The organism is Vibrio rhodolitus (genome assembly GCF_003350325.1).
Taxonomy (GTDB): Bacteria; Pseudomonadota; Gammaproteobacteria; order Enterobacterales; family Vibrionaceae; genus Vibrio; species Vibrio rhodolitus.
Genome location: NZ_QLYZ01000005.1, coordinates 1 through 115,343, shown reverse-complemented (window position 1 = coordinate 115,343; position 115,343 = coordinate 1). Strand labels below are relative to the sequence as shown.

Here is a 115,343-nt window from a genome sequence, read left to right as displayed (position 1 = left end):
TACTATGAGAACGGCAATTGTTATTGCTTTGTCCCTGTTATCATTCTCAGCATTTGGCGTACACGCAGCCAATCAACAAGATGACGCAGACAATCATGACAAATCAGCCAAGGCAGAAGTGACAACAGAGCAAACCATCAAAGCGATTGCTACTGGCGCTATTGCCATTGGCATGTCACCAAAGCAAATTGAACATGCAGCAAAAAGCATGAAATGATTTTTGGCTCAAGGAGGAGCGGTTTTTCCCAAACTCCAATTTATAATTAATCTAATAACGCCCTACACCCACTAATCTCTAACCTCTAATCAGTGTCTACCCAACGGGATCATTCCCCTCAACTCTCAACTCTCAACTCTCAACTCTCAACTCTCAACTCTCAACTCTCAACAAATGTTATCACTCACCAATAAACCGCATGGCATACATTACAAAAAAGTTAAACATTCTAGCTATTGATCAGCAAACTGATCGGTTATATCAGCGTATTTTTTTCTAAGACAGCTTGTTGCATTTTATTGCAGATTATTTCACCAAGTAGCAGTTTAGACGTAAATTTTCTTTTTTGGTTTACGCTTTTTATCAATAGTTTATATCGCTTTTGGCGAAACTAAAGACACTAACAGAAGTGATCAGGTTGGATGTTATTAAACCCTTATGGGACAAGGGCTAGCAGCTAAATTGCAATTTTGGAATTTATCTTTGTAAATTTATCAATTAACGATTCGTAACAGAAGTGTTAAGTTAGCGGGGTTGGTCATACTGAACAAATCATTCGTAAGATCGAGAATGTTTTAACAGTTTGAATATGGATGTTTACCAACATCTCCAATTAACAATTTCAAATTGTTGCCCAATTTTTCGCCCATATGTTTGCTTATCATATGGGCGCTTTTTTTTTGCCTGTTTCTTACTAGGCTACTGTTAATTGGGTTGTGGCTGATAACGTCCAGGTTTATGGTTCATCGCTAAAATCAGATTTGTCACCACCGCACCAACGACCGATAACGCAATCAAACTCCAATGCACGATAAACAGCGACATAAAGACTATGCTGCAATCAAGCGCCATCTGCACTTTGCCTGCACGAATGCCAAAGCGGTCTTGTAAAAACAGCGCGAGGATATTAAAACCGCCTAAGCTCATCTTATGACGAAAGATAACCAGCATCCCTGTACCAATCAATCCTCCACCAATTAGCGCTGCGTATACCTCGTGAAGCTGCTTTAGCTCTATAACATAGTGTAAATGGTCTACGGCTAACGACACGATTGCCACTGCTACAAAGGTGTTGATGGTGAAGCGCCACCCCATACGAGTAATTGATAAGTAGTAGAAAGGCAGATTGAGGGCAAAGAAGACTTGTCCGAAACTAAAGTCGGTCACTTTAGTAATAAAAATTGCCAAACCAGCCGTCCCACCAGTAAGCAGCCCGACTTGATTGAAGAAGATGACGCCTAATGAAACCAATGCGCTACCTAAAGTAAGCGCCAATAAGTTTTCATATAGGGAATGGTCCTTATCCATGTATGCTTTCCTTTGCTTTCTCCCTTGTAAACAGCACAAGGGCATATTTTCCGTGCCATAAAATGGCGTCAGCGGTCAAAAATGTCGAATAAATAGCAAAAAAAACGCCACGCGCAAGCGTAGCGTTAAGTTTACATGGGTGTGTGAGCTACTTTTACTCACTCTCGATTAACGTTACTCCACTCCATGTGGTTCAACGATTTCAACTGGCACACCGTTTTGCGCCAAAATCACAGCGCGAGCTTTAGAATCTGACTTATTCATAGCTTGTAACCACCAAGTCAACTCCTCGGGTACACCAAGGATTTTCTTGCTGCCGTCACTGCGAGTTAATGGCTCATGAGCTTCCAAATAAACGCTGCGGTCTGGCTCTAAACTTAGCTTCACAGGCTCGTTGATAACGGTGACTTTCACGCCCAAATTAACTTGCTCAAACAACCACTCAATATCTTTTGGATCCATTCGAATGCAGCCAGCGCTGACACGCATCCCAATGCCAAAGTCTTTATTAGTACCGTGGATCAAATAGTCTCCCTTGCCATGAGCAAGGCGCAGCGCATATTCACCAAGTGGGTTGTCAGGACCGGCGGGAACCACCGCTGGAAGCTCAATACCTTTCGCTGCGTACTCTTTACGAATCGAATTTGGTGGCGTCCAAGTCGGGTTTGGGCGTTTTTGACTGATCTTGGTTACCATCTCTGGCGTGTCACGCCCGATACGACCAATACCCACCGGGAAGATATGTACGATGTCACTTTTCGGCTCAAAGTAATACAGACGCAACTCTGCCAAATTGATCACGATACCTTCACGAGCCACGTTAGGTAAGATCACTTGAGTTGGGATAGTTAACACATAACCTTCAGCAGGCAGAAACGGGTCTACCCCCTGGTTTGCCGCCATCAGCGCAAGAAAACCAATATCATATTGCTTGGCAATATCCGCCATGCTTTCACCTTTTTGGATCTGATGAAACTGGATTTTACCGACGATATTGCTGCCTTCTGGTGGCAATTGATAACTCGTTGCCCATGCAGAAGCACTGAAACAACTAAAGATAAGGAGCAGCTTACGCAGCATTACAAAGAATCCTTGGCATCTTGAAAGAGGCGTAAGGTTAGCTCTCTTTCGCTTTTGTGATCAACTATTGGATGCGGATATGACAAGGTATTTACATTGTTCCATAGCCAAGGCTTATGAACATACTTATCAGGCACAGCTGTAAGCTCTGGTATCCAACGGCGTACGAACTCACCTTTAGGATCAAAACGCTCGCCCTGAGTGACAGGGTTAAAAATGCGGAAATAAGGTTGACCATCACAACCGGTCGACGCACTCCACTGCCAGCCGCCGTTATTGGCGGCATAATCACCATCAATCAGCTTGTACATAAAGTATCTCTCGCCTTCATGCCAATGGATATGAAGATCCTTGGTAAGAAAACTTGCCACAATCATTCTTAAACGATTGTGCATCCACCCCGTGGCGTTTAACTGACGCATTGCCGCATCTACAATAGGGTAACCTGTGTTCCCCAATTGCCACGCTGATAAATAGCTTTCATTGCTAAGCCACGTTACTTTTTCTGTCCAACTGACGAAGTTGCGTCCTTTAGATAATTTTGGCTCAAAATAAATTAAATGCTGATAAAAATCGCGCCAAATAAGTTCACTTAACCAAGTTTGGCGCCCAGTACTCAAGTGCGGAGTTTCACCGAACATCAACCTCGCAGTGCATTGACGTACGGACAACGCACCTATTGCAAGATAAGGCGACAATCGACTCGTCCCCTCGATGGCAGGAAAATCGCGCAGCTCTTGGTAATCATCGATATCTTGTCGGCAAAAATCGCGCAAGATCTGACGAATTCCCTTCGTCTCAACCACATAATGCTGACTCGACTCTCTTGGGTAGTCAAACGGTGAACTTGCCGAGAATATTAGCGACTCAAATTCTGACTGGTCGACATCTGTCTCACACATTACTCGAGGCGCAGTCGTCACCGGGTATTGTTCAAACTTGGCAAGGCAGTGCTTCTTAAATGGCGTAAAGACTTTAAAGTAGTCCCCCTGTTTATTGAAAACAGTGCCGGGAGCAAATAAGCATTTATCATCGAAACTCGCGACTTCACAATCCGCGCTATCAACTAACGCCTGATCTCGCTGGCACTCGTTCCATTCATATTCTTTGTTGAATACGATTCGACTTGCGTCAAGCGTTTTCGAGAGCTCTTTTAGCCATTCAACACTTTGTTCAAAAGTCTCCACTTGCTGATAGAGCAACGGAATATTTAGCTCAGCAAGATCAGCTTGCAATTCAAACAAGCGACGATAAATCAGATCTGCCTGTATGGGAGCAAGATGATGTTCACTCCACGTTTTTGGGGTCGCGGTGAATACCGCAACCACCTGCTTACCGGACGCGATGGCTTGGTGCAACGCGCTATTGTCCTCCACTCGTAAATCACGTCGCAACCACACTATTTGCATCTTATGTCCCTATACTTGAATTAAAGATTCGACCAGTGGGCTAGGTAAAAATGCCTCACCCATTTTCTCAGCCAACTTGCTTATCGATTTTAATTGCACTTGTGCTGGTGCCTGCGCCGCAAAAATCGAGACCGCCTGATGCTTGGCTAATGTTGGATGATCCACCAGAGCACTGACATCTTCTACTGCTTCAATAAAGCTGATGTTGTATCCGTTATCGGCTAATTTCAGTGCCCAAAGCCTAAGCTCAATCGAACCAAGCGAGTCATAGCTAACCAACAAGCACTTTCCGCGCCTTGCTACTTTGTTTTCAGCTTCCAAAATAGAAGAGAGCTTGTCCAAAACTAAAGATTGAAACATGCCATATTGCAGGCTTTGTTGACTGCGTTTTACTTGTTTGAGCGCATCAGTTGCCGGTTGAATAAATCGCGCATTGATAATATCAAGCGGGTATTCCTTACAGACTTGCCCCAACACAGAGTCAGCTTTGCTCTTGTTTAGCATCGCAAGTGCAGCAAGCATTTGTTCAACTTCGTCTAAGTGCTCGCTGCTAACTTCACTCTCAACGCTATCCACTCCGCTTTCGAGCAACGCTTTGACTTTGCCAATTGCGACGCCCTTTTCCAGCCAACCTTGGATCACTTTGATTTGCTCGATATGTTGCTCAGTATAGAGTCGGTGACCTTTTTCAGTACGTTCCGGCTGAATAATATTATAGCGACGCTGCCATGCTCTTAGAGTCACAGGCTTTATGCCCGTGAGCTCTGAAACTTCTCTTATTGCGTATAACTTTTCTTCACAATGCATAGCGTAGACGTAACTCCTCTGGATATGGATTTAAAAAGGCTTGGTTTTGTAGGTATTCGTTTGGCGTGCGCTGCATATGATGCTTCAGTAGCGTCATCGGCGCCAGCAATGGCAGCAACCCTTGACGATAATCATCAATCACTTGGCAAAGCTCTGCTTTCTCGTTGGCGTTCAGATCGCGTTTAAAATAACCTTGAATATGCATCAAGACATTGGTGTTATTTTTTCTACTAGCGCGATTTGCCATCGCTTGCATCAGACCCGTTCGGTAGAGCTGGTAGAACTCTTCCAGATCATAATTGGCAACGTCTGCGACAAGTTTGCCTAGCGATTTATAGGACTGAGGATGATGTGCCATCAAAGTCAGTTTGTAGCGAGAATGGAAGGCAACAATTTTACCCGCTGTTGGTTCACCGCCCATCGAGTCATAAAAGTCTTTCAAGCAATACACTCGAGTGACGAAGTTCTCTTTGAGAACCGGATCATTTAAGCGACCATCTTCTTCTACAGGCAACCAAGGCATACGTTCCATTAACTCTTTGGTGTACAAGCCAATGCCGACTTTATCCGCATTGTTCTTACCGTACACTTTTACGCGCTCCATGCCGCAAGTTGGCGATTTAGCGCAGACGATGTAACCACATAGATCTTGTTTGCTTAACTGATCGACTCGCTTGGCAGAAAAGTCGAGCATAGATTGCGTGTGATCTTTGGTCGCGTCTTTGGTTTCCACCAAAGTAATGCGTTCTTCATTGGTCATAAGACGGATAGTTGGTCTTGGCACTGGCATACCCGATTCCACTTCAGGACACACTGAGACAAACTCAAATACGTTCGCCAATTCTTTGGTGACAAAACGACTTAGTTTGTGTCCTGCGTCGAATCGTACTTTCTCACCTAACACACATGCACTGATACCTACTTTAATGCTCGCTTCCATGATCTTCACTCCGCACTCATTTGATTGGTTGTACAATTTTTATTTATGTACAAGTATAAGCACAAAACAGACTAATTGTACAAAATTATTTTTGGTACAACTTTTAGTATCGCGACAACTAAATCGATCACTACGGAAGAGAAAAAAGATTCAATCGATTGCCTTTAGACTTTCAACAGATTTGGTTATCAATACGCGATATTTTTGTTCCACCCCCGAGTTTTGTGACGAAAATCTCATGGAGACAGGTTTTATCTAGCTAGTATTGCCTCAACAAACATTTCTCAGTTCAACAGAATTAGTTACTATCTGTTGTACTCCTTAGAATATTGGAGCAAAACTATGGCTACCCCACACATCAATGCAAAACCAGGTGATTTCGCTGAAACCGTTCTTATGCCGGGCGATCCACTGCGTGCAAAATACATTGCAGAAACCTTCCTAGAAGACGTTGAGCAAGTTTGCGATGTGCGCAATATGTTCGGCTACACAGGGACTTACAAAGGTAAGCGTGTGTCAGTCATGGGACATGGTATGGGTATCCCATCTTGCTGTATTTACGTTCACGAGTTAATTGCTGAGTACGGCGTGAAAAACGTTATTCGCGTGGGCAGCTGTGGCGCGGTTCGTGATGACGTTAAATTGATGGACGTTGTGATTGGTATGGGCGCGTCAACAGACTCTAAAGTGAACCGCATTCGCTTTAATGACCACGATTTCGCCGCAATTGCAGATTTTGGTCTATTGGAAGAAGCAGTTTCTCAAGCTCGCGCTCAAAACGTGCCAGTTAAAGTTGGTAACGTGTTCTCTGCGGACCTTTTCTACACCCCAGAAGCCGACATCTTTGAAAAAATGGAAAAACTTGGCATTTTAGGTGTTGATATGGAAGCGGCTGGTATTTACGGCGTTGCTGCGGACTTAGGCGCAAAAGCCCTAACAATTCTGACTGTTTCAGACCACATCATTCGTGGTGAAAAGCTGAGCTCAGAAGAGCGTCAAAAATCGTTCAATGACATGATGAAAGTCGCTCTAGAAACAGCGATTAACGTTTAATCAATTTGCCAGTCTCATGGCTGGCAAAACCTAATATCCTGAGGGGGCGATTGTGGCGTCTGGCGATTTGCCTGCGGAAGCGAACGGGTTACAGCTCAACTTTTGTAAAACATTGGCGTGTGACAACTTTGGATTGAGTGATGCTGAACGATATATTGTTCAACATACGAACCCTAAACGACCAGCTATGGTTTGTCGTGAGTGTGGTGCTTTCCCCCCCTTACTTAATAATCAAGAAGTGCTTAATGAGCTTCAACGCCTGAGAAGTTATCACTGCGCGGGTTTGCCTGCGTGTCAAAAACAAGGCTGTGAAAACTTCGGCCTGTCGGTACATACTCACAAACACCTCTATCATGCCTTTGGCTATAGTGGCGATCGTCAACGCTATCGCTGCAAATGCTGCCAACAAACTTTTGTCGATAAATGGTCCGGCAACAATAATAAGCTCGAGTTTCAAGAGAGCTTGCTCGCTTTGCTATTTACTGGCTATTCAGTACGCGAAATCTGCCGTAAGTTGGCGATTAATCCAAAAACCTTCTATGACCACATTGAACATATTGCGAGTCGTTGCCGTCGTAAGTTAGCCATGTTTGATGCTCGCTGGGTTAACCATGCTGAGCAATTTGAGCTTGCCTCTCACTACGTGCCTCTGCAGCCGAAAAGCAACAATGGCGTGTTTTGGCTCGCAACTGGTGACGCCCAATCTGGTTATATCTTGTGTCAAAACGTCAACTACTCTCCCAATGAGGAGCCGTGCGGCGAGATTGATCACAACCCTTTTGCTACACCCGCTCGTTATGTGCCTTACCAATACAGCACCGAAGCCAGTCAAGCGCCGGCGAAACCAGCGCAAGATTTAAGGGAACGTATTGATCAGCAATATCAGATGATATTGGCACGAGGTAATGTGGAAGATCCAATGGGCAATCTCACCAACTTCCACTACCCATCCAAAGGAGCATTGATTCGTCCACCTTATACGTCATACGCTCACTTTATGCATGTGCTGAGTTTGTGCCCAGATGAAAGCAGAGTGACGATCTATTTACCTCAAGATCCACTGCTGCGTTCCGCTGCACTAAGCGTAAGCTTGCCGCGCATTAAAAAAAATAGCATCGACTTGATGTACGTTGATGGTCAATGGGGCAAAGACTTGCCGATTGATAAGGTCGATATCGTCCATATGGGGTGGTGGCGTGATCGCTGGGCCATCTGTCAATCCAAACAAGAGGCAAAAGGGATTTGTTATCTGGCTGGTAATCGCAACACGCCAAAACTTTGGCTACAAAAAGCCAGCATAGAACAAACAGCCTTCTATCAGGCTCGCTTCCAACTGCTGCTTGAAAGCTTTATCAATGAGCCACGCCGCAAACTTAGACCTGCAGGGCTGTTGCCAGTACTCGATATATTTAGAGCATGGCATAATTTGTGCTACCAAAATAGGTCTGGCGTCACGGCGGCGCAAGCGTTGGGGTTAACATCCTCACCGATGGCATTACGCGAATTGCTTTCATAATCGTCATTAATGTGAAGTCCGCCATTAAACCGTCGCTTAGATAGCACTTTTTATGGCACATAAAAGTGTACTTTTTTTATAATGCAAAAGTATGAAATGACCGCCGCTTTGAAAAACCAGCTGTGAAGGACTACATCATTGGACAAAAGCCAGCATCTGCTTACCACAGAACTCGAGAAACTCAGATTACGTATTGAATCTGAGCCACAACAGGTGCTTGAAGCTGCTGAGGTGTGCGCGGCAAAAGCCAATCAGATCCTATTCCCTGAGGGTGTCATTGACAGTCTTATTATTATCTCACGTTGTTACTGGGCGTTAATGGATTACCGCAAAGGTCTTAAACGCATTAAAGAGGCGTACAACAAGATAAACCAAATCGATAATGACGACGCCCTGCCCGAAATACTCCATGTTCATGCGCTGCAATATTGGGGGCAAGCCAAGTTCTACTCGGCGCAGCAATTTTGGATCAAATCACTTGAGCAATCTGCACTGGTCGATCAGGTAGAAATTCAGATTGAATCTTTAATCGGCTTGGGCAATGTATGGCGCGTACTACGCGAATACGAACTGGCGCAAAATACCCACGAACTTGCAGTTAAAGTTGCCAATAATATGCGCATCGATTGGCTTGAGGGCAAAGCAAGAATTCTACTCGCTTGGGACCATTATCTCCTTGGCAACTATATTGAGATGCTGTCGATTCTTGATGGCGCCGAAGAAGCACTGCAACATCATCATGATACTACTTGGCATGCCGAAATCTGGGATTTCCGCGGTCTTGCCCTACTTGGTCTTGAAAGACTAGAGGATGCGGATAAAGCCACGCTCAAAGCACAAAGACTGGTTGAACAAAATAATCTGGTTTGGATGCGCGCTCACTCTTTCGTCAGTCGTGCACGCCTTGAACTTCTGCGCAAACAACCCTCTAAATCCTCTGAGCTATTACAACTTGCCGAACGTGCGGCAAATAGCTTTGATGATGGTGAACTGCTATCGCAAATCTATTTTCAACAATCGCGGGTTGCCGAAGAGGTGGGTGATTACCAAATTGCCTTGGAAGCGTTCAAAAAATACCGTGACCATTCCACCAGCATTCTGCGCGAGCAAACTAGCCGCGAAGGCAATGATAAAGCGCGAGCGTCTAAACGTCTCTTAGAAAAGCGAGCATTAAAGCTCATCAATCGCATTCGTGGTCAGTACGAGTATGATCCCGATAAACACATGCGTCAGGCGGTGTCAGAAAACTACTGGTGGGAGCAACTGGTTCTATTTAAAACCCAGCTCAAACAAGCCAACTATGCGGTTATTGTTTTGCATCACTCTCAAAGCGAATGTCTCGACATTTGTATTGAACTTGCCCATACCCTATGTAATCAAAGCGACATATTGGCACGCTTGAGCCCAGAGCGTGTCGGCATTCTGATTGCTGAAACCGGTGAAAATGCCGAAAGAATCTATGACGTCATGTCCAAGATGGTAGAAATCTATCCTTGGGCACGACGCGGGATCAGCAAAGAATTACCCCATGTCGAGTTGTATGACATTTTAACTTTCCCATTTACGCTGGAACAGCTTGAGCAGCAAGCTCATTTGAGTTTTGGGACTGAGTCAACTTCAATTTCGGAAGAACTATAGATGGAAGCGTTTTTAAATAAAATTTCAGATGCTGGTCTTGATGCCTCTTCCGTTGCAGGTGAAGAAGCGCTGATTTTTTGGCGACATGTGCGTAAACATGTCGCCACAACACCGCAAGAAAAAGCCCAATCTTTGGTGATCAGTGCCGAATTTCGCACCTCGCTCAAACAGTTTCCCGAAAGCATAAATGAGCTAAGAGCCGCGCTTGAGTTATTAACCTTGCCTCAAGATGCTGAGCATATTCTTGAAGTACGCAGCTATCTTGCCGATCGTCTGGTTGATCAGGGTGATTTTGCTGCGGCACTAAACGAATACGTAGCCGCCTCCTCGATTGCTGTCGAAGCCAGCAAAATTGACGCGTATGTTAAGGCAGTAATCGGCATGGGTAACCTGTGCGATGCCTACGGGGACCATGCTCGCGCGCTGCGCTATTACCAAAAAATCGACAGTATTGATCATGCCATTAGCAGCCGTTCACTGCGCCTGCGCTATAAATTGTATAAATTAGCATGTTTGATCGATCTTCGCCGAACCAAGTCGGCGAAAGAACTTATCTCAGAGTGTGAAGAGCTAAGTATCTTAGTCAGTGATAAAGTACTAGCGGGACAAATTCTTCTCTACCAAGCAAAACTATTACGCCAGCAAGGTCTGCTGGAAGAAGCGATGCGCTGCCTTGGTCATGTAAAGTACGCCGCGGGCAACATCAACTCGAACTGGCTTTCCAATATGATTCGTATGGAATTAGGCAGCTGTTTAAATGATGCAGAAAAAATCCATCTTGCCAATTGGGTGTTAGAAAGCGCCCATGCAAGGATTCAAAAAGAAGGCTCGCCAATCCTCAATTTAAGGCTTTGCAACTCACTCGCGGCTGTGTGTGAAAAGCAGCAAGATTTCAAAAAAGCGCTTGAGTATCAACACTGCGCGTTTCGTATTGAAAGTGATTTGATGAAAAAAGTCCCTATCACCGAATTGGGTTCTGGGCAGCTGCGCCGCCTATCACGCTTTGAACTGCAACTTAAACTAATCTTATCGGAAATTGAAAACCGCGAGTTAAAAGAAACCACTGAAAGCCAAAAACACACCGTAGCCAAACTGCAACAAGACGTGTTTACTGATCCATTGACGGGTTTACACAACCGACGCTGGTTGGACGTTAAGCTTAAAGACTTGTTATTGCATGAAGTACCATTTGCGCTGCTCGTGGTTGATATTGACCACTTCAAATCGATCAATGATGAGTTAAGTCACTTAGTTGGCGATAAAGCCATCGTGAGTGTGTCGAGCGAACTAGCGGGTTACTTCCGTTTTAAAGGCGCTTCTTGTGTCCGCTTTGGCGGTGAGGAATTCTTGGTCATTATAGAAAAAGCTAATTTAGCCCAAGCAGAGATGCACGCCGAAAACTATCGCGATCGAATCTTCCAATATAATTGGCAAGAAGTGCTGGGTGAACGCGGACTCACTGTGAGTATTGGCGTGACTCTGCATCGTGAAGGCGAAAATACTCAACGTACTTTCTATCGCGCGGATAAAGCTCTGTATCGTGCTAAAGCAAACGGACGTAACCAAGTTTGTAGTGAGTAGATCGCTCATTTTTCAGAAAAAATCTTAAATTCAGCCTCCTTGTGATGATCTTGTTTCTATACTTCAAGAATAAAGAAAATGACAAGGATGGTGGTTATGTTCCTCGACTATTTTGCGCTGGGTTTACTGATATTTGTAGTACTGGTTCTCTTTTATGGCGTAATTGCCATTCATGATATTCCTTACGAAATTGCCAAAAGCCGCGAGCACCCTCATCAAGATGCCATTCATTATGCTGGTTGGGTCAGCCTATTTACGCTACATGTACTTTGGCCCTTCTTATGGATCTGGGCAACGCTATGGCGTAAAGAGCGAGGTTGGGGCTTCCATCGCTTGGAAGAAGAGCAACATGATTTGCACCACCGACTTGAAACTCTGATTGATCAGGTCGAAGCACTGCAAAAAGATGTTCACGCTTTACAACAACAAGCTAATCTCAACCCGCCGACCCAAGTAAACCAAACGGAGGAGAAGTAATATGGATTTACTACTTATCCTCACCTATGCCGCACTTTGTATTACCGTGTTCAAGGTATTTAATATTCCTTTGAACAAGTGGACGGTACCCACCGCCGTATTAGGCGGTGTGGTGCTTATCGGCACACTTATCTTATTAATGAACTATAACCACCCTTACACTCAGATTGGTAATCAAGTCTTTTCATCAACACCCATTGTGTCCGGTGTCCGCGGGCGCGTTATTGATGTGCCAGTTGAACCTAATCAGCCTTTGAAACAGGGCGATGTGCTATTTCAAATCGATCCTGTGCCTTATCAAGCTGAGGTTGATAAACTCAGAGCAAAAGTAAAGGAAGCTAACCAAGGCGCTCTTGGACTTGAAGCCAAGCTGCAAGAAACAGAAGCGGCTTTAGCCAAAGCTGTTGCCGAGCGCGACAAAGCGCTACGTGAGTTTAATCGTTACCAACGTGGATTCGATAAAGGCGCTTTTACAGAACAACAACTCGATACTCGTAGACAAGCGTTTAAGGCAGCTGAAGCAACGGTCAAGGTCGCCAACACCAATATCGAACAGGCTCAAATCGCCTTGGATTCAGAAATTGGAGGGGAAAACACGGCTGTTGCAGGATTGTTGGCAGATCTGAGAAAAGCGGAATTCAATCTCGAACAAACCACGGTCTATGCGCCAACCGATGGCTTTGCCACGCAATTAGCCCTCCGACCTGGCGTGATGGCGGTACCTTTACCACTAGCTCCAGTCATGACCTTTGTACACACCGAAGAGTTAGTCTATACCGCCGCCTTTAGACAAAATTCTCTGCAGCGACTTCGAAGTGGTTTTGAGGCTGAATTTATCTTTCGCGCATTGCCGGGCAAAGTATTTAAAGGCAAAGTGATTGACGTTCTACCCGCGATTGGTGAAAGCCAATTTCAAGCAAGGGGCGCACTAGTTGGCACTGAGGCATTACGCACCAGCGGACGAGTATTTGTTACCTTAAAAGTGACCGATGATATCGAGCAATATCAACTACCAATGGGCACAGCCGTCGAAGTTGCCGTTTATTCCGACAGCTTCACTCACGTCTCAATCATGCGTAAAGTTCTTATCCGCATGAAGAGTTGGCAAAACTATCTCTATTTAGATCACTAGATTTATCTCGCTACTATTCAAGTAACTGTCAACTAGCCCATACAGTTACTTGAATAGCTATCAAAAGCAACTTTATCTCACGAGAAACAGCGTGCCATAACATAGCAACTTTACACCTAAGACACTGAAAAAATAGAAACTAAAAATAAAAAGCTCTAATCAATCTAAATAGAGCTAAAAAAGTATTTGGACGTCTAGACAGTTAGCTTTCCATCATGCCAATAGTTATGTATAATCCGCGCCCTAAATGTGACAAAAGTCTCATACAACTATTCTAAACTGAGCTTATAAATAGCTTATTAAACTTTCAGGACATTGGTTATCTATGAATCTTTCAGCTAAAACCGTTGTTGTTATCGCGATTGGTGCAGCACTATACGGCATTGGTGGCTTACCTATGTTTGGCATCCCAGTATTTGCCAATACAACCCTAAAACCAGCTATGGCTGTGCTAGCGCTATTCTCTGTTCTTTTTGGTCCTCTTGTTGGCTTTTTGGTTGGCTTTATTGGTCACTGGGTAACAGACTTATTTGCAGGTTGGGGCGTATGGCTAACTTGGGTTTTAGGCTCAGGTATTGTAGGTCTCACCATTGGTTTCTACTCAGCGATGACTAAAGGTAACCTTGAAAAAGGCATCTTTAGCAACAAAGACTTTGTACTGTTTGTTATTCTCGCCTTTGTCGGTAACGTGGTGGGCTACGGCTGCTCAGCCTTCCTCGATACCATCTTGTACGCTGAACCATTTACTAAAGTCTTCACTCAGCTAACCATTATCGCTGCAGGTAATACTGTACTGATTGCTATCGTAGGTTTCTTCATCATGAAAAACGTTGCTAAACGCAATGCGATGGGTCGCAACCTTACCGAGGCTAAATAATTAATGACTATCGAATTTTCTAACTTCTCTTTTAGATATAAGTCGCTGGATAAACCGACACTAAAAAATATCAATCTAAGGATAGAGAAAGGAGAGAAAATCGTCATTATTGGTCCAAGTGGTAGCGGTAAGTCTACCCTTGGACAGTGTCTAAATGGCTTAATCCCGCATTCAATCGAAGGTGAGATCACTGGCTCATTGAGCATCGGTGGCAAACTTTCCTCTGAATTGGACCTGCATGCTTATACCGAACAGGTTGGCACTGTATTGCAAGATACCGATAGCCAATTTGTCGGCCTTAGCATCGGCGAAGACATCGCTTTTGCACTTGAAAACCAACTGGTTTCCAACATCGAAATGTATCCGCTAGTGAAAGCAACAGCCAAGATGGTTGAACTAGAAGATATGCTTGAGCGTTCACCACACGATCTATCTGGTGGTCAAAAACAACGTGTATCTCTAGCGGGCATTCTGGTTGATGATGTTGATATTCTGCTATTTGATGAACCACTAGCAGCACTCGACCCGAAAACGGGCCGCAAAACGATAGAAATCATTGACGAACTACATAATCGTACCAACAAAACCATTGTCATCATCGAGCACCGCTTAGAAGATGTTCTGCACCGCCCTGTCGATCGCATCATTTTGATGGAGCAAGGCGAAGTTGTTGCAGATATGACGCCAGATGAACTGCTAACTTCCCCTTTATTGGCACAGCATGGTATTCGTGAACCACTTTACTTGTCAGCGCTTAAAGCGGCCGACTGCACAGTGACAGTTGCAGATAAACCGTCGTCGCTAGCTAACTTGCCAGTAGCGCAATATCAGCAAGCGTTTAGTGACTGGGCAACAAAAACGCCAGCACAAGATTCAAGTAACGCCATTGACCCTCTGCTAAAGATTCGCGACCTTACCTATTCATACGATGGTGAGCGCAATGCACTGGAAGCGGTTTCTTTTGACGTACAGCCTGGCGAATTTGTGTCAATCTTAGGCAAAAATGGTTCAGGCAAATCGACCATTACTAAACTAATCATGGGTGTTATTGAACCTGATGCAGGCAGCATCCACTTTGACGGTCAAGATATCTCAACACTTAACATTTTTGAGCGTAGCCAAAAAATTGGTGTCGTGATGCAAAACCCGAATCATATGATTTCTCATCATATGATCTTTGATGAAGTAGCATTTGGCTTACGTAACCAAGGGCTTCGCGAAAGCGCAATTAACGATAAAGTTGAGGCAGTTCTGGAGCTTTGTGGTCTGAGTAAATATCGCCACTGGCCAATCGAAGCATTGAGCTACGGTCAGAAAAAGCGTGTCACGATTGCCTCTATTCTAGTGATGGAACCAAAACTGTTGATTCTTGATGAACCAACGGCAGGTCAAGACTATCGTAACTACACCTCGATGTTGGCCTTTGTACAGAAGCTAAATCGTGAACTCGGCATTACAGTGATCATCATTTCGCATGATATGCACCTAGTTCTTGAATACACCACTCGTTCAGTAGTGATTGCGGATAGCAAGCTGATCGCCGATGAGCCAATGACGCAAGTATTCAGCGAACCAGCGCTGTTAGAAAAAGCCAATTTAACCACTACCAGTCTTTACGACTTAGCAGAAAAACTGCATATCGAGGATAAAAACCAGTTTATGCAAGCATTCATCGCCCTAGAGAAGCCAGCCGCATGAATAGTTCAAAAATGAAGTTTGGTATCAGCTATGTTGATACCCATTCACCATTGCATAAACTAAATGGTATTACCAAGTTCGTGCTGTTCATGGCTTGGGTGACAGTGGTACTCACTACCTTCGATTTGCGTATCATCTGTACGCTCATCGTCACAGGTCTACTGTTACTAAAGATGACTAAAGTGCCAGTATCAGTCTACAAACCATTGTTGATTGGTACGGTCAGTGTCTTGATGATGAATGCGCTGTTTATGTTTATGCTCGCGCCGCAGCAAGGTACTGAGTATTTAGGTTCGAGCAACGTACTGGTTGAGCTGCCTGGTCCATACTCAATTACCCAAGAAACGCTATTTTACTTGGTTACCGTGACACTTAAGTACTTTAGCATGTTCCCTATTGCGTTGGTGTTTGTGTTTACCACCCACCCAACTGAGTTTGCGGCAAGCTTGAACCGCATTGGCGTGCCTTACAAAATCGCTTACGCCGTTAGCCTTACTTTGCGCTACTTGCCTGAAGTGAAAAAGGACTTTATCAACATCATGCACGCTCAGCAGGCTCGTGGTTTAGATTTATCAAAGAATGCCCCATTATTCACACGTATTCAGAACGTGGCGAAAATCCTGGGGCCTTTGATTTTCTCTAGCCTAGACCGTGCCGATGAGATTTCAAATGCGATGATTCTACGTGGCTTTGGTCGCAATAAAGGTCGCACTTGGTACAGCATGCGTCCGCTGACATCAACCGATAAGTCGATGCTTGGTTTTATTGCGCTTGTTGTTATCGCCGCGTTAGTCAAACGCTACTTTGATACACAACTGTTCTGGTATCCGTTCTAATACCATTCGCAAGTACCGATACAAAAAAGAGGCTCAATCGAGCCTCTTTTGCTATCTAGCCGTTATTCCATTCTTGCGTGGAAAGCGATTAACTCCACTTCAAAATACGTACTTCGTTGCCTGCTTCCGGCTTAGCGGGAATATTCAAAGAGAGTAGCAATGAGATGGCTGCCATCGCCGCACCAATAAAGAACACTGCCGCTGGTGACACTAGCCAAATAAAGCCAAACGTCACTGGGATGACGACTGCGGCAATATGGTTGATAGTAAAGGAGACCCCTGCCGTTGAAGCCATATCCGCCGGATCAGCAATCTTCTGTAGATAAGTCTTAATCGCCAACGCTAGGGCAAAGAACAGATGATCAACGATATACAGTGCTGCAGCCCACTCTGCAGTTTCAACAAAGGCGTAGCCAACAAACACACCAATCAAGCCAATGTATTCAAACGTCAGTGCTTTGCGCTCCCCCACGCGTCCGATGAAACGACCAATTTTTTTTGCAAATAGGAAATTAAAACCGTAGTTCGCTAAAAAAAGGAGTGTGATATCAGCAGCAGAGTAACCAAAGCGCTCCACCATTAAGAAACCCGCAAACACGGTAAATATTTGGCGGCGCGCACCACTCATAAATGTCAGCGCGTAGTAAAGCCAATAGCGCTTACGCAGCACTAATTTCTTATTCTGGGTCACATTGGCTTGAAACTCAGGGAAGCTAAACGTTATCCATAAGACCAACGCAAAACCTACACCGCCGAATAACAGGTAAATCCACTTAAATTCTAGCTGCAGGATCTCCAAACACACCCATAGTGCGCCGTAGGTAAGTAGCGACGCTAACGCGCCGACCGAGACATATTTACCTAAGGCTTCTGGCGCTTCTTCCTTACTTAACCACTGTAAAGACAAAGACTGCTTCAAGGTCTCAAAATAATGGAAGCCGGTCGACATCAACAGTGTGGTTAGTAGCAACCCCGTCACTGAAGGGAAAAAGCCGGTCAGTGCCGTACCCAAAGTTAACATCGCCAGTGATAACAACATAAAACGTTGCTCACGAATAAACATCAGCACGAAAATCACCGTAAAGGCAAGAAAGCCCGGAATTTCACGTACGCTTTGCAGTAAGCCAATATCAGCACCATCAAAATTCGCTCGTTCGATAACAAAGTTATTCAACAGTGCCATCCAACTTGAAAACGCGATGGGAACGATGATGGAAATTGCCATTAAAAAGTTGTGTGGAGTTTTCCACGTAGAAAGGTGGTTCATCAAAGTTTCCTTATAAAAAGCTTTGATAGGTTACTGAGAGCGTATTGGAAACTCAAACATATTTACTTTCTATACTGAAAACCGCATCTTATAGAAATCAATGACCGTTGGAGATGTATATGGAAATTATCGTGCGACCTACACAAATATCAGATGCCGAAGCACTGGCGGAGGTTTATGCTCAACCTAAAGCACATCGTGAAACGCTCCAACTGCCAAAACCAAGCACTGCTATGTGGCAAAAGCGCTTAGAATGTATGCCTGATAACATCTATAGTTTTGTTGCCGAAGTCGATGGCAAAGTCGTCGGCAACATAGGTTTTGAGCATTTACAGCGACCAAGGCTCAATCACTGCGGCTCTTTTGGTTTAGGCGTGCATGACAGTTTCCATGGCTTAGGTATCGCCAGTAAGCTGATAGAAACCGTGCTCGATCTAGCCGACAATTGGCTACAAATCAAACGCATTCAAATCGAAGTGAATGTCGACAATCACGCTGCAATCGCCTGCTATAAAAAATTTGGTTTTGTAGTCGAAGGTGAAGCGGAGTGTTCAGTATTTCGCGACGGCGAGTATGTAAACACTTACTACATGGCGCGCATCAAACGTTAATACGCTATGTAACAATACTTTGAGGGCATAGCACGGCTAAATGCCACTATGCCCTCTCAGCTCTCAGCTCTCAGCTCTCAGCTCTCAGCTCTCAGCTCTAAATTCTCAAATCTTATTCTTAATTCTCAACTCTAAGATGCTGCCATTGTGGATTGCGCTCTAAGTAACTCACCACAAAACTGCATTTGGGCAACACTTTGACTCCCATACTCTCAATCACCGGCAGAACGCTTTCCATCATCACCTTACCATAACCTTTGCCTTGCAAAGATTCCGGTACTTTAGTTGAGGTAACGATAAACACATCGCCATCACGCTCAAATTTCATCACTGCACTTAACTCACCTTCGAGTAGCACATGAAACTCGTTCGCATCTTGATTAAATGTAACTTCATGCATAATATTTACCTATAATTTATCAATAGACTCATACATATAGAGCAATTGTAGTTTGAACTCTGCGCCAAGCCTCAATAGAATTGTACGCATATTCCCTCAAGTCGTCGGTAGCTCATCGCGAATTGGCACAACTAAAAACATACTAATGGGATAATGGTGGCTAAATGAATACCCCAAACGGGACTTCCACTAACTCAACTATTCAGAAAAACAACTCAGACAACCGCGCCCTTAAGACCATTACCAGCGTCGATGGTCTCGCCATGCTTGATCATGGACGGGAGCTTAATATTGGTATTGTTACTCCAGTTGGTACACAATTTCGTGTCACCAGTCGTCTGATAGGTACTCACTCTAATCATATGATTTTAGTCGAGTTACCAAAGCTAACAGAAGATCGACTACAAGCCTTCTTTCAAGAAGGTTTTTGGGCAACCTTAAATGCAATCTCTCCGCGCGGTGAGGGGGCTGTTCTGACTTTTCGCAGCCAGATACTCCACATCATCCGAGCACCAATCGCCATGATTGCGATGTCCATTCCACAAACGATGCAAAGTTCGCCGCTGCGCAATGAGCCTCGTTATGAAGTGAACTTAGAGGCGAAAGTACATAGCACCAATCACCGCATTGATTGTGAAATTAAAGATTTGTCAAAAAGCGGCTGCTTATATGTCACACCATCCCTCACTCGACCTTTTAATGTGGGCGAAGAAATTTCGTTGCACTTAAAAGTGCCTAACAGTAAAGGTCAGGTATACCAGCCGTTAAGCGGACGGATCTGCAACGTAAAACAAGCCGCGCAAAAACGTCGCTATGGCGTTATCTTTGATGATTTAGGTAAAGAGATCGCCCAATCTCTACTCAGCAATCTCAAATTCGATGGTAGTAAACTCACCTTGCAATGAACACGATATCAACCGTGAGTAAACCTCACTCACGGTCATCTTGGTTTTCATACTTTTTCCACAGAAAATAGGTATACTCGTTTAATCTTACTTCACTGAAAAATAACATGAATTACTTGAGCACATTTTTCAAAGGTATCGCAATGGGTGCAGCGGATGTTGTACCCGGCGTATCAGGCGGCACAATCGCTTTTATTACAGGCATTTATGACACGCTACTGGAAAGCATTCGTCGCATTAACCCAAGCCTACTCGGCATTTGGAAACGAGACGGTTTTAAAGCGGCATTTAACCATATCAATGGTTTCTTTTTACTCTCTCTGTTCGGCGGAGTATTTATCAGCATTGCCACGCTTGCTAAGCTGATATCTTGGCTATTGGTCACCCATCCAATTCCAATTTGGTCATTCTTCTTCGGTCTTATTCTTGTTTCGGTGTTCCATATTCTCAAACAAGTCGAGCAGAAAACCATTAATCGTTGGGTATTTTTGCTACTCGGTGTCGCATTCGCTTACTGCATTACTATTCTCAAACCGCTGCATATGGAGCCAACCAGCATCAACATTTTGATCGCTGGCGCCATTGCGATTTGTGCGATGATTTTACCGGGGATTTCAGGTAGCTTTATTCTGCTATTGATTGGCATGTATACACCGGTACTGGCCGCAGTGAAGTCATTCGATTTTACTATCCTCGCGTTATTCCTAACCGGTTGTGTACTCGGGCTACTGAGTTTTTCTCACGTTTTGTCGTGGCTACTAAAACGCTTTAGAGATACCACGCTAATGTTCTTAACTGGCTTAATGATTGGCACACTACCAAAAATCTGGCCTTGGAAAGAGACAATCACATGGCGAACTAATTCAAAAGGTGAAGAAGTCCCGCTTATTCAGCACAACCTCTCCCCATTTGAGTTTGAACACCTATTTAATCAACCATCTCAACTCGGTATTGCTGTTGTGATGATGCTAGCCGCTATCGCTCTAGTACTTGGCTTAGAAAAGTATGCTGAGCGCACGCGTTAGGCAACAGTCAGCTAAGCGTATTGAATTCGCCTAAATCAATACAGAAAGCCCCGCCAGAGCGGGGCTTTGTTTTATCTCTCGGTCATCATGTGATAGCCACTACTACAAATACTTGCTGCGCGCAGGTAAAAACACCTCACCCAACATGCAACGCACGCTACCCCCACCGACTGTTTCTATGGTGGTCACATCAAGCGGCAGCAGACGACCATGACTCGCCAATTGATTGAGCTGCGCTTGAGTAAAAGCGTTATAGGCAGTTTGCGACATCGCAATCAGTTTCTCGCCATTCACCGATTCTAACTGCAATACGTTGCCACACATCGCATTCATCTGCTCAAGAGAAATAGAAATAATTTGCTTATCTTTCGCCAATGATTTCAACACAAACGTGCGCTCATATTGCGGGATCACTTCATCACAGATCACACAAAAACGCTCACCGATCGCGAGCATCACATTGGTGTGGTAAACAGGTCTGCCGGAAGGAAGCACGGTTTGAAATGACACCACGCGATGATAACCCGCTTGTTCGGCAAACTGCTCCAATACATCTCGATCGCAGCGCTGCGACAAGGCAGCGTAAATCGTGCGATTGATATGGTCGAAAATCATCACACCCGTGCTTTCTAAATAGGCACCGTGTTGGTAGTAGTGCTCAAAAGAGGTATGGCTGTTTACATGTCTGCCTGACATTTCTAATGCTTCACGCAACTCATCAAGACGTACTTCTCTACGTCTATTTTCACAAGCCATTGGAAAAGTAAACAAGTCACCTTCACTGTTGGTACTGAACCAGTTGTTAGGAAAAACAGCATCTGGCGTTGCTTCAGCATCGAGTTGGTAATCCAGAACGATAACTTGAATCCCAGCACTGCGAAGCTGAGTGACCATTGACTCAAATTCTGCCATGACACTACTCTTAAGCTCCTCAGCAGGCAAAGCGATACCTTGCTGAAACTCATTGTCGCGTGCAGTTTCCGAATTAAAGCTAAATTCTTTAGGTGGCACCATCACCACGCAGTTGGCATTTTGTTTTATTGTGTTTGGATTAGTTAAATCTGCTAGGGTTTGCTTTTGTAACATATTTACAAACTCCATTTATATTAATTATTAGATGATTATAATTGCAAAGCTAGCAAAAAAATTACTGAGTTTTAAGTAAATTACGCGCACAAAAAGGGATCTCATCGGCAAATACGAGATAAAACAGTAAATTTTACTGCCATCAATACCTTAAATTGGTTTGGGAGCAATCTCTCAGCCGAAGTGACACATTGGGAGTTACATTCTTGTAGGCAAAACGATAACATATTGATATTCAATATTATGCGCAGCGCATCTTCTCTCCCTTCACTCTGCTGTGCTTTAGGACAATGTATGTTTAAGAAATTTGAAGGTTTTACCAAGCCTTTCCCAGCCCAAGAGCCAGAACAGCCCCCACAAGGCATACTGGCATTTTGTCGCTATTACACCCGTGGTTTTGAAGTCCCCTTAATCATTATGTCGATCATGGCAACCATAGTGGCAATTGTCGAAGTTACGCTGTTTGGCGCGATGGGTAACCTAGTGGATTGGCTTTCAAGCAGCAACCCAGAAACGTTTTGGCAAGACAACCAAGCGGATCTTATCTTTTATGGCGTGTTGCTGCTGGTTGTGATGCCAATCATGGTGGTTGGCTACTCACTGTTGGTGCATCAAACTTTGCTCGGCAACTACCCAATGTCGATTCGTTGGCTTGCGCACCGCTATCTACTGAAGCAAAGTGTCAATTTTTACCAAGATGACTTTGCCGGGCGTGTTGCAACAAAAGTGATGCAGACCTCGCTGGCGGTGCGAGAAACGGTGATGAAGAGCATGGACGTCTTCGTTTATGTCTCGGTTTATTTCACCAGTATGATCGTGTTGCTCGCGCAAGCTGACTGGCGCTTAATGATCCCAATGCTTGTGTGGCTTGGCGCCTATATTGGTATTCAAATTTACTTTGTCCCTAAGCTAAAGCAAGTGGCCACCGAGCAAGCTGACGCCCGCTCTACCATGACAGGGCGCATCGTCGATAGTTACACCAACATCTCAACGGTTAAGCTGTTCTCCCATAGCGAGCGTGAAACTGAGTACGCAGAAGAAGGCATGCAAGGCTTTTTAAAAACCGTGTATCGCCAAATGCGCCTAGTCACCGGCTTTGATGTCGCGGTAGAGATCACCAACTACTTATTGGTATTTTCTATTGGCGCACTATCGATCTACTTGTGGATGGATAACGCCATCAGTGTTGGCGCTATCGCTATTGCCATCAGTTTGGCACTGCGCATCAATGGTATGTCGATGTGGATCATGTGGGAAGTCGGTGCGCTATTTGAGAACATGGGAACCGTAGTTGATGGCATGAAAACGCTTTCAAAACCGATAGATATCAAGGATCACCCCCACGCGAAACCACTGGCGGTAGAACGCGGTGGCATCGAGTTCGACAATGTTAGTTTCCACTATGGGGATAAAGAGAAAGGCGTGATCAGCAACCTTAACCTCAATATCAAACCAGGGGAAAAAGTCGGTCTAGTGGGGCGCTCAGGTGCTGGTAAATCAACCTTGGTTAACCTCCTACTTCGCTTCCATGATGTTGAAGAGGGTCAGATTAAAATTGATGGGCAAGTGATTTCTGAGGTAACGCAAGATTCGCTGCGTGGCAGCATTGGTATGGTGACTCAAGACACCTCACTCCTACACCGCTCAATTCGCGAGAACATCCTTTATGGTAAACCAGATGCCAGCGAAGAGGATCTGCTGCGCGCTACTACACAAGCGCACGCACATGACTTTATCCAAAACCTCAACGACCCGTTTGGCAACGTCGGCTACGACGCTCAAGTAGGTGAGCGTGGCGTGAAGCTATCTGGTGGTCAACGTCAACGTATCGCTATCTCGCGTGTCCTGTTAAAAGATGCACCACTGCTTGTACTGGATGAAGCCACTTCGGCACTAGATTCAGAAGTTGAAGCAGCAATTCAAGAGAGCCTTAATGAGCTAATGGAAGGGAAAACGGTTATCGCTATCGCTCACCGCCTCTCTACCATTGCCGCAATGGATCGCTTGATTGTGCTTGACCAAGGGCAAATTGTTGAACAAGGTACTCACCAAGAACTGCTGAAAAACCAAGGCATCTATGCTCAGCTTTGGGCGCACCAAACCGGTGGTTTCTTAGGTGATGACGAAGAGCAAAGCACCTCGGTCTAATTGCAACTTGATGTATTACTAAGCCCTCTTTAAAAAGAGGGCTTTTTGCTATCGCGACTCTTGGTTATACTTCCCCGCACCAAGAACTACCTGTTGTTATAATGAACAAGAGCTTACTGACTAATATTATTGCGCTTGCCCTCTTGGCAGGCGGTTATCTTTCTCAAAACCAACTGGCGTACTACGCAGGTCTTTTTGCCTTCTCTGGGGCAATTACCAACTGGCTTGCCATTCACATGCTATTTGAAAAAGTCCCGGGGCTATATGGTTCAGGGGTTATTCCTGCTCGCTTTGAAGAATTCAAGCTCGCCATCAAAAACTTAATGATGGAGCAGTTCTTTAACGAGACAAACATCGACAAGTTTCTTAGCAGTGAAATGGCATCAGGCAAAACGCTGAACCTTGAGCCAGTGATTGCCAAGGTTGATCTCAACCCTGCCTTTGATTCGTTGGTCGAAGTGATTGAGCAATCTTCATTTGGTGGCATGCTAGCAATGCTGGGCGGTGCGGAAGCGCTGCAGCCAATGAAGCAGCCTTTTGTGGAAAAAATGCAGCAATCAATCATTGAAATTAGCCAAAGTGATAGCGTCAAGGAAGCTTTAAAAGAGCAACTCGAAGCGCCTGCAATGATGGATGAAATCAAAACCAACATTGAGAACATCATTGACCAACGTCTGAGTGAGCTCACGCCAAAACTGGTTAAAGAGATGGTGCAAAAGATGATCAAAGAACATCTTGGCTGGCTCGTAGTTTGGGGTGGTGTTTTCGGTGGCGTAATCGGTATTATTTCTTCATTTATTGCTTAATGCTTCAATTAAAAACACTAAGGGCGAATCATGGATTCGCCCTTTTTTATACACAAAATTCTCGCACGTAAATTATTGCAAACTTAAATTAGCGCAGCACTAACGCCATTGCTGCCCTTATGCTCTTCAATCACCACTTCGCTGCGTGATTGGATGACGCCAGGCAAACCACCAAGCTTTTGCGACATGAAGTGTTGGTACTCTTTCATGTTCTTCACTCGCACTTTGATCATGGTGTCAAAGTCACCGGAAAGAGAGTAGCACTCTTCGACTTCCGGTAAATCATCTACAGCTTTAGCAAATTTTTCAAACACTGAGAAACTGCTTTGATCCAAGCGAATATGAATAAACACTTGCACATCAAGCCCAAGCTTCTCTGAATTTAACTCAGCATGATAGCCGGTAATAAAGCGCTCTTTTTCAAGTCGCTTTACTCGGTCAGAACAAGGGGAAGTTGTGAGGTTGACTCGCTTAGCAAGTTCAACAATAGGTAGCCGTCCATGCGCATGAAGTATGCGTAGTATCTCGCGATCAATTCGATCCAATTCCATAATACACCGCTCAAATATAAACACTTACAGTGAAACATTATGGAAACAATTTAATCACACTTTAGTCACCTAGAAAAACAATGTTCGGTAAGAATTTGTTAAGCAGCTTTGATATTCGTGATCGACGCGGCAAGTGGCACATTTTGATGATTACAACGACGGCAAAAGTACTGCTTTTCCATTTTGACATAATGGTCGCCCTGCAGAACAGTAGAGAAAAAACACACCAATGAGCGCAGCATTGACGCATTTTCACTCTCACATCGCTTCAATACTACCTTGTGTGCAGTCTGTTTGTGGCAGCAATCGCAGTACATCTGTGGCATTTCCCATTCTCCCTGTTCATCAGTCGTCTTGGAATTGACCCTGTTATAAACCTAGAGTTCCGCAAAATTAAATTTTTTGTCTATAAATTGCGACAAAGACTAAAACGAGTGTGGTAAATACAACAAAGCCCTGCAAAGCAGGGCTGAGTCACTTCACAAACAGGTTGTGAGGTTATGGCAGTTCAACTAGTTGTTTTTCAAACTTATCGTGCTGCGCTTTTACTGTCTCATCCGGCTCAGCCGTTGCTAGGCTCACGCCAACAATTGCCAACGTAGAGAAGATGATTCCCGGTACGATTTCATACATATCAAACAGACCGCCTGATAGTTGTTTCCAAACAACGATAGTGACACCACCAACAATAATACCCGCCAGTGCACCGTTACGGTTCATACGCGACCAGTACAAACTTAGAATCATCGCAGGACCAAATGCAGCGCCGAAGCCTGCCCATGCGTAAGACACTAGACCAAGAACCGTGCTATCTGGCGTCATGGCAAGGATAAGTGCCACAACTGAAATTGCCACCACTGCGATACGACCAACCATAACAATCTCTTCTGAGGTCGCGTCTTTTTTGATCACTTGCTTGTAGAAGTCTTCCGCTAGCGCCGATGACGATACCAATAGCTGAGAGTCTGCAGTGCTCATGATTGCCGCCAGAATTGCCGCCAGTAAGATACCTGCGATCACTGGGTGGAACATAGAGTTCACCAGCAGCATAAAGATCTTCTCACCATCATCCAGTGATAGGCTGCCGGTGCTTTGAACATGGATTAGACCCACAATGCCCACCATCATCGCGCCAGCCATTGACAACGCCGTCCACACCACAGCAATACGACGTGCCGTTGTGAGGTCTTTGTTGCTACGTGTTGCTTTAAAACGCGCCAGGATATGCGGCTGACCAAAGTAACCTAAGCCCCAAGCTGCCAAAGAGATAATTGCGATGGCTGAAAGCGGTTCACCTTTTGAATCGTTCCACAACGTCAACAGTTCTGGGTTGATTGCTTCAAGCTGATTTGCAACGTCACCAAAACCACCTTGCATCGTTGCGATAGGCACGATAAGTAGCGCAGCTGACATTAATAAACCTTGCACTAAGTCAGTCCAAGAAACGGCTAAGAAACCGCCAAATAACGTGTATGACACTACGCAAACCGTACCAATAATTACTGCGGTTGAGTAATCAAGACCAAATACTGTCTCAAATAATTTACCACCCGCAACCAAACCCGAACTGGTATAGAAAAGGAAGAAGAGCAAAATGAAGAACGCAGAAATGGTTTGGATCATTTTCGAATTGTCGTTAAAACGACGCGCAAAGAACTCCGGAATCGTCAGTGAATCCGTCGTAATACTGTAAGTACGTAGACGTTTAGCACTGATCAGCCAGTTCGACCAAGTACCCAGTAACAGACCGCCGGCAAGCCAAAACGCCTCGATACCTGCCGCGTAGGCATAGCCTGGTAGACCTAATAGTAACCAACCACTCATATCCGAAGCACCCGCAGACAGCGCGGCTGGCCAAGGACCTAATGAACGACCACCAAGAAAGTAGTCTGTCGAGTTTTTGGTTCGTTGATAAGCAATCACACCAATCGCTAACATTAAGATTAAGTAAGCGACAAATGTGGTCGTAATAGCAAAGCTATTTTCCATTCGATTTTCCTCTTTTATCCGAATATCCAATAACAAACATGTCCTCCATGGCATGTCTGTTATTGGAGTTGCCAGCACAGCACATCGACCCTAGACAGGGTCCGAAGCACCTAATAGGGTTGCGTTACCACCCACTGCTGTTATATTTATTGTTCTGGTTCGCTCGGTTATAAACCGCAGCGAGAGTTGGGGATCATGTGCTACTTCTAGTGCAGCTAAATCAGTTTCAGCAACGAAGCTGACGATTGCGCCTTCGCGCGCTGCTAACTGTCGGTTAAGCGCTTTTTCACCGCTTGATGAACCGATAAAGCCCACTCCACGCACATCAGATTCAAGCACCTGATTGAGCGCGTCATAAGACGCAAAGTGGAGTAGATTTACTGGTAGAGATGACTTCTCATAAGCCGCCTCAAGATCTTGTGTAAACTGAGTATCATCGCTACACAAAATAATACTGTTGCCCGCTGCCAGTGCCGCTGTGCACTGCGCAAGTGCTGCCAATCGTGCGTTTTCATTGACGCTTTCAATAGCAATCACACACACTCCGCGCCCTGCGGTATAAAGCTCATTGCTCTCCCCCGTTGGACCAACCAACTGATGGGTTACTGAGACAATCTTGCTCGCTTGCTCAAGATGAAAACTCACCACTGCCGCATACTCTGGCTTAACCAACGAGTCTCTTAGTGATAGTAGGCATTCACTTTTTGCCGCAAAATCGGTTAAGTTCCAGTTCTCCCACGCAGAGAAAGCATTGGTAAAACTTACTACTTGATGAACCATATCTCTCTCCTTGGTTTAGTGGTTAAACACAGTTTGTGTAAAGCGGAACAGGTAGTGTGGACCACCTGCTTTTGGTCCGGTACCCGATAAGCCTTGACCACCAAATGGCTGAACACCCACCACGGCGCCTACTTGATCGCGGTTGATGTAGCTGTTCCCTACTCGGACATGCTTTTCAATCCAGCGATAAGTCGTCTCATTGCGGCTATGTACGCCCAGCGTTAAGCCATAACCCGTTTGATTGATGTGAGTAACCACTTGCGCTAACTCACTGGCTTTAAAACGCACAATATGCAAGATAGGTCCAAACTGCTCTTCAGCGAGAGAACGGATATCATCAATTTCAAATGCCATAGGCGCAATAAAGTCACCATGCTCACACGCTTCACCTAGTGAAACTTGTGCCACGGTCTTAAACTGACTCGACATCAATTCAATGTGCTTGAGTAGCTTTTGTTTTGCTTGCGCATCAATCACTGGACCGACATCAGTCGAATGCAGCGATGGTAAACCCACCGACAACTCATTCATTGCGCCGTGAATCAACGCGATAATGCGGTCAGCAATATCTGCTTGCACATAGAGTACACGCAAGGCACTACAGCGCTGACCCGCAGAAGCAAACGCAGAGCGAACAACGTCACGCACGACTTGCTCTGGCAACGCCGTACTGTCAACAATCATGGCATTTAAGCCACCGGTTTCCGCGATCAAAGGCACGGGTTCTGCGTCACGAGCCGCCAATGATTGGTTAATGCGTTGTGCCGTTAGTGTTGAGCCAGTAAACGCCACACCTGCAATTGCCGGATGGGAAGTTAGGGCTGCGCCAATCTCTGCACCTTTGCCGGTCAAAAGTTGGATCACGCCGCTTGGAAAGCCAGCTTGCAACATTAACTGTACGGCGCGTACCGCGATTAGGCTGGTTTGCTCAGCAGGTTTTGCCACTACGGTATTCCCTGCAACCAATGCCGCGGTAACTTGACCAAGGAAGATGGCTAATGGGAAGTTCCAAGGACTAACGCAGACAAACACCCCGCGACCTTGACGACTAATAATACGTTCAACGCCATCAAAACCTTGCGTGGTTGCTGGAGCAAAGACCTGATGTTGCTTGGCATAGAAGCGACAAAAATCGACCGCCTCACGCACTTCATCAATTGCATCGTGAATGGTTTTGCCCGCTTCTTTGTGACACAGCGCCACCAGCTCCGCTAAATTATCTTCAAGCAGATCGGCAAGTTTCTCTACTGGCTTAGCACGCTGCTCAAAAGGCAGGCTTGACCATGGAGCATACGCTTGCTGGGCAGAGTCAATTGCCACGGAAACATGATCAAGGTTGGCAAAAGCAAGCGTACCCACCTCCACTCGGCGATCATAAGGTGCGGTGACACGCTGCAATTCATTCTCACCCTTGATCATGCTTTCACGAATGAGTTCGCCATTAATCACTGAACCAAGATGCCACTGTTGCTCCATCCACTTGGCAACTTGCGCTTCAAACGGCGTATTTTCGCTTTCGATATCAATATTGATCCCAAGCGAATTGCGTCGATTAGGGAAAATATCACCCGGTAATGGAATCGCGCGATTGCTCAAGCTAGCAAAACCAGACAGAGCTTCAACCGGATGAACCGTTAAGCTCTCGACCGGGCAGCGCGCGTCAACCAAGCGGTGTACAAACGAGCTGTTGGCGCCATTTTCTAATAAACGACGCACTAAATAAGGCAGCAAATCTTTGTGACTACCCACTGGAGCATAGATGCGTACAGGCTGACGATAGGTTGCCATCACATGGTTATACAGCGACTCACCCATACCGTGTAAACGCTGGAACTCATAATCGGTATGCGTCGCCATTTGCGCAATTGACGTCACCGTTTGGGCGTTATGACTGGCAAATTGTGGGTAGATATTGCCGCGCACGCCATCACTTAAAAGGAAGCGCGCACAAGCCAAGTAAGCCACATCGGTCGATTCTTTACGCGTGTACACCGGATAATTGCTGTAGCCCGCTTGCTGCGACCACTTAATCTCACTGTCCCAATAAGCGCCTTTAACCAGACGCAAAGGAATTATATCCCCTTGCTGCTTGGCTACACCATTAAGCCAAACGAGCACAGGCAAGGCGCGTTTTGAATACGCTTGGATCACTAAGCCAAACTTGCCCCACCCTTGCACAGAAGGATGCTGATACAGCTTAACAAACAGTTTCAACGACAGCTCTAAACGGTCCGCTTCTTCGGCATCAATCGTGATGGCAACATCAAGCTCTTTCGCGCGCACTAACAATAGCAATAAGGTATCGTGTAACTCGCTCATCACGCGAGACTCATTAGCCACTTCATAGCGAGGATGCAACGCAGATAGCTTGATAGACACAGAAGGTGCAGGGCTGTTGTCAGACACTACATCACGTCCCACCGCTTCGATGGCCATCAAGTAGTCTTTGAAATATTTGTTGGCATCCGCTTCTGTTAGCGCCGCTTCACCCAACATATCGTAGGAATAGGTGAAGCCTTTATCACGCATTGCGCGACCGTTTTTCTGCGCTTCTTGGATCGTGCGCCCGAGAACAAACTGGTGACCCATGATCTTCATCGCTTGGTTCATCGCCCTGCGGATCACAGGCTCTGAAAGCTTGTTCACCAAACGGTTAACCGCTTGGCTTGGGCTTGGCTGCTGAGATTCAGAAAGCCCAACCACCTTGCCTGTCAGCATCAAGCCCCAAGTCGAGGCATTAACAAAAACAGAATCGGAGTTTTTCAGGTGAGATTTCCAATCCGCAACGCTCAGTTTGTCACGAATTAGTGCGTCAGCGGTTTCGGCATCGGGAATACGCATCAAGGCTTCTGCTAAACACATCAGCAGAATACCCTCTTGAGTATCTAAACTGTATTCAAGCAGTAAGGCATCAATCATCTGAATTGATTTCTTGTCAGCTCGAATAGCCTCAATTAGTTGAGTTGTTTTGAGTGCGGTTTGCGCCTTTTCTTGTTCCGTTGGCGTCGCCAGCGGCAAAAGCTGCTCTAACCATTGTGATTCGTCCACCATATAGAGTGGCGAGATCAACGCCCACAACTTATCAAGCGGCTGCTCAATAAATTCAGCGTTCAACACATCTGTTGCTGTAAACATACGTATTCCTCAATCTCACACCTGCTTAATCATTAAGCGGGTTTACTGCAATGGCGAGCAGTGTATTGTGAGGCTGAACGGAATACTTGTCAAAAACTCCGGGATATTTGTTTAATTCTTCGATATTTAACAAAACTAAAACATGATCACATCACAAATATCAATAGAATTAATTACATTACGTTTCCATTTTAACCGATTGTTTTCTTATATTGTGACGGTGAGACGCCTTGTAAGCGTGAGAAAGCGTGAGCAAAAGTGCTTTGCCCCGAAAACCCGGTGAGCTCAGCAATTTGCCCGAGAGAAAGGTTGCGCTGCTCGATAAGCTGTTTTGCCATATCAATGCGCTTTGACAAGACATATTGATGTGGCGTGATACCAAGCTGCTCTTTAAACAAGGTATGGAACTGGCTTTCGCCAAGGAAGATACTACCAGCAAGTTGAGCAACAGAGATTTTCTGCGTGAGGTGTTGCTCGATGTAACGATCAATCGCTTCTAAATCAAACCGCGACTCTTTACGACTGACTTGTAATGAAGAGGTATGGCGCTGAAGTAGCGCGATCACCGTATCATTACACGCGCGGCTTAGTAGTAAATCATCCGGGCTGGCATGCATTTCTGCTACTAGCATTTGAATCAAGCGCTGGATCTGTACATCAAGCTGAAAATAGACCTCACGCTGGTTGAGTTCGTTGAGCTTTTGTAGCATCAGCGGATCGCTATGGCTGGCAAGAGGCATATTCAATACCAAAATGTCCGACTGACCAACCACACCACCAAAAGCATGATCAGAGCCAGAGGTCACCACACAGCCTTGCCCCGGACCAACCAAATTGCCTACTCCATTAACTTCAAACTCAGCCTGTCCTTTTAGACCAATCACAATTTGCGTGTACTGATGATCATGGCAATCCATATAGGAAGGCAAAGTCACCAATTCAGCGGGTTTGGGTAGAACAAAATTGATAGGAGGTTGAGGTCGGTTTGGCTTACTCATTGGTAACGACTTTGACAGCGATTGATACTTCAAATGGTATACCAAATTCATACTATTCTCGATAGATTCTGCATAGCGACACTATCAGTGCCAGTTGATAGCTGCTTTCAGTATACTTTTCATTCACTTGTGCAAATAATCAGCTCGGAACAATGATCAAGTGCACATAAATTACGGTCAATGTCACTTCTAACCCAACCTTCTCGGTTGTAAATGCAATCTTTTCTTGCTTATTTCCGTGAAGTGCACAAAATAACGTGTAGCACTTTAGGTTTATTTTTAAAAACCTATGTTAATCTAAGGGTTCTATATACCCATAGGATATGCAAGACAAGCATGTGCGACAGTGTTAGTACAAAGGACTGTCAATCCCATGTCTTAAATATTTATAATACTTAGTGAATTAAAACGTAACTGTTGTAGAGACTTATGATCACACGTCGCATCCCAGCGCTATTGCTCGCGCTAAGCCCATTTTGGCTATCAACATCGATAGCTGCAGAAGAAGCTTCCGCTGATCCTGTTGCTGTCATCGATGAAAAACTAAGCAACAAAGAGGCGGAACTAAGCACTACCGCATCAGAATACGATTCAGAAGCACAGCGTTTTCAGCAGCTGCAAAATGAACATGCGAAACTTAAGCGTGACGAGCAGGAGCTAAATGCGAAGCGTAACCGTGCTAAGTCTGCACTAGACAAGCAGTACAGCCGTTTGCTTGATGACCCAGATATTGATTTGATGAGCTTCCAAAAAGAGTATCAAGACTCTTGGGCAGCGGTTAAGCAGAATCAAAGTGAGCTGCTTGAGAACCAACAACTTTCTACTGAAAGTGAAGTTCGCCTGTCGCAAATCAAACAGAAACAAGCTCGACTCAACTCTGAATTCTCTTATCTTGAAGAGCAAAAAGTAGAAGCACGCGTTAAACGTCTTGCCGCTGAACTGAGCGAAAGTGACGTGATGCAAACTAGCTTTAAAACGACGTGTTCTGCGACAATGACGCTAGGCGAATGTACCAGCCAAGGTCACCAGTTGACCAAGCAAAAAGCAGTCAAAGCATTCAAATCTCAGTTAATGGAGCGTTTAACTGAGTCTACGCTAGCCAAACAAAATGCTGCGGGTGTGCAGTTGAACGTTCACGTTCAAGAAAGCCAAATCATCCGTGCAGGTTTTGAAGGCAACAACAGCTACTTCACTGAGTTACAAGCACAGCTGCAAGCGAAACCTGAAGCAACTGCTGCATGTAAAATGCTTAATGTCTCTTCTCGCTACTGTTTGAAAGACGACTCTTTTGCGCAGAAGAAGCAACAAGATAAAAACTGGGTTAGCGTGACCGTGCGCTCTGATCAATACAACGACAATGTGGTGATCAACGGCGTGAAATACGGTAGTACACCGGTTGAAATCATGCTGCCAAAAGGCATGCATAAAGTGACAGTATCAAAAGACGGTTACCAAACTTACAACCGTGAAGTGAAAATCAGCCAAAACGACACGGTATGGGTAAAACTTCGTACCAGTGAAGAAGGCTAAGACTCGGTTTTCTTTATAATTAAACGAGCTAATTCACAAAGATGAACGAAAGCGCCATTTTGCTTCTAAGTTACCTAACGATAACTTAAGACAAAGTGGCGTTTTCGTTTAAAATACCGTAAATAGAATTAATTTAAGATAGTAATACGACGATGCGAACACGTTTATCGACTCTTGTTTTGGCGCTAACGCCTTGCTTTGTCAGCACTTCTGTATTGGCAGAAAGCCCTGCTAATACGGTTATGGTTATTGACGATCAGTTATTTTCGAAACATACCGAGTTAAAAAATGCTCTGCAGACTCGTAATCAACAGCAAGAGATTGTCTCTCAGCGCAAGAAAAACCTCGATCAAGTAAAGCAGCAGACTAACGAACTTAATGACAAGTTTACTGCAGCTAAAACACAATTAGAGAACGATTATCAGCGCATGATTGATGACCCAAGCGTCGATCTTGCCGCCACACAAGCGAACTACCAAGCCGTTTGGAAACAGCTCAAGCAAAACCAAGCCGATCAACTCGACGCTGAGCAGCAGTTAGAAGAAGCGCAACAGTTACTTGCCACCAATAATGCCCAAGTCCGTGCAATTGAAGACGACATCAGTAAGTTCGATGACGCTAAATTGCGCGCTCGCGCTGAGCGCCTAAAAACCGAATTGGCGAATGAGCAGCAAGTTAACGTCAGCTTTACCAACCGCTGTCAGTCTGACATGACATTGGCGCAATGTGACGCACAAACGCGTGAATTAGCGCTGCAAAAAGCAGTCAATATGTTCCAAAAATTGCTGATTGAGCAAACGACTGAATCTCAGTTGGTTGAAGCAAACATGCACAAAACATCGCTCAACGTGCACGTCCTGCGTCATAAAGTGAATCAGTCTGAATTTTACGATGGCGAGCGCTACCGAGCATTAATAGATGTGTCACTTGAAGCCCGTCCAAGCGATACCGCAGCGTGTAGCTTGTTGGCGATAGACAAAAAATACTGTTTTGAACCAGGCTTTTTATCGGATCAACAATTTGCTGAGCAAAAAGAAGTCGCATGGGTCACCTTTAGCGTCCGCTCAAACCAATACGATGACAAAGTGTTCGTTGATGGCGTCTCATACGGCAGCACACCTGTTGAAATCATGCTGCCAGTTGGTGAGCACCATGTAGTGATCAAAAAAGAAGGCTATAAAACCTTTGATCAGACCATCACAATCAATGCCGACCGCAGCTTTAGAGCCCATCTCAAACAGAAATCGAATGAACTAAAAGCAGGCGATCAGTTTGCCGACCTTATCAGCGCAGGGGTAAAAGCGCCGCAGCTAGTGGCAATTGTACCTGGTCAGTACCTAATTGGTGAAAATGCATCGAATCAATACTTCCTTGATCATGCTTTCGGTATTGGCGCGACGCCAGTGACAGTTGGGCAATTTGATAACTTTGTCCGTCAAACTGATTACCAAACAGATGCTGAACTGAAAAACACCTGTACTGCGATAGAAAACGGCGAAGTGACAGCGATTGCCAAAAGCTATTGGCGCAACCCGGGCTTTAAGCAATCGGCAAATTCCCCAGTGGTGTGTATTAGCCGAAATGATGCCAATGCCTACGCAAAATGGCTAAGTAACCAAACTGGTTACCAATACCGCCTACCAAGTGAAGATGAGTGGGAAATTGCTGCTCGAGCAGGCAGCCAAGCCAATTACTGGTGGGGCAATCATTTCGTTGCTGGCGATGCCAATACCGGTTGGAGTAGCTCGCCATGGGCAAACATCAGTACTTCTCCTGTTGATGCCTTTAAGCCGAACTCGTTAGGTATTTACGATGCGGTTGGTAACGTTTGGCAATGGACCAAAGATAGCCAAGGCATTGCTAAAGGTGGTGCTTGGAACTTCTCGCCAGCGAAAGCCGTCGCCCATGAGCGCCTCTATTTATCACCAGCAAGCGCCGCTAACTACGTTGGTTTCCGTGTTGTACGTGTGATTAACTAGCGCAAGATCACATTTATAAATCGAAGGGGGGATTTCCCCCCTTTCTCGATCTTAGAGCTCAGGATAAATTAGCCTCCGTGGTCAGGCGCTATAGCGCATGGTCTCAGTATCAGTAATCGTATTGTTGATACATCTATTGCTCGGCTGACCCTCGCTGAGTCGTAGAACCTCTTCTACACGTCGACAAGAGTTATTCTTGTATTTGCCAGATATTGTGAGATGTCTGGCTTTTTTTATTTCATCATCAATTAGAATGACGTACCATTTTGTTATTCTAACCATAAAAATAATTACAGGTGAAATCAGTGGATATGGGTTTTGATTCGCTGGTCAACCAGCTTCCAGGCTATTGGGGATGCAAAGATCTTAATTCGGTCTTTGTCTACGCTAATACCGCCTATGCACAACTCGTTGGCTTCCAAACTGCAGAACAAGTTATTGGTCTCTCAGACCATGATATGCCATGTAAAACGGCAAATTGCGCCACAGACTTTCGTCAGCAAGATAAACTTGTTATCGATAGCCAATGTGCCATCAAAGTGCTCGATGTTCACCCATACCCCGATGGCAGTTGGCGCGCACATATTTTCAGTAAAAAACCTTGGTATAACGCGGAAGGTAAAGTGCAAGGCACCATCTTTTTTGGTCAAGATCTCACCGACACTGCAATTTTAGAGGTTGGGCATTGGATTTGCCGCGCAACGGGTATTTTGTCCGATCTCAAAGTGACCAAATGGGAAGTGTCGGCACCGGGTAGTGAGAAACTCACTTCACGTGAGCAAGAAGTGCTGTTTTTAATGCTCTACGGCAAAAAGCCTACCTTTATTGCCGATGCGATGGGAATATCTATCAAAACGTTTGAAGGCTATGTGGCGCGTTTGCGCGCAAAATTCAATGCCCATAGCAAAGCGCATCTTGTGGATTTGGCATTGGAGCGAGGTTATGGCTCATACATACCGCAAACCATGTTAAAGACCCAGCTTTCGGTCGTGATTCATAATGACTTTCCACAAGACAAATAATAAAAACGCCGCTTAAAGCGGCGTTTTTATTACGGTGCAAGACGGTCAATATCCCACTGATTTGACTCATTGGAATAGAGGAATCGGTCATGTAGACGATTCTCACCACCTTGCCAAAATTCAATGCTGGTTGGCTTGATTCGATATCCACCCCAAAATGAAGGAACTGGAATCTCACCCTTAGCAAATTTTTGTTTTAGTTCAAGAAACTTACCTTCCAACACACCTCGCGCTGAAATTCGGCTGCTTTGTTTACTCGCCAATGCGGCAATTTGGCTATCTTTTGGTCGTGAAGTGAAGTATTTCATGTTCTCAACCGCAGACATTTTCTCTGCTACGCCGATTACGTTCACTTGACGTTCTAAGTTATGCCATGGAAAGTGCAAGCTAACTTTGGCGTTGTGCTCAATATGCTGCGCTTTGCGGCTACCTAGGTTGGTATAAAAGACAAAACCATCTTGATCACAATGTTTAAGTAGCACGATACGTTGGTATGGCTGTCCGGTCTCATCAACGGTTGCCACGGTCATTGCTGTAGGGTCGATTAACTTGGCATCAATTGCTTGTTGTAGCCACAAGTTAAACTGATCGATAGGGTCACTCAGTAAGTCCTTACGACGCAAACCACCTTTAGTGTATTCACGTCGAATATCTTCTAGTTCCATATTCACTCCTGAACATTTTTGCGTGATTGTGCGCTCATATTATTGATAACTCAAGTGCTGTAGCCCAATTGCCACTAGACTTAAGTGTGTAAATAAACACTGGATCACCCTTTAGTTTACGTACAACCACTTAAATTGAGAGCAGTATAATTTCAACTTATTAACAAATGTCTGTTAAGCTAATAAAATCAAACAAATGCTTGAAGTCAACGCTAGGGAAATTTCATGAGCAAAAGTAGTTATAATCGTCTCAATTCTGATGAGTTGGATTATGTAGATGACAAAACCGCTGCATTGCTTCTAAACACACCGAGCAGTGCTCGCATCATGCTTTGGTTGATGCTGTTGTTTTTTGTCATCGCGATTGCATGGGCATCTTGGGCACAGATTGATAAAGTCACCGTAGGTCAAGGCAAGGTCGTTCCCTCTTCCCAAGTACAGGTCATCCAAAACCTAGAAGGTGGTCTGGTCAAAGAAATCTTGGTCCATGAAGGTGAGTTGGTCCAAAAAGGGCAACAACTGTTACTTATCGATGATACCCGCTTCCGCTCCGATTTCCGTGAACGTGAGCAGCAAGTCGCCAACTTGACGGCTAACGTCATCCAACTTTCGGCCTCACTGGCAAGTATTCAAATCGACGAAGATTTCGACAACAGTAACTGGCAGAAAAATGTCCAGCTCGACTACGACAAACTGTTTTATCCAGAAGATTTTGAGCAAAAGCGTCCGCGTCTCGTTGCAAGACAGAAAGCGGAATACCGCCAAGATCTAAATGAATTACGTAACCAAATCTCGTTGATTGACCAACAGGTTAAACAGAAACAACAAGACCTTATCGAAATTCAAGCACGTGTACGTAACCTGCGAGAAAGCTACAACTTTGCTCGCAAAGAGCTTGATATTACTAAGCCACTGGCTGACGAGGGCGTGGTACCACGTATTGAATTACTTAAGCTACAACGCCAAGTAAACGATACTCGCCGCGAAATGACCTCAAGTGAGCTCAAAGTACCCGTGCTGCGTTCTGCCATCAAAGAAGCCATGTTAAGCCGTATTGATGCGGCGCAAAAGTTTCGCTCAGCTCAGCAAGAAAAGCTTAATGATGCCCAAGACCGTCTCTCAGCCATGTCTGAGTCAACCGTGGGTCTGCAAGACCGTGTTAATCGTACCATCGTAGTGTCGCCGGTAACGGGCACAGTCAAAACTCTTAATATCAATACCGTGGGCGGCGTTATCCAGCCGGGTATGGACATTGTCGAAATTGTCCCTAGTGAAGACACATTGCTGGTTGAGGCTAAGATCGCACCGCAAGATATAGCATTTTTACGCCCTGAATTGCCTGCAATTGTTAAATTCAGTGCCTATGACTTCACCAAATATGGCGGCTTAGAAGGAACGCTAGAGCACATTAGTGCTGACACCACCACGGATGAAGAAGGAAATAGCTTCTACTTAGTGAGAGTACGAACCAATGAGACCTCACTCAATAAAGATGCCTCCTTGCCAATCATTCCGGGGATGACGGCTTCGGTCGATATCATCACCGGTAAACGCACCGTGATGGACTACTTACTCAAGCCAATCCTAAGCGCCAAAACCAACGCTTTAAAAGAGTAGAGGTCATAGGATTTGCCACGCTTCATCACCACTCAAAGCGCAAAAGCGATCAGGACCATAGGTCTTGCCGCCACATTGTTGTTTAGTGCCACAGCATCTCAAGCGCTCAACAGCAGCGAACAGCGTTTGGTCGATGCGGTCACGCGAGTATACGGTGAACGAGCGGGGCTTAGAGTCACAACTTGGCGCACTCAGATGAGCGCCTACCGAGGATTATCTGAGCGCGACCAATTAACGCGCGTCAATCAGTTTTTCAATCAGCTTAACTTCGTCAATGACGATAAGTTGTGGGGCAAAAATGATTACTGGGCGACACCACTAGAGTTCTTAGGCAGTAATGCTGGTGACTGTGAAGATTTCACCATCGCCAAATACTTCTCACTCCGTGAGTTAGGTGTCTCAGATAAAAAAATGCGCTTAGTGTATGTTAAAGCCCTAAGTTTAAATCAGTTTCATATGGTTCTTGCTTACTACTCACACCCCAGCGCAGAGCCACTGATTCTTGATAACATCAACCCAGAAATTACCACTGCAACCAAGCGGCGCGATCTACTGCCGATATACAGTTTCAACGGTAGTAATTTGTGGTTAATGAAATCAAAAAATGGACAGCTAGCCGGGAAATCTTCTCGACTTAGTTTATGGAATGATCTTCGCGCTCGCGAGCGATCGCTCCAATTACGGAAACCAATAATAAATTACGATGAGTAGCTACTATGACATTACATAAACAACTTGTCGCAGGGATGATTGCAGTAATAATGTTGCTGCTAATTTCGGTATCGGTTATCGAGTTCAACACCACTCGAAATTTCCTTGAGCAGCAACAACGCTCAGAGGTCAATAACACCATCAATACCGTTGGTCTCGCCCTCGCCCCATACTTACAAGATAAGGACACCGTTGCGGTTGAATCTGTCATCAATGCCCTTTTCGATGGCAGTAGCTACTCTGTCGTTCGTCTGGTCTTTCTCGATAGCAACGAAGAAATCGTGCGCACCTATCCTGTCAAACCTAGCGACGTCCCGCAGTGGTTTGTTGGATTAAACTTATTTGAACCGATTCACGATAGCCGCGTAGTGACCAGTGGTTGGATGCAACTGGCTGAAGTAGAAATCGTCAGCCACCCTGGCGGAGCCTACCAGCAGCTTTGGAAAGCGTTTGAAGATCTGGTCATCGCCTTTTGTATGGTGTTATTGATTGGTCTGTTCGCGATATCTTTCTTGCTCAAGCGTGCGTTAAATCCACTCGAGATGATCGTCAACAAGATGACCTTGGTTGCGCAAAACAAGTTTGGTGAGCCGTTACCACTACCAAAAACCACCGACCTTATCAGCGTGGTTGAAGGCATCAACAGCATGTCAGCGCAGCTTGAAGAAACCTTTAAAGCACAGGTTAAAGAAGCGCAGCAACTGCGTGAGCGAGCCTACATAGATCCGGTCTCATCATTGGGTAACCGCGCATATTATATGAGTCAGCTTAACGCATGGTTAAGCGAAGGCGCCTATGGTGGTGTAGCCCTACTTGAAGCGCGCTTTATCAAAGATCTCTACGACGAAAAAGGCTATGAAGCGGGCGACAAAATGGTACGTGAACTTGCCGACCATTTGAAAGTCGCACTCAATACCAGCGAAGTTGCACTGGCACGTATTTCATCTGATGAGTTTGGTTTTATCATGCCAAATGTCGACGAAGGTGAGCTCAAGCTGATTGCTGAAAGCATTGTTACCTATGTACAAGACCTTGATGCAGATCCAACGGGCATGGCAAAAGCCAATGCCTCACTTGGGGTGGTGCATAACTCAAGTAATAGCTCGGCTTCCGATATTCTGACTTTGCTAGATAACGCTCTCGCCGAAGCCACCACTAACCCTGATCTGGCTTATGGCTATATTACTAGCGATGACTCTCGTACCTTGATGGGTAAACAGCAATGGAAACTGTTGGTCGAAGAAGCAATCAGCAACGATTGGTTTGCCTTCCGTATGCAACCTGCCAATGCAAGCTCGGGTAAAACCTATCACTATGAGATGTTTAGTGCGATCGAAACTGGAGATAAACGCTATAGCGCTAACCAATACCTGTTTGCACTAGAGCAACTCAATGCCAGCCATATCTTTGATGAATACGTTATTTCATCAGTATTGGCGAAGATTAAACAAGATGGCTCATCATTTGATGCGCCGGTGGCAATCAACATTGCGCAAAATAGTATTTCACAACCAAGCTTTATCCGTTGGGTCTCACAGCAATTGAATCGCGAAAAAGATCTCGCCAAGCTTATCCATTTCGAAATTCCAGAAAGCTGTTTTGTTAACTCACCACACCACACTGCTCTATTCTGTAATGCCATTCGCGCAGCAGGGGCTGAATTTGGTGTCGACAACTATGGACGCAATTTCCAATCGCTTGATTATATCAATGAGTTCCGTCCTGCTTACGTCAAACTCGACTACCTATACACACACCACTTGGAAGATGAGAAACAGCAATTTACGTTGACCTCGATTTCAAGAACAGCACACAATTTAGGTATTAAGACGATTGCATCACGAGTGGAAACGCAAGCTCAGCTCGACTTCTTATCTGAGCACTTTATCGACATTTTCCAAGGTTTTATCGTCGACAAATAAAATAATAAAAGGCAGCGACTATGCAAGATCCACTTTTAAATTCGCTTATTTATGTCAGCCGTTACTACGGGCTAGCGAATTCCCCAGAAGCGCTGATAAATGGCTTACCTCTTTCAGAAGGTAAGCTAACCCCGTTTTTGTTTCCGCGCTCGGCAGAAAGAGCCGGGCTGGTAGCTAAAGAGAATCGCGCGGAACTTAGCTCAATATCGCAGCTCGTGCTTCCGGTGGTATTGCTGCTTAAGGGCGGCGATGCGTGTGTGCTGAACAGTATTAACCCTGAGAGTAACGAAGCTGAGATTGTGACTGGTGAGTCCGGCTTAGTGCCGATCTCCATCCCCGTAGAAGAGTTGAAACAACTCTATTCAGGTCGTTACTTCCTAGTCAAAAAACAGTTTCGCTACGACGAGCGATCACCAGAGGTATTGAAAACCAAAGAGGGGCATTGGTTTTGGAGCACGATATGGCAGTCACGTAGCATCTATCGTGATGTTCTAATCGCCTCCATTCTGATCAACTTATTTGCAATCGCCGCGCCGATGTTCACTCGCTTGGTGTACGATAAAGTGGTACCTAACCTCGCGTTCGAAACTCTGTGGGTACTCGCCAGTGGTATTTTCGTCATTTTCTTATTTGACTTAGTGCTCAAATTGATGCGCAGCTACTTTATTGATGTCGCGGGTAAAAAGTCCGATATTCTGATCTCATCAAAACTGTTCAGTAAAGTACTCGGCATCAGAATGGAGTCTCGTCCGCCTTCGGTGGGTGCCTTTGCTCGTCACTTACAAGAATTTGAGTCGATTCGTGAATTCTTTACCTCTGCCACCATCGGCTCACTGATTGATTTGCCGTTTGCGATTCTATTCCTTGTGCTGATTTGGCTAATGGCAGGGCATCTGGTGTTCGTACCAATTGCTGGGGTGGTGATCCTGATTGTTTACTCACTGCTGATCCAAGGACCATTGCGCCGCGCAATCGAAGAAGGTTCGCGCTTAGCTTCGCAGAAATACGCTAACCTAATCGAAAGTCTTGCTGGTCTTGAAACAGTGAAACTGTTTGGCGCGCAAAGTCAGTTCCAATTCCGCTGGGAAGAAGCAGTTGCTCACATGGCCAATTGGAATATCAAAAGTCGCCGCATTACCGACAGTATTCAAAATACCGCTGGTTTTGTTCAGCAAGCTTCCAATGTCGGTATGATCATCTTTGGTGTCTATCTTATCGCCGATGGCAACTTAACCATGGGTGGATTGATTGCGGCAACCATGCTAAGCGGGCGAGCCATTGGCCCTATGGTGCAACTTTCGGTTCTGTCAGCTCGTTATAATCAAGCGAAGTCATCAATGACCATCATTGAACAAGTGATGGCGATGCCTGATGAGCAAGAAGAAGGTAAGCGCTATATTCACCGACCTATCGTGCATGGCAAGATTGAATTAGATAACGTCACTTTCCACTACCCTGACTCACCGATCGCCTCAATTCGTAATCTCAGCTTAACCATTAATCCCGGTGAAAAGGTGGCGATTATTGGTCGGATTGGTTCAGGAAAAACCACACTAGAACGCCTTGTGCTGGGGTTATATAAGCCAACTGAAGGTCACGTGCGAATTGACGACACTGATATCGATCAGCTTCACCACATCGACATTCGCCGCAATATCGGTTGTGTACCACAAGATTACCATCTGTTTTATGGCTCAATTCGTGACAACATTACGCTGGGCAGACCGCTTGCCGACGATCGCGACGTCATGGACGCAGCGAACCGAGCCGGGGTAACCGTATTCACTCAGCAAGATCCAGCCGGTTTGGAGCGTCAAGTGGGTGAAGGTGGGCAACTGCTGTCTGGCGGTCAGCGACAAGCCGTATCCATAGCTCGTGCAATCTTGGGTCGCCCACCAGTTTTGCTAATGGATGAGCCGACCAGTGCGATGGATAACCGCTCCGAAATGCACATTAAGCAGCAATTATCTCAATTGAAGAAAAACGAAACACTGATCCTCATTACCCACAAAACTTCGATGCTCGATGTAGTCGATCGCATCGTGGTGATGGAAAAAGGTGCGATCATCGCCGATGGTCCAAAAGCGGAAGTACTGAGTAACCTGATGCAAGGTAAGGTTCGCGCCACCAGCACAGCAAGCTAAATAGATAAGCTAGCTCAAGACCACGCAATCCTTAAGCAAAAACGACCCTCTCGGGTCGTTTTTTAATATCGACAATCTCAGGTTTATCGTTCTATTCATTTTGACCTAGCCCTTACTCTTGTATTCAAAAGTGAATTAGAAGAATCTTTGATAAAGCGAGCATTTCTCCAACACTTCGCGACCCGCTAATGACCAATAAATAGCTAAAATTAATCAAACAAAAAACAACGGTTATTTATATCTATTAATCCTATTGATGATGCTCAATAAATTAGTCAAATCTATTATTAAATCTGAAAACTATTTTTAGTTAAGATTTCTATTATTTTAAATCGCCATTGTCGTGATACTCGCCAGCAATTTCGTTATTATTTGAAACGTTAGCTCGTTTACGAACTAGACTTTGAATTTACTAAAATATATCGAAACCACTTAGATGTCGTTTCGATGAAATTTTTGCGACTTGGCTGCTGGTAGGTTGAATTCTGAATTGAGACTCGGCAGTCTAGTTTTAACGCTTGCTTCACCGAGAGGCGAACGAAGATGTTTGCTGCATAAAGGAATAATAATGAAAACCGTCGTAACCCTAATCTCAAGCCTTTTACTTACTGCAACCGCTAGCGCACAAGTGACTATCGAGATCCCTGATAACGTGCAAGTACTGGCAGTAAACGCCAAACGCGCACATATTGAAGGCGGACTGTTTAGTTCAACTAAAACACTCACTTTAGAAGATGGTGAAAACCAACTCGTATTGCGCTATTCACCATATTTCTCACAAGGTAACGACCGCATTATTGTCGAGAGTGATGCAGTGATCACTAAGTTCTCAGCAGAAAACCAAACCTTACATTTTGACTTACCTGAATACCGCAACGAACGTGAAGCAGAAAAACAGATCAGTCAATGGAAGGTCGCTCTGATTGACCAAAACAATCAAGCGGTTGAGATTGTGCAAGATGTACTGGAAAAAGATGGTCTACAAATTGGTCGTGACTTCATCTTAGAATCAGAAGTGTATAACCGTACTAATGGTATTGCAGCCCTTTCAACTGCAGCCGGCGCTGCGCCAGCGATGCCTGCGATCAGTGCAAAAGTTGACGCCTCAACAGCGGAAGAGATGCTGCATTTCTGGTATCAAAAAGCCGACGCAAAAACCCGTGAAAAATTCAAACAGTTTGTGAACCAGCAGTAAATAATCGAAGGTCATATGACGCTAAACAATCTCTTCGCTTTCGAAGTCGATGCTGATATACAGATAGCATTGGTTGAAGAGAGCTTTGCACCGATTTACGCAGCCCTTGTCAACGAACAAGTTGACTATCTGGGGCAATGGCTCGCTTGGCCACCATATTGCCAGTCAGAACAAGATTTCCGCCTGTTTATTCAACGTTCACTGGTTGACTACGCCGAAGGAAAATCGCTCACTTGCGCGATTATCTATCATGGCCAAATTGTTGGTAACTGCAGCTTCAATAATATTGATCATGATTTGCGCCGGGTGCAGGTGGGCTACTGGTTAAGTCAGAAACACCTGGGTAAAGGTATTATGACGCGAGTGGTCAAAAAGCTAATTGAACTGGCGTTTAGCAAGTATGGCATGGAGAAAGTGGAACTGCGTGCTGCGGTTGATAACTGGTCTAGTCGTGCCGTTGCGGAAAGATGCGGCATGGCGCTAGAAGGCGTCATCTCAAACAGTGAGAAGGTCGGAGAACGTATTCTCGATCACGCCATCTATGGTATCCACCAGCAACAATCTCGCTAACTTCCTACCACCAGAGCAATTGAGGGCTGCATAACTCAATTGCTCTGCTTTGCTCTGCTCACCGATTTAAAACCTCCCCATTGTTTTAAAACCAGCATGATATTCCACACAAATTTGTTAGCTCAAACGAGTCAAATGTTACCAGTGTGATAAGATGCTGTTTCGGTATCTCGCTTTATTCCATCTATGACAACACCTATAAAAATGGCGCTGCTCGCCATCGCCTTACTTGCAGGCTTTTTTACCCAAGATATTATGGCGTGGTTTACCTCTTCCACTCCAATAACGCTTGAAGAGCACTGTCAGCTCTCCACCACAGCGTGTGAGCAAAATAACGCTGTCATTACCATTAGCCAAGATACGGCACAGCCTCTTCTGCCCTTTTCTCTTCAAGCAAATTGGCCTCAATCTGATGCCTCCCAGCTAAACTTAACCTTACAAGGGCATGAGATGGAAATGGGCACCGCGCGTTTTGCCATCGCTAAACTGGCTGATGGTCAATACCAAGGAGAAGTGTTGCTGCCCGCATGCACCATGGAAAATATGACATGGGTCGGCACTCTCAGTGATGGCAAGCAATCAATCAACGTAGCAATAAGGATGGCGCGATGAGCAGAAATTGGTCATTGATTTTAGTAGTCGCATTTTCACTTGGATACGGGCTAAAACTTTACTTAGACTCATCATCCGAGCAAACGATGACAACCAGCAGCGCAGTCTTCCAAGGCGAACAAAAAACGGTAGATCTATTTGATGAACAAGATCCGCGTACTCGTATTGTCTACTTTGGCTTTACTCACTGCCCAGACGTCTGCCCAACCTCTCTGGCAATGCTCTCTGGCGCACTAAAGCAATTAAACGCGGAGCAACTAGCACAACTCAGACCTATCTTTATCACACTAGATCCTGAGCGCGATATCGCCAGTAAAGCACACCAATACGCCCAGTACTTCCACCCGAAAATAGAAGGCTTGTCAGCACCAATTGAGATAACCAAGCCAATTGCTGAGAAGTACGGCGTGGTATTTAGAAAAACTGAGCTACCCGATTCTCAACTGCAATACACCATCGATCACAACTCCTACTTTTACTTATTACAACCTAACGGGGAGTTGATTGCTAAAGTCCCTCACACGCTTAACCCAGCACCGATCGTTGCTGCGATAGAACAACTTAAAACACAATAACAAAGGAATGATAATGAAATTGAAGCCTTTACTTTTAGCCAGCCTTCTTCTTAGTCCATTAGCAAACGCTGAACACTTAATGCTGCACAATCCGTACGCACGTGCAACGCCGCCAAATGTGGCAACCAGTGCGGTGTTTGTTGAGATTATGAATCATGGCGAAAAGGATCGTGCCATCGTATCTGCGTCGACACCCGCAGCTGGTAAAGTTGAACTGCATGACGTAGTTCATGAAGGTGAGGTGATGAAAATGCGCCAAATTGATCAAATCAAAATCCCTGCACAAAGCCACACATCTCTTAAGCCAGGTAGCTTGCATATAATGTTGTTCGATTTGACTAAACCTCTGGTTGAAGGGGAAAGTATTGAAGTGAATATCACGTTCGCCAATGGAGAGTCACAGCAATTTGAAGCTCCGATTAAAAAGGTGATGAGCGGAATGAAACACCACCATTAATTATTATCCGATGAGAAAGCGAAGAGCTAGCGCTTTTCGCTTTTGCTATTCTTACAGGGCAACATCATTCAGGAAGAAGCTTGGTTGCTGTGAGGGATTCACCTAACTGTGAATGTCTGTTTTGTCTGCGCTTTCATTGAGCAGCAACACTCTCCAATTAAGCACCGTTCACCATTAGTACGCCCTTGGGATTGAAAATGAACTCAAATGCCACATCCGCCATTACCCTGAGTCAACTTGGCTGGAACAACCTTTTCCATCAACAACTTACCCTTGACGATCTCGAACATCATCAAATTGCACGTCTCTCCGAACACCATCGCAGTGGTTACACTTTGCTGACTGAGCAAGGTCAACACTCATTAACGATTACCAAAAGTTTGCCTGACATGACGGTTGGAGACTGGGTGGTACTGGATACGGATGGTCAATTTTTACGACTTTTAGATAGGCAGTCGCTGTTTAGTCGTAAAGCTGCTGGCAGTAAAGTGTCACAACAGCTTATTGCTTCCAACGTTACCACGCTTTTTATTGTTTGCTCTCTAAACGATGATTTTAATCTCAGCCGTATTGAGCGCTACCTATCTATCGCTCACGATGCTGACGTGGAGCCGGTGATCATTCTTACCAAAGCCGATCTCTGCTCAGATAGCGATGATAAGCGTGCCCAAGTGCAGGCGCTTGATCCTATGTTGTTTGTTGAAGTGGTTAACGCGCTTGATAGTCAGCAGTGTCAACAACTCAATGGTTGGTGTAAACAAGGCAAAACGGTGGCGTTTATGGGCTCTTCTGGTGTGGGCAAATCAACGCTAATCAACAGCTTGCTCGGAGAAGCGACGCAAGCAACCGGCGGTATTCGCGAAAGTGACAGTAAAGGTCGCCACACGACCACCAGTCGCTCACTGCATCTACTGCCTTCTGGTGGTGTCTTAATCGATACTCCAGGAATGCGAGAGCTGCAAATCCATGACTGTGCCGATGGCGTTGAGCAAACTTTTAGCGATGTCCAAGCCTTGGTTGAGCAGTGTCGCTTTAGTGATTGCCAACACAACAATGAACCAGGCTGTGCGGTAACCAAAGCCCTTGAGGCTGGTGATATCGACCAAAGGCGCGTTACTAACTATTTCAAGCTAATGCGCGAGCAAGAGTGGAATGGAGCAAGCCTTGCAGAGCAACGCTCTAAGAGTAAGCAATTCACAAAGTATTGCCGTTCTGTGCAAAGTGAAAACCGTTCAAAGAAACTGGGCTACTAACGCATACAATATCGAGACAAGGGGCAAACGCCCCTTTTTTATGCACCTTCATGCTGCTTATTGCAATATTAGGTTCCATTTTTGTCAATAATGTTAATATTAACGCCTAGATATTGAATTATTCCTAGACACAATATCTCAGAAGGATAGTATAAGTTCCTTCACTTCCGTTCGATGAAGAAACACTATAACAAAGAAACAGCGTTTGTTGACGTGACGCGCAGCTTAGTTGCACTGGTTAATCGCTCTCAAAAACTTGGATGGCTTAGCTATCCTTGTCTTATCTGAAGCGGTAAACACAATCTCTAATTCCGCTGTCGCACTCCAACTAACCAAAGCAAAATGCAGGATTTATTATGCTTTATGATTCATTTTTAGGTCGGCTTGCCCGAGGCAACTTAGTGTTGCAGATTTTAGCCGGTATTATCTTAGGTGTCGCTCTATCACTGATTGCTCCTGAACACGCGACCAGTGTTGGCATGCTCGGTGAGCTCTTCGTTGGTGCTCTGAAAGCCGTTGCACCTATCTTGGTTTTCATTCTTGTAGCAGCCTCAATTGCCAATCAAAAGAAAAACCAACATACCTATATGCGCCCAATCGTGGTTCTGTACCTATTTGGTACCTTCACCGCCGCGCTGACTGCTGTCACCATGAGTTTTCTTTTCCCAACCACTTTAACTCTGGTCTCAGGTGCTGAAGGGGCTACCCCACCACAAGGCATCGCAGAAGTACTGCACACCTTGTTGTTCCAATTGGTTGATAACCCAATCAATGCACTGAAAAATGCTAACTACATCGGTATCTTAGCGTGGGCTATCGCACTCGGCTTAGCGCTGCATCATGCATCAGCGTCAACCAAGGCACTGTTTGAAGATTTAAGCCACGGCGTATCTCAGATCGTGCGTTTTATTATCCGCCTAGCACCGTTTGGTATTTTCGGTCTTGTTGCGTCAACTCTCGCAACAACGGGTTTCTCTGCTCTGGCTGGCTACGCGCACTTACTTGCCGTATTACTTGGCGCGATGGCGATTATTGCGCTAGTGGTTAACCCAATCATTGTGTTTATTAAAACCGGTGAAAACCCATACCCATTGGTTTTCCAATGCTTACGTGAAAGTGGTGTAACCGCTTTCTTCACACGTTCAAGTGCCGCTAACATTCCTGTTAACATGGCGCTGTGTGAAAAGCTAAAACTTGATGAAGACACATACTCAGTCTCTATCCCGCTTGGTGCAACCATCAACATGGCAGGTGCAGCTATCACCATCACGGTATTAACCTTAGCGGCTGTACACACCATGGGTATTGAAATCGATCTGATGACAGCGCTGCTACTGAGTATCGTTGCTGCCGTATCGGCATGTGGTGCATCGGGCGTTGCGGGCGGTTCTCTACTTCTGATCCCACTAGCGTGTGGACTGTTTGGTATTCCAAACGAAATCGCAATGCAGGTAGTCGCGGTTGGTTTTATCATTGGTGTGGTCCAAGATTCAGCGGAAACGGCACTAAATAGCTCAACTGACGTTATCTTTACTGCCGCAGTATGTAAGCAGAAGCAAAAACAAAACCGCCCACAATAATCTTTGCTTTTACTCTTATTAAAAAGGCTGCCGATTGGCAGCCTTTTGTGTTTCTACAGTTAATACTACTATCGCTTCGACTGATCCATCGGCGACTGAGTAAAATCAAGCGGTGGTGCATAGTTTGCCTGCGCGCTTTGCGCTTGATTCGGTTTTTGCTCAACCTCAAGCTCGCTCTCATGACCATCAGCAAGGTCCAATATAGCTTCTGCATCGACCGCTTCCGGAATTACAATGTCATAAGCCTGATAATCCAACTCTCGTTTATACAAACGATTGAGCGCTTTAATCAAAGCGTGCTTACCGACTTTGTTTTCACGAATGCGTTTTAGCATTGGCTTAGCTAACGATTGCAAGCCCACCACGGTATCAACACTGATGGTTAGAGAAACTTGATCACGCAGCAAGCGAGCATCTTCATTGCCTAATTGCCCCGCTAAGAAAAGCCAAATATATGCGATAAACTTACCTTGCCCACCTTGCTCGAGCCAATGTTCACCTGCCTGTAGCATCGCCGGCGTGTAGCCTTTCTCACCCGCTCTCTCAAGCCAATAACAGCCTTGATAAAAGTCAGCCTCAACGCCAACGCCGTGAATGTAGCTCAAGCCTAACTTCATACGACCTTCATTACTCTTAAGCTTGGTCGCTTGTAAATACCAACCAAACGCAGCGCTCGCAGAAGGTGTCGGGTTGTTCGGTGCGGTAAACCAATCACCCAAAAACAGCATTGCAGGGATGTATTGCATCTTCGCCGCTTCTTCCATCAAGCGGTATGCTTTGTCAACATGTTGATCGACCCCTCGACCAAAAAACAGCGCTTCAGCCGCATCAAATTTCGCTTGCAGATCACCCTCAATTGCCGCGATGGCAGTACGCCAAAACTTAGCTTGTTGGCGCAACACAATGTCTTCTTTCATACGATCACTGATACGTATTACCCCATACATACCCGTGACATTATCCAATTGCGCGGCTTTCAAATACCAATACAACGCTTTGCGTAAGTTGGTGCGTTCTTCTTCTTTGGCAAGATAAAGGATCATATTAATGTCGCCAGCTTCGGCTTTACGTCGGCGATCTTCTCTTTCTTGCTTTCTGTCTCGCTCTAGCGCCTTTCTATAAGCGACCTCACGCTGTCGGCGTTCAGTTTCGATTCTTTTCTGACGCACAGAAATAGCTAGCATCCAGGCAAAAAGTAGCAATAGAAGCAGCCCGGTCGCCCCTATGGCGATTCCCATCATATTCATCAATAAACTTCACACATCGTGTTTAACACTAATCTGCCTACCTTGTTTCGACCCACTACTATAAGATATGCAACTCGCTTCGCCTTGTTATATCTCGTTTCTATAGGATATGTGAATTGCTCAAATATAGCGATAATGTTCGGTTTTTTATGCTGATTTCTTGCACGATATCATGTCACTACACCCGGTTACTGATGCCGCTTTATTGATAGTTCGACCAATTAAAAATCACACATTTAACCGCCAATTAAGTTACATAAAAACAACAAGCAAACGTATGCGTTATGACCAACAACCATATTTCACAAAAGAAACCGCAAAAATTGACCAAAAACAATAGCAGAACAAAATCACTTATTTTATAATGCGAAATAATGTTACGACATACCGCATTCTAATTATCAGGGGCAGAAAATGAGACTTATCCCGCTTCAACAAGCAGCACAAGTAGGTAAATGGGCAGCAGCACACATCGTTAAACGCATTAATGATTTCCAACCAACTGCAGAGCGTCCATTTGTTCTTGGTCTACCAACTGGTGGTACACCGCTAGCAACATACAACGCACTTATCGAACTGTACAAAGCAGGCGAAGTTAGCTTTAAACACGTTGTAACGTTCAACATGGACGAATACATTGGTATTCCTGCGGATCACCCAGAATCATACCGTTCATTCATGTACAACAACTTCTTTAATCACATCGATATTCAAGAAGAAAACATCAACCTGCTAGACGGTAATGCACCAGAACACGAAGCGGAATGTAAGCGTTACGAAGACAAAATTAAGTCTTACGGCAAAATCAACCTATTCATGGGTGGCGTAGGTAACGACGGTCACATTGCATTCAACGAGCCTGCATCTTCTTTGTCTTCTCGCACTCGCATCAAGACACTAACTGAAGATACTCGTATTGCGAACTCTCGCTTCTTCGACGGCGATATCAACCAAGTACCAAAATACGCATTAACCATCGGTGTGGGTACTCTGCTAGATTCTGAAGAGATCATGATCCTAGTGACAGGTCACAACAAAGCACTAGCACTAGAAGCAGCAGTTGAAGGCAGCGTAAACCACCTATGGACGGTATCTGCTCTACAACTACACCCTAAATCAGTAATCGTATGTGACGAACCATCGACACAAGAGCTGAAAGTAAAAACAGTGAAATACTTCACTGAGCTAGAAGCAGAAAACATCAAAGGTTTCTAATTCAAACCTTGCGTGTCACTTTTGCACTATAACTAAGGAGGCTTGATGCCTCCTTTTTGTTTTGCTCGTTTAACGCAACTTAGGCGAGGTTAAAAAACAGCTCATCATCTGTCATGTATTTATGCTTGTTACCTAAATTGCGGATGTGCATAAACATAAAGTCAGGAAAACCTGGTGCTAGTAGTGAATTTGGCTCCCAGCAAACACCACCGACAAACATGTAGCGCCCTTGCTTATCATCATTGTGCAGTGGATTGTTTAGCGGCGTAGACAATTCAGCCCTGACTCCTTCCACCACACATACCACTTGCCCTTTTGCTACACCAATCACGCGATTGACTAAATTCGCCTTCATACCGCACTTCCACGCTTGGCGCGTTGCCATCTCAAAGCCTGCTTTGCGAACGCCTTTATGTACATTGACGATCAGATTCATAGCCACTTCACTCCATTGCTTTACTTTCCACAGAGTAACGCGGAACCCTTCTTTGTCTCGAACAATACTAACCTTGCTTTTCTCATCAGATGAAAATTAAATCCGTGCGTTATCAACAAACATACTTTATTAAGCCAAATTAGTTTGCACTTCGTATCAGTTGCAGACCTATACTTATTTCAAGCACGATGCTGATACAGGGGCTGATAATGACTAATCTAATTTTTTCAGTACTACTTTTGACCACTTCACCATCTTCCACAGGGCCAGATACCTTGCCACTGAAGTGTGTCCTACTTGAAACACAAGACAATTTTCTTTATTACCGTCCGCAGCGCATTTATCAAAGCGAGCAGTTTGTGCTTTTCCAAAATTTTAAGGGGCGAGTGGTTTCTCAAGTCGACTTAAAAACTGGAGAGATGATTCGAACGACTTACTTGGGGGATAAATTTGATCCGAATTATCAGATTTTGAAAGGCGTCTGTCAGGAAGTGAATCACACGCTTGATTTTTGGGCGCTCGACCAAGTCCCTTACGACAGATAAAAGCAATAACTCAAAGCAACATTACCAATAACGTTCAAAGACAATATTACCCGGCTCTGCTTTACGATGTTTGGTCAGCCCCATGTTCAATAGCTGCGTTGTGGTGTCTTTTATCATCGCTGGATTACCGCACAGCATGACAAAACTGTTGTGCGCAGAAAACTCGCAGTCGCAAGCCTCACTGAGCACACCTTGTTCTATCAAATCATTAATTCGCCCATGAAGTGCACCGCTGACTTCTTCTCTTGAGACTATCGGCTGATACACCAAACGACCTTGATATTGCTGCTGCAATTGCTCAATTAAGTAACGATAAACCAGAGCGCGTTCATGACGTACGCCATGCACTAGCACGATTTTATCGCTGGTCGGGCGCAAGCTAATATCGTCCAATAAAGACAAAAATGGACCAATCCCCGTGCCCGTTGAAAGAAGCCAAAGGTTTTTAGTCTGTTTTGGGATGGTCTCAAAAATGAGGTCGCCATGAGCCGACTGAGCAACATAGATTACCTCGCCCTCTTTTAGCTGTTGAAGGCGAGGACTTAGCTGACCATTGGGATCGGCAACGATAAGAAATTCCAGAGTGTCACTGCTTGTCAGTGGCGCGTTGACTAAAGAATAAGCTCGCGCAATCACGTTACCCTCTGCATCCGGCAACGCCAATTTAGTGAATTGACCCGCTTTAAATTGCAAAGGCGCGCCTATCACACGCAAGCTAAACAGTTGCTCTGTCCAATCGGTTCTTTTTTGAATCGTCGCTCGATGAAACCCTGCAATATCCGCCATAGTCTTTCTCCTAGTCGATTGCCACATAAAGCCTGCGCGCAAAAACAACATTTACGTAACAAGTTTGAATATAGACTAATTTGCTAACGGATATTAGACAGGTTTTTGATTCGTTAACTATTTCTACAAACACTAGTGATAGAAGGCTTACTTACTACAAGCGTGCCAAGCGCGGTCAAAAGCAACACATTACCCAAGTGGTTTATCTCGCCAGCAAGCATCATCCCGATACCAATTAAAAGATAATAGCCCAAGCCAAACAGCGCTCCAGCAGAACCTACTTGCTGTTTATACGCGACTAAAGCGCCCGCCAAAATATTGGGTATTGCAACACTAAACCCAATCACCACCAGCATCATAGGAACTAAAAACCACACTGAATGGAGGTTCACGTAAACACCAGCAGCACCGAGTAACGCAGTTACCGCTGCGAGCTGAACTCGAACAGTAACATCAATTTGACGACGTATAAGGTGCTTATTTAACTTACTACCCACAAGAGTCGCCACAGCAAGTAATAGCCCACTAAAACCAAATTGCATCGAACTAAACCCAAGCTGAGCAAACAAGAAAGGACCATGTAGGTAGTAACTAAACAGCATCACATTAAAACCGCAAATTAGCAGCGCACTTCGCCAAAGCTGACCATCTAACAGCATACGTTGCGCCAAGTTCAGCAAGGCTGGTTTAATTTCCGGCTTAGACAAGGAATCTATCACCACCTCCTTGCGGTCTTGAACTCGACTTTCACGCAGGTGGCTATATGAAAGCAGCAGCAATAACATCGCCAGTACCGCGAGTAAACTAAACACCCCTTGATAGCCGTAACGACTAGTGAATAAACTGCCGAGCAACAGCCCTAACGCAGGGCTAACCGCAATCCCGACGCCCATCAAAGAGAACACCCTGCTCAACTCCTCTTGATTATAAGTGTCTCGCAGCATGGTCTGCGTCACCACTGACCCGACTGCGGCTCCAAATGCGCTGAGTGCACGCATTGCCAATAGCCAGTAAAAGCTTTGTGCGTAAACGGCACCAAAAGCCGCCAGCCCATAGACTAATAAACCAGCTAACATCGCTGCTCGACGGCCGATTATGTCTGCTGCTATTCCCCAACTCACTACGCCAAATGCAAAGGCAGTAAAGTAGATTGATAGCGTCATGCCAGCCTGTGGCATCGAAACATCAAAGCCACTCGCAATCATCGGTAGAGCTGGGCTATAGATGGTTTCGACAATCTGAGGAAACATCATTAACAGCACCATCAAGCCTATTGAGGATTTCGTTTTCATCACTTCTCTCCATTATTTAACGCCGAGAAGTCTAACGAACTGTGCTAGAGTCCTATTAATAGGATTAAGACTAAATACATCAAGATTAAGACAAGTGGCACTGATCGACGAAAGCACACAATTCAACGCGGACAATCTCGATAGTCCAGTTATTGGCATTGCCGCTCGCGTCGGTCGCCATGATTCTGGACTACATCAGCATCACAAAGGGCAACTGCTCTACGCGCCGCAAGGGTGTATGACGATTACCCTCGCCGGTGTTCAATGTGTCCTACCCCCAACCAAAGCAGCGTGGATTCCAGCCCAAACCATACACTGCGCAAAAATGAGTAATGTGGTTGAGTACCGCTCGCTCTATCTCAGTGGAGAGTACACCAATATTGGCGGAAGCGATGTCAGTATCTTAGAAGTGACCCCGCTACTGCGTGAGTTGATCGAGCGAATGTCATTTTGGGTTTGGGATAAGCCTGCTGATGAAATGAAACACACGTTAAATTTATTTGTTGAAGAACTGCAACAAGCAAAGCCGCACACACTCTTTTTACCGCTGCCTCAAGATACGCGGCTGCAAGCTTGGCTCGATTCATTGCAAACAAACAATGCCCCATCACTAAACCACCTAAGCCAACAAATCGCCGCCAGCAGCAAAACCATTAGTCGGATTTTTGTTCGCGAGACAGGTATGCCCTATCAAGCTTGGCGTCAGCAATGGCGACTGCTTAAGGCCATCGAACATTTATCGCTTGGGCTAAGTGTGGCTGATGTCGCCCATCAACTTGAGTTTTCTAGTGATAGTGCGTTTATTGCCTTTTTTAAACAGCAAACCGGGCAAACCCCATATCAATATATCAATCAATAACCTAAGATTAGTGAGTTATGTTATTTGATACGCTGCAGACTTAAAGCAGCCGGCGTTAACTAGGAAAACAGCATGCAATACGCACACGCATTTATTGATAATGGATTACACTATCTACCCCATTATTTCTCCGTTCCTTTAGATTACGCTCAGCCAGATAAAGGCGAGCTTACTCTCTTTGCCCGTGAAGTTCGTCTCGTTGGTGATGAGCAAAGCCAAAAACCTTGGCTGGTATTTTTTCAAGGCGGTCCTGGCTTCCCAGCACTGCGCCCGATAGGCAATAGCGGATGGGTAAAGCGTGCCCTAGAGGAATACCGCGTGTTGCTGCTTGACCAACGTGGCACCGGCAATAGCTCTGTTGTCAGCCACCAAACTTTGGCAGGTAAAACACCAGAACAGCAAGCGGAGTATTTGAGCCATTTTAGAGCCGATAACATCGTGCGCGATGCTGAGTTTATTCGTGCGCAGTTTGGCGTGAAGCAGTGGGCCATCTTAGGTCAGAGCTTTGGTGGTTTTTGTTCATTGACTTATCTTTCATTGTTCCCACAAAGCATCCTACGTAGCTACATCACCGGCGGTGTGCCTTCGATATCTCACCATGCTGATGACGTTTACCACGCCACCTTTAAACGTACGTTAGACAAAAACCAAGCATTCTTTGCTCAGTTTCCTCGTGCCCAAGAACTTTGCCAAGCCATTGCCGACCACCTCATCGACAACGAAGAGTTCTTACCAAACGGGCAGCGCTTTACTGTTGAGCAATTCCAACAAATTGGTATCAACTTCGGTATGAGCGACAGCTTTATTAGCACCTACTATGGGCTAGAAAATGCCTTTGTCGACATTGAAGGGCAAAAACAGCTGCGTTATGAATTCCTTAATGCGATGTTGGCAGAACAAGGTTTCCAAACCAACCCAATTTACGCCATCTTGCACGAATCTATATACTGCCAAGGTTTTGCTTCAAACTGGAGTGCTCATCGCGTGCGCGATCAATACGCCCAGTTTAACTACCAAAAAGGGCAACCGTTCCTCTTTACCGGTGAAATGGTGTTCCCTTGGATGTTTGAGCAATACAAAAATCTAAAGCCACTGCAGCAAGCAGCAGAGATTTTAGCCAACAAAACGGACTGGGGGCCGCTCTATGACCCAGTTCAACTGGCAGGCAATAAAGTACCCGTCAGTTGCGCCGTTTATGCCGATGACATGTTTGTCGAGATGGATTACAGCCGAGAAACCTTAGCAATGATGCCAAACGCCAAAGCGTGGATCACCAACGAATATGAGCACAATGGCTTGCGCGCCGATGGCGAGCGCATCTTAGATACGCTTATCGCGATGGGGAACCAAACTGCGGCAACCTTAGTATAAGCGCGAGTTCATCCCCTCAACTCGCTTGAGGGTGCGGTCAGCAACGCTGGATATTCAAGTCACACCAATATAGTGTACACTCAGCCACAGCCACGCTGTGGCTGAGTTTTTATGGGAAAAAGCATGCTTAAAATATCAAACAGTGTCTCTCTCAATGATTGGGAAATTCAAATGACGGCAATCCGTGCTCAAGGTTCGGGAGGACAAAACGTCAATAAAGTTTCCAGTGCCATCCATCTGCAGTTTGATATCAAGCACTCAACTCTCCCCGCTATCTACAAAGAGCGGCTATTAGCGCTGAATGATTCCCGCATCTCGAAAGAAGGTGTTATTACGATCAAAGCGCAGCAATACCGTACTCAAGAGCAAAATAAAGAAGATGCATTAAACCGTTTGGCTGAGGTGATCCGCGCAGCGATGGTGGTGCAAAAGGCGCGCAAAGCGACCCGACCAACACGCGGTTCGAAAGAAAGACGGTTGAAAGCCAAGGGAATTAAAAGCCAAACTAAATCACTACGCGGTCGTATACGTGACTAATCGCTGACAAAGTGAGCCGTTCGCCAAGATAGCCGTTTGGCTAGATTAATCAAAATCAGGCAAAAGATGCCCTGTTTTCACTAATATCAATGCCCCTTGCTCTTGAGTAAACGGCTTATGCTGACTTAAATGAGGGCTACGAATCCAAGTGCCCGCGGGGTACTCACCAAGTTCATCACAGAAAACACCTTCTAACACAAAGATCTCCTCACCTCCCCAATGTTGGTGAGCGTTAAACTGAGTATTCGGCGCCCATTTGACCAAAGCCACCTGCTCTGACTCAAACTCGTGTAACGGCATCACCTCTAAACCGTCTACTAACCCTTGTCGCCAAGGCTGTTGGTTAGTATTCACAATGACGGATTGATCATCTTGCTGACTAAATTGCTGCAGTTTAACAAAGATGGTCGCACCATCAGCACCAATGCGCGGCGTGTGCGCAGTTCCGATGGGATTACGCACATAACTGCCCGCTGGATAATCACCATGCTCATCAGAAAAAGTGCCCTCGAGGACATAAAATTCTTCACCGCCACCATGAGTATGAGCGGAAAACCGACTGTTTGGCGCATAACGAACAAGTGACGTAGCGCGCGCGACCTCATCACCCACTCTGTCGAGCATCATTCGTTCAACGCCAGCCATTGGCGAGTCAACCCACTGATAATCACTGGGGCGAATAACCACTCGCTGTTCAAAATCGGCGTTAATCAAAGTCGTCATTTTTTGCCCTTCACCTGCATCGCTTTCCGTAAGTGTAGCTACTTGTTAATTTGTAAATCGCGATTTGTACGTCAATTACCAATCAAAGTATCAATACTCTTAATAACTTAACTTTTACCAGCAAACGAAGCAAACCCTCTGTAAACAGCTGAAAAATCGACTTTAATCCTGCAACCTTGCCGCTGATTAAATGTTAACCTGTTATTCACAATTCTAAACATATAGGCGGGGATAACATGGAAGTGATCAATCAGCTACACCCAACAGAACTTCAAATGGACAGACTACAGACAGAGCCAGAAAGTGGACCTATCCACCTGCTTAACCTGTTCAAGTTCCGCGAAAAATCCGAGTATGCGGATGGTCGAAAAACCAATCTCACTGGCAGAGAAGCGTATGACTTATATGGGCGCCCCATGCTCAAAGTACTGGAAAAGTATGGCGCAGAAGTGGTGTTCTATTCTGAAGTTAGCGGATTAATTATTGGTCAGATTGATGAGCTTTGGGATTCGTTTGTAATTGTAAGATACCCCTCTCGCCAAGCGCTGCTCGATATGACTTCATCCGAGGAGTTTAATCAGCTCAAGGTGCACCGTGAAGCCGGTCTTGCTGGACAATTAAATATCGAAACCAAAGTGCCTTGAGAAACCAGTGTTCCTTGAGAAACCAGAGTACCTTGAGAAACCAAACACCTTGAGAACCAAGGCGCCTTAATCTTAGATCTCTTGCGACCCAGCTAGAGTCTTTCTCTATCAAAGCGCAGCAAATTTTTCTTCTAGGAAGCGAAGTAACAACTGGGTTTTACGCGGCAAGAACTGCTTGGATGGATATACGGCATAAACCGGTCCGGGTGGTTCGACTTTATATTCAGGTAACAGTTTTATCAGCTTTGCTTGTCTCACAAACTCATCGCCATACACCGTTGGCAACACACCAATCACTGCATTATGGATCATCGCTTGAGCTAATGGTCCATAATCGTTGGCGTAAGCTTGGTAATCTGTCGTCAGCTGATATGTTTTGCTGCCTTTGTGCAAATTCCAAGTCTTTGCAAAGTACGGCACCGTAAAAGACCTCACACCCGTCAATTGATGTGGATGAGCAGGTAACACATGATTTTTTAACCAAGGCAACCCAGCATAGAGCCTCATTTCAGGTTGATAGAGAAATTTCGCCACCAAAGAGGAATCTTTCAGCGGTCCGGGGCGAATTGCCAAATCAACTTGCTCAGTGTGAATATCTTCAATGCTATTGCTGATCCGGTATTGGATCTCCAAGTTAGGATAGCGCGCTTGAAACTCACCAAGCCACTCTGACAAGCGGAAGTAAGCGAGAAATATGGGCGACACTACCACCAATTTACCACTAACATGCTCTTGCTGGTCTTGCAAAAAGGTCACACTGTCAATTAACCCCTCTAGGTGTGGCGCAGTTTGCTGATGGAGCAATTCTCCTAACTCACTCAATTGAACGGTACGAGAAGTACGTTGCAATAACTTCACACCTAACTGTTTTTCTAATTCAGCAATTCGACGACTGACAGTACTCGTCGGCAGATCGAGATGCTCCGCCGCAGAAACGAAACTGCCTCTTTCGGCGATGGTTTTGAGGATCAGAAGATCGTTAAAGTTCACGCTATCGTCCCATTTTTGAAAAGCTCCATGCAAATTATGCCGTTTTTGCTGCATTTAAAACTACTTAAGCTGAGACAAATTACATGTCACTTCAAGTAAATAGAGGAAAACTTGATGAAGAACTCAATGCTTTTGATGAGCCTTATGCTACCCGTTGTAGCCTTTGCTGATGGATTTGAACGCTTTAGTAGTGATGGCAAAGTCGATGTTTCCATCAGCGTACTTGATTGCGGAAGAATTGAAGCAAGAAAGCCAAGTATGTTTAACCCTAATGTCTCGGACGAGCAACCAATGCAATCCGCCAATAGCTGTTATCTGATCCAGCATCCTAAAGGGACGTTGCTGTGGGATACGGGTCTGAACGACGGGCTCAATGCCATGCCCGAAGGTATCGAGGTGATGGGTGGGGCTTTTCATTTTAGTTTGCCAACCACTCTCAATCAGCAGCTACAAGCGATGAAGCTAACGCCAAGTGATATAGACTACCTCGTGCTGTCACATTTACACGCAGACCACACAGGCAATGCCAATCAATTTAGCTCTGCAAAATGGTTAATTCAAAAGAATGAACATCATGTGGCTTTTGACCCTGAGATTTCGGCAAAGCTTGGGTTTGATCTGACACAATATCAAAACCTCAAAGATTCCGTACATGTGATTGAAGGCGATCACCAAGTTTTTGGTGATGGCTCAGTCGTAATCATCTCCGCACCAGGTCATACTCCGGGACATCAAGCGCTCTATGTTGACTTACCTCATTACGGACCTATCGTCCTAAGTGGAGATCTCTACCACTCACATCTAAACCGCGAGCAAAAAGCGATTCCAGTATTTAATCAGCCAGAGCAGACCAAAGCCTCCTTTGCACGAGTTGAAAAACTGCTCACAGAAAAAGGCGCTGAAATTTGGATTGGGCATGATATCGATGAGTTTAAGCAAAGAAAACTGGCACCTTATCGCTATCAATAACTTCACTCGCTCCCAAAAAGATAACGTAAGTCTATTGACCTAAAGTCTAAATGCGGAGCGCTCTCAGTAATGAGAAAATAAGGGCTGATTGGGTGCAGAAAGGAGAGTAACACCGCATCTGGTTACTATATTCGCCATCATCTTTGAAAGGAATCAAGGTGCACAGCCCTAACCTCACCCAACCTCGCATTACGCTATTCAACTCATATTCTCTGGCTGGCTTTGGCGCCACCTTGGTAGGCAATGGGATTGGTCGTTTTGCCTACATTGCCATGATGCCTGCACTGATACATGCCGGATGGTTTAACCAAGCACAGGCATCTTATCTTGGTGCTGCCACCTTGGTCGGTTACATCCTCGGTGCGCCACTTTGCCACTATTTAAGCCGCTTCTTTTCTGTCGTCAGCTTGATTCGCGCGGCTATGTTACTCAGCAGCTTGAGCTTTCTTGGCTGTGCTTTGCAAGATATCACGTTTAGCTATTATTTCTTTCTGCGAGCACTCGCTGGGTTAACTGGCGCAATGCTGATGATCCTCGCACCACCTCTTATCGTGCGTCTCCATCCTCCCGAAGTCAAAGCAAGGATAAGCGGCATTATTTTCTCCGGTATAGGTTTGGGCGTAATGCTGGCAGGCTGCCTATTACCCATCATTTTGCAGCAGAGTATTTCCGCCGCTTGGCTCTTACTTGCTGCGATAACCTTTCTCACCACCTTTATCACTTGGTCGACTTGGAAAGCAACCGATACAAATACAAGTTTTGGGCTCTCTTCTGCCAAGCTCAACACTTTATCTAAAGCGCAGCAACGCACACTAACGTTGCTGGTTTTGGCTTATGGGCTCGATGCGATTGGTTACTTACCGCATACTCTGTTTTGGGTCGATTTTATCGTGCGAGATCTCGATAGAAGCCTCACCTTTGGCGGCGCCATGTGGGCAATTTTTGGAGTGGGAGCCGCGCTTGGTCCCATTCTAGTCGGTGCAATTGGTGACAAACTTAACCTTAAGTTCGCCCTATGTGGCGTGCTGCTGTGCAAAGCTTTCGGGGTGTTCTTACCTACAATAACCACTAGCCTAGTTGGTTTAATCATGTCATCGCTGTTGGTTGGCTTATTTACCACAGGTGTTGTAGCGCTAATTTCAGCTTATACGCTTGAGTGCGTGGGATACGAACTCAACACCAAAGCTTGGGGTTTACTCACTATGGCATTTGCGGTTTCTCAAGGGTTATTCGGTTATCTGTATGCTCATCTTGCGCCAAGCATTGCTGACTACCAGCCGCTATTTATTGCCAGTACGCTGGCATTAGTTTGCGCCTCAATGCTAGTCGCATTAAGTCGTTCCAGACCTTCTCATTCTCAATTTACTCACCTCAAGGATGCCCGATGAAACTCTACTTAAATGACACTTCGCCTTTTTCACGTGTGGCGCTCGCAACCGCTCTGCTGACAAATGATCAGGAGTTCGAGTTGGTGTGGGTCGATCCATGGTCATCACCAACTGAGCTTTTGCAGGTAAACCCATTTAGTATGATCCCTGCACTCGAACTGCGCAGCGGTCATAGCCTCATCGAGAGCCTAACCATCTGCCAGTACTTAATAGCTCGATTCCAACCAAATGCGATTCAAGAATTCAACTTGGCAGATGAAGACGAAAGTAAACGAACCGGCATAGCAAAAACGCTAATGGAAATTAGCTTTAAATCCGTTGCGTTAGGGCGCTTTATCGACCTACCAAATAAGCTGCATCAACGGACAATAGAAGCCGTTCAGCGTGCCATGATTGAGCTAAACCAATATTTATCCGAGTATCAGCATCCACAAAGCACACCGACAATTGCACCTAGCCTTGCCAACCTCTACTTACATTGCGCACTAGACTACGTTGCGTTTCGTCAGCCTGAGTTATTTAAGCTGTATGCACAACACTCCATTGAAGAGTTTATGTCTCACTCACCGTTTAACGAGGTGCTAAATCACATCAGCGTAGCGAAACTGGCAAGCAAGCCAAGTTTCGCTGATTTGGCATAGAAACAGATCGGGTGCTGTTGCGATTAAATCGCCGCGACCATTTTTTGCAGTAGGGTAATCATCTGCTGCTGCTCCTCTTGATCAAGGCTACTTAGCATTTGCTGATTGATCTCGACAGGAATTGGGATCAGCGCCTTTTCAAGCTCACGTCCTTGCGCTGTCAAATAAATACGATGTGTGCGGCGGCTATTTGGATCAGCACGTCTCTCAACCAAACCAAGCTTTTCTAACTTATCGAGCGTGCGGGTGGTGGTTGAATTCTCCACTTTCGACTTGGCTGCAATATCGCGCTGCGTCACCCCCTCTTCTTCCCATAAGCACATCATGGTTGGCCAGAGCGCCACACTTAGACCATGTTTTTTGAGCTCAGCATCAAACATCTTCTCCGCTCGACCAGCTACAACATTTATCATCCAACCAAAGCTGGTTTGTCGATCAAATTGTTCACTCATTTCTCTACCACATAGGACTAAACTGAAAATGCAATTATTGCCATAGTAACTAATGCTGCCGCAACAAGCATTAAAAATGCGAACGCTTGCGAAGCAAACTGTGGTTGTGCTGCCTTTGGCAAAGCGTTGTCAGGTACAGAAAAATCCAACTGATTAATTGATTGGTTCGTTGTGCTAAAACCCGTCACCATGGCTTTGACCAACGGCTTGCCACGCAGTTTATAGACAAGTATTGCGACAAGGTGCAACGCTACCAGCATAGGAAGTATATTGACCAATACTAAGTGCATCGACTCAACCACAACAAAAACATCATCATTTAGCCAAACTTGAGACATTGGCAATCCATCAAGTAGCCCTGCTAATGCTAAACCAGAGAGGCATTGCAAAAGCAAACTCGCAACTAATGCTATCACCATCCACGCCCCTAGAGGGTTGTGACCAAGCTTTGCTTTCATTTTACCTGTCACATAGTGCCAAGTCTTTGTTGGAGAATAGACAAAGGTAACAAAACGACTGGTTTCACTGCCGACAAATCCCCAAATAACACGCCAAAATACCAATACTAGTAAGGCAATGCCCAGCTCAATATGCGGACCATTACCCGACTTACCACTGGCCATTAAAGCGACAAATAGACCCGCTTGCGTCCAATGATAGAGGCGTGTTGCGCCGTCCCATACTTTAATTTTCATTTTATACCTATCCGCTTTTCATAATTGAATTAGTTACTTAAGGCACAATCCTTGGTTACCTTCTCTCGAACGCCATTTAATTTACACAACAACAGTTGCTTAGGCAACTGTTGTTGTGTAAATTAAACTCACTTCCTAACATGAGAAACTAAAAATGAAAAAATCAATCTTGCTACTTACATTGCTGCTATCAACTTTTACTTGGGCTAATAACAGTGCTGATGTCATTGAAGCTCGTCAAAAGGCATTTAGCCTTATCGAAGATCAGCTCGATAAAGCGAGTGATCTAGTCGATGGCAATGACACTAATTGGCAACAACTCGAACTCGTTGCCAAACAGCTCACCCATGCAAGCCACACAATAAGCTTCCCAGAGGGAAGCCGCGAAGGCAGCAAAGCAAGTGACAAAATATGGCAAGACACGACCAAATTTGAACAGCTAATGGCACAAATGGATCAAGGTATTAGTGAGTTGTATCAAGCTAGCCAGCAACACAATGCTTCGATGGCAGAAGATGGCATTGATAAAGCAGAGAAAACCTGTCGCAGTTGCCACCGCGCTTATCGTTCTCGTTAACAATGAGGAAAGATCAGTATGAATAGCAAAATCAAAACCATGCACCGCACTTGTGCCATTCTGGCATTTTTGACGATTGCCTGTTTTTTTAGCGCTTCAGTGCTAAGTGAAGTATTAGCTTCCACTCAAACCATCGCAGCGGTAAAACAAGTCATTGCGTATGCAGTTTGGGGACTCATTCCTCTAATGGCAATTACTGGAGCCACAGGCGCTAAGTTAGCACCTAAGATCAAAATGGGCGTTGGACCAATTGGACGTAAAAAGAAACGCATGCCAATTATCGCGATTAACGGCTTGGTTATTCTCTTGCCAGCAGCACTGTACCTAAACTCGCTCGCTAGCCAAGGTGATTTTGGCACTAACTTTTACGCAGTGCAGTTGATTGAGCTACTCGCAGGCGCAACCAATCTGACATTGATGGGGTTAAGTTTAAGGGGTGTACTTAGAATGAAAAAGCGCCCACGTTGAGGGCGCTTTAACCTAAACAACTTAGTTGTAGATCATTTCAGAACGATATGCACCAGCCGCTTCATCAAAACTAAGACGCATATAACCAGAGTTACCGGTTCTTCGGCTACCTGCAACATAACCACTCTGGCAACCGAATCCTTCATGTTGATAGCCTAAATATTCAGCGACAAGAGAAGACAATTGAACTTGAAAGCTACGCTCACAAGAATCTAGCCGCTCTCTTGCTAGCTTTATTACATCCGGATTATTTGAATCTATGTAAACTGGAACAAGGTAGTTGTTTTCATACAAAAAACTGCCTTTTCCTGCAGTATTATCTGTAACATTCTGCCCATGATCAGAGGTGACAATAAACGTCCATCCGCCTTCTGACTCGTGAATGATATTACTCATTTTCTCCAGCAGGAAATCCGTGTAATAAACACTATTCAAATATTCATTTTGAAGAGTTTCCTGTCCAAAAATCTTCATGTCACTAGGTGAACGCTCGATATAAGGTTCATGTGAACCACTCGGATTTAAAACAATAAAGTTTTTCCCATTTGGATCAATTTCACTTAACCATTTTACAAGCTGTACATCATCAACAGATTTATCTTTGTCACCTGTAATATCTTCTGCATCTGCATATTCATCAATCCACGCAGTTCCTAAGGACGATACCAACGCCAACCCAGAACTCATTTGACTTGAATAAAAATACGTTTTGTAGCCCTGCTCTTTCGCCAAACGAAATAAATTTGTATCCCCCGCAGCGATCTGCTTTAGCGCATTCGGTTTTTCAATCATGTTGAAAAAGAAAGGCATACTTACATCCGTAAACAGTCCCCCAGAGAACCCTTGACCAAAGTAAGAGTTACCCGCTAGCTTTTGCATATCAAGCCATGGGGTAGTTTGCGCAGAATAGCCAAAAGAGCTCATATACGATGAAGATAAGCTTTCACCCATATAAATCACAATATTGTTTAAGTTCGGCGAATCAAGCTTCTCCGGTGCACTGCGTGTAACAGATTTAACACCCGAAATCCCCAGGACTTCTTCGGGGAACGTGTGGCTAGCAAAATAACCCAACGTGTATATGGACGTCTTAATAACTGTGTGTGATATTTTTGGAAGACGACCAAGAGATATGTCTTTATCCAAAGTCATTTTTATCGGGTAAAAAATCAAAACACCAGCACCAATAAAGCTCAAGATATGAGATTTAAATGTGTTTTTCCGTCTACTTAGCAACATTGCGACAATAAGCAATGAAACTAAGATTACAGCTACAATTGTTGAGTATTGGTAATGTATAACGCTAACACTGGCTTGATAAACCTCAGTAAACTTCTCGAATAGTAGCCATAAATCCATTGGAGAAATCCAATAGCCAAAATAGCTCAAATTTGAATATTGAATAGAGTAAGCCGCAATAACAAATACTGAGTATACAAGCGCAATCAAAGTCGATTTAGCATGGCATACAATAACGCCAACAAGTAAACCATAGCCTACAGAACTCCAAATAGAAGCAAGCGGTGCTAGATCTAACTGCTGCCTGATGACGACTTCAGAACAAGTAACAACAATGGAAAATAGAATTGGTAATAAAAAGAAAAACCTATCGTATTTGATAGGTTTTAGATACTTACTAAACATAGACAAAAAAACTACGAAAGAACAACTGCTTCAACCACCGCTTAACAAACTTATAAACGGCAGTCTTTAAAAAAGGGAAGCGATTCTCTTACAATTGCCTATGCATTACAAATAATTAATTCTGCGCGCGTTGCCACTGCACTAACCACTTATCAAGTTGATTGGCAAACTGCTGACGGTCAGCTTGATTAAGCGGTGCAGGACCGCCGGTTTGGATTCCGCTGCTGCGCATGGTTTCCATAAAATCGCGGATATTGAGACGCGACTTAATGTTCTCTTTGGTGAACAGCTCGCCGCGCGAGCTAAGTGTATGCCCACCTTTGGTAATCACTTCATCCGCCAATGGAATATCACTGGTGATCACTAGATCGCCTGCCTGTGAACGTTTAACGATTTCATTGTCGGCAACATCAAAGCCCGCCTCTACTTGCAGCATGGTAATATTGGTCGTTGCTGGCGTGCGAATAAACTGGTTGGCAACCAAAGTGACTTCTACGCCGGTGCGCTGCGCAGCTCTGTACAGAATATCGCGAATCACAACTGGACAGGCATCCGCATCAACCCAAATCTTCATTAATTAGTATTCTCATTTATTTGAACTGTTCACATTGTAACGGCTTAACCCTGCGATACCTATGACTAATCTTACCGGAGCCAACAGCAACTTTCTCAGAGTTAAGTGCCAGTACCTCTATGCGGCGTATTTCTATTATAAATCATGCACTATCACCGAAGTTAAGCTAAGTTCGTTAATCTTTAGCCGATGTTCTTTTCTTTCCAACTCCATATAGCGTGCGCAAAATCACCATAATCTGATAATTTTGCTCAAAACATACACATTAAATATGAAATAAATCACATTTATTTAGTGATTGTGATCACATCTATAACCACAAAGAAACCTTTTTCCTTCTTATTTTACTCTTTCCACTGCTAACCTCCTGCACCTCCCCATTGGAGGGGTAAAACTATAAGGAGTGTTCAAAATGAATACCAAGAAACCGATGTCGCTAACCGGTCGCGTAATTTTAGGCATGGTAGCGGGTATCTTGACGGGCTTTGCCATTCGAGCCCTGTTTGCTGACAGCGGATTTGTCGACGAGTATGTAGTAAATGGACTGTTTGAAGTTGGTGGACAAATCTTTGTCGCTAGCTTGAAGATGTTAGTTGTACCGTTAGTCTTTGTCTCTTTGGTGTGTGGCACCAGCTCTCTTAAAGACCTTTCAACCCTTGGTCGCATGGGTGGTAAAACCCTCGCTTTCTATATCGCCACCACCGCCATCGCGATTACCTTAGCTCTGACGATGGGAACCCTATTCCAGCCAGGTGCTGGTGCCGATCTGACCGCAGCAAGCACTTTCCAATCAGCGCAAGCGCCATCGCTTGGTCAAGTGATCATCGATATGTTCCCAACCAACCCTATCAGCGCAATGGCTGAAGGTAAGACCCTGCAAGTAATTGTATTTGCGGTACTGTTTGGTATTGCCATCAGTGCAGCAGGTAAACCGGGTGAACGCATCGCTGATTTCTTCTCAGATCTGAATGAAGTGATCATGAAGCTTGTTGCTATCTTGATGAACTTGGCACCTTTTGGTGTGTTCTTCCTGATGGCAAAACTGTTCACCGATATTGGTCTTGGTGCCATCATCAACCTAGCGGAATACTTCTTAGTACTTGCAGGCACCCTGCTGCTACACGGTCTTGTGACTTACAGCGTAATGCTAAAAGGCTTTACTGGTCTTAGCCCAATCACCTTCCTGCGTAAGATGGAAGACGCGATCATGTTTGCCTTTTCAACGGCTTCATCAAACGCAACCATTCCAGTCACAATGGAAACCGCGAAGCACCGTATGGGCGTTGAGAACCGAGTTTCTTCATTCACCATTCCATTGGGCGCAACGGTCAACATGGACGGCACTGCGATCATGCAAGGTGTGGCGACAGCCTTCATCGCTCAAGCATTCAATATTGATCTGACTATGATGGATTACCTAATGGTTATCATGACAGCTACTCTTGCATCCATCGGTACTGCAGGTGTCCCTGGCGTCGGTTTGGTAATGCTGGCAATGGTATTAAACCAAGTTGGTCTGCCATTAGAAGGTATTGCCCTGATTATGGGTGTTGACCGTCTGCTGGATATGATCCGCACTGCGGTAAATATCACCGGTGATAGCGCGGTCACTATTATCGTGGCGAAATCGGAAGGCGCACTGGATGAGGCTCGTTTTAATGATCCTCAAGCCGGTGTTGCAGAAGAAGAAGTTCATCTCAAACGAAGCCAAGCGTAACGTAACTTTACAGTGTAAAAAACCACCGCGTGCGGTGGTTTTTTTATGAAATTTGAAAGCGTTAGGCGATAGACTAACGATAAAGCAGTTACTCTGTCATTGAGCTCCACTTATCACGCGCTTGCGCTTCATGTTCATCGGTAATCGCGCTACCTACTGAATTTGCAGCCAAGGTTAGTGCTGCCATGTCATCGGTAAAACCCACACCTGCCATCACGTCTGGCACCATATCCGTTGGCAAAACAAAGTAAGCTAACGCACCACCTAGCACCGCTTTATGGCGCACCGAAGTGTTGGAGTCAGCAAGAGCTAGCCAAGATTTAATTCCCATCACAGCAAGTTCTTCACCAGCTCGCTTGGCGGATTTCTTCATTTTATGCCAAAACGTTTTTTCATCTGGCGTTGCTGTTTGCTCTAGTTGCAAAGCGACATCTTGATCAAGCTGTGGATTTACTAAATTTACATTGTTGTTTGTTAATGAGGTCATCAGTTCCTCCTCACTTATTCTGTCTAAATTTATCTTTATGTCACTCAGCATAGATGAGTCAAGATGAACACAAGATTAATATTGCGGTTATTGTTCGTTTTATATATCAATTTTAGTGACAACGTCACTACGATTACCAAAGACAAAAAAATCCCCAAACCGAAGCTTGGGGATGGATATTAGGGGAACTTTGACTAAATTTTTGCGCTTATTAAGCGGCGATTTTCTCAAGCACACGCATCAGCATACGGATACGTGGCTCAATCGAATCTAACTGTAGGTATTCAAGGTCGCTGTGGAAACCAGCGCCAATCGGACCAAAACCATCTAGGGTTGGAACACCAAGAATTGCGGTGTTGTTCGCATCTGAACCACCACCCACTTCTTGCCAGCCGATAGTGATATCCAGCTCTTGCGCAGACTCTTCCACCAACGCCATTAGCGCGTGGGTTTTGTCAGTTGCAACCATTGATGGCTTGTAGGTTTCACGTTCTAGCGTAATCGTCACACCATCAACAAACGGCGTTTCAAGCATCGCTTTTAGCTTAGCATCCACATCCGCATACTCGTCATTGCTCCAGAAGCGCACATCCACTAATGCTGTCGCGTGGTCAGGAACGATATTCACCCCTGTACCGCCGTTCACAACGCCAACGTTAAGTGTCGTGCCTGACTCGAAGTTAGTCATCGCATTAATAGCTAAGATCCAGTTTGCCATCTCAGTGATTGCACTGCGACCTGCTTGCGGATCGTTACCGGCGTGTGCCGCTTTGCCACTAAAGGTTAGCTTGTAACCTGCTAGACCTTTGCGTGCTTTTACAAGACTACCGTCAGCGCGAGCCGCTTCAGCAACCAATACATTGCGCGCATTTTTCGCCACAGATTGCAGCCACTCAACTGAATCTGTAGAACCGGTCTCTTCATCAGGGTTCATGCAAATGCAGATAGATAGCTTGTCCAGTACTGCTTGGTCTAGGTTACGCATCGCGTAAACCACGTTTAGCAGACCCGATTTCATATCTGATACGCCAGGACCGTATGCTTTATCAGCACCCGTGGTCATTGGACGTGCAGCCGCGGTACCTACTGGGAAAACAGTATCCATGTGACCAATTAGCATCACATCAATCATCTCTGCTTCTGGTTGGTTGCGGATCTCTAGACCGACACCCGCTTTACCACAATCGATGCGTTTCACGCTCCAACCAGACATCTCAGCAAATTTCGCTTCAAATTGGCTAGCAATAAACTCAATGCCTTCTAGCGTGTAAGTGCCGCAATCCACATCAATCAGTGGACGTAGCTCTGCTAAATATTGTTCAAGTGAAAAATTCATCATCACTCCTTACACAAATAGGTTCATCACTAACATTGCACCAAACGCATTTAGCACAGAAATAGCGATCATAATTGGAATGTAACGACCTTCAGTGCCGATAGGACCCATGATACGACCCATGTACTGCACTTGTGAGCCCATTAGGTAGATAGCTGGAGCAAGAATCGCAATGTGTGCGCCGTTTAGAATGCCTTGGTCAAATAGCGTGATAACCACACCAACCGCGCCGCCCATTGACATCCACGCACCAATTAGCACTGCTGCTGCTTCGCCAGGAAGACCAAAGACTGCCATGATAGGTGCAAAGATTGAGCCCATCAGGTCCAGCGCGCCAGTAATTTGCAGCGCTTTGATGATCACAAACGCCATCAATACGTTAGGTACTGTAGAGGTAGTCGCAATTACCCAACCCTTTTTCGCACCTTCAACGAAGATGTCCGTTACCATAGGTTTTTTCGCTTTTACTTCGCTCATTTTGCTGCTTCCTCTTGTAGCTCAGCTGATTGGTTTTTGTCTTCTTTGCCTTCTGTGATGTTTAGGTAAATGCGGAACAAGTTCGCGCCGATAAACTTAAACAGGAACATCACACCTACAGCCAAACCAATTGACGATGACACAGCTAGAGAGCCGTCAGCCAGAGTTAGCGTAAATAGCACTGCACCAGATGAGAAGAAGTTAACAATCGCCGCACCTGCGGTGAATTGGAACATAGTGAATACGTCAGTTTCACGTTTAGTCAGACGACCTTCATCTTTAAGCTGACGAGTCATTGCTGCGCCTGCATCAGTACTTTGTAGCGATGCGATTAGCGCTAGACCTGAGCTACCTGGGATACCCATCAGAGGACGTAGTAGTGGAGAAAGCAGTTTACGTGCCGCATCTAGTGCGCCGTAGTGCTCAAGAACATTAATCACGCCAAGAGCGAACATCACTGTTGGGATCAGCGTCAATGCGAAGATAAAGCCATCGCGCGCACCGCTACCACCTTTACCACGGAATGACGTGGTTGCCGCTTCAACACCTTCAGCGGTTTCTTGTACGCCGTATGCGACTTTACCAAACGAACCATTTAGCGTGGTAAAGTCGAATACACCGTACCATTCGTTAGATTGCATTAAGCCTGAGAAAAACACGACAGCGAATGCGAGTGCGACATAGCATCCCCATGTCACCTTGCGCTCGATTGGGTTAGGAGTGGACATATTTACACCTTATTAATTAGACAGAACAACAGAGCTACACGCCCGTCGCTGGAAAATTCGTTCTATAAAAAGCGTTTTATGTCAGCGTCAGGTTAGTAACCCTGACGGATTTTGTGGGAATTATTGTGCTAGAAATCTGATCCGTATCAATGCGAGATTAAATCTGTTCACACTCTTCAATTTGGTGTCATATTTTGTGATATAAAGCAAAAATAGCATTTAATACCACTCATTATTAATAACATTGCAGCTCATAAAGATTCATAAAATTCTTATAATTTATTAAATTATAAGAGATTCAAACGAATACCACTTACCTCACAAACATTCTGTAAAAAGGGCTTTAGAATGTGCCCAGTTTCTTAAACCGCGCCGAGTCAATTCATGCCTGAATAATAAATCAAACAGTCACACCACCCTCAACATTGCAGTCGCCAACTCTGCAACAGGATCGGTAAGACTTATAACAAGATATATGCAGCAAGCTGTGAGACTGCATCAATAATCTTTGGTTCGAGCGTTGAAACAACACTGTAAAGTCGAATTTTCAAGGAGTTGAAGTAATGAAAAGCTTGTGGCCATTAATGATTGGCCTAATATTTTTGCCCTATCCCGCATTTGCAGCAAGTAGCGAACTATCCCCTCTTGATCTCACCCAATCTACTATTGGCTACGCTGCACTAATTATCTTTGGTATTGCCTACACCATTGTCATGCTCGAAGAGTATCTGCAACTGCGCAAATCTAAACCCGTGTTACTGGCTGCCGGCATCATTTGGGCGATGCTTGGCTATGTCTATTCACAACAGGGGCAGATGGAGGTAGCGCATGCCGCACTCGAGCACAACTTGCTCGAATATGCCGAACTACTTTTGTTCTTATTGGTCGCCATGACCTATATCAGCGCGATGGAAGAGCGCAGACTATTTGATGCGCTACAAGCTTGGATGGTAGGTAAAGGCTTTAACTTCAAAGCACTGTTTTGGCTGACCGGTATCCTGGCGTTCTTTATTTCCCCTATAGCCGATAACCTCACCACAGCTCTGCTTATGTGTGCCGTGGTAATGAAAGTCGGTGGTGATAACACCCGTTTTATCAACCTTGCCTGCATCAATATCGTCGTCGCAGCCAACGCAGGGGGCGCGTTTAGCCCATTTGGTGATATCACCACACTGATGGTTTGGCAGGCTGGGCATGTTTCTTTCTCAGAATTTATGCCACTGTTTACCCCATCAGTCATCAGCTATGTGATACCTGCGGTGATCATGTCTTGGTTTATTCCCAATGCCAAACCAAACGTCGCCCACGTGCATGTCGAGCTTAAGCGTGGTGCACGCCGTATCGTAGCACTGTTTATTCTTACCATTGCCACTGCAGTGGCTTTCCATGCGGTACTGCACTTCCCGCCAGTGATCGGTATGATGATGGGTCTCGCCTATCTGCAATTCTTCGGCTTTTTCTTGCGTCGCACACTTAAACGCTCGTTAGCCCGTAAAGCACAAGTCGCCATTGCTAACCGCGACGACCTAGCGCTCAAACGTTTAGGCTCAGTGGTACCGTTTGATGTCTTTCGCCGAGTCTCCCATGCCGAGTGGGATACGCTACTGTTCTTCTACGGCGTGGTAATGTGTGTTGGTGGTTTGAGCCTGATTGGTTATCTCAACATGGTCTCTGAAATTATGTATTACCAATGGGATCCAATCTGGGCCAACGTCATGGTCGGTATTCTCTCAGCGATTGTCGATAACATTCCGGTGATGTTTGCCGTGCTCACTATGGAGCCAGAGATGTCGATGGGTAACTGGCTATTGGTCACCTTAACTGCCGGTGTCGGCGGCAGTTTGCTCTCTATCGGCTCTGCAGCTGGCGTAGCATTAATGGGCGCTGCGCATGGTAAGTACACCTTCTTTGGTCACCTAAAATGGGCGCCGGTTATCGCACTGGGCTACATTGCCAGTATCGCCGCCCACCTATGGATGAATAGCGCACTGTTCTAAGCGTTTTTTTCGCCATTTTGGCTGGTTGGCTCTGTCCAATCAGCCATTTTCTAATTCATAACGATTTTCACAACAGGAAAATGCTGACTATTTAGTCAATACTCAATAGGACTTTTATCAATGGAGAGGTCTTATTATGTATCGAATCCCTTTTTTAGCCGCAATGCTTAGCTCCCTACTGTTTGCTCCGATAACGCTTGCCGATCATCACGGTAACTCCGAAATGATGGATGACTCGAAACAAAAAATGATGGAAAAACGTGATAAGGCAATGGGCAAAGCCGATGCTGAAATGAAAAAAGAGAAAGGAAAGCACAGTAAGGATATGCCTTGCTCTGAACAAGGTAAATGTGATGAGGCGAAACTCAAGTCTGAAATGAAACGTGAGGAAGGCAAGCTCAAATCAGACATGAAACATGAAGAAGAGAAAGTCGATAAGATGCTTGATAAAGGTGAGGGTAAAAGAGAAGAGATAGAAGACAAAATGGCGGACAAAATAGAGAAAGAAATTTAGCCTGTTCATGCTAAACTCAACGCAAATAAGGGGCACTAGCCCCTTTGGTCATTTATACAGAGTGAAAGCATGCCATTTTCAAAACTCGGCTTAAGCCAACCTATCACAGACGCTATCCAACAATTGGGTTACAGCAAGCCTACCAATATCCAAACCAAAGCGATTCCTGTGATTCTGCAAGGACAAGATCTTATTGCAGCCGCGCAAACAGGCACGGGTAAAACGGCAAGCTTTGTATTACCCATTCTAGAAAAGTTAAGCCAAGGTGAAACGCAACGTAAAAAACGTATTCGCGCGCTTATCTTAACTCCGACCCGTGAACTGGCCATTCAGGTGGAAGAAAAAGTTCGCCAATATGGTCAACATCTAAAACTGACTTCATTGGCTATGTACGGCGGTGTTGACGAGAAAGCACAAAAACAGGCGTTGATCGAAGGTGTCGATGTTTTGGTGGCAACCCCTGGTCGTCTACTTGATATGTACGCCAGACGCGCGGTTTACTTTGAAGAAGTCGAAGTATTAGTACTTGATGAAGCGGACCGCATGCTAGACATGGGCTTTATCGATGACATCAACAAGATCCTCGATCGTCTGCCAACCGATATTCAGAACTTGCTGTTCTCAGCAACACTGTCAAACAAAGTACGCGATCTTGCCAAAACAGCGGTACACAACCCATACGAGATCTCGATTGCAGCGAATCAAGCATCTAAAAAGAACATCGAACAGTGGCTTATCACCGTTGATAAAGACATGAAATCATCACTGCTGGCACACCTAATCAAAGAGAACAATTGGGACCAAGCGTTGATCTTTATCGAGACCAAACATGGCGCTGCAAAACTTGCTCAACAATTAGAGAAGCGTGGCATCGCTGCCGAAGCATTCCACAGTGGACGCAGCCAAGCCATTCGTAGTCAACTGCTAGAAGATTTCAAAGCTGGCAAGATTCAATACATGATCGCAACTGGTGTAGGCGCGCGTGGTATCGATATTCATGGCTTAACTCGCGTAATTAACTACGATTTACCGTTCCCAGCTGACGAATATGTTCACCGTATTGGTCGTACTGGTCGCGCGGATGCGCAAGGCGAAGCGATCTCGTTCGTATCTAAAGATAACTTCAAGAATCTATGCATGATTGAAAGCCGTCTTGGTCACCTGATTGAACGCCGCGAAGTTGAAGGCTTTGCACCACGCAAACCTGTGCCAATTTCAATTCTCAACTACGTACCAAAAAGCAAACGAGTACAGAAAGACGCAGAATGAGCCAAGAACACTTCAAAGGGAAATATGAAGTCGAGTTGAAGTTTCGAGTCAAAGATAAGGACGCGTTTTATCGCGTCCTTAACTCTCTAGAGCATCAAGTTATGGTGCATGAAAATCAAGAAACCGACTGGTACTTTGACACTCCAGAGCATACCCTCAAGCAGCAAGCTAAAACCGTCTCAATCCGTGAGATGGAGCCGTCTGGGATCAAATTATGGATCGTAAAAGGGCCCGAAGCAGACCGCTGTGAAGCGACCAATATTACCAATTCAGCGAATGCGCGTAGCATGCTGGAAAATATGGGGTATCAAGTCAGATTAATCACGCAGAAAACACGCAGCATCTACTTTATTGGACCATTCCATATCACCTTTGATCAATTAGCCAACATAGGTCACTTCGCCGAATTCGCCATTATGACGGACGACGAGAGTGCGTTGGCGCGCTACCGAAGTGAGTTGGAACAGCTAGCGCAGCAATTTGGTTTACTGTCTCAAGATCTTGAGCATCGCTCTTATTTGACCTTATTTGAAAGTGCGATTTGAAAGTACGTTTTAAAGTCGTAGTTAAAAACCAATTCAGGCGATAGATCAATTTTTCCCTTGGTAAATCGCCATACACTCTAAACATCAAAATTGAAGGGACTCAATGATGTTTAAATGTGGACAGTGTCGGCAATTTACTCGCTCGCGCGATAACGAAAAAGATCTCTGTGCGGCTTGGCAACAACCTACCCTCGCCACTCGTGAAGCGTGCGGCTATTTTATGCCAAGCAAACCGCTCTTTAATCCCGATCGCTACCGCGAGCCAGAGCAACGCTAAACATCAAATTCAATATTTTCCAGTTTAAGTAACGCCGCTTTGCGCTCAACACCACCCGCATAGCCAGTCAATTTACCACTTTTACCGATTACGCGATGGCACGGTACAATAATCGAGATCGGATTTTTACCATTCGCCAGTCCCACTGCGCGTACCGCTTTCGGATTATCAATGGCGTCCGCCAATTGTTGATAGCTCCAAGTTTCACCAAAGGGAATGGTGGTTAAAGCCTGCCAAACCTGGGTTTGAAACGCGGTCCCTTGAGCGGCGAGCGGCAGATCAAATTGATTGCGAATACCGGCAAAATACTCATCAAGCTGAGTTTTGGTTTCATGTAGCAAGGCAAACTCATCATCACGTACCCCCAATTCATTCGGCTGTGTGGTTTGAGTTTCAAACCAAGCGCCGAGTAACCCATGCTGGTTGGCTTGAAGGGTCATCTTACCCAATGGGGTATCTATCACTGTAAAGCGGTTCATCCTGCGTGACTCCATAAATGAAAGGTCGCGTAACTGCCAAATGGCGAAACATTGTCTTTGTTAAGTTGAGTGAATTGTTTAAGCGCTTTTTTCACCACCAAGTCACCTTCTAAGAATCGATCGGGTTCAGATAAACCGCGCAGCGCGGCATAGTTTACCGTCCAAGGACCAATCCCTTTAAGCGCCAGCCATTTTTCAAACTCCGCTTCGGGTTCTGCTGCGATTAACTCGGCAAATCTTTTGAGTGTATCACGGCGACTTTGCGGCATGCGTAAGAAACCCAAATCAGCACAGCTCACCTCTTGGGGAGTTGGAAAATGCTTGGCACCGTGCGGCTGCAAAGTCGACACCAACAAGTTCAACTGACCAATCGCCGCTTTGATTGAAACTTGCTGACCGAGAATCGCCCTAACACCCGCTTCCCAAGTGCTCCAAACCCCGGGCATACGAATACCATGACGAATCACTAACCCCGGCTCAAGTTGCTCAAGATGCTGCTCTATGACATTAACATCAACATCGAGGTCAAACATGCGTCTGACATTGGTGACAAGATGCTTTAACTGGCTGATTTCCGCCAATTCAAACTGCAACACCACCTTATTGGTTTTCGCTGCAAAATCGATGTGGAACCAAGCCGGTTTATCATTGATTTGCACATGACGTTGGTAACTGCTCCCACCGACCTCTTCGAGCCCTTGAACAGCTCGTAGACGATAAAAATCAAGGGTATAGTGCCAATCATAAGCACCGCGATAACTCAGTTCTAAAGTATTACGTGCGCTACCATTCGCCACTTCACGTTTTAAATCACTCGGCGAAAGCCGTAGTGCTTTTTTGAATGCATCATTAAAGCGACGTGTACTATTAAAACCACTCGCAAAGCCAATCTCGGTGATGCTCATACTACTTGAATGCAATAGCTGTTTCGCGAATAGCAGCTGATGATAGAGAGCATATTGCTTAGGGGACATTCCTAAGTTCTGTTCAAACAGTTGGCGCAGATAACGATCGGATATGCCTAACCGTTCCGCTAATGTTTGTAACGAGCCTTGCTGCAATTCCCCTTGTTCAATCAAACCGAGTGCTCGCTGGTAGGTGGTTTTGCTCCCCTGCCAAGCCCATGAGTTAGGCGCACTATCCGGTCGACAGCGCAAGCATGGTCGGTAACCTGCCTGTAGCGCGAGGGCGGCATTAGTGTAGTACTCAACGTTCTCTTCTTTGGGTAAATTCGCAGGACAAATCGGACGACAGAAGATTTTCGTCGTTTTTACTGCAACAAAGAAACGCCCATCAAAGCGAGCATCACGGGTTTGCCGTGCTAACTGAAACTGCTCAAAATTGTCTGCCATCATCCCTCTCAACTCTCAACTCTCAACTCTCAACTCTCAACTCTTTTAGAGTGTACCGCGTTTCTCGAGCAACACTCGCCATTTTCGGAACTGATACCTATTGGTCAATCTTGTGGTGAGCGAAGCCAAGTCCGCCATACTTTTTAATTATCTGGGTAATACTAAAGCGTTAATTTAGCAAAATTCCATACATCAAATTGCTTATTGATAAAACCTTAACTAACTTTATTGGGTAGGGAAGGATTCCCTTGGCGAACCCAAATCTAAGTGCACTAACAGGGAGTTGGCTATGAACTTACAATCTTGCACGATCAGGCTTAACGATAACTCAACATTAATCTGCAAAACAGTGGAGCAGTCACTCGGGGTGATTGAATACCACGGGCAGTCAAAGATTACTGATATCTATATTGACGCGACCGATGGCTATGGAATTAATTCCTATAACCTTCCTTTTGAAGAGTCAATTGAGAGTCTTATGAACCTATAGCTGTTCGCAGCGGTTCACCTGAACTCAGTTTAAACCTAAATATCAGACCTATCCGTTTCTGGTCACATCCAGAATATTGTTGAGTTAGTTTGAGGGGCAACCTTCAAACCAACTCTTTTTTCATTTTTCCACTCACTTTTTCTTCGTCCTCTTCATCCAACTCAACCTGGCAAAGACAGAAAAGGTTACTAGCAAAACCAATACACAAGCATTTAAAAATAAAACATTACACAGAAGTGAACACTCACACTCTAACGTAATCTCATTCTTACCCGACCATAAAATGCGTTTTGTACATTTAAAAAATGAAATACATTCATTTTACTCATACACCCTACAGGCATAGTATCAAGTCATCGAGTTGAGGGGGCAAACCCAAACCTAATTGCGCCCAAATGAAATCAACCCAACTAATTTTTATTCAAAGCTAAGTAATTAATTTATTTGAGTAAGGCGAACATTCTTCACCTAAAAAATGAACTCATGACGCCTCTCTGCATTCACAACAGAGCTTTGGATTGTATACAGCATCATAAATCAATAGGTATTACTCATGACTATTCCGACTACTGAAATGCTACAAGCATGGGAAGGCTTTACTTCTGGTCAATGGCAAACCGAAGTAAACACTCGTGATTTTATCCAAACCAACTACACCCCATATGAAGGCGATGAGTCATTCTTAGCTGAGGCAACTCCAGCGACAACTACCCTTTGGAACAGTGTGCTGGAAGGCATTAAAGAAGAGAGCCGTACTCACGCTCCATTAGATTTCGATACTGATCTACCTTCTACCATTATCTCTCACGACGCTGGTTACATTAACCAAGAGTTAGAAACCATCGTTGGCTTACAAACAGACAAGCCACTAAAACGCTCAATTATCGCTAATGGCGGTATTCGCATGGTAAAAACCTCTTGCGAGGTTTACGGTCGTGAATTAGATCCAAGCGTAGAAAAAATCTTTACTGAGTACCGTAAAACACACAACAAAGTCTGTTTTGATCTTTATACCAAAGACATCCTCGCGTGTCGTAAATCCGGTATCATCACGGGTCTACCGGATGCTTATGGTCGTGGTCGTATCATTGGTGACTACCGCCGTTTGGCTCTATACGGTATTAACTTCTTGATTGCAGACAAACAAGAGCAAGTAAAATCGACGCAAAGCTTCCTCGAACAAGGACAAGATCTCGAAAAAACGCTCCGTCTGCGTGAAGAACTCGCCGATCAAATTCAAGCGCTAAAAGATATTCGTACCATGGGTCTTAAATACGGTATCGATATGTCAGCACCAGCGCGCACTGCGCAAGAAGCGATTCAGTTCACCTACTTTGGCTACCTAGCTGCGGTAAAATCACAAAACGGCGCAGCGATGTCTCTAGGACGCACTTCGACGTTCCTCGACGTGTACATTGAGCGTGATATTGCCAATGGCATCCTTAACGAGTCACAAGCTCAAGAGCTGATCGATCACTTTATTATGAAATTGCGTATGGTGCGCTTCTTACGTACACCTGACTACGACTCACTCTTCTCTGGCGACCCAATTTGGGCAACTGAAGCCATGGCGGGTATGGGTGTGGACGGTCGTACTCTCGTTACCAAAACCACCTTCCGTTACCTTCATACCTTATACAACATGGGACCGGCTCCTGAGCCTAATATGACGGTACTTTGGTCGGAACAGCTACCTGACGGCTTCAAAAAATACGCGGCAAAAGTGTCCATCGATACCTCATCACTTCAGTATGAAAACGATGATCTGATGCGTCCGGACTTCAACAATGATGATTACGCAATCGCCTGTTGTGTTAGCCCACAAATTGTCGGTAAAGACATGCAATTCTTTGGGGCTCGTGCAAACTTGGCTAAAGCGCTGCTGTATACCATCAATGGCGGTATCGACGAAAAATCTAAAGCTCAAGTAGGACCAAAACAGGCGCCTATCTCAGATGCTGTCCTCGATTTTGACGCGCTAATGCCACGTTTCGATGCGATGTTGGATTGGTTGGCAACCCAGTATGTGACTGCACTTAACATCATTCACTACTCACACGACCGTTATAGCTACGAAGCTTCACTAATGGCGCTGATGGATCGCGATGTACGTCGCACCATGGCATGTGGTATTGCTGGGTTGTCCGTTGTCGCTGACTCTCTTGCTGCGATCAAATTTGCCAAAGTCACACCAGTTCGTGATGAAGAGGGTATCGCTGTCGATTTTGAGATTGAAGGTGACTATCCAAAATTCGGTAACAATGATGCTCGCGTCGATGATATCGCTTGCGATTTGGTTGAGCGCTTCATGAAAAAGATTCAAAAGATGTCTATGTACCGCGAAGCGATTCCGACCCAGTCTATTCTGACCATCACCTCAAATGTGGTTTATGGTAAGAAAACCGGTAACACTCCAGATGGTCGCCGTGCAGGCATGCCATTTGGTCCTGGTGCTAACCCTATGCACGGTCGCGATCAAAACGGTGCGGTTGCATCACTGACATCTGTATCAAAACTGCCATTCGCATTTGCTAAAGATGGGATTTCTTACACCTTCTCTATCGTGCCAAATGCACTGGGTAAAGATGCTGAGATGCAAAAACAAAATCTGGCAGCATTAATGGATGGTTATTTCCACCACGAAGCAGGCGACAACGGTCACCTAATCGAAGGAGGTCAACACCTTAACGTTAATGTACTGAACCGTGAGATGTTACTTGATGCTGTTGAGCATCCAGAGAAATACCCTCAACTGACTATTCGTGTTTCAGGTTATGCGGTGCGTTTTAACTCATTGACCAAAGAGCAACAACAAGACGTTATTACACGCACATTCACTGAGAAAATGTAGCGTTAATCAGTAACGGAAAATAACAAGCTTTATCAATAAAGCACTACCTGTTTGGCCTGCCGTGGTACGCGGGCCTTTTTTCTTTCAGCTTTATCCCCTGCCTCAAATCAGCAATATTTGCTTATCTTGCCCCTATTCTGCAACTCGTTCGAATTTTTTGAACAGCTTCATCTAACTGCATAGATTTTTAACTGACCTCTGCTCACATAAACTTGCTTCCATAAGTTAACGACACGTTCAAAAATTTGGAGCCCAACCATGACCACTCTCGTTTTAAAATCCAGCATTCTTGGTGAATATTCACAATCTAACCAGCTTATTGATGCGGCGCTAGAAGGTAAAACCAACCTTATTGAACGTGATTTAGCAGCTAACCCATTGCCTATGCTTGATGCGAGCGTTGCAACTGCACTGCGTGGAAATGGCGATGATCTTGCCCCAGAGCTTAAAGCGATTCTTGACCTGTCTAACCAGCTAGTTGATGAACTCAAAGCCGCCGATCAAATTGTTATCGCAGCGCCAATGTACAACTTTATGGTTCCAACACAGCTAAAGAATTGGTTTGACCTAATCGCTCGAGCAGGTGTGACATTCAGTTACACCGAGCAAGGTCCGGTTGGTCTTATCGAGAATAAAAAAGTGGTCGTTGTTACGACGCGCGGTGGTCTGCATAAAGACAGCCCACGTAACTCTATCGAGAGCTATGTCAGCACTATGCTTGGTTTTATCGGTATTACTGATGTGCAGTTTGTTTATGCCGAAGCACTGAACATGGGTGAGGAGTCAGCGCAAGCGAGCCGCGAGAGCGCACTAGAACAGCTTTCTGCTTTAATCTAATTTCGACTAACGACCGCTTTCAATTTCAAATCCTAAGTCCTTAGTCTTTGCGGGAACAGTTTGCCACTGTTCCCGTTTTTTTATTCAGATTTTGATTTACTTAGTTTGTTGCCCTTATGCATACACAAAAAGGCACAAACAAAAAACCACCTCGAAGTGAGATGGTTTCTATCGGTCTTAGCAATCTGCCGCTTGTTTAATACTGTAAGCGGTAACAGGGTCGATTCCCTTAACAAGCTCTTCAACCTGTTTAATCGCCTCAACAGCACTGCTCGCTTTGCGGTAGCTGAGGTAGATTGGGCGACACCAATCTTCAACGCCTTCAACTTTATTCAACTGACCGGAGGCTAAAAATGGTTCAACCAGAGAAGCTGGTAAATAGGCGCTGCCACCTTTTTCAAGAATAAAATCAAGTGCGATACGCGCAGTTGAGGTACGTAGGTAAGGCGCAGGAATTTTGGCATGACGATCCGCATGCTCAGAAACAAACTTCGTACCCCAATCTACGTAGACATATTTATCGGCAAATACATCTTCAACGGTGCGTTGCTCAGTCGATACCAACATCAATACAACGTCAGCGACTTTCTTACAGTGCAGCTCATCGGCTTTGATTTGGTCAAATGCAAATGCCATGTCTAGCGTGCGTTCTTGTAGACTGCGGATCAGCGCTTCGCGTCCCATTACTTCAGCGATAAATCCATAGCCGTCAAAAGCTTCTGTCGTTGTACTTAAACAGTTTTGCAGATAGGCATCCCATACATTAGGCGTACCGCCCATCGTCAGTTGCAACTTCTTGCCACTCTCTAGTGACAATTCCAGTTTTGCCTGCTGTAACGTCGTTACCATTACTTCAGCATAGCTAACAAGGCGCTCACCGGCCGACGTAAGCTTGATATTGTTACGATCGCGAATAAATAACTGCGTATCAAAATGACTTTCTAGTTGTTTGATGCGTGCACTGACCGCAGCTTGGGTTATATATAAATTTTCAGCAGCACGACCAAAGTGGCGCACTTTTGCCAACTCTAAAAACGTTCTAAAGACTTTTACGTCCATTGTTATACCTCAGAAAAAAGCGCTGCAAGATTAACAGGGAAATCATCAATAAATAAAGCGTGAATGCGCAAAGTGTTACATGGATTTAACAATATAATTTACTGACCACGATAAAAATTATTTGTTTTTCTTTTTGCAACTTTACGCCTAATTTTCGCCATATACCAATGCTGATTCGGGCGAAGTGACATTTAGCAGCTCAAAAGCAGCGGTCTTTCGTCCAAAACATACCATTTGAGGTCAATCGAAATGTCTGACACTGAATTTCGTCATGGCAAAAAGCGTTTTTACGACAACACCAAATTTCCACGTGGTTTTGCCAAGTCTGGTGACTTTACTTTAGCTGAAGAAGAAATCCTAACTATCTACGGCGATACAATGCTTGGTTTAGAAACTGGCGAACTGTCTCCTCAAAATGCTGAAGAGAAACACTTCGTTAAAGTTATCGAAAACCCTGGTAAAGCAAAATCAAAACTTGAGCGCGTATGGCTTAAGTACATCCAACTCGCTCGTGGTCGTAAGCGTTTCCATACTCTAAATGGTCGCAACAAGCCTGAAGCAAGTGATGATTACGCTGAAGATAGCAGCCTAGTCGAAGAAGATTAATCCCCAAAAACGCCCCTAACCATTAGGGGCGTTTTTTTGTTCTTTCCACTCTTAAACGCAAACATCAATTAGTGCAAGAAAAACGCACGCCACTTTCTTACCCGGTAGTAAAACTTGCCACCAAGTATTGAAATTACTGATTTAATTGCACATCTTTTCAGCTATTTCTCCCGCCAACAATAATTGAAATAATTAATCGTCACGATAGATCTTATTTGTTTTACTCTGGTTGCTTTTTGTCCGTTAATGCGCGCGGACACGATAAATCTGCATTACCGTGTCAGGTGTGATATCAGCCAAAACTGATTCATTTTCTTCTCTCTATTTTCGTGAGAATAGATGTGGAAAAAACATCCAAATTAGACCGCGTGCGCGCGGATTACAACGTGCATTACTGGAGCCAAGGTTTCTACGGTATCGACAACCAAGGCGAAGTGTACGTATCTCCTACTCAAGATAAAGCGCACCAAATCCCATTAAGTAATATTGTTACTCAGCTTGAACAACATCAGCTGAACCTACCTGTACTTGTTCGCTTCCCGCAGATTTTGCATCAACGCGTACACGGTATTTGTCAGGCGTTTAACCAAGCAATTGAAGAGTATCAATACCCGAATAACTATCTATTGGTTTACCCAATTAAAGTAAACCAGCAGAAAGAAGTGGTAGACGAGATCCTTGCTAGCCAAGCCAGCCTAGAAACAAAACAACTAGGTTTGGAAGCAGGCAGTAAACCTGAACTACTTGCTGTGTTAGGTCTAGCGCAGAAAGCAAGTTCAGTGATTGTATGTAACGGTTACAAAGACCGTGAGTACATTCGTCTGGCTCTGATCGGTGAAAAACTGGGTCATAAAGTTTTCATCGTACTCGAGAAGCTTTCTGAGCTTGATCTAGTACTGAAAGAAGCGAAGAGCTTAGGCGTTAAACCACGTTTAGGTATTCGTATTCGCCTCGCCTCTCAAGGCGCGGGTAAATGGCAAGCAAGTGGCGGTGAGAAATCGAAATTTGGTTTGTCGGCATCGCAAGTTCTAACGGTGATTGATCGTCTGAAAAAAGAAGATCAGCTTGATGCGATGCAGCTTGTGCATTTCCACCTTGGTTCACAGATGGCAAACATCCGTGATATCCGTAACGGTGTCAATGAATCAGCACGTTTCTACTGCGAACTGCGTGAAATGGGTGCGAAGATCGATTTCTTCGACATCGGTGGTGGCCTGGCAGTTGATTACGATGGTACTCGTAGCCAATCATCAAACTCAATGAACTACGGTTTGATTGAGTACGCGCGTAACATCGTCAGCACAGTAGGTGATGTTTGTCAGGCTTACGGTCAACCAATGCCAGTGATCATCTCTGAATCTGGTCGCTCATTGACAGCGCACCACGCCGTACTGATCACCAACGTAATTGGTACCGAAGCGTACCAACCAGAGCAAGTTGAAGCGCTGGAAGAAGATGCACCAACGCTACTACAAAACATGTGGCGTAACTGGCACAACCTGCAAGATGGCAGCGATGCTCGCGCGCTGATTGAGATCTATAACGATACTCAAGCAGACTTGGCAGAAGTGCACTCTCAGTTTGCAACCGGTGTATTGAACCTGCATCAGCGAGCTTGGGCAGAGCAGATGTCACTGCGCATCTACTTTGAGCTAAGTCGTGCCATGAGCACCAAGAACCGTTTCCACCGTCCAATTTTGGACGAACTAAACGAACGTTTAGCGGACAAGTTCTTTGTTAACTTCTCGCTGTTCCAATCACTGCCAGATGCGTGGGGTATCGACCAAGTATTCCCTGTACTACCGCTGTCAGGATTGGATGAACTTGAAGACCGTCGTGCAGTCATGCTGGACATCACTTGTGACTCAGATGGCGCAGTTGAGCAATACGTTGAAGGTCAAGGTATTGAAACAACACTACCAGTACCAGCTTGGAATCCAGATAAACCATACCTAATGGGTTTCTTCCTTGTTGGCGCTTACCAAGAGATCCTTGGTGACATGCACAACCTATTTGGTGATACACACAGTGCAGTTGTGACAGTCAGCGATGAAGGCGAAGCGATCATCGAACGAATCGATGTCGGCGACTCGGTAGAAGACATGTTGCGTTACGTACACATTGACGTAGACAACATTCGAGAGCATTATCGCGAGCTCGTCAACCAGCGTGTTGACCAACAAGAACAACAACAGGTACTGCAAGAACTGGAACAAGGTCTCTGTGGTTACACCTACTTAGAGGATTTCTAAATGAATGATTTGTTTAGTAAAACTGATTATTCACTTTACTCAAACTCAATGAGTTTTATGCGCCGACCATACCTACGTAACCCTATCGGCAGCGATGCTGACGTAGTGGTACTGGGTGTGCCTTTGGACATGGCGACTTCTGGTCGCCCAGGTGCTCGTATGGGGCCTGACGCTATCCGTCGCGCTTCAGTGAACTTAGCTTGGGAAGGCAAAAAATTCCCTTGGGATTTCAACGTATTTGATCGCGCGAAAGTGATTGATGCGGGCGATCTTGTATTCGATTGTGGTGATGCAGAAGACTTCACTTACCGCCTAGAGAAAGCGGCATGTGAGATCCTTAAAAATGGTAAAACACTGATGGCGCTAGGTGGTGATCACTTTATCACGCTACCTATCCTACGTGCTTACGCGAAACACCACGGTGAAATGGCATTGATTCACTTCGATGCGCACACAGACACTTACGCAAATGGCAGTGCATACGACCACGGTACTATGTTCTACCATGCGCCAAACGAAGGTCTGATTTCACCGAAGCACTCAGTGCAGATCGGTATTCGTACTGAGTACGAGAAGCAAGATCACGGCTTCAACGTTATCAACGCGATGCAAGCAAACGATATGTCAGCAGACGAAATCGTTGAGCAAGTGCGTGGCATCGTTGGTGACAAGCCAGTTTATGTGACTTTCGATATCGACTGTCTTGACCCTGCATTCGCACCGGGTACAGGTACTCCGGTATGTGGTGGCTTAAACTCAGATAAAGTGCTTAAGATCCTACGCGGTTTCGCAGGCATGAATGTGGTGGGTATGGACGTGGTGGAAGTCTCTCCAGCATACGATCACGCAGACATGACAGCACTAGCTGGTGCAACTATCGCGCTTGAGTTGCTTTACGTTTGGGCTTCACGCAAGTCAGCTGAGTAATCCTTCAGCCTAACAGTCGAGTGAAACACTCGAAACTGCTTCTAGCCTGTCATTGGTTGCTATCAATGGCAGGCTTTTTTATTTGCGCTGCTTTAGTAGCCACTTTGCTCTCTTCGTGTCAATCCACTGCGCCAATAGAATTTCAATATCCATGATGAGATCACCTCTTCAAACTACTGGACTCGAATAAGCGACTTAATTTCATTACTCTAGCGCGTAAACATTACCGTTAAGAAGTAGAGTAATCATGATAGAACGCCAAGAAACAAACCAAAGAATGAGCCGCATTGTTAAACACAACGGAACCATCTACTTGTGTGGTCAAGTCTGTGCTGACGCAACTAAAGGCATTACTGAGCAAACGCAAACCATGCTAGACAAAGTCGATGCACTACTTGAGCAAGCGGGTAGCTCTCGTGAGCATATGCTGTCGGCAACCATCTACATCAAAGATATGCAGCACTTCGCCGAAATGAATGCAGTGTGGGATGCTTGGGTACCTGAAGGTCATGCTCCAGCTCGCGCTTGTGTGCAAGCAAGCATGGCGCGTGAAGAGCTACTGGTCGAAATTTCTGTGGTTGCAGCAGAGAAATAATTCCGCTCGCTGGTAGTCTGCTAGGTGGCAACGGTCGAACTAAAGGCAGTTGCCGCTATTAATGAAACTCTCTTCTCTCTTTTGCGCTTTATTTTAAATATTCGTACACTACCTTCTTTGGCAAGTGGTACAGCCTCGACACGCCTGACGGGTATGCTTATCCAATTTTGAGCGTTGAACCTTACAGTAGGCATTTTTCAACGCGCGACGCGCAGCGAACCAATCTTGCGGTTTGGCTAATATCAAATAGCCGTTAAAACGCTTTACCAATTCGATACGATTCTCATTGATAAACTTACTCGCGTAACCAATTTCAAAGTAATCCAACGCTTCTTCTATCGAGGTAAAGCTGGCGATTTTGGCTTGAATATCGTTACTCATGGCGACTTAGGTAATAAATGCAAAGATGAACAGGACGCTAAATTAACACACCGAAACCCACGCTGCTTTGATTTCGCTATCGCTAACAAAACAGAACAAAACAAAACGCCTCACTATCAAAGTAAGGCGTTAGATTCGTGTTGAGCTAAATTTTTATTATTGTTGTGTTTATGCCCAGAACACCATCGCGATAAGCGTGAGAGCCACAATACAAGCGACGTTTAGAATCAAACCGACTCGCATCATCTCACTTTGCTTCACGTGTCCAGAGCCAAATACGATCGCATTTGGCGGGGTCGCGACTGGCAACATAAACGCACACGAAGCAGACACCGCAATCAACACCGATAGGATCACCGGTGACATCCCAAAGGCTTCGGCTACCGTGGCAAAAACAGGAATCAATAACGCAGCACTTGCGGTATTACTCGCAAACTCAGTTAAAAAGACCACAAACACAGCAATCACGGCAATGATAAAGAAGATGCCAAGGTGGGCAATTGAATCACTCAGTGCATTGGCTAAAAATACGCTGGTGCCTGTTGCTTTCAAGACGTTACTTAGACAGATACCGCCACCAAATAGCAGCAATACGCCCCAGTCAGCCGTCTTTTCAATATCTTTCCAATGCACCACGCGGGCAAAGTTGACTGCCACAATCGCGCCAAGCGCAACGATAGTATCGAACTTGGCATAACCACCTAACATTGCATTGATTGGCTTACTGAAAATCCAGAAAAATACTGTGGTAGCAAAAATCGCGAGTGTCACGACCTTGCCTTTATCCCACTGCACCGGCTCATGATTTAGTTCAAAATCACCTCGTAGATCCGGCTTTAGAACTGAGTAAAGAATCACAATTGCAAGTGGTAGCAAAATTGCCGCAGTCGGTAAACCAAATGCCATCCACTCAGTAAAGGTCAAGCCAACTTCAGCCGCCGCAATCGCGTTTGGCGGGCTACCCACGATAGTGGCAATACCACCTAAACTGGCACTGTAAGCGATACCAAGCAATACAAAGACATAGGTCTTATGACCACTCTCTTCATTCACTTTGCTAAGAACGCCAAGTACAAGTGGCAGCATCATCGCGGTTGTTGCGGTATTACTGATCCACATTGAAAGCAGCGCTGTCACACCAAACAGCATAAACACAGCCACACTCATCTTTCCCTTAGCAACGATCAGCACTTTATCGGCAATGACTTTATCTAAGCCTTGTCTGTGCATCGCAGCGGCCAAAGCAAAGCCACCTAAGAAGAGGAAGATAATTGAGTTGGCAAAGTTATTCAGGGCAGTTTGAGTATTGAAGACACCAAATAGCACCGCCATTATTGGCACTAAAATAGCGGTGACCGTGACATGCAGCGCTTCTGTTAACCATAGAATCGCGACAAAAATAAGCATACTCAGACCTAACACAACCTCAGGTTCAAACGGCAGTGTGAAGTAGAGAGTACAAAATAACGCGATATCCGCGAGGATTATTAAACTATTGCGGTTGATCAACCACTCCCGGGTATTGTTGGGCAAAGGGACACTATCATTTCTATTCATTGTTATTTTCCTTATGAGGGCCAATTGGCATTGCAAATGATCCCACATAACCCTCTAAGGAAATATTTTGTTTTGCGAATTTGTTAACCACATCAACATTATGGTTATAAATGTTAAGGTTATGATTTGGCTACTAACTTATCAAAGCTATCTAAAACCTGTTGGCACTTCATCACGCGACCATGTCCCTGACCTTGGGTTGCTACCAAAGCGACACTATCTATCTCATTCGCTGCTCTTTGCGATACGGAAAACTTGGTGAATTTATCCGCTTCATCGTGAACAATAATGGTTGGCGATTGGCGAAGTTTCAACTTGCCATATGGGTCGATCGATTGGATTGGATAGCGATAAGCTTCCTGAACCTCTTCTACAACAGCATTAAACAAACGCATTGAATAGCCAGAGCGCGCAACGCTACCAAACAGATTATCTAGGTAATCAAGTACAGGGGCGATCAGCAGCAGCGGTTTATCCACCAGCTTAATATGGTGACATTCAATTGCAGAAGCCGTCCCCATGCTATGACCCACTAGCCCAGCAACCTCATCAACACTGTCGAGTATCGCTTCTAGCCCACCAACAAACGCTGGAATATGCCCATAAACGCCCTCACTTTCACCATGTGCTGGGTGATCATAAGCCAACGCGGTAAAGCCTCGACTCGCAATATGTTCCATCAAAGGAAAGTACTGGCTTGCCGTGCCCGACCAGCCGTGAGTGAGCACCCAAACCGGTCCAGAACCAAGCGAATAAGTGGTTAATACCCCTTCTTTAGACTCAACCTTTCCTTTGATCATACCTTGTGGCAGCGCGTTTTTTGGCTTGGTACGCACAGGCGTCAGTAAGAGCTTGCGCGCGGTATTCTCTGCATGCCTCGGAGCTAAACGGTGGTGTAGTCTCGTCGAAAGATTGACCAAGCTACGTTTGAAACTGAACTTGTTCGAGGTGTTAAAATAAATCTTCTCACTCATGTTACCTATCCTTGAGGTATGGATACCAATCGAAACAAGCCCTTGCTTGTTGTTGCAGACTACTTACTTAACCCGATTGGTATGGGTTTAATGGCAGCGGCGTTGCGAATACCAAAAAAACGAACGACCGTGCTTTTTATCTTGCTAAAATAAGGTGGACAGAACATTTAACCATCCACCTCGTTGTTCTTTCGTCAATCCATTAGGCTGGTTTTGACCACTCAGCAATCAGGCGATCAATGCCTTGCCAAAAGTGCGCTTGGCTCGCCTCTTCACCACGCAGTGAGTAAAACAAATGCGCACTCAGGTAAAGCCCATAAAGCTCAAACGTCGCCTGCTGACAATCAAGGTCAGCTCTAAATTGACCATTGTCGCGCCCTTTACGCAATTGAATGGTCAAGTAATCAATCCATTTTAAAATGGTTACTTTAAGCTGCTGCTGGATAGGCGTCTCTTTACTGCCGGTCTCTTTCCATGCGTCAAGAAACATACAGCTGCCTTGGAAAGAATGATTCCAACCAAGCCAAAGATCCAATAACGCTTTCAGCTTATGGATGATATCTTCATCACCCAAACTACGCGCTGGCACAATCACTCGCTCAGCAAACACCAGATTGGCATACTCCAACACTGATAACTGCATGTTCTCTTTAGAGTTAAAGTGAGCAAACAGACCACTTTTAGACATGCCGCACTGCTTGGCTAGCTCACCAATGGTTAAACTCTCTAAACCATTCTTACTCGCCAACTCAAAAGCGGTGGCTAAAATCGCTTCGCGCGTTAATCGCCCTTTACTCATAGCACTACCATTTCACTGCAATAGGTTATTTTTAGCACGAACGTTCTATTTTTCAAGTGTCTGATTGAAGATCAGACCAGTCGCTAAACTTGATTTGTATCTCGAATTATATAAATTCAGCGCTGAAATCGAGTAGGAATTGACGAAAATCCATTGAATACACGTGGTTTCCTGCTAGCTTGTGCGCAATTTAATAACTTAAGTTGACGTAATGGAAACCAAAAAAATCACCAGTATTGAGCTAGGACGCCTCGTGGCAATTTTCGTCATTGTGGCGATGCACTGCCAAATGTTCCTCAGTTATTTTCTCTACCAAGAAACGCCTTGGTTTGGCTTTATTTTTAACCAGTCGACGCGCTTTGCCGTGCCGCTGTTTTTCTTGATCTCAGGCTACCTAATTCAACCAAAACTCACTGCAACGCCAATGGCAACGCTCAAGAGTTACTGTGCTCCACTTTTGCGTGTGTTTGTCATTTGGAGTGTTATCTGTTTGTTGATGCCATTTAACTTACACAAGGTAATGACCGAGGGTTATTTGGCTGAGCGCAGCGGCTACTGGGGCTACCTAATGCAAGCTCCTGTGAATACTTTGCTGGAGGGCGGCCTAGTTCACTTGTGGTTTATTCCAGCTTTGATGATCGCGGCATTGATCACCGCCTTACTGCTACAAGCGGGTAAAGGTCGCTTGCTACTGCCAGTTGCATTGGTGCTATACATTTACGGCGTGCTGGCGGGCAGTTACGTCAACATCACTGAACTGTGGTCACCGTTTTTCACTCGTAATGGACCATTTTTCAGTACCTTAATGTTTGCGATTGGTTTTGTTATTCGCGAGCGAAACATCCAAGCCTCCCCAGCGCAAGGAATCGTTTTAGCGCTGCTCGGTATGACTCTGCACTTTGGCGAGGCGTATTTCCTAACAGGTTATGAGCAAGCATTTAATGCCAATGACTATTTATTTGGCACTATGCTGTGGGGAACCGGTATTTTCTTGTTCTTACTGGCAAAACCAAACTTAGGTAACACGGCTTGGGTAATGAACCTGTCTAAATCGGTACTTGCCATTTACGTGGCGCACCTACCGATTATCATCGTTATGATGAATGTCACTGGTGCGATGCAGTTAACCGGCCCAGCTAAAGATGCGGTGGTGTTCTCAGGCACTGTGATCCTGACGCTCTTACTGGTAAAAGGCATCGAGAAAACGCCACTCAATAAGTGGCTATTTAGATAAATTGGTTCATTTGGTCAAAGGGCGTAACTTCGGTTGCGCCCTTTTTAGTTTTAACGCGCTAAATCTCTTGCCAAAATTAACGCTAAACCAAAGACCTGCAAGAATAAACTGATGTTACGATACCAAGCGATCTGCTCATCTAGCGCCAACAGCTGCTCGTTAAAACCCAAATTCTGTAAATAATAACTGTCTATCTGCTCACGCTGTTTTTTCTGTGCTTGCCCTATCATCGCAGTGATCTGGCTGATATTCTCCAACTGCAAAGGCGGTATCTTTTCACCGATCCAATCATTGAGCTGCATAGTTAATTCACTGGCTATAAGCGATGTATCATCATGGTTGCTCACCAAAGCTGATTGACTGAGGTAAAGCAGTGACAGCTCTTTTTTACGCTCTAGCGTTTCTACCCGATTCCACGTCAATTGAATCGAATACAGGTTGTCTTGTTTGCGTTCATTGAGTGCCGACATATCGCGATTAAGATCTTCTAACACCACGCTCGACATCAGGATGGCAAGAATATTGAGCACCAAACCAATTAAGACCAGCAACCACGCTGGGGGCCAGCGAAGCATCATGGCTACCACAACTTATCAAACGGCAGATAAACAAGATTCAGTAACACCAAGGTAAACATCACGGCAAAAGTCAGCTTCATGCCTGTTACTCGCCCTTTGAGATCTTTGGCTAAAATCGCGCGCGCATGAATGATGCGCCCAACAACAAATAGCACGCCCAAGCCATGAATGATCAAAGTGTTGGCACCGTTATACTCAAGCATAGCCAGCAAGATAATCGTAATAGGAATGTAATCAACGGCATTGCTTTGCGCACTACGAGCGATTTGCAATCCTTCAATCCCACCATCAGCATGAGCAATACGATTAGTGCGGCGCTGCTTAATCACTTGAACTGATAGCCACATCATCAGTAGCGCCAACAAGGAAGCATAAAGAGCTGTAATCATTTTGTTTTTTCTCCTTTTTCATCAGTGTAGGAGAAAATCGCGCGCATGATAAAAAAATGCCCCACTTGGTTAAGTGGGGCATTAATCTCTCAAGGGATTCGCTACGCGATCAGCTTATAGAACAAAGTTGAGAGTGGCGGCACGCTGATTTGCAGCGATTGCGCTAAGCCTTGGCTCTCTTTGTTTGCGGTATCAATTTGTTCAAGCACACTGTAGTCACTACCGTGATATTTCGCACTGTCGGTATTGAGCAACAACTGATAATGCCCAGCGACAGGAACACCCAATTGGAAATGGCTGTGTGGCACTGGAGTAAAGTTAGAAATCACTAAGATACGCTCACCGGATTCACTAATACGCTCGTGGGCTAAAATGCTGGCATCGGCTTCATCTTGCAAACGCCACTCAAAACCACTGGGTTCACAATCTAACTCGTGCAGAGCCGGCTCTTGGCGATAGAGTGCATTAAGATCTCGAGTTAAATCTTGCACCCCTTGGTGACGTCCAAATTGCAATAAGAACCATTGCAACTGATCATCATGGTTCCACTCTGCCGTTTGCCCTAACTCTGCGCCCATAAAGTTAAGCTTTTTACCCGGCTGTCCATACATGTAGCCATAGTAAGCACGCAAGTTCGCCGTTTGCTGCCATTCATCACCCGGCATCTTGTTATGGATTGAGCCTTTACCGTAAACCACTTCATCATGAGAAAGCGACAGCACATAGTTTTCGCTATGAGCATAAATCAGCGGGAAGGTGATGGTGTTGTGGTGATACTTACGATGAACAGGATCTTCTTTGATATACGCCAAGCTGTCGTGCATCCAACCCATATTCCACTTAAAGCCAAAACCTAAACCGCCAAGATAGGTTGGCGCTGACACGCCCGGGAACGCCGTCGATTCTTCCGCGATGGTCATCGCATTGGGGAAGTGTTTGTAGACTTCTTCGTTCATCCACTTGAGTGTCGCGATGGCATCATAGTTCTCATTACCACCGTCTATATTGGGGATCCACTGATCATGACTGCGGGAATAGTCGAGGTAGAGCATCGATGCCACCGCGTCAACACGAATGCCATCAATATGGAACTGATCAAACCAATACAGCGCATTAGAAACCAAAAAGCGTCTAACATGCTCGCGGCTCATGTCGTAGATATACGAATTCCAATCTTGGTGCCAACCACGACGTGGGTCAGGATCGTGAAACAGCGGCGTACCATCAAAATTAGCTAAACCATGATCATCTGATGGGAAGTGCGCAGGCACCCAATCTAACACCACACCAATACCCGCTTGGTGGCAGGTATCGACAAAGTACTTAAAGTCATCTGGCGTGCCAAAGCGGCTGGTTGGCGCAAACAAACCTACGGGCTGATAGCCCCAAGAGCCATAGAATGGATGTTCAGAAACCGGCATTAATTCAACATGGGTATAACCCAAATCAACTAAGTAAGGCACCAGTTGATCAGCAAGATCGCGATAATTCAAAAACTGCCCATCTTGGTCACGGCGCCAAGACCCTGCATGCAGTTCATAGAAAGCAAGTGCTTGCTTACGTTTATCCGTAACCGGGCGTTGCTGCCAATCAGCATCTTGCCATTGATAGCGTTCATGGTCGTAAGTAACAGATGAAAAAGAAGGATATTGCTCAGCAAAACTGCCCCATGGGTCTGCCTTGTGGGCGACACGCTCACCGTTAGGTCCCTTGATCTCAAACTTGTAGCGAACACCTTCATCCAAGTCAGGAATAAAAATACCCCAAATGCCATAATCAAGGCGCTGCATCGGTGTACGACGACCATCCCAATGGTTAAAGTCAGCAATCAGGCTACAAGCACTGGCATGCGGTGCATAAACTAAAAAACGTACCCCAGAGATTTGTTTACCTTCACGCTCTAGCGTGACGAACTGCGCACCCATATGACGATACATATTTTTCGGTGTATGCAAATCATCGTACTCAGCGTAAATCGCATGGTACTGGTAAGGGTCATCAATCATTTGTTCGACACCAGACCAGTCAACAGCTAAGCGGTAGTGGCTAAAACGAAGATCGCGCTTTTGCGAAAGAACAAAGCCACCATCACACTCTTGTGTCAGCGGAATTCGTGTTTGATCGTCCAGTACCAGCGCGACTTTATCTGCGCCCGGCATCCACACTCGCAAAGAGCCTTGCTGTGGAGTCAAATAAGGACCTAGAAATGAAAATGAATCTGCAAAAGATGCGTCTGAAAGTTGGTTATACGCCTGTACCTTTTTATCAACCGTGGTGTTCAAGTTATTCTCTCCCTAACCTAACTTTCGTTTTCTAAGCCCACTAAATCGTATTCCTTGGTGGGCAAAAAATTTCTTATATTCATAAACATGAATATCTACATACTATCGAATTTACGCGCCAACGCGCACGTTATGATCAAAGTTTATTATCTTTGTCACTAAACCCATCTTAACAGGACGAGGCTTTACTTCTTACCTGCGTCAGCTTCTCCGCAATCTGATTCACGCCATCCAGACCAAATAGATGCTCTAAATCCATCGACAGCTTGCGTCGCCAGTTAGGGTACTCATTCACTGTGCCAGGAATGTTGACCGGTTTATCCATCTCCAACCAATCTTCGAGCTGGACACTCAGCAAGGTTGAGGAGCCCGCCGCAACGTGAAGTTGCAGTGCCTGAGCAAGGTAGCGGTCCATTGGTACCAGCGAGGCATCACGCCCCACCCCTTCCGGCAAAAATCCATGCCAAGCTACTGAGTCTAAAATGCCTTGCTTACTCTTTAAGCGCGCATCAAACAGCCCTTGTAACTGCTCCTCATCTGGGTATAAACCAAGCTCTTTACCCATTTTAAGATCATCACAGTGCCAGAAACCACGTAGCGTCGGCATGTCGTGCGTACAGAGCGCAGCCATCGACTGATCAGCATAATGCTGAGGCGAGAGATAACCGCCATCTTGCTTGGAGGTCTCAAAGAAGAATACCTTGTAAGAATGCACACCCGCTTCACGCAGTTTATCGACAATTTCATCTGGTACGGTGCCAAGATCTTCACCAATCACGCTGCATTGATGACGATGAGATTCGAGCGCCAAGATCGCCAACATCTCTTCCACCGGATAGTAGATATACGCACCTTTTGTTGCATTTTCACCTTTAGGAATCCACCACAGACGCAGCAAACCTAATACATGGTCAATTCGCAGCGAGCCACAATGCTTCATGTTAGCGCGCAGTAGGTCGATGTAGGCTTGAAAGCCTGTCGCTTGTAGAACCTCTGGATTTAGTGGTGGTAGACCCCAGTTTTGTCCGAGCGGTCCTAGTACATCTGGCGGCGCACCAATACTGACATCTTGTACTAAGTTGCCATTATCAGCCCATGTTTCCGCACCGGAATCTGCCACGCCCACCGCTAAGTCACGGTAAAGCCCAACCGACATTCCTTTGCTCTCTGCCAGTTGCTGCGCTTCATTAACTTGGCAATCAGCAATCCATTGAAGATACATATAGAGATGAACTTGGTCGCGGTTTTCCTCAATGTAATCCTGTACCGCTTTGCTACTAAAGCTCTGGAACTGCTTGGGAAAAACAGGCCATCCCCAAATACCGGCGTCTTGCTGATGTAACTCGGCATGTAAAGCATCAAATGCCGCTTGATGCAGCAAACTCTCACCGCCTAACTCAACAAACTGTAAAAACTGCGCAGCTCGCTCACTATTGGTATCAATATGACGCGCCTTAAACTCAGCAAACAGCAGCGGCAAAATACTCATTTTCAATGCCGCCACTTCACTGTAATTGACCCAATGAGAATCACGCACACTCTGCAAACGTTGCTGGAATTCCGCACTACCAACCACTTGCTGTGCTTGGCTGCTCAAAGCAAATTCGGCAACAGAACTCACATCAATATAGAGGATATTGAGCCAACGACGCGATGAAGGACTATACGGACTGGCTGCCTCTGGATTAGCAGGAAACAGGGAGTGAATTGGGTTTAAGCCAACAAAATCTCCGCCACGCGAAGCAATCTCAGCCAACAAATGTTTAAGGTCACCAAAATCACCGATGCCCCAGTTATGGCTGCTTTTCAGGGTATAGAGCTGAATGCTCGGTCCCCACATTTTTTTACCCTGAAGCATCGACGCTTGCTTATAACAAGCTTTAGGCGTAACGATTAAACGTGCTTGATAAGGCGTTTTACGTCTTTTACGCTCAACGGTTAATTGGTGATAACCCCAAGGTAACTGGCTCGGAAGAGCCACCACTAGCGGTCCCCCGGTCGCACGCTCATCGCGTACTATGTGTTGATTCACTTCACCAGTGAATAGCTCTCCCAGCTCAGTATTAATCGACCACTTAAACTCGCTTTCACGAACGCTTTGATCAATGTTTAGCGTAAACTCAAACGCCTGCCCTTCTTTTAACACCAAAACCGGCGCGAGAGTCTCTTGCTGAGACTTTTTGCTACAGCTTGCGAGCAGCGCTTCATCACTGCTGGTGTCATAACCCAGTGATGACAACAAATGTAAGATACTCTGCTGTTCGACATCGGCAGGGCTTCCCCAAGCACTGATGTAAGAGTCAGCGATATTGGCAACATTGGCAGCCTGTTTGAGTACGGTATTACTGATCATAAACTTCTCCAAAGCGACTAAGTTAATCGAGCAAAGGTCACACTAGGTGACCTTTTTATGGTTAGCGCTTAACGCTTTTTAGTTGCCAAATGTTATTAACATAGTCCCTAATGCTGCGATCTGAGCTAAACTTGCCAACCAACGCAGTATTAAGAATGGCTTTTTTCGCCCACCCTGCTTGATCGCGGTACTGCGCATCAATCGCTTCATGTGCTTCAACATAAGAAGCAAAATCCGCCAAGACTAAGTACGGGTCGCCACCATCTAACACGCTGTCATAAGTTGCCCCCAGCTTACCCGGTTCACCCGGTGTGAACTCATCGCCAATTAGCAAATCCAATGAGGCTTTTAGCAACGGGTCGGCATTGTAGTAAGCGTATGGGTTATAGCCTGAAGCGTGCAGACGCTCGACTTCATCCACCTCAAGACCAAAGATATAGATGTTGTCATCGCCCACTTCTTCACGAATTTCAACGTTGGCACCATCCATCGTACCTATGGTTAAGGCACCATTTAGAGCCATTTTCATATTACCGGTACCAGAGGCTTCTTTACCCGCCGTCGAGATCTGTTCAGACACATCGGCAGCAGGAATGATGATTTCAGCCATGCTAACGCGGTAATCCGGCAAGAAGACTACTTTAAGCTTGTTGTTGATGCGCGGATCGCTGTTCACCTTCTCTGCTATCTTATTGATGGCATAGATAATTTGCTTAGCAAGGTGATAGCCCGGAGCCGCTTTTGCTGCGAAGATAAATACACGTGGCACCATATCGAAGTCTGCATCGTTAAGCAGGCGATGATAAAGCGATAGGATGTGCAGCATATTTAGATGCTGGCGCTTGTATTCATGTAATCGCTTGATCTGCACATCAAAGATCGCATTGGTATCAAGCTCAATATCCATATTCGCTTTCACCCAGTCAGCCAAGCGCTGCTTATTGGCCTTCTTCACTGCCATAAATTGCTGCTGGAATTCACCGTCATCGGCGTATTGAGAAATGGCTTCCAGTTGATCAAGATCCGCAGCCCACTCATCACCTATTTTTTCGCTGATCAACTGGCTTAGACCTGGGTTACAAAACCTCAGCCAGCGACGTGGCGTGATGCCGTTGGTCACATTTTGCAGGCGATTTGGATACAGCTCGTTAAATTCAGGGAATAAGTCTCGCTTGACCAATTCTGAGTGCAGCGCTGCAACCCCATTAACCGCGTATGAGCCAACCACACATAGGTTTGCCATACGCACCATGCGATGGAAGCCCTCTTGGATGATCGATAGCTTGCGCTGCTTTGACACATCACCCGGCCACTTTTCACGCACTTGCTTTAAGAACAGATGGTTAATGTAGTAGATGATTTCCATATGACGCGGCAATAAACGTTGGATCAGAGATTCACTCCACGTCTCTAGCGCTTCTGGCAATAAGGTGTGGTTGGTATAAGCAAAGGTCTTAGAGCTAATCGCCCACGCCTCTTCCCACTCCATGCCTTTTTCATCAATTAAGATCCGCATCAATTCAGGAATCGCAATGGTTGGGTGGGTATCGTTAAGCTGAATGGTTTCGTATTTTGGCAATGAGGCTAAGGTATGACCCGCTTCTTCATGACGACGCAAAATGTCACGTACCGACGCCGCACTATGGAAGTATTGCTGCATCAAACGCAGTGTTTTGCCTTTTTCATGGTTGTCATTTGGGTAAAGCACTTTGGTAATGTTACCCGCATCAATCAGCGCGTGTTGCGCCTCAAAGTAGTTACCGTTGTTAAAACTCTCTAGTGAGAAAGGCGCAATCGCTCGGCACTCCCACAAACGCAGCGGATAAACGGTATCACTTTGGTAACCGACAATCGGAATATCCCATGGCATCGCTTTTACTGTCATACCCGGAACCCAGCGACGCTGCTCACGCCCATTGACTTCGGTTACCTCAACATGACCATAAAAGCCGATCTCTTGTGCCAACTCAGGGCGGGCAATTTCCCATGGATAGCCTTCAACACCGCACCATGCATCCGGCGCTTCTTTTTGATGACCTTGTTCAAAGGACTGCTTAAACAGACCATATTCATAGTGCAAGCCGTAACCCACCGTTGGGTATTCTTGCGCTGCCAATGAGTCCATGAAACAAGCAGCTAGACGACCTAAACCACCATTACCTAAAGATGGATCGCGCTCTTCTTCAAGCAAGTCACTGAGGTTTTGCCCCAACTCTTCAATCGCCTGCGATACTTGCTCGTACACACCCATGCTAATAAGGTTATTACCGGTTAAGCGTCCGATTAAGAACTCCAACGAAAGGTAGTTAACGCTTTTGGCATTGCGAATTTTATCGTCTTGCTCTGTCTGTAACAGATCAAAGGTGGTCAGTTCAGCCAATGCTCGACCTGTCGCTAGATACCATGCGCGACTGGAGGCTTTTTCTATCGTCGTCGCATACGTTGAGCTCAAGTGTTTTTTTACACTGTTTTGGAATAAAGCTTTGTCAAAGTGAATCTGTTGTGTCGGTTTCATCAATGAAGTCTCTTTTAGTTTCCCTAAGCGCTATCGTGCAAATCCGCCCACCACAATACATCCTCCTTTAACGACACCTAGGGGGAGGAGTAGAAGCGGCGTAGAGCACTCAGCGGCAGCGATTTTGAGTCAACACTCACATTTACGGGCAAATTGAGCACCTTGAGGCATGACTAACATCACACTTAGTTATCAATTCGCCCAAGCAGAGCCGCTAGAGATTTCGCCCACATATCACTAAAAGAAGTAAACAAACCAATATAGATCACATTTTTTCATCAGTAACGCGCTAGGAATGGCGCTATTTGTTGCCAATTGATTCTGATTTCGCCGCTAAATTGCACCCAACTTGAAATAGATCACATAATCAGGGCGTAGATAGCGACAAAACGTGAGTTACGCGTTGTTCTCAATCATCTTCATACTAATCGACTACATTCGACGTTAGTTGATCCCGTAACATGGAACAAACGGTCAAAGAACTGCTGCAAAATAGGAAAACAAACAGGATGTGGATTCCTTCTAAACTCAGTTGTCCAAGCTATGCCATCACACTGCTTGAGCGAACGCGACTTGAATCAATGCTCGAGGCACTCCCGGCGCAAAAACTGATCTTTATTCGCGCGCCTGCTGGCTATGGTAAAACGTGTTTAGCGAGCCAATGGCTCGCCACTAAACGCCATCTTGGTTGGTACAGCATTGACAGCAACGATAACGATCCACATCGCTTTGCCTGCTATTTTATTGCAGCGCTTAACAATGCATGTCATCAAGCCTGCTCAAGTGCGTTAAAGCTAGCCGAACAAAGCGGTCAAACCGATATACTGGTTTTAATTACCGAGGCGCTCAAACAAATTGCGAAACATAAACAAGCTTGTTACCTCGTGCTTGATGATTATCACCACATTGACCATCAGGCGATCCATCAAGCGCTGAGCTATTTTATTCAACGCAAACCCGATAATTTGAGTTTAGTTATCACCAGCCGCTCAACCCCTCGGCTGGGTATTGCCCGTTTAAGAGTGCAAGGCTTAGTCTGCGAGTTGGATCAGCAATCGCTGGCGTTTAGTCACGAAGAAACCCAGGCATTTTTGACTATGCGCCTTGAGCACGAGATCGATGCCAGTTCTGCTCGCAAGCTTTACCAAGAGGTTGAAGGCTGGCCTTCTGCCTTGGAATTGATTGCTTGGCAAGCAATCCAACCAAGTCAAGAGTTCACACCCAACCGCAGCTTAGATTTAACTCTCAATCAAAGCCATCTTTGCGACTACTTACTCGATGAAGTCTTCACCCATTTAGAGCCAGAAATGCAGAACTTTTTACTCAAGTGCTCAATTCTTGACAAGTTTAACCACACCCTTGCTTCGGTTGTCACCGGGCGCAGTGATGCGCAAAACATGATTGAAAACTTGCAGCGATTGGGGCTATTTATCCAACCGGTTGAAAACCAGCACAACTGGTACCGCTTTCATCGCTTGTTTAATCAGTTTTTAGCCCACGAGCGTCATCATTACCTTGCCGATCAAGAAACGCAATTACACTGCGCAGCGGTACAAGCTTGGTTAGGTCAAGGCAGTGCCGAACAGGCGCTACGCCATGCTGAGCTTGCCGAACGACCATCTCTGAGCGTCGACATTCTTAAACAACATGGCTGGGAGCTGTTCAACTCTGGTAAGCTCGCCCTATTGCAGCATGTACTGAGTCAGCTCGATAGCCACACTGTTTACCAACACGCCACACTTTGTCTATTGCACGCTTGGATCGCTCACAATCAACAGCGCAATGAAGACGTTGACTTGATCTTGCTACAAGCTGACGCCTCAAACATGACGCTTAATCACAGTGAGCAAGGTGAGTTCAACGCATTAAAAGCGCAAATCACCATCCAAAAAAATCAGCCTGAGAGGGCTTTAGAACTGGCTGAACTGGCGCTTAGCCAAATGGATGGGCGGGCATTTCACAGCCGCATTGTGGCGACTTCGGTCATTGGAGAAGTCAATCATGTGTTAGGTTTCTTGGACCGTGCGCTGCCTTTAATGCAGCAAACCGAAAAGTTAGCCCGCCAATATCAAGTGCCTCACCAAGCGTTGTGGGCAATGGTGCAACAAAGCGAGATCTTATTAGCAAAAGGCTACTTACAGGCGGCATTTGATGTACAAGAAAGTGGCTTTAAACTGATTGATGATCAGCTAATGCAGCACGACCCATTGCAAGAATGCTTACTGCGGGTACGCGCCCAAGTTTTGTTTAGTTGGAACCGCTTGGAAGAAGCACAAACTTGCGCGCAAAATGCAATTAAATTGCTCAGCGATATGCCTGAAAAGCTTCATATTCATAGCTATGCCATGTTGTGCCGGATAGCGCTTTGCCGCGGTGAAGAGCAAAAAGCGGGCAAATATGCCGCGCAAATAGAGCTGCTACTTGCCAGCGGTTTTCACCACATGGATGCCACTAGTAATGCCGAGATGGCATTGCTGATCTACTGGCAAACCAAGCAAGAGACCAGCGCTATCAAGCTATGGCTGGAAAACGCTGCCCCGCTGACTAACGCACGCAACCACTTCTCGCAACTACACGGGCGCAATATAGTTCGAGCTCAATTGGTATTAGGCAAATTTGCTGATGCGGTAAGCACAATCAACAAACTTGGTATTGATGCGCAACACTATCACTTACTCGCAGATCAGTGCCGCAACGCTATTCTCGCAACGCAATTGTGCCTACATCAGCAAAACAGCAGTCAGCAAATTCACCAACAACTGCAATACGCGCTGCAACTGGCGAATCAAACCTCTATGATGGGTGATTTTCTGTTTGGCATCAACAGCCTCACACCAATCCTACTGCACGCAGATTTTCAATCTTCACTTGATGATCTGACCCGCTACCGGGTCAATCAATTGATTAAGTCTGTCAATGTAAGCCAACGCAGCCAAGCAAAACACTTTGATCAGGGTTTTATCGACCAATTGATCCACCACCCTCAAGTGCCAGAGTTGGTACGCAATAGTCCACTCACACAGCGAGAATGGCAGGTGTTAGGACTCATTTATGCTGGGCTAACCAATGAGCAGATTGCCCATGAGTTAGACGTTGCGGCTACCACCATCAAAACCCATATTCGTAATCTCTATCAAAAACTCAATATTGCTAATCGCAAGCAGGCAGTTGCCACGGCAGAGAGTCTCATCAAAATTGTGGCGGGTTAACGCGGCTATTGGGCAAATTGGTATAGAGCATCACCATCGAGTCGGTAGGTGCGCCACTCGCTTTGCTCTTTCGCGCCAATGCTGGTGTAGAAATCGATTGCCGGTTGATTCCAATCGAGCACCGCCCATTCAAAACGCGCGCAATTGTTCTCGACCGCGATCTTAGCCAAGGTTTGCATTATAAATTTGCCCGCCCCTGAACCTCGGTAGTTAGGAGAGACATAGAGATCCTCAAGATAGAGACCATAGCGCCCCATCCATGTCGAATAGTTAAAGAAATAGACCGCAAACCCGACCGCTTCGCCATCTTGTTCGCAAATCATGGCATTAGCAGAAGCATTGGCGGCAAACAAACTGCGCTGGATATCTTGTTCGCTGGCTTTAACGTGGTGGGAAGCGCGCTCGTAATCCGCGAGCTCATGAATGAAACGATAGATGGTCGCGACATCAGCTTCCGTGGCAGATCGCATTTTGAACATAGTGACTCCTTTTCTGTTCAAGCTTATGGTGACAGAGTAACTGGATTATCAATATGATGTAACTGCATTCTCTTCATCTAATAACTGCATGTCGTTCATATGGATATCGCTAATCTCGACCTTAACCTACTTAAGATTTTCCACGCAATCTATCAGACTCAATCGGTCAATGATGCCGCCGAGCAACTGCACATCAGTCAATCAGCTTGTAGCCATGGCTTAGCAAGACTGAGAGATAGATTGAATGATGAACTCTTCGTGCGAACCAACCAAAAGATGCTGCCAACAGAAAAAGCAATGCGTCTGGCGCAATCGGTGCTGCCTGCGATGCAAATGCTAAGCGAAGGGCTGTCATCCTCTGTGCCATTTGATCCGCGTAACGGCGAACACAAGATAGTATTAAGCGGCACTGACTTTACGACTTGGACTCTGCTCCCTTGGCTGACCCAATATTTGGCAAAGCACTACCCCAACGTTCAGTTACGCATCCTCAATACCGAACAGAAAGATCCCGCGCAGCTTTTAGAACAAGGTGAAATAGATTTCGCGTTAGGATTTGAGCACAAAAGTGAAAGAGAGAATCACATTGCTCATCAAATCTGGTTAGATGACGGCTATTGCACCGTGGCTTGTAAGAACAATGCTCGACTAGATGACAAGTGTTTAACACTGGATGACTTTGTTGCACTCTCGCATATTGTTGTGACGCCTTGGAATGAGCGTACTGCGGTCGTAGACGAGCAACTCGCGAAACTCAACCGCAAAAGACGCGTGGCCCTGCACTTACCTAGTGTGTTGTGCGCTCCCTACTTGGTCGCTAACACACCTTATCTACTCACCATTCCTCAAATTTACGTCCAACATATCAAGCAGGAGCTTGGCTTAACTATCTACCAGCCGCCGCTACCGATACCCAACTATCAAATCAAAATCTATTGGCACAAAACGCGTGAAACCAACCCAAAGCTGATCTGGTTTCGCCAACTATTAAAAGAGCTCCAACCTAAGGCTCAATCTCTCCTATCGAGTAGAGAACCAGCTCCGGTGGATTAGTGCCTTCGCCTAAAGAGTGGATATCTTCTCCTTCTGCTTTAAGTTGCTCGATAATGTGCAAACTCAATTGCTGATCAAGATTAATAATCATCGGCATTTCTGCCGCTGACACACCAAAGCGAGTCGCGATCAGTAATTGTCTCACTTTGTCTTTATCCGAGTCTGCCATCTTAGTTCTCCTTATTTGCACGGTATTCACCAATCAATTTTAGCTGCTATAACTAACGTCGCTGACTTTCGATTATCAATTTTTTTTTGATAATGTTTCAATTCCAAGCTAGTTTTTCTTCTTTCGCCATCCCCCTAGAATGCACCTCGTAGACACGGCAAACGCCACATCAGAATTCAAAAGGGTACGACCATGACACATCCAATCATTGCTGACTTACAATCACGTTACACTGCAAAACGCTACGATGCTGAAAAGCGTATTCCACAGGCAGATTTAGATGTGATTTACCAAGCAATTCGTCTATCAGCGTCTTCTATCAACTCACAGCCTTGGAAATTTATCGTGATTGAAAGTGAAGCCGCGAAACAACGTTTTCATGATACCTTCGCTAACAAGCACCAATTTAACCAACCACATGCTAAAGAAGCATCACACGTTATTTTGTTTGCTTACAACCCAAACTACACTAAAGACAACTACAAAAAAGTAGTCGACGCTGAGGTAACCTCTGGTCACCTACCAGCTGATATGTACAACAACATGCTAGATGGTGCTTACACGTTTGCTGAAGCAAATACGGACGCTGATGGCTTCAACGGTAACTGGACTCGTGCACAAACTTACCTTGCGCTTGGTAACACACTGCATGTTCTTGCTCGCCTAGGTATCGATTCCACTACAATGGAAGGGGTTGATCCTGAGCTTATTGGTGAACTGTTCAAAGACGAACTAGATGGCTATGTATGTGAAGTTGCCCTAGCAATGGGTTACCACAAAGATGGCGAAGACTATAACCATGGCAAACCAAAAGCTCGTCTGCCAATGGAAGATATTCTTCAAGTGCTATAACTCAAATTTCACTGTCTTGAGACCTCGCTGATGCGGGGTCTTTTTGTTTTGTTCTCTTACCTAACCAGCCAAATGATTCGACGGCTATCAAAGCAATTAGTTGGAAAAAGAAAGGCTTGCGCTTTGCGTTACCATATGCCGATCTGCTACTGTGAAAAAGAACGATAAATTTCTACAACATTTTTACAGTAAGGAAGCCAAATGCGCTCTATCTTTTCACTTTTGTTGATTCTCCTTACCACCACTAGCTTTTCTAGTGTCGCCGAAGAACAAAAATACTCACAAACAGACTTACTCGATCGCCCATTAATGGAGCGATACATCTTAGATGAGCTCAAATCATTACGTGAATCCCAACAAGATCTCGAACGTCGTTTAGTGATTGATATTACCAACCGAGAGCTCGCAGTGGCCGACAAGTCACTTAACTACGCGAATGTTACCGTCACCTACTTCTTTTACATCATTGCTGGGGTTGCTTCGCTGATCGCCTTTGTCGGATGGCAATCGATTCGCGAGCTTAAGGTCAACACCAAAGAAATGGCTGATAAACGCCTTGAAGCAATTGCTCAAGAATATGAAAAGAAATTCATCGCCTTAGAGCGCGATTTAAAGCGCAAAACACGCATCATTAGTGAAAACAACAAAGAGATTGAGATCATTAACGAAGTGCACAACCTTTGGTTACGTGCGCAAAGCATGCAAACACCAGAGCAGAAGATCGCGGTTTACGATGAAATCTTACATATCCGTCCGGGTGACTTAGAAGCGTTAACGTACAAAGCCGATGCAGCAATGGAAGCGAACGAATACAACTGGGCATTAAGTATTTGTAATCGCGTACTGGATTTAGATGAAAGCAACGGTCCGGCGCTGTATCAACGCGCTTGTGCCTTTGCAAGGCTCGGGGTAGAAGAACAAGCGATTGATGATTTAGAACGTGCGATTGAAAACAGCCCGTCCATTCGTGATTTGATTGCGCATGAAAAAGACTTTGAATCACTGCATGGCAACAAACGCTTTGAAGCACTGTTAGAACAGTATACTGAAGAGTAACCGCTGCTTGGATGGAACAAAAAAGCACCACATTTGTGGTGCTTTTTCATTAGCTTATCGATGGTTTATCTTACAATTTATCCCAAGCATCTTGCCAGTAAAGGCTATCTGCTGGAGCGTAAGAGGCACTTGAACACCAACCTGTGTATGGCCAAGGTTTACATTGGTATAAGCCATTGTCGGCACCGACAACAATATCACCAGCTTGGTAATTTGTGCCTGCTTGGAACGGTGGGTAATCACCAGGAGGCGGCGTGACCGTACCTTGCTCTTTAACCATAAATGGCGCGGTAAACACCACCATTTCACCATCTTCTGCACTACCTACAACATCCAATGTGTAGCGACCTTCTTTGGCTTCAAAAATATCAATCGTGATCGCTTTTGAATCGACTAAGTTCACTTTCGCTTGGTTAACCACAGTACCAGTGCTGTCAGCAACCATAACGGTCACATCCAGCGCTTTATTGGCACTGAGTTCAAGCGCTAGGCGCACTTCACCATTGTCTGCAACATACTCACTCGCAAGACCTGATACTTTTAGCTCAGCGCCAAGCTCAGGATCTGGAGTTTCACCGCCACACGAACTGTCAGAAACCTTTTTCCACACACCCCATTCACCTGTGGTTCCTGGCTCTTCACCACGCGTCCACCAGCCAGCTTCCCAAGTTGCACCATTGTGTGACACTTGAGCACCTTGCAGGTAAGTCTCTTTTGCATCCCATGCATTCGCGCAGCTGCTGCCATCGCTGACCGTTACATTGCGCTCAACACGCACGGTTTGATTCGCGCTATCTGTCACTGAGTATTGCAGTGTGTATTGACCGATCGCCGCTGTATCGACTTCGCCCGTAACGCGAATATCGCCAGTCAAATCGCCATCTTCTGCATCCGTTGCTTTCACGCCCGCTAAACGGTCAAATTCAGCGCCAAGCACCACGGTCGTATCAGCCACTCCGGCGAATACTGGTTTTTGACTATAAACCTCAACGCTGCGCGCTTTTACAGTTTCGTTGCCGTCGGTGTCTTGGACACGATACGTTAGGATGTAGGTGCCGATACGATGAGTATCAACGATGCCTTCAACCATAATCGACCCAGTTAGATCGCCATCTTCCTTATCTGAAGCAGAAACACCCGCTAGTTCATTGAAGCTTGTAGCATGTAATACGCGCGTATCGCTCAAGCCTTTAAATACTGGCTCACCTTCTGATGGTGGCGGTGGTGTTTGCCCATGAATAAACGGACCGTAATCTTTAATAAACTGCTCATTGTAAGCTTGACCAGCAGCATTGGTACCCATGTCCCAGTTAACTGACCAAGTCATCACGCCACGCAGTGGCTGACCTTGAGCATTTAGTCGTTCAAAGGCGCTGTATAGGTGTTGTGGGTTCTTAACAAACCCTGTCGCGGCTGCATCAATGTTGGTTGGAATACCGAATACCAATTTATCATGTGGGATTTGGTGGAAGCCACGCGTACCGTTCGCCAATGAGTCAGAGATGTAGTATATAAACTTCTCTTTCATCGCATCACTGTTTTGAGTGATCCACGCATTTTCTTCATCAACCCAAAGACCGTCACCACCTTGGTTGTAGAACTGTGGGTTAATCCAGTCATAGTAACCCGCTAAGTTCTCAATGTAAGGAACGTACTTGTCGCCTTTTTTAAGGTAAGGGAACTCAGGCGCCATAGTGATAAGGAAGTTTTTGCCTTGCTGACGATAATAGTCTTTAACGATACGCAAAGCCGCAGGAATAACTGTTTGGTTATCTGCTGCCGTTACAGCCGCTTGCTCTAGGTCGATATCCAAACCATCAAAGCCGTAACGTTCAGTCACACGGATGATTTCGTCGGCAAACGCCTGCTCATCACCGGTTTTTAATTCGATATGCGCATCTGCGCCGCCCAGCGCAATCAGGACGGAACGACCTTGCTTGTTCAGCTCACCAATTTGATTGACGAACTCTTGTTCTGACAACCCAACAGCCGGGTCTAGACGGAACGTTGGAATACGCCCTTCCGCCACATCAAACACTTTCATAAATGAAACGTTGACGATGTTATACATCGGGTTAACTTCTTCCAAAGTCACGCAAGGTGCATTACCGCGCTGATAACCAGCACCATCACACCAGTTGTGCCAATAACCCACCACGACGCCCCCATCCGGGTTAACCATGTTTGAGCTATCCGCATACGCTGCGCCAGATGCTGCTGCGATACCCATCGATATTGCTAATTGAAGTGCATTACGTTTTAACATTTTCTACTTCCACAAAAATCGCTGTGGTCATCACAGCTTTGAGACTTATTGTAGAGAGCAAATTTGCTGGATTAGTATTGGAAAATTCACAAAAACAAGGCTTTTTATTTAGAATGTGATTCTCTGTCACGATATTAATCGTGATTTAATTTTTTCATTGACAGAGATTTTTACCATTCATTTTAAATGTTTGATTTTAATGCAATAAAAACGAAATTCGCTGCAAATTTCAGTCAGAGAATTCCGACAAAACTCAATCAATCTGATGACAAATCGCCCTTTACTATACAGAATATCATTCTATAAATGATTTAAATTGAGCACTCACTTCATTAATTCGACGAATTTCCAGTGAATTTTCTTAAAAGAGAGACAATCATAACAGTTTAAAAACATCTGGTTACCTTTCGATTTAATCAATGATTTACATCAAACTTACATCAGGAGTTTTTTTAATCTCTCATTTATATTAGAGAAAGATAATTAATAAATGAGGTGAACATGAATAACGACAATCCACCCGCACAACAAAAATCTGGCTTGCTCTCTAAACTGGAAAGCGTAAGCATTCGCTTAAAAATATGTGTGCTCTTAATGGCGATAGGTTTCGCGGTACTCGGTTACAAAGGGATATCCGGCATGCAAACCAGCTCTGCCTATATCGAAGATCTCTATACCCAAGGGATGCAACATACTGAACGTACGGGACGCATACTTGATGAACTGGGAAGTGCTCGCAGCGCTTTACTGCTTGCTTTTCAGCATGACCCAAGCTCCAAATTTGCCAAAATGCATGACCACCCAACGCAATTCCATATTGAACAGATTCAAACATCACTCAATACACTACACCGTATTGTTGATGATGAATTGCTCACTTCACCATTAACGCAACAAGAGCAAAATGTGGTTCAGCAACTGGCAAAAACACTCGATGCCATAACCGATCAAGGCTTTACTCCGGCGATTGCAGAACTAGAGAAGCAAAATTTCGATCGCGCCAATTTGATCTTACTGACCAAGATTAACCCTCTCTTTAGCAAAACCTACCAGTTCACTGAAGAGTTCCTTGAGCTACAACGTCAAGAAGGCAAAACCAACTTTGCCCTGGCAGAAAAAGCGACCCAAGACTTTATTGTGGTATTCAGTGGTATTGCCGCGTTTGCTTTGCTGGTGATCACTAGCGTTGCTGTGATTATTGTTCGCCGTGTTAATCATGCTGTAGAGCTGCTGGAAGGTACCTCACATCAAATCGCCCAAGGCGATTTAACCCAACGCATCAATCTAACCGGTAATGATGAATTTGCTCACATTGCCGAGTCGGTGAACCAGATCGTAGCTGACTTCCAACACGTGGTAAAAACCAACCGCGATTCCATTAGCCAACTTGCCCGCGCTTCAGAAGAAAACTCAGTGGTAGCAAGCCAAGCGAAACAGAACATCCTTAGCCAGCAAGAACAAACCACTCAAGTGGCCGCTGCGATCAACCAGTTTACAGCGACCGTACATGAGGTCGCGCACAGCGCAACTTCGGCGGCTGAAGCGTCAGAACAAGCCGACCAAGCCGCTGCAAGTGGCAAAGTAGTGGTGGAGGAGAGCATCCAAATGATTGAGAGCCTCTCAACTGATCTGCAAGAATCGGTTGATGCGATGCATTCTCTTGCCAAACACTCAGAAGACATTGGGACCGTTGTCGATGTTATCCAAGATATCTCCGAGCAAACCAATTTGCTGGCGTTAAATGCCGCTATCGAAGCTGCTCGTGCGGGTGAACAAGGTCGAGGCTTTGCGGTAGTTGCCGATGAAGTGCGCACCTTGGCAAGCCGCACCCAAGAGTCCACCAAAGAAATCATGGGCACGATTCAGCGCTTACAACAAGGTAGCCGAGATTCAACTCAAAGATTGGAAAAAGGTGCAGTCAACGCCAGCACTACAGTCGAAAAAGCACTAGAAGCGGGTATTGCGTTAGAGCAAATCAAAACCAGTGTCGACCAAATCACTGCAATGAATACGCAAATCGCCACAGCAGCGGAAGAGCAAAGCTTAGTCACTGAAGATATTAACTCAAATATCTCATCAATCAGTGAGCTCGCCAATCAAACCGCTGACGGTGCCGAGCAAAGCACCGAAGCCACTTTAGAATTGGCAAAACTCGCTGAAACGCTTAGAGAAGAAATTGACCGCTATCGAGTCTAAATCACTGTCTAATTCTTAAAGCATAAAACGACAAAACCTCGCCTTGGCGAGGTTTTTCTCTCTATACCACCTATTGATTATGTCGACTCGTTAGTGGTTGATCTGTAAAAAGCGTCTTAGCACTTCACCGACAATTTCCGGATACTCTTTGTGCGCTTCATGTTCAGTAAATGGCACATTAAAGAACTCCGACTCTTCCACTCTTTCGCATAGCTCTTGTGCTTCTGCCAGTGAAAATAGGAAGTCTTTGTCACCACGCATGATCAACGTCGAGCAAGCAATATTATCAACCGTCTCGTCTGGGTAACCGCTATCAAAGGTATCTAACCAGAGTTTCTTTACCTGACACACTAAACGCTTAAAATCCGCTTGCGGATTGAGCTCTTCATAGCGCGCCACTTCCTGCTCAAACTCTTGCTGCCAAAACCCAGCAGTGATGGACTGATAGAGTTCAATTGATGGGTCGTCAGGCTCTAAACGCCATTGTGAACCGAGCGTAGCTAGGCTAAGCACGCGGCGTTGGTTGCAAGCCGCCAATCGATAACCCACTGTGCCACCATCACTAAAACCAAACAGATGATATTTGTCGACTTGTAGCGTATCTAACACCGCTTCAATGTCTTGTTGGTAACGGGTATAAGTCAACGGCAGTTCACCTAATGTTGAACGTCCATGACCACGTAAATCAATCCGAATCACTTTAAACAGATCCGGTATATATTTCATTAGCCCATCAAGATCTTCACTACTGCCTAAACCGCCATGTAACATCACCAGCGGTTGGCCATCAGGATTGCCTGAAACCTGGTAGTAGATCTCAGCGCCATCAACGTCTAAATGCTGACCAAAACCAGACATAATCCTTTCCCTTGTTCGTGTAAATCAAGGGCATTCTAACCAGCGCAAATTTTTAACAACGTCCACACCTTCACAAAAAAGCGCCACAATCAGTACCGAGATCGCACTATTTGGTTAAAGTCACTTGGTGAGGTTTAACATCTAACGAGTCCATTCCACTTGTAATAGTCGACTCATTCTTATCCCTGAATAGAAATCACCGCAGTAAAATCTTGTTCATTTTCAGGAAAAGGCAAGACCTGACCCTGCTGCTCTATCCTGTTGATCTATCCAGAACAAGAACACCCCAGATTGCAGCCCTAATACCGCAGCGTTTAACAATATATTCCCGAGGCTGATTCCGTTGGAATTTTCTGTTACTGGTAGTGAGAGGGAGTTCTGTGGGTGGATTAGGTGCTTGTGGGAAGAGAGACGCCACTTGAATGAGTAGCGTATATAAATGTTCCGTTTCAGTATGTAATTTCCATTTTCTGCAACCTTTTATAACTATTTACGAGCTTTATCGATAAATATGAACCAATTAGCAAGTTAGCCACAATTGACAGTAATATATGCACAAATGTTAATAAAACTAAAACTATCGTTGCAATGCAGTACTCTTTAAGCAACTCTTTGTCGTTTCTGAAAATATATTTCACATACTCATCTTTAATAAAGATGACAATCATAAACAATGAAAACAAAGATAAAAACCACAGTTTTTCACTAATGCCTAGCATGAGAAAGATTATACTAAACGTATATACAGAACCTAATTTATACATACCAAACGTACTTCTATTTTTTCTCATCTTCTACACTTCCCTTTTGAGTATCAGCTAACTTATCTAAAACAAAGCCATTAGCATAGTTACCTACACTCAGTATCCATTCTGCTTTTTTAGGTAGAGGTAAGGCAGATATACTGTTAGAAGTAGACTCGCCTACAACCCCCATTATAGGCTTAATGAATAGCCACCAAATTAGTAGACACTCTTTAATTCGATTTCATATTGCTTTTCATACTCTACTGGCGACAACTGATTATTGGAACCATGTCGGCGTTTAATGTTGTAGAACATCTCAATATATTCGAAGATGTCCATACGAGCTTCCTCTCTCGTGGTGTAGATCTTCCGCTTAATTCTTTCTCTTTTGAGTAACTGGAAAAAACTCTCGGCAACCGCATTGTCGTGACAGTTACCACGGCGACT

The 115,343-nt window shown here is 45.3% G+C and carries 105 protein-coding genes; 59 read left to right on the top strand and 46 right to left on the bottom strand.

What is annotated here, in order from left to right; genetic code table 11:
- The first annotated feature begins 4 nt into the window (after positions 1-4).
- The gene (locus tag DPF93_RS07145) at positions 5-217 is read left to right on the top strand and encodes a hypothetical protein (protein WP_075647854.1); all 213 of its coding nucleotides are present in this window, start codon (positions 5-7) and stop codon (positions 215-217) included.
- 705 nt (positions 218-922) lie between these two features.
- On the opposite strand, the gene DPF93_RS07140 is transcribed toward DPF93_RS07145, so the two are convergent.
- From DPF93_RS07140 to DPF93_RS07120, 5 genes are all read right to left on the bottom strand, one after another.
- Positions 923-1,525 carry a DUF6198 family protein gene (locus DPF93_RS07140; RefSeq protein WP_114765522.1) on the bottom strand — a complete coding sequence of 201 codons (603 nt, stop codon included), beginning with the start codon at positions 1,523-1,525 and terminating at the stop codon, positions 923-925.
- A gap of 174 nt (positions 1,526-1,699) precedes the next feature.
- Entirely contained in the window at positions 1,700-2,605 is a 906-nt protein-coding gene (locus DPF93_RS07135) for a L,D-transpeptidase family protein (protein ID WP_114765521.1), read from the bottom strand.
- On the bottom strand, positions 2,605-4,014 hold the full coding sequence (phrB, locus tag DPF93_RS07130; protein ID WP_114765520.1) for a deoxyribodipyrimidine photo-lyase: 1,410 nt from the start codon (positions 4,012-4,014) through the stop codon (positions 2,605-2,607). The genes DPF93_RS07135 and phrB overlap by 1 nt, the downstream gene beginning before the upstream one ends.
- Positions 4,015-4,023: 9 nt before the next feature.
- On the bottom strand, positions 4,024-4,821 hold the full coding sequence (locus DPF93_RS07125; protein ID WP_114765519.1) for a MerR family transcriptional regulator: 798 nt from the start codon (positions 4,819-4,821) through the stop codon (positions 4,024-4,026).
- A complete protein-coding gene (locus DPF93_RS07120) occupies positions 4,811-5,761 on the bottom strand; it encodes a YbgA family protein (RefSeq protein ID WP_114765666.1) in 951 nt (316 codons plus the stop codon). The genes DPF93_RS07125 and DPF93_RS07120 overlap by 11 nt, the downstream gene beginning before the upstream one ends.
- A 342-nt stretch (positions 5,762-6,103) precedes the next feature.
- On the opposite strand from DPF93_RS07120, the gene deoD reads away from it, so the two are divergent.
- The 9 genes from deoD (at position 6,104) to DPF93_RS07075 (ending at position 16,569) form a co-directional block, all read left to right on the top strand.
- Positions 6,104-6,814, top strand: coding sequence for a purine-nucleoside phosphorylase (deoD, locus tag DPF93_RS07115; RefSeq protein ID WP_114765518.1), 711 nt, complete (start codon positions 6,104-6,106; stop codon positions 6,812-6,814).
- 52 nt (positions 6,815-6,866) lie between these two features.
- On the top strand, positions 6,867-8,330 hold the full coding sequence (locus DPF93_RS07110) for an IS1 family transposase (RefSeq protein ID WP_114765517.1): 1,464 nt from the start codon (positions 6,867-6,869) through the stop codon (positions 8,328-8,330).
- Positions 8,331-8,468: 138 nt separating this feature from the next.
- Positions 8,469-9,968 carry a tetratricopeptide repeat protein gene (locus DPF93_RS07105; RefSeq protein ID WP_114765516.1) on the top strand — a complete coding sequence of 500 codons (1,500 nt, stop codon included), beginning with the start codon at positions 8,469-8,471 and terminating at the stop codon, positions 9,966-9,968.
- A complete protein-coding gene (locus tag DPF93_RS07100; protein WP_114765515.1) occupies positions 9,969-11,549 on the top strand; it encodes a GGDEF domain-containing protein in 1,581 nt (526 codons plus the stop codon).
- Between the two features lie 96 nt (positions 11,550-11,645).
- On the top strand, positions 11,646-12,026 hold the full coding sequence (locus tag DPF93_RS07095; protein WP_114765514.1) for a DUF3302 domain-containing protein: 381 nt from the start codon (positions 11,646-11,648) through the stop codon (positions 12,024-12,026).
- A 1-nt stretch (position 12,027) separates the two neighbouring features.
- On the top strand, positions 12,028-13,158 hold the full coding sequence (locus tag DPF93_RS07090; RefSeq protein WP_114765513.1) for an HlyD family secretion protein: 1,131 nt from the start codon (positions 12,028-12,030) through the stop codon (positions 13,156-13,158).
- A 325-nt stretch (positions 13,159-13,483) separates the two neighbouring features.
- A complete protein-coding gene (locus DPF93_RS07085) occupies positions 13,484-14,035 on the top strand; it encodes an ECF-type riboflavin transporter substrate-binding protein (RefSeq protein WP_114765512.1) in 552 nt (183 codons plus the stop codon).
- 3 nt (positions 14,036-14,038) lie between these two features.
- Positions 14,039-15,733, top strand: a complete 1,695-nt coding sequence (locus DPF93_RS07080; RefSeq protein WP_114765511.1) for an ABC transporter ATP-binding protein — start codon at positions 14,039-14,041, stop codon at positions 15,731-15,733.
- Complete coding sequence (locus DPF93_RS07075) at positions 15,730-16,569, top strand: energy-coupling factor transporter transmembrane component T family protein (RefSeq protein WP_114765510.1); 840 nt, start codon at positions 15,730-15,732, stop codon at positions 16,567-16,569. Before DPF93_RS07080 ends, DPF93_RS07075 begins: the two co-directional genes overlap by 4 nt.
- Before the next feature lie 88 nt (positions 16,570-16,657).
- Here the strand turns inward: DPF93_RS07075 and DPF93_RS07070 are convergent, their stop codons facing one another.
- Positions 16,658-17,836 carry an MFS transporter gene (locus DPF93_RS07070; protein ID WP_114765509.1) on the bottom strand — a complete coding sequence of 393 codons (1,179 nt, stop codon included), beginning with the start codon at positions 17,834-17,836 and terminating at the stop codon, positions 16,658-16,660.
- 119 nt (positions 17,837-17,955) lie between these two features.
- On the opposite strand from DPF93_RS07070, the gene DPF93_RS07065 reads away from it, so the two are divergent.
- On the top strand, positions 17,956-18,447 hold the full coding sequence (locus tag DPF93_RS07065) for a GNAT family N-acetyltransferase (RefSeq protein WP_114765508.1): 492 nt from the start codon (positions 17,956-17,958) through the stop codon (positions 18,445-18,447).
- 118 nt (positions 18,448-18,565) lie between these two features.
- Here DPF93_RS07065 and DPF93_RS07060 read toward each other — a convergent pair whose 3' ends face one another.
- Positions 18,566-18,847: a GNAT family N-acetyltransferase gene (locus DPF93_RS07060; RefSeq protein ID WP_114765507.1), complete on the bottom strand. Its 282-nt coding sequence runs from the start codon at positions 18,845-18,847 to the stop codon at positions 18,566-18,568.
- Positions 18,848-19,011: 164 nt separating this feature from the next.
- Between DPF93_RS07060 and DPF93_RS07055 the strand changes: the two genes are divergently transcribed.
- Both DPF93_RS07055 and DPF93_RS07050 read left to right on the top strand, forming a co-directional pair.
- Positions 19,012-19,752 carry a PilZ domain-containing protein gene (locus tag DPF93_RS07055; protein WP_114765506.1) on the top strand — a complete coding sequence of 247 codons (741 nt, stop codon included), beginning with the start codon at positions 19,012-19,014 and terminating at the stop codon, positions 19,750-19,752.
- Between the two features lie 107 nt (positions 19,753-19,859).
- Entirely contained in the window at positions 19,860-20,777 is a 918-nt protein-coding gene (locus DPF93_RS07050) for a polyprenyl-phosphate transporter (protein ID WP_114765505.1), read from the top strand.
- 102 nt (positions 20,778-20,879) lie between these two features.
- Here the strand turns inward: DPF93_RS07050 and DPF93_RS07045 are convergent, their stop codons facing one another.
- Positions 20,880-21,863: an arginine deiminase-related protein gene (locus tag DPF93_RS07045; RefSeq protein WP_114765504.1), complete on the bottom strand. Its 984-nt coding sequence runs from the start codon at positions 21,861-21,863 to the stop codon at positions 20,880-20,882.
- Between the two features lie 294 nt (positions 21,864-22,157).
- On the opposite strand from DPF93_RS07045, the gene DPF93_RS07040 reads away from it, so the two are divergent.
- Both DPF93_RS07040 and DPF93_RS07035 read left to right on the top strand, forming a co-directional pair.
- Positions 22,158-24,011 carry an ABC transporter ATP-binding protein gene (locus DPF93_RS07040; RefSeq protein ID WP_114765503.1) on the top strand — a complete coding sequence of 618 codons (1,854 nt, stop codon included), beginning with the start codon at positions 22,158-22,160 and terminating at the stop codon, positions 24,009-24,011.
- Between the two features lie 101 nt (positions 24,012-24,112).
- Entirely contained in the window at positions 24,113-24,817 is a 705-nt protein-coding gene (locus tag DPF93_RS07035) for a DUF445 domain-containing protein (protein ID WP_114765502.1), read from the top strand.
- Positions 24,818-24,900: 83 nt separating this feature from the next.
- Here DPF93_RS07035 and DPF93_RS07030 read toward each other — a convergent pair whose 3' ends face one another.
- The 6 genes from DPF93_RS07030 to DPF93_RS07005 all read right to left on the bottom strand — a co-directional run bounded on the left by DPF93_RS07030 (position 24,901) and on the right by DPF93_RS07005 (position 32,270).
- Complete coding sequence (locus DPF93_RS07030) at positions 24,901-25,368, bottom strand: Lrp/AsnC family transcriptional regulator (RefSeq protein ID WP_114765501.1); 468 nt, start codon at positions 25,366-25,368, stop codon at positions 24,901-24,903.
- A gap of 98 nt (positions 25,369-25,466) precedes the next feature.
- Complete coding sequence (locus DPF93_RS21465; protein ID WP_114765500.1) at positions 25,467-25,694, bottom strand: hypothetical protein; 228 nt, start codon at positions 25,692-25,694, stop codon at positions 25,467-25,469.
- A gap of 172 nt (positions 25,695-25,866) precedes the next feature.
- Positions 25,867-27,357: a sodium/proline symporter PutP gene (putP, locus tag DPF93_RS07020; RefSeq protein WP_114765499.1), complete on the bottom strand. Its 1,491-nt coding sequence runs from the start codon at positions 27,355-27,357 to the stop codon at positions 25,867-25,869.
- Positions 27,358-27,447: 90 nt separating this feature from the next.
- Positions 27,448-28,137: a 1-pyrroline-5-carboxylate dehydrogenase gene (locus tag DPF93_RS07015; protein ID WP_114765498.1), complete on the bottom strand. Its 690-nt coding sequence runs from the start codon at positions 28,135-28,137 to the stop codon at positions 27,448-27,450.
- Positions 28,138-28,152: 15 nt separating this feature from the next.
- Positions 28,153-31,272, bottom strand: coding sequence for a bifunctional proline dehydrogenase/L-glutamate gamma-semialdehyde dehydrogenase PutA (putA, locus tag DPF93_RS07010; protein WP_114765497.1), 3,120 nt, complete (start codon positions 31,270-31,272; stop codon positions 28,153-28,155).
- A 191-nt stretch (positions 31,273-31,463) separates the two neighbouring features.
- Positions 31,464-32,270 (bottom strand): AraC family transcriptional regulator, encoded by an 807-nt coding sequence (locus tag DPF93_RS07005; protein ID WP_114765665.1) that lies wholly within the window; start codon positions 32,268-32,270, stop codon positions 31,464-31,466.
- 429 nt (positions 32,271-32,699) lie between these two features.
- Here DPF93_RS07005 and DPF93_RS07000 point away from each other — a divergent pair, with 429 nt between their 5' ends.
- The 3 genes from DPF93_RS07000 to DPF93_RS06990 all read left to right on the top strand — a co-directional run bounded on the left by DPF93_RS07000 (position 32,700) and on the right by DPF93_RS06990 (position 36,801).
- Positions 32,700-33,800 (top strand): PEGA domain-containing protein, encoded by a 1,101-nt coding sequence (locus DPF93_RS07000; RefSeq protein ID WP_114765496.1) that lies wholly within the window; start codon positions 32,700-32,702, stop codon positions 33,798-33,800.
- Positions 33,801-33,952: 152 nt separating this feature from the next.
- A complete protein-coding gene (locus DPF93_RS06995) occupies positions 33,953-35,779 on the top strand; it encodes an SUMF1/EgtB/PvdO family nonheme iron enzyme (RefSeq protein WP_114765495.1) in 1,827 nt (608 codons plus the stop codon).
- Positions 35,780-36,090: 311 nt separating this feature from the next.
- Positions 36,091-36,801: a helix-turn-helix transcriptional regulator gene (locus tag DPF93_RS06990; RefSeq protein WP_114765664.1), complete on the top strand. Its 711-nt coding sequence runs from the start codon at positions 36,091-36,093 to the stop codon at positions 36,799-36,801.
- A 29-nt stretch (positions 36,802-36,830) separates the two neighbouring features.
- Here the strand turns inward: DPF93_RS06990 and pdxH are convergent, their stop codons facing one another.
- Positions 36,831-37,466: a pyridoxamine 5'-phosphate oxidase gene (pdxH, locus tag DPF93_RS06985; protein ID WP_114765494.1), complete on the bottom strand. Its 636-nt coding sequence runs from the start codon at positions 37,464-37,466 to the stop codon at positions 36,831-36,833.
- Positions 37,467-37,691: 225 nt separating this feature from the next.
- Between pdxH and DPF93_RS06980 the strand changes: the two genes are divergently transcribed.
- The 11 genes from DPF93_RS06980 (at position 37,692) to sstT (ending at position 50,102) form a co-directional block, all read left to right on the top strand.
- On the top strand, positions 37,692-39,083 hold the full coding sequence (locus DPF93_RS06980; RefSeq protein ID WP_114765493.1) for an HlyD family type I secretion periplasmic adaptor subunit: 1,392 nt from the start codon (positions 37,692-37,694) through the stop codon (positions 39,081-39,083).
- A 48-nt stretch (positions 39,084-39,131) separates the two neighbouring features.
- Positions 39,132-39,794: a transglutaminase-like cysteine peptidase gene (locus DPF93_RS06975; RefSeq protein ID WP_114765663.1), complete on the top strand. Its 663-nt coding sequence runs from the start codon at positions 39,132-39,134 to the stop codon at positions 39,792-39,794.
- A gap of 5 nt (positions 39,795-39,799) precedes the next feature.
- Positions 39,800-41,716: a bifunctional diguanylate cyclase/phosphodiesterase gene (locus DPF93_RS06970; protein ID WP_114765492.1), complete on the top strand. Its 1,917-nt coding sequence runs from the start codon at positions 39,800-39,802 to the stop codon at positions 41,714-41,716.
- 20 nt (positions 41,717-41,736) lie between these two features.
- Complete coding sequence (locus DPF93_RS06965; RefSeq protein WP_114765491.1) at positions 41,737-43,860, top strand: type I secretion system permease/ATPase; 2,124 nt, start codon at positions 41,737-41,739, stop codon at positions 43,858-43,860.
- A gap of 568 nt (positions 43,861-44,428) precedes the next feature.
- A complete protein-coding gene (locus DPF93_RS06960) occupies positions 44,429-45,055 on the top strand; it encodes a DUF2057 family protein (protein WP_114765490.1) in 627 nt (208 codons plus the stop codon).
- Positions 45,056-45,070: 15 nt separating this feature from the next.
- Entirely contained in the window at positions 45,071-45,625 is a 555-nt protein-coding gene (locus DPF93_RS06955) for a GNAT family N-acetyltransferase (protein WP_114765489.1), read from the top strand.
- Between the two features lie 186 nt (positions 45,626-45,811).
- Positions 45,812-46,237: a hypothetical protein gene (locus tag DPF93_RS06950; protein WP_114765488.1), complete on the top strand. Its 426-nt coding sequence runs from the start codon at positions 45,812-45,814 to the stop codon at positions 46,235-46,237.
- Positions 46,234-46,812 (top strand): SCO family protein, encoded by a 579-nt coding sequence (locus DPF93_RS06945; protein WP_114765487.1) that lies wholly within the window; start codon positions 46,234-46,236, stop codon positions 46,810-46,812. The genes DPF93_RS06950 and DPF93_RS06945 overlap by 4 nt, the downstream gene beginning before the upstream one ends.
- A 13-nt stretch (positions 46,813-46,825) precedes the next feature.
- Positions 46,826-47,269, top strand: coding sequence for a copper chaperone PCu(A)C (locus tag DPF93_RS06940; RefSeq protein WP_114765486.1), 444 nt, complete (start codon positions 46,826-46,828; stop codon positions 47,267-47,269).
- A gap of 197 nt (positions 47,270-47,466) precedes the next feature.
- Positions 47,467-48,522, top strand: a complete 1,056-nt coding sequence (rsgA, locus tag DPF93_RS06935; RefSeq protein ID WP_114765485.1) for a ribosome small subunit-dependent GTPase A — start codon at positions 47,467-47,469, stop codon at positions 48,520-48,522.
- A gap of 356 nt (positions 48,523-48,878) precedes the next feature.
- Positions 48,879-50,102, top strand: coding sequence for a serine/threonine transporter SstT (gene sstT / locus DPF93_RS06930; RefSeq protein ID WP_114765484.1), 1,224 nt, complete (start codon positions 48,879-48,881; stop codon positions 50,100-50,102).
- Positions 50,103-50,170: 68 nt separating this feature from the next.
- Here the strand turns inward: sstT and DPF93_RS06925 are convergent, their stop codons facing one another.
- The gene (locus DPF93_RS06925; RefSeq protein ID WP_114765483.1) at positions 50,171-51,349 is read right to left on the bottom strand and encodes a tetratricopeptide repeat protein; all 1,179 of its coding nucleotides are present in this window, start codon (positions 51,347-51,349) and stop codon (positions 50,171-50,173) included.
- 414 nt (positions 51,350-51,763) lie between these two features.
- On the opposite strand from DPF93_RS06925, the gene nagB reads away from it, so the two are divergent.
- Positions 51,764-52,564 (top strand): glucosamine-6-phosphate deaminase, encoded by an 801-nt coding sequence (nagB, locus tag DPF93_RS06920; protein WP_114765482.1) that lies wholly within the window; start codon positions 51,764-51,766, stop codon positions 52,562-52,564.
- 79 nt (positions 52,565-52,643) lie between these two features.
- Here nagB and DPF93_RS06915 read toward each other — a convergent pair whose 3' ends face one another.
- Positions 52,644-53,000, bottom strand: coding sequence for an acyl-CoA synthetase (locus DPF93_RS06915; RefSeq protein ID WP_114765481.1), 357 nt, complete (start codon positions 52,998-53,000; stop codon positions 52,644-52,646).
- Positions 53,001-53,209: 209 nt separating this feature from the next.
- Between DPF93_RS06915 and DPF93_RS06910 the strand changes: the two genes are divergently transcribed.
- Positions 53,210-53,545 carry a hypothetical protein gene (locus tag DPF93_RS06910; RefSeq protein WP_114765662.1) on the top strand — a complete coding sequence of 112 codons (336 nt, stop codon included), beginning with the start codon at positions 53,210-53,212 and terminating at the stop codon, positions 53,543-53,545.
- A gap of 21 nt (positions 53,546-53,566) precedes the next feature.
- Here the strand turns inward: DPF93_RS06910 and DPF93_RS06905 are convergent, their stop codons facing one another.
- The gene (locus DPF93_RS06905) at positions 53,567-54,331 is read right to left on the bottom strand and encodes a ferredoxin--NADP reductase (RefSeq protein ID WP_114765480.1); all 765 of its coding nucleotides are present in this window, start codon (positions 54,329-54,331) and stop codon (positions 53,567-53,569) included.
- Between the two features lie 113 nt (positions 54,332-54,444).
- A complete protein-coding gene (locus tag DPF93_RS06900; RefSeq protein WP_114765479.1) occupies positions 54,445-55,623 on the bottom strand; it encodes an MFS transporter in 1,179 nt (392 codons plus the stop codon).
- A gap of 94 nt (positions 55,624-55,717) precedes the next feature.
- Here DPF93_RS06900 and DPF93_RS06895 point away from each other — a divergent pair, with 94 nt between their 5' ends.
- From DPF93_RS06895 to arfB, 3 genes are all read left to right on the top strand, one after another.
- Complete coding sequence (locus DPF93_RS06895; RefSeq protein ID WP_114765478.1) at positions 55,718-56,482, top strand: AraC family transcriptional regulator; 765 nt, start codon at positions 55,718-55,720, stop codon at positions 56,480-56,482.
- A gap of 72 nt (positions 56,483-56,554) precedes the next feature.
- A complete protein-coding gene (locus DPF93_RS06890; RefSeq protein WP_114765477.1) occupies positions 56,555-57,853 on the top strand; it encodes an alpha/beta fold hydrolase in 1,299 nt (432 codons plus the stop codon).
- A 123-nt stretch (positions 57,854-57,976) separates the two neighbouring features.
- On the top strand, positions 57,977-58,390 hold the full coding sequence (gene arfB / locus DPF93_RS06885; protein WP_114765476.1) for an alternative ribosome rescue aminoacyl-tRNA hydrolase ArfB: 414 nt from the start codon (positions 57,977-57,979) through the stop codon (positions 58,388-58,390).
- A gap of 45 nt (positions 58,391-58,435) precedes the next feature.
- On the opposite strand, the gene DPF93_RS06880 is transcribed toward arfB, so the two are convergent.
- Positions 58,436-59,113: a cupin domain-containing protein gene (locus tag DPF93_RS06880; RefSeq protein WP_114765475.1), complete on the bottom strand. Its 678-nt coding sequence runs from the start codon at positions 59,111-59,113 to the stop codon at positions 58,436-58,438.
- A 236-nt stretch (positions 59,114-59,349) separates the two neighbouring features.
- Between DPF93_RS06880 and DPF93_RS06875 the strand changes: the two genes are divergently transcribed.
- A complete protein-coding gene (locus tag DPF93_RS06875) occupies positions 59,350-59,757 on the top strand; it encodes a DUF1330 domain-containing protein (RefSeq protein ID WP_114765474.1) in 408 nt (135 codons plus the stop codon).
- A 108-nt stretch (positions 59,758-59,865) separates the two neighbouring features.
- Here the strand turns inward: DPF93_RS06875 and DPF93_RS06870 are convergent, their stop codons facing one another.
- Positions 59,866-60,747, bottom strand: coding sequence for a LysR family transcriptional regulator (locus DPF93_RS06870; RefSeq protein WP_244204696.1), 882 nt, complete (start codon positions 60,745-60,747; stop codon positions 59,866-59,868).
- A 114-nt stretch (positions 60,748-60,861) separates the two neighbouring features.
- Between DPF93_RS06870 and DPF93_RS06865 the strand changes: the two genes are divergently transcribed.
- From DPF93_RS06865 to DPF93_RS06855, 3 genes are all read left to right on the top strand, one after another.
- Positions 60,862-61,716, top strand: a complete 855-nt coding sequence (locus tag DPF93_RS06865) for an N-acyl homoserine lactonase family protein (protein ID WP_114765472.1) — start codon at positions 60,862-60,864, stop codon at positions 61,714-61,716.
- A gap of 158 nt (positions 61,717-61,874) precedes the next feature.
- A complete protein-coding gene (locus DPF93_RS06860; RefSeq protein ID WP_244204695.1) occupies positions 61,875-63,104 on the top strand; it encodes a YbfB/YjiJ family MFS transporter in 1,230 nt (409 codons plus the stop codon).
- The gene (locus tag DPF93_RS06855; protein ID WP_114765471.1) at positions 63,101-63,745 is read left to right on the top strand and encodes a glutathione S-transferase family protein; all 645 of its coding nucleotides are present in this window, start codon (positions 63,101-63,103) and stop codon (positions 63,743-63,745) included. The genes DPF93_RS06860 and DPF93_RS06855 overlap by 4 nt, the downstream gene beginning before the upstream one ends.
- Before the next feature lie 23 nt (positions 63,746-63,768).
- On the opposite strand, the gene DPF93_RS06850 is transcribed toward DPF93_RS06855, so the two are convergent.
- Together DPF93_RS06850 and DPF93_RS06845 are read right to left on the bottom strand one after the other, a co-directional pair.
- Complete coding sequence (locus DPF93_RS06850; RefSeq protein WP_114765470.1) at positions 63,769-64,197, bottom strand: MarR family winged helix-turn-helix transcriptional regulator; 429 nt, start codon at positions 64,195-64,197, stop codon at positions 63,769-63,771.
- A 17-nt stretch (positions 64,198-64,214) separates the two neighbouring features.
- Complete coding sequence (locus DPF93_RS06845) at positions 64,215-64,886, bottom strand: cytochrome b/b6 domain-containing protein (protein WP_114765660.1); 672 nt, start codon at positions 64,884-64,886, stop codon at positions 64,215-64,217.
- Between the two features lie 160 nt (positions 64,887-65,046).
- Here DPF93_RS06845 and DPF93_RS06840 point away from each other — a divergent pair, with 160 nt between their 5' ends.
- Together DPF93_RS06840 and DPF93_RS06835 are read left to right on the top strand one after the other, a co-directional pair.
- The gene (locus DPF93_RS06840; RefSeq protein WP_114765469.1) at positions 65,047-65,469 is read left to right on the top strand and encodes a c-type cytochrome; all 423 of its coding nucleotides are present in this window, start codon (positions 65,047-65,049) and stop codon (positions 65,467-65,469) included.
- 18 nt (positions 65,470-65,487) lie between these two features.
- Positions 65,488-65,937, top strand: coding sequence for a hypothetical protein (locus DPF93_RS06835; RefSeq protein ID WP_114765468.1), 450 nt, complete (start codon positions 65,488-65,490; stop codon positions 65,935-65,937).
- A gap of 21 nt (positions 65,938-65,958) precedes the next feature.
- On the opposite strand, the gene DPF93_RS06830 is transcribed toward DPF93_RS06835, so the two are convergent.
- Positions 65,959-67,581, bottom strand: coding sequence for a sulfatase-like hydrolase/transferase (locus DPF93_RS06830; RefSeq protein WP_114765467.1), 1,623 nt, complete (start codon positions 67,579-67,581; stop codon positions 65,959-65,961).
- A 115-nt stretch (positions 67,582-67,696) separates the two neighbouring features.
- Positions 67,697-68,155 carry a YaiI/YqxD family protein gene (locus DPF93_RS06825; RefSeq protein ID WP_114765466.1) on the bottom strand — a complete coding sequence of 153 codons (459 nt, stop codon included), beginning with the start codon at positions 68,153-68,155 and terminating at the stop codon, positions 67,697-67,699.
- Between the two features lie 412 nt (positions 68,156-68,567).
- On the opposite strand from DPF93_RS06825, the gene DPF93_RS06820 reads away from it, so the two are divergent.
- Positions 68,568-69,872: a dicarboxylate/amino acid:cation symporter gene (locus DPF93_RS06820; protein WP_114765465.1), complete on the top strand. Its 1,305-nt coding sequence runs from the start codon at positions 68,568-68,570 to the stop codon at positions 69,870-69,872.
- A gap of 88 nt (positions 69,873-69,960) precedes the next feature.
- On the opposite strand, the gene DPF93_RS06815 is transcribed toward DPF93_RS06820, so the two are convergent.
- From DPF93_RS06815 to DPF93_RS06800, 4 genes are all read right to left on the bottom strand, one after another.
- Complete coding sequence (locus DPF93_RS06815; RefSeq protein ID WP_114765464.1) at positions 69,961-70,359, bottom strand: YkvA family protein; 399 nt, start codon at positions 70,357-70,359, stop codon at positions 69,961-69,963.
- Positions 70,360-70,570: 211 nt separating this feature from the next.
- Complete coding sequence (locus DPF93_RS06810; protein ID WP_114765463.1) at positions 70,571-71,695, bottom strand: M20 family metallopeptidase; 1,125 nt, start codon at positions 71,693-71,695, stop codon at positions 70,571-70,573.
- Positions 71,696-71,704: 9 nt separating this feature from the next.
- Entirely contained in the window at positions 71,705-72,172 is a 468-nt protein-coding gene (locus tag DPF93_RS06805; RefSeq protein WP_114765462.1) for a YjiG family protein, read from the bottom strand.
- Positions 72,169-72,900 (bottom strand): nucleoside recognition domain-containing protein, encoded by a 732-nt coding sequence (locus DPF93_RS06800; RefSeq protein WP_114765461.1) that lies wholly within the window; start codon positions 72,898-72,900, stop codon positions 72,169-72,171. Before DPF93_RS06800 ends, DPF93_RS06805 begins: the two co-directional genes overlap by 4 nt.
- 563 nt (positions 72,901-73,463) lie before the next feature.
- On the opposite strand from DPF93_RS06800, the gene nhaD reads away from it, so the two are divergent.
- From nhaD to DPF93_RS21290, 5 genes are all read left to right on the top strand, one after another.
- Complete coding sequence (nhaD, locus tag DPF93_RS06795; protein ID WP_114765460.1) at positions 73,464-74,897, top strand: sodium:proton antiporter NhaD; 1,434 nt, start codon at positions 73,464-73,466, stop codon at positions 74,895-74,897.
- A 136-nt stretch (positions 74,898-75,033) separates the two neighbouring features.
- Complete coding sequence (locus DPF93_RS06790; RefSeq protein ID WP_114765459.1) at positions 75,034-75,411, top strand: hypothetical protein; 378 nt, start codon at positions 75,034-75,036, stop codon at positions 75,409-75,411.
- Positions 75,412-75,480: 69 nt separating this feature from the next.
- A complete protein-coding gene (locus tag DPF93_RS06785; RefSeq protein WP_075648220.1) occupies positions 75,481-76,680 on the top strand; it encodes a DEAD/DEAH box helicase in 1,200 nt (399 codons plus the stop codon).
- The gene (gene cyaB / locus DPF93_RS06780; protein ID WP_114765458.1) at positions 76,677-77,225 is read left to right on the top strand and encodes a class IV adenylate cyclase; all 549 of its coding nucleotides are present in this window, start codon (positions 76,677-76,679) and stop codon (positions 77,223-77,225) included. The genes DPF93_RS06785 and cyaB overlap by 4 nt, the downstream gene beginning before the upstream one ends.
- Before the next feature lie 103 nt (positions 77,226-77,328).
- The gene (locus DPF93_RS21290) at positions 77,329-77,502 is read left to right on the top strand and encodes a hypothetical protein (RefSeq protein WP_164675329.1); all 174 of its coding nucleotides are present in this window, start codon (positions 77,329-77,331) and stop codon (positions 77,500-77,502) included.
- Here DPF93_RS21290 and DPF93_RS06775 read toward each other — a convergent pair.
- Together DPF93_RS06775 and DPF93_RS06770 are read right to left on the bottom strand one after the other, a co-directional pair.
- Entirely contained in the window at positions 77,499-77,981 is a 483-nt protein-coding gene (locus tag DPF93_RS06775; RefSeq protein ID WP_114765457.1) for a methylated-DNA--[protein]-cysteine S-methyltransferase, read from the bottom strand. The two genes, DPF93_RS21290 and DPF93_RS06775, sit on opposite strands and share 4 nt — an antisense overlap.
- Entirely contained in the window at positions 77,978-79,333 is a 1,356-nt protein-coding gene (locus DPF93_RS06770; protein ID WP_244204694.1) for a DNA-3-methyladenine glycosylase 2 family protein, read from the bottom strand. Before DPF93_RS06770 ends, DPF93_RS06775 begins: the two co-directional genes overlap by 4 nt.
- Positions 79,334-79,622: 289 nt before the next feature.
- Between DPF93_RS06770 and DPF93_RS06765 the strand changes: the two genes are divergently transcribed.
- From DPF93_RS06765 to DPF93_RS06755, 3 genes are all read left to right on the top strand, one after another.
- Complete coding sequence (locus DPF93_RS06765) at positions 79,623-79,823, top strand: hypothetical protein (RefSeq protein ID WP_075648224.1); 201 nt, start codon at positions 79,623-79,625, stop codon at positions 79,821-79,823.
- A 553-nt stretch (positions 79,824-80,376) separates the two neighbouring features.
- Complete coding sequence (pflB, locus tag DPF93_RS06760; protein WP_114765455.1) at positions 80,377-82,674, top strand: formate C-acetyltransferase; 2,298 nt, start codon at positions 80,377-80,379, stop codon at positions 82,672-82,674.
- Between the two features lie 258 nt (positions 82,675-82,932).
- Positions 82,933-83,511, top strand: coding sequence for an FMN-dependent NADH-azoreductase (locus DPF93_RS06755; protein ID WP_114765454.1), 579 nt, complete (start codon positions 82,933-82,935; stop codon positions 83,509-83,511).
- Between the two features lie 177 nt (positions 83,512-83,688).
- On the opposite strand, the gene DPF93_RS06750 is transcribed toward DPF93_RS06755, so the two are convergent.
- Positions 83,689-84,570 carry a LysR family transcriptional regulator gene (locus DPF93_RS06750; protein WP_114765453.1) on the bottom strand — a complete coding sequence of 294 codons (882 nt, stop codon included), beginning with the start codon at positions 84,568-84,570 and terminating at the stop codon, positions 83,689-83,691.
- 249 nt (positions 84,571-84,819) lie between these two features.
- Between DPF93_RS06750 and DPF93_RS06745 the strand changes: the two genes are divergently transcribed.
- The 4 genes from DPF93_RS06745 (at position 84,820) to DPF93_RS06730 (ending at position 88,950) form a co-directional block, all read left to right on the top strand.
- A complete protein-coding gene (locus DPF93_RS06745) occupies positions 84,820-85,176 on the top strand; it encodes a MaoP family protein (RefSeq protein ID WP_114765452.1) in 357 nt (118 codons plus the stop codon).
- 341 nt (positions 85,177-85,517) lie between these two features.
- Positions 85,518-87,428 (top strand): arginine decarboxylase, encoded by a 1,911-nt coding sequence (speA, locus tag DPF93_RS06740; RefSeq protein WP_164675331.1) that lies wholly within the window; start codon positions 85,518-85,520, stop codon positions 87,426-87,428.
- Positions 87,429-88,355 carry an agmatinase gene (speB, locus tag DPF93_RS06735; protein WP_114765450.1) on the top strand — a complete coding sequence of 309 codons (927 nt, stop codon included), beginning with the start codon at positions 87,429-87,431 and terminating at the stop codon, positions 88,353-88,355.
- 247 nt (positions 88,356-88,602) lie between these two features.
- Entirely contained in the window at positions 88,603-88,950 is a 348-nt protein-coding gene (locus DPF93_RS06730; protein WP_114765449.1) for a RidA family protein, read from the top strand.
- A 108-nt stretch (positions 88,951-89,058) separates the two neighbouring features.
- Here the strand turns inward: DPF93_RS06730 and DPF93_RS06725 are convergent, their stop codons facing one another.
- From DPF93_RS06725 to DPF93_RS06710, 4 genes are all read right to left on the bottom strand, one after another.
- Positions 89,059-89,331 (bottom strand): nitrogenase-stabilizing/protective protein NifW, encoded by a 273-nt coding sequence (locus tag DPF93_RS06725; protein ID WP_114765448.1) that lies wholly within the window; start codon positions 89,329-89,331, stop codon positions 89,059-89,061.
- 168 nt (positions 89,332-89,499) lie between these two features.
- A complete protein-coding gene (locus tag DPF93_RS06720) occupies positions 89,500-90,888 on the bottom strand; it encodes an SLC13 family permease (RefSeq protein ID WP_114765447.1) in 1,389 nt (462 codons plus the stop codon).
- Between the two features lie 119 nt (positions 90,889-91,007).
- Entirely contained in the window at positions 91,008-91,862 is an 855-nt protein-coding gene (locus DPF93_RS06715) for an alpha/beta hydrolase (protein ID WP_114765446.1), read from the bottom strand.
- Between the two features lie 202 nt (positions 91,863-92,064).
- On the bottom strand, positions 92,065-92,661 hold the full coding sequence (locus tag DPF93_RS06710; protein WP_114765445.1) for a TetR/AcrR family transcriptional regulator: 597 nt from the start codon (positions 92,659-92,661) through the stop codon (positions 92,065-92,067).
- 211 nt (positions 92,662-92,872) lie between these two features.
- Between DPF93_RS06710 and DPF93_RS06705 the strand changes: the two genes are divergently transcribed.
- A complete protein-coding gene (locus tag DPF93_RS06705) occupies positions 92,873-93,895 on the top strand; it encodes an acyltransferase (protein WP_114765444.1) in 1,023 nt (340 codons plus the stop codon).
- Between the two features lie 50 nt (positions 93,896-93,945).
- On the opposite strand, the gene DPF93_RS06700 is transcribed toward DPF93_RS06705, so the two are convergent.
- The 5 genes from DPF93_RS06700 to DPF93_RS06680 form a co-directional block, all read right to left on the bottom strand.
- The gene (locus tag DPF93_RS06700; RefSeq protein ID WP_114765443.1) at positions 93,946-94,473 is read right to left on the bottom strand and encodes a DNA mismatch repair protein; all 528 of its coding nucleotides are present in this window, start codon (positions 94,471-94,473) and stop codon (positions 93,946-93,948) included.
- Positions 94,474-94,475: 2 nt separating this feature from the next.
- Positions 94,476-94,862, bottom strand: coding sequence for an MAPEG family protein (locus DPF93_RS06695; protein WP_114765442.1), 387 nt, complete (start codon positions 94,860-94,862; stop codon positions 94,476-94,478).
- A 101-nt stretch (positions 94,863-94,963) separates the two neighbouring features.
- Positions 94,964-97,144: a 1,4-alpha-glucan branching protein GlgB gene (glgB, locus tag DPF93_RS06690; RefSeq protein WP_114765441.1), complete on the bottom strand. Its 2,181-nt coding sequence runs from the start codon at positions 97,142-97,144 to the stop codon at positions 94,964-94,966.
- A 169-nt stretch (positions 97,145-97,313) separates the two neighbouring features.
- Complete coding sequence (gene malQ / locus DPF93_RS06685) at positions 97,314-99,497, bottom strand: 4-alpha-glucanotransferase (RefSeq protein WP_114765440.1); 2,184 nt, start codon at positions 99,495-99,497, stop codon at positions 97,314-97,316.
- 61 nt (positions 99,498-99,558) lie between these two features.
- Positions 99,559-102,012, bottom strand: coding sequence for a glycogen/starch/alpha-glucan phosphorylase (locus tag DPF93_RS06680; protein ID WP_114765439.1), 2,454 nt, complete (start codon positions 102,010-102,012; stop codon positions 99,559-99,561).
- A gap of 509 nt (positions 102,013-102,521) precedes the next feature.
- Here DPF93_RS06680 and malT point away from each other — a divergent pair.
- Complete coding sequence (gene malT, locus DPF93_RS06675; protein ID WP_114765438.1) at positions 102,522-105,221, top strand: HTH-type transcriptional regulator MalT; 2,700 nt, start codon at positions 102,522-102,524, stop codon at positions 105,219-105,221.
- Positions 105,222-105,226: 5 nt separating this feature from the next.
- On the opposite strand, the gene DPF93_RS06670 is transcribed toward malT, so the two are convergent.
- Positions 105,227-105,700, bottom strand: a complete 474-nt coding sequence (locus tag DPF93_RS06670) for a GNAT family N-acetyltransferase (protein WP_114765437.1) — start codon at positions 105,698-105,700, stop codon at positions 105,227-105,229.
- A 99-nt stretch (positions 105,701-105,799) separates the two neighbouring features.
- On the opposite strand from DPF93_RS06670, the gene DPF93_RS06665 reads away from it, so the two are divergent.
- Complete coding sequence (locus DPF93_RS06665; protein ID WP_114765436.1) at positions 105,800-106,753, top strand: LysR family transcriptional regulator; 954 nt, start codon at positions 105,800-105,802, stop codon at positions 106,751-106,753.
- Here the strand turns inward: DPF93_RS06665 and DPF93_RS06660 are convergent.
- The gene (locus DPF93_RS06660) at positions 106,704-106,922 is read right to left on the bottom strand and encodes a hypothetical protein (protein ID WP_114765435.1); all 219 of its coding nucleotides are present in this window, start codon (positions 106,920-106,922) and stop codon (positions 106,704-106,706) included. The two genes, DPF93_RS06665 and DPF93_RS06660, sit on opposite strands and share 50 nt — an antisense overlap.
- 192 nt (positions 106,923-107,114) lie before the next feature.
- Here DPF93_RS06660 and DPF93_RS06655 point away from each other — a divergent pair, with 192 nt between their 5' ends.
- Both DPF93_RS06655 and DPF93_RS06650 read left to right on the top strand, forming a co-directional pair.
- Complete coding sequence (locus DPF93_RS06655) at positions 107,115-107,774, top strand: NAD(P)H-dependent oxidoreductase (RefSeq protein WP_114765434.1); 660 nt, start codon at positions 107,115-107,117, stop codon at positions 107,772-107,774.
- A gap of 201 nt (positions 107,775-107,975) precedes the next feature.
- On the top strand, positions 107,976-108,830 hold the full coding sequence (locus tag DPF93_RS06650) for a tetratricopeptide repeat protein (protein WP_114765433.1): 855 nt from the start codon (positions 107,976-107,978) through the stop codon (positions 108,828-108,830).
- A 70-nt stretch (positions 108,831-108,900) separates the two neighbouring features.
- Here the strand turns inward: DPF93_RS06650 and DPF93_RS06645 are convergent, their stop codons facing one another.
- Positions 108,901-111,096: an immunoglobulin-like domain-containing protein gene (locus DPF93_RS06645; protein WP_114765432.1), complete on the bottom strand. Its 2,196-nt coding sequence runs from the start codon at positions 111,094-111,096 to the stop codon at positions 108,901-108,903.
- Positions 111,097-111,597: 501 nt separating this feature from the next.
- On the opposite strand from DPF93_RS06645, the gene DPF93_RS06640 reads away from it, so the two are divergent.
- Complete coding sequence (locus tag DPF93_RS06640; RefSeq protein WP_114765431.1) at positions 111,598-113,292, top strand: methyl-accepting chemotaxis protein; 1,695 nt, start codon at positions 111,598-111,600, stop codon at positions 113,290-113,292.
- A gap of 90 nt (positions 113,293-113,382) precedes the next feature.
- Here the strand turns inward: DPF93_RS06640 and DPF93_RS06635 are convergent, their stop codons facing one another.
- Both DPF93_RS06635 and DPF93_RS06625 read right to left on the bottom strand, forming a co-directional pair.
- Positions 113,383-114,150, bottom strand: coding sequence for an alpha/beta fold hydrolase (locus DPF93_RS06635; RefSeq protein WP_114765430.1), 768 nt, complete (start codon positions 114,148-114,150; stop codon positions 113,383-113,385).
- A gap of 962 nt (positions 114,151-115,112) precedes the next feature.
- Positions 115,113-115,343, bottom strand: a 231-nt coding sequence (locus tag DPF93_RS06625; RefSeq protein WP_164675330.1) for an IS3 family transposase, incomplete at its 5' end; no start/stop codon positions are given.

Coding starts and splice junctions, on each gene's coding strand:
- DPF93_RS07145 (WP_075647854.1), top strand. CDS start 5: ATGAGAACGGCAATTGTTATTGCTTTGTCCCTGTTATCATTCTCAGCA.
- DPF93_RS07140 (WP_114765522.1), bottom strand. CDS start 1,525: ATGGATAAGGACCATTCCCTATATGAAAACTTATTGGCGCTTACTTTA.
- DPF93_RS07135 (WP_114765521.1), bottom strand. CDS start 2,605: ATGCTGCGTAAGCTGCTCCTTATCTTTAGTTGTTTCAGTGCTTCTGCA.
- phrB (WP_114765520.1), bottom strand. CDS start 4,014: ATGCAAATAGTGTGGTTGCGACGTGATTTACGAGTGGAGGACAATAGC.
- DPF93_RS07125 (WP_114765519.1), bottom strand. CDS start 4,821: ATGCATTGTGAAGAAAAGTTATACGCAATAAGAGAAGTTTCAGAGCTC.
- DPF93_RS07120 (WP_114765666.1), bottom strand. CDS start 5,761: ATGGAAGCGAGCATTAAAGTAGGTATCAGTGCATGTGTGTTAGGTGAG.
- deoD (WP_114765518.1), top strand. CDS start 6,104: ATGGCTACCCCACACATCAATGCAAAACCAGGTGATTTCGCTGAAACC.
- DPF93_RS07100 (WP_114765515.1), top strand. CDS start 9,969: ATGGAAGCGTTTTTAAATAAAATTTCAGATGCTGGTCTTGATGCCTCT.
- DPF93_RS07095 (WP_114765514.1), top strand. CDS start 11,646: ATGTTCCTCGACTATTTTGCGCTGGGTTTACTGATATTTGTAGTACTG.
- DPF93_RS07090 (WP_114765513.1), top strand. CDS start 12,028: ATGGATTTACTACTTATCCTCACCTATGCCGCACTTTGTATTACCGTG.
- DPF93_RS07085 (WP_114765512.1), top strand. CDS start 13,484: ATGAATCTTTCAGCTAAAACCGTTGTTGTTATCGCGATTGGTGCAGCA.
- DPF93_RS07080 (WP_114765511.1), top strand. CDS start 14,039: ATGACTATCGAATTTTCTAACTTCTCTTTTAGATATAAGTCGCTGGAT.
- DPF93_RS07075 (WP_114765510.1), top strand. CDS start 15,730: ATGAATAGTTCAAAAATGAAGTTTGGTATCAGCTATGTTGATACCCAT.
- DPF93_RS07070 (WP_114765509.1), bottom strand. CDS start 17,836: ATGAACCACCTTTCTACGTGGAAAACTCCACACAACTTTTTAATGGCA.
- DPF93_RS07065 (WP_114765508.1), top strand. CDS start 17,956: ATGGAAATTATCGTGCGACCTACACAAATATCAGATGCCGAAGCACTG.
- DPF93_RS07060 (WP_114765507.1), bottom strand. CDS start 18,847: ATGCATGAAGTTACATTTAATCAAGATGCGAACGAGTTTCATGTGCTA.
- DPF93_RS07055 (WP_114765506.1), top strand. CDS start 19,012: ATGAATACCCCAAACGGGACTTCCACTAACTCAACTATTCAGAAAAAC.
- DPF93_RS07050 (WP_114765505.1), top strand. CDS start 19,860: ATGAATTACTTGAGCACATTTTTCAAAGGTATCGCAATGGGTGCAGCG.
- DPF93_RS07045 (WP_114765504.1), bottom strand. CDS start 21,863: ATGTTACAAAAGCAAACCCTAGCAGATTTAACTAATCCAAACACAATA.
- DPF93_RS07040 (WP_114765503.1), top strand. CDS start 22,158: ATGTTTAAGAAATTTGAAGGTTTTACCAAGCCTTTCCCAGCCCAAGAG.
- DPF93_RS07035 (WP_114765502.1), top strand. CDS start 24,113: ATGAACAAGAGCTTACTGACTAATATTATTGCGCTTGCCCTCTTGGCA.
- DPF93_RS07030 (WP_114765501.1), bottom strand. CDS start 25,368: ATGGAATTGGATCGAATTGATCGCGAGATACTACGCATACTTCATGCG.
- DPF93_RS21465 (WP_114765500.1), bottom strand. CDS start 25,694: ATGCCACAGATGTACTGCGATTGCTGCCACAAACAGACTGCACACAAG.
- putP (WP_114765499.1), bottom strand. CDS start 27,357: ATGGAAAATAGCTTTGCTATTACGACCACATTTGTCGCTTACTTAATC.
- DPF93_RS07015 (WP_114765498.1), bottom strand. CDS start 28,137: ATGGTTCATCAAGTAGTAAGTTTTACCAATGCTTTCTCTGCGTGGGAG.
- putA (WP_114765497.1), bottom strand. CDS start 31,272: ATGTTTACAGCAACAGATGTGTTGAACGCTGAATTTATTGAGCAGCCG.
- DPF93_RS07005 (WP_114765665.1), bottom strand. CDS start 32,270: ATGAGTAAGCCAAACCGACCTCAACCTCCTATCAATTTTGTTCTACCC.
- DPF93_RS07000 (WP_114765496.1), top strand. CDS start 32,700: ATGATCACACGTCGCATCCCAGCGCTATTGCTCGCGCTAAGCCCATTT.
- DPF93_RS06995 (WP_114765495.1), top strand. CDS start 33,953: ATGCGAACACGTTTATCGACTCTTGTTTTGGCGCTAACGCCTTGCTTT.
- DPF93_RS06990 (WP_114765664.1), top strand. CDS start 36,091: ATGGGTTTTGATTCGCTGGTCAACCAGCTTCCAGGCTATTGGGGATGC.
- pdxH (WP_114765494.1), bottom strand. CDS start 37,466: ATGGAACTAGAAGATATTCGACGTGAATACACTAAAGGTGGTTTGCGT.
- DPF93_RS06980 (WP_114765493.1), top strand. CDS start 37,692: ATGAGCAAAAGTAGTTATAATCGTCTCAATTCTGATGAGTTGGATTAT.
- DPF93_RS06970 (WP_114765492.1), top strand. CDS start 39,800: ATGACATTACATAAACAACTTGTCGCAGGGATGATTGCAGTAATAATG.
- DPF93_RS06965 (WP_114765491.1), top strand. CDS start 41,737: ATGCAAGATCCACTTTTAAATTCGCTTATTTATGTCAGCCGTTACTAC.
- DPF93_RS06960 (WP_114765490.1), top strand. CDS start 44,429: ATGAAAACCGTCGTAACCCTAATCTCAAGCCTTTTACTTACTGCAACC.
- DPF93_RS06955 (WP_114765489.1), top strand. CDS start 45,071: ATGACGCTAAACAATCTCTTCGCTTTCGAAGTCGATGCTGATATACAG.
- DPF93_RS06950 (WP_114765488.1), top strand. CDS start 45,812: ATGACAACACCTATAAAAATGGCGCTGCTCGCCATCGCCTTACTTGCA.
- DPF93_RS06945 (WP_114765487.1), top strand. CDS start 46,234: ATGAGCAGAAATTGGTCATTGATTTTAGTAGTCGCATTTTCACTTGGA.
- DPF93_RS06940 (WP_114765486.1), top strand. CDS start 46,826: ATGAAATTGAAGCCTTTACTTTTAGCCAGCCTTCTTCTTAGTCCATTA.
- rsgA (WP_114765485.1), top strand. CDS start 47,467: ATGAACTCAAATGCCACATCCGCCATTACCCTGAGTCAACTTGGCTGG.
- sstT (WP_114765484.1), top strand. CDS start 48,879: ATGCTTTATGATTCATTTTTAGGTCGGCTTGCCCGAGGCAACTTAGTG.
- DPF93_RS06925 (WP_114765483.1), bottom strand. CDS start 51,349: ATGAATATGATGGGAATCGCCATAGGGGCGACCGGGCTGCTTCTATTG.
- nagB (WP_114765482.1), top strand. CDS start 51,764: ATGAGACTTATCCCGCTTCAACAAGCAGCACAAGTAGGTAAATGGGCA.
- DPF93_RS06915 (WP_114765481.1), bottom strand. CDS start 53,000: ATGAATCTGATCGTCAATGTACATAAAGGCGTTCGCAAAGCAGGCTTT.
- DPF93_RS06910 (WP_114765662.1), top strand. CDS start 53,210: ATGACTAATCTAATTTTTTCAGTACTACTTTTGACCACTTCACCATCT.
- DPF93_RS06905 (WP_114765480.1), bottom strand. CDS start 54,331: ATGGCGGATATTGCAGGGTTTCATCGAGCGACGATTCAAAAAAGAACC.
- DPF93_RS06900 (WP_114765479.1), bottom strand. CDS start 55,623: ATGAAAACGAAATCCTCAATAGGCTTGATGGTGCTGTTAATGATGTTT.
- DPF93_RS06890 (WP_114765477.1), top strand. CDS start 56,555: ATGCAATACGCACACGCATTTATTGATAATGGATTACACTATCTACCC.
- arfB (WP_114765476.1), top strand. CDS start 57,977: ATGCTTAAAATATCAAACAGTGTCTCTCTCAATGATTGGGAAATTCAA.
- DPF93_RS06880 (WP_114765475.1), bottom strand. CDS start 59,113: ATGACGACTTTGATTAACGCCGATTTTGAACAGCGAGTGGTTATTCGC.
- DPF93_RS06875 (WP_114765474.1), top strand. CDS start 59,350: ATGGAAGTGATCAATCAGCTACACCCAACAGAACTTCAAATGGACAGA.
- DPF93_RS06865 (WP_114765472.1), top strand. CDS start 60,862: ATGAAGAACTCAATGCTTTTGATGAGCCTTATGCTACCCGTTGTAGCC.
- DPF93_RS06855 (WP_114765471.1), top strand. CDS start 63,101: ATGAAACTCTACTTAAATGACACTTCGCCTTTTTCACGTGTGGCGCTC.
- DPF93_RS06850 (WP_114765470.1), bottom strand. CDS start 64,197: ATGAGTGAACAATTTGATCGACAAACCAGCTTTGGTTGGATGATAAAT.
- DPF93_RS06840 (WP_114765469.1), top strand. CDS start 65,047: ATGAAAAAATCAATCTTGCTACTTACATTGCTGCTATCAACTTTTACT.
- DPF93_RS06835 (WP_114765468.1), top strand. CDS start 65,488: ATGAATAGCAAAATCAAAACCATGCACCGCACTTGTGCCATTCTGGCA.
- DPF93_RS06830 (WP_114765467.1), bottom strand. CDS start 67,581: ATGTTTAGTAAGTATCTAAAACCTATCAAATACGATAGGTTTTTCTTT.
- DPF93_RS06825 (WP_114765466.1), bottom strand. CDS start 68,155: ATGAAGATTTGGGTTGATGCGGATGCCTGTCCAGTTGTGATTCGCGAT.
- DPF93_RS06820 (WP_114765465.1), top strand. CDS start 68,568: ATGAATACCAAGAAACCGATGTCGCTAACCGGTCGCGTAATTTTAGGC.
- DPF93_RS06815 (WP_114765464.1), bottom strand. CDS start 70,359: ATGACCTCATTAACAAACAACAATGTAAATTTAGTAAATCCACAGCTT.
- DPF93_RS06810 (WP_114765463.1), bottom strand. CDS start 71,695: ATGAATTTTTCACTTGAACAATATTTAGCAGAGCTACGTCCACTGATT.
- DPF93_RS06805 (WP_114765462.1), bottom strand. CDS start 72,172: ATGAGCGAAGTAAAAGCGAAAAAACCTATGGTAACGGACATCTTCGTT.
- DPF93_RS06800 (WP_114765461.1), bottom strand. CDS start 72,900: ATGTCCACTCCTAACCCAATCGAGCGCAAGGTGACATGGGGATGCTAT.
- nhaD (WP_114765460.1), top strand. CDS start 73,464: ATGAAAAGCTTGTGGCCATTAATGATTGGCCTAATATTTTTGCCCTAT.
- DPF93_RS06790 (WP_114765459.1), top strand. CDS start 75,034: ATGTATCGAATCCCTTTTTTAGCCGCAATGCTTAGCTCCCTACTGTTT.
- DPF93_RS06785 (WP_075648220.1), top strand. CDS start 75,481: ATGCCATTTTCAAAACTCGGCTTAAGCCAACCTATCACAGACGCTATC.
- cyaB (WP_114765458.1), top strand. CDS start 76,677: ATGAGCCAAGAACACTTCAAAGGGAAATATGAAGTCGAGTTGAAGTTT.
- DPF93_RS21290 (WP_164675329.1), top strand. CDS start 77,329: ATGATGTTTAAATGTGGACAGTGTCGGCAATTTACTCGCTCGCGCGAT.
- DPF93_RS06775 (WP_114765457.1), bottom strand. CDS start 77,981: ATGAACCGCTTTACAGTGATAGATACCCCATTGGGTAAGATGACCCTT.
- DPF93_RS06770 (WP_244204694.1), bottom strand. CDS start 79,333: ATGGCAGACAATTTTGAGCAGTTTCAGTTAGCACGGCAAACCCGTGAT.
- DPF93_RS06765 (WP_075648224.1), top strand. CDS start 79,623: ATGAACTTACAATCTTGCACGATCAGGCTTAACGATAACTCAACATTA.
- pflB (WP_114765455.1), top strand. CDS start 80,377: ATGACTATTCCGACTACTGAAATGCTACAAGCATGGGAAGGCTTTACT.
- DPF93_RS06755 (WP_114765454.1), top strand. CDS start 82,933: ATGACCACTCTCGTTTTAAAATCCAGCATTCTTGGTGAATATTCACAA.
- DPF93_RS06750 (WP_114765453.1), bottom strand. CDS start 84,570: ATGGACGTAAAAGTCTTTAGAACGTTTTTAGAGTTGGCAAAAGTGCGC.
- DPF93_RS06745 (WP_114765452.1), top strand. CDS start 84,820: ATGTCTGACACTGAATTTCGTCATGGCAAAAAGCGTTTTTACGACAAC.
- speB (WP_114765450.1), top strand. CDS start 87,429: ATGAATGATTTGTTTAGTAAAACTGATTATTCACTTTACTCAAACTCA.
- DPF93_RS06730 (WP_114765449.1), top strand. CDS start 88,603: ATGATAGAACGCCAAGAAACAAACCAAAGAATGAGCCGCATTGTTAAA.
- DPF93_RS06725 (WP_114765448.1), bottom strand. CDS start 89,331: ATGAGTAACGATATTCAAGCCAAAATCGCCAGCTTTACCTCGATAGAA.
- DPF93_RS06720 (WP_114765447.1), bottom strand. CDS start 90,888: ATGAATAGAAATGATAGTGTCCCTTTGCCCAACAATACCCGGGAGTGG.
- DPF93_RS06715 (WP_114765446.1), bottom strand. CDS start 91,862: ATGAGTGAGAAGATTTATTTTAACACCTCGAACAAGTTCAGTTTCAAA.
- DPF93_RS06710 (WP_114765445.1), bottom strand. CDS start 92,661: ATGAGTAAAGGGCGATTAACGCGCGAAGCGATTTTAGCCACCGCTTTT.
- DPF93_RS06705 (WP_114765444.1), top strand. CDS start 92,873: ATGGAAACCAAAAAAATCACCAGTATTGAGCTAGGACGCCTCGTGGCA.
- DPF93_RS06700 (WP_114765443.1), bottom strand. CDS start 94,473: ATGATGCTTCGCTGGCCCCCAGCGTGGTTGCTGGTCTTAATTGGTTTG.
- DPF93_RS06695 (WP_114765442.1), bottom strand. CDS start 94,862: ATGATTACAGCTCTTTATGCTTCCTTGTTGGCGCTACTGATGATGTGG.
- malQ (WP_114765440.1), bottom strand. CDS start 99,497: ATGATCAGTAATACCGTACTCAAACAGGCTGCCAATGTTGCCAATATC.
- DPF93_RS06680 (WP_114765439.1), bottom strand. CDS start 102,012: ATGAAACCGACACAACAGATTCACTTTGACAAAGCTTTATTCCAAAAC.
- malT (WP_114765438.1), top strand. CDS start 102,522: ATGTGGATTCCTTCTAAACTCAGTTGTCCAAGCTATGCCATCACACTG.
- DPF93_RS06670 (WP_114765437.1), bottom strand. CDS start 105,700: ATGTTCAAAATGCGATCTGCCACGGAAGCTGATGTCGCGACCATCTAT.
- DPF93_RS06665 (WP_114765436.1), top strand. CDS start 105,800: ATGGATATCGCTAATCTCGACCTTAACCTACTTAAGATTTTCCACGCA.
- DPF93_RS06660 (WP_114765435.1), bottom strand. CDS start 106,922: ATGGCAGACTCGGATAAAGACAAAGTGAGACAATTACTGATCGCGACT.
- DPF93_RS06655 (WP_114765434.1), top strand. CDS start 107,115: ATGACACATCCAATCATTGCTGACTTACAATCACGTTACACTGCAAAA.
- DPF93_RS06650 (WP_114765433.1), top strand. CDS start 107,976: ATGCGCTCTATCTTTTCACTTTTGTTGATTCTCCTTACCACCACTAGC.
- DPF93_RS06645 (WP_114765432.1), bottom strand. CDS start 111,096: ATGTTAAAACGTAATGCACTTCAATTAGCAATATCGATGGGTATCGCA.
- DPF93_RS06640 (WP_114765431.1), top strand. CDS start 111,598: ATGAATAACGACAATCCACCCGCACAACAAAAATCTGGCTTGCTCTCT.
- DPF93_RS06635 (WP_114765430.1), bottom strand. CDS start 114,150: ATGTCTGGTTTTGGTCAGCATTTAGACGTTGATGGCGCTGAGATCTAC.